The organism is Phocoenobacter atlanticus subsp. cyclopteri (genome assembly GCF_018343795.1).
GTDB lineage: Bacteria > Pseudomonadota > Gammaproteobacteria > Enterobacterales > Pasteurellaceae > Phocoenobacter > Phocoenobacter atlanticus.
This window is the reverse complement of record NZ_CP074346.1, coordinates 1326444-1441786: the sequence shown is the minus strand read 5'-3', so window position 1 is coordinate 1441786 and position 115343 is coordinate 1326444. Positions and strand designations below refer to the sequence as shown.

General features: G+C 33.7%; 107 protein-coding genes, 6 tRNA genes and 1 pseudogene (2 of these 114 cut by a window edge). 81 read left to right on the top strand and 33 right to left on the bottom strand.

Going from position 1 to position 115343, the window contains the following annotated elements; translation table 11 throughout:
- Window positions 1-229 carry the 3' end of a pitrilysin gene (gene ptrA, locus KGI96_RS06800; protein ID WP_211597889.1) on the top strand. Its footprint begins 2711 nt before the window's first position, so the window shows 229 of its 2940 coding nt (coding positions 2712-2940); its start codon lies beyond the left edge, outside the window; its stop codon occupies window positions 227-229.
- Window positions 230-323: 94 nt separating this feature from the next.
- Complete coding sequence (mpl, locus tag KGI96_RS06795) at window positions 324-1682, top strand: UDP-N-acetylmuramate:L-alanyl-gamma-D-glutamyl-meso-diaminopimelate ligase (protein WP_211597888.1); 1359 nt, start codon at window positions 324-326, stop codon at window positions 1680-1682.
- A 524-nt stretch (window positions 1683-2206) separates the two neighbouring features.
- Here mpl and gloB read toward each other — a convergent pair.
- Window positions 2207-2911, bottom strand: a complete 705-nt coding sequence (gloB, locus tag KGI96_RS06790) for a hydroxyacylglutathione hydrolase (RefSeq protein ID WP_211597887.1) — start codon at window positions 2909-2911, stop codon at window positions 2207-2209.
- Window positions 2912-2920: 9 nt separating this feature from the next.
- Window positions 2921-3847 carry an N-acetylglucosamine kinase gene (gene nagK / locus KGI96_RS06785; protein WP_211597886.1) on the bottom strand — a complete coding sequence of 309 codons (927 nt, stop codon included), beginning with the start codon at window positions 3845-3847 and terminating at the stop codon, window positions 2921-2923.
- Between the two features lie 141 nt (window positions 3848-3988).
- Between nagK and KGI96_RS06780 the strand changes: the two genes are divergently transcribed.
- Window positions 3989-5287, top strand: coding sequence for a nucleobase:cation symporter-2 family protein (locus KGI96_RS06780; RefSeq protein WP_211597885.1), 1299 nt, complete (start codon window positions 3989-3991; stop codon window positions 5285-5287).
- A 107-nt stretch (window positions 5288-5394) separates the two neighbouring features.
- Window positions 5395-7266, top strand: coding sequence for a SurA N-terminal domain-containing protein (locus KGI96_RS06775; protein WP_211597884.1), 1872 nt, complete (start codon window positions 5395-5397; stop codon window positions 7264-7266).
- Window positions 7267-7353: 87 nt separating this feature from the next.
- Here KGI96_RS06775 and cmoA read toward each other — a convergent pair whose 3' ends face one another.
- The 8 genes from cmoA to clpP form a co-directional block, all read right to left on the bottom strand.
- Window positions 7354-8079, bottom strand: coding sequence for a carboxy-S-adenosyl-L-methionine synthase CmoA (gene cmoA, locus KGI96_RS06770; protein ID WP_211597883.1), 726 nt, complete (start codon window positions 8077-8079; stop codon window positions 7354-7356).
- Window positions 8080-8309: 230 nt separating this feature from the next.
- On the bottom strand, window positions 8310-9701 hold the full coding sequence (locus tag KGI96_RS06765; RefSeq protein ID WP_211597882.1) for a YdgA family protein: 1392 nt from the start codon (window positions 9699-9701) through the stop codon (window positions 8310-8312).
- A gap of 11 nt (window positions 9702-9712) precedes the next feature.
- Window positions 9713-10570 (bottom strand): CYTH domain-containing protein, encoded by an 858-nt coding sequence (locus KGI96_RS06760; protein WP_211597881.1) that lies wholly within the window; start codon window positions 10568-10570, stop codon window positions 9713-9715.
- Between the two features lie 3 nt (window positions 10571-10573).
- Window positions 10574-11335: a 3-deoxy-manno-octulosonate cytidylyltransferase gene (gene kdsB / locus KGI96_RS06755; RefSeq protein WP_211597880.1), complete on the bottom strand. Its 762-nt coding sequence runs from the start codon at window positions 11333-11335 to the stop codon at window positions 10574-10576.
- A gap of 1 nt (window position 11336) precedes the next feature.
- Complete coding sequence (locus KGI96_RS06750; protein WP_211597914.1) at window positions 11337-11507, bottom strand: Trm112 family protein; 171 nt, start codon at window positions 11505-11507, stop codon at window positions 11337-11339.
- Window positions 11500-12489, bottom strand: coding sequence for a tetraacyldisaccharide 4'-kinase (gene lpxK / locus KGI96_RS06745; protein ID WP_211597879.1), 990 nt, complete (start codon window positions 12487-12489; stop codon window positions 11500-11502). The genes KGI96_RS06750 and lpxK overlap by 8 nt, the downstream gene beginning before the upstream one ends.
- Before the next feature lie 194 nt (window positions 12490-12683).
- The gene (gene clpX, locus KGI96_RS06740) at window positions 12684-13937 is read right to left on the bottom strand and encodes an ATP-dependent protease ATP-binding subunit ClpX (protein ID WP_211597878.1); all 1254 of its coding nucleotides are present in this window, start codon (window positions 13935-13937) and stop codon (window positions 12684-12686) included.
- The gene (gene clpP, locus KGI96_RS06735; RefSeq protein ID WP_211597877.1) at window positions 13937-14542 is read right to left on the bottom strand and encodes an ATP-dependent Clp endopeptidase proteolytic subunit ClpP; all 606 of its coding nucleotides are present in this window, start codon (window positions 14540-14542) and stop codon (window positions 13937-13939) included. Before clpP ends, clpX begins: the two co-directional genes overlap by 1 nt.
- 243 nt (window positions 14543-14785) lie before the next feature.
- On the opposite strand from clpP, the gene KGI96_RS06730 reads away from it, so the two are divergent.
- The 23 genes from KGI96_RS06730 to arcA all read left to right on the top strand — a co-directional run bounded on the left by KGI96_RS06730 (window position 14786) and on the right by arcA (window position 40070).
- The gene (locus tag KGI96_RS06730; protein WP_211597876.1) at window positions 14786-15466 is read left to right on the top strand and encodes a TIGR00153 family protein; all 681 of its coding nucleotides are present in this window, start codon (window positions 14786-14788) and stop codon (window positions 15464-15466) included.
- Between the two features lie 14 nt (window positions 15467-15480).
- Window positions 15481-16740 carry an inorganic phosphate transporter gene (locus KGI96_RS06725; protein WP_211597875.1) on the top strand — a complete coding sequence of 420 codons (1260 nt, stop codon included), beginning with the start codon at window positions 15481-15483 and terminating at the stop codon, window positions 16738-16740.
- A gap of 58 nt (window positions 16741-16798) precedes the next feature.
- Complete coding sequence (locus KGI96_RS06720) at window positions 16799-17413, top strand: TIGR04211 family SH3 domain-containing protein (RefSeq protein ID WP_211597874.1); 615 nt, start codon at window positions 16799-16801, stop codon at window positions 17411-17413.
- Window positions 17414-17415: 2 nt separating this feature from the next.
- Entirely contained in the window at window positions 17416-18237 is an 822-nt protein-coding gene (apaH, locus tag KGI96_RS06715; RefSeq protein ID WP_211597873.1) for a bis(5'-nucleosyl)-tetraphosphatase (symmetrical) ApaH, read from the top strand.
- Between the two features lie 217 nt (window positions 18238-18454).
- On the top strand, window positions 18455-20779 hold the full coding sequence (locus KGI96_RS06710) for a Tex family protein (RefSeq protein ID WP_211597872.1): 2325 nt from the start codon (window positions 18455-18457) through the stop codon (window positions 20777-20779).
- Complete coding sequence (locus KGI96_RS06705) at window positions 20780-21256, top strand: DUF3990 domain-containing protein (RefSeq protein WP_211597871.1); 477 nt, start codon at window positions 20780-20782, stop codon at window positions 21254-21256.
- The gene (locus tag KGI96_RS06700) at window positions 21253-21501 is read left to right on the top strand and encodes a hypothetical protein (RefSeq protein WP_211597870.1); all 249 of its coding nucleotides are present in this window, start codon (window positions 21253-21255) and stop codon (window positions 21499-21501) included. Before KGI96_RS06705 ends, KGI96_RS06700 begins: the two co-directional genes overlap by 4 nt.
- 1 nt (window position 21502) lies before the next feature.
- Window positions 21503-21718: a DUF3791 domain-containing protein gene (locus tag KGI96_RS06695; RefSeq protein WP_211597869.1), complete on the top strand. Its 216-nt coding sequence runs from the start codon at window positions 21503-21505 to the stop codon at window positions 21716-21718.
- Window positions 21719-21920: 202 nt separating this feature from the next.
- The gene (ushA, locus tag KGI96_RS06690; protein ID WP_211597868.1) at window positions 21921-23570 is read left to right on the top strand and encodes a bifunctional UDP-sugar hydrolase/5'-nucleotidase UshA; all 1650 of its coding nucleotides are present in this window, start codon (window positions 21921-21923) and stop codon (window positions 23568-23570) included.
- Window positions 23571-23857: 287 nt separating this feature from the next.
- Window positions 23858-24523 (top strand): NAD(P)H-dependent oxidoreductase, encoded by a 666-nt coding sequence (locus KGI96_RS06685; protein ID WP_211597867.1) that lies wholly within the window; start codon window positions 23858-23860, stop codon window positions 24521-24523.
- A 17-nt stretch (window positions 24524-24540) separates the two neighbouring features.
- A complete protein-coding gene (locus tag KGI96_RS06680) occupies window positions 24541-25686 on the top strand; it encodes an AAA family ATPase (RefSeq protein WP_211597866.1) in 1146 nt (381 codons plus the stop codon).
- Entirely contained in the window at window positions 25686-26126 is a 441-nt protein-coding gene (locus KGI96_RS06675; RefSeq protein ID WP_211597865.1) for a type II toxin-antitoxin system VapC family toxin, read from the top strand. Before KGI96_RS06680 ends, KGI96_RS06675 begins: the two co-directional genes overlap by 1 nt.
- A gap of 24 nt (window positions 26127-26150) precedes the next feature.
- Window positions 26151-26900: an SDR family oxidoreductase gene (locus KGI96_RS06670; protein ID WP_211597864.1), complete on the top strand. Its 750-nt coding sequence runs from the start codon at window positions 26151-26153 to the stop codon at window positions 26898-26900.
- A gap of 19 nt (window positions 26901-26919) precedes the next feature.
- Window positions 26920-27930, top strand: a complete 1011-nt coding sequence (locus KGI96_RS06665) for a glycosyltransferase family 9 protein (protein WP_211597863.1) — start codon at window positions 26920-26922, stop codon at window positions 27928-27930.
- A 303-nt stretch (window positions 27931-28233) separates the two neighbouring features.
- Window positions 28234-29235, top strand: a complete 1002-nt coding sequence (locus tag KGI96_RS06660) for a porin (protein ID WP_213156401.1) — start codon at window positions 28234-28236, stop codon at window positions 29233-29235.
- Between the two features lie 171 nt (window positions 29236-29406).
- Window positions 29407-33354: an ATP-dependent RNA helicase HrpA gene (gene hrpA, locus KGI96_RS06655; RefSeq protein ID WP_211597861.1), complete on the top strand. Its 3948-nt coding sequence runs from the start codon at window positions 29407-29409 to the stop codon at window positions 33352-33354.
- 356 nt (window positions 33355-33710) lie between these two features.
- Window positions 33711-35768 carry a methionine--tRNA ligase gene (gene metG, locus KGI96_RS06650; protein WP_211597860.1) on the top strand — a complete coding sequence of 686 codons (2058 nt, stop codon included), beginning with the start codon at window positions 33711-33713 and terminating at the stop codon, window positions 35766-35768.
- A gap of 8 nt (window positions 35769-35776) precedes the next feature.
- Window positions 35777-36055 carry a cell division protein FtsB gene (ftsB, locus tag KGI96_RS06645; RefSeq protein WP_211597859.1) on the top strand — a complete coding sequence of 93 codons (279 nt, stop codon included), beginning with the start codon at window positions 35777-35779 and terminating at the stop codon, window positions 36053-36055.
- A gap of 11 nt (window positions 36056-36066) precedes the next feature.
- Window positions 36067-36753 (top strand): 2-C-methyl-D-erythritol 4-phosphate cytidylyltransferase, encoded by a 687-nt coding sequence (gene ispD, locus KGI96_RS06640; protein ID WP_211597858.1) that lies wholly within the window; start codon window positions 36067-36069, stop codon window positions 36751-36753.
- Window positions 36750-37226: a 2-C-methyl-D-erythritol 2,4-cyclodiphosphate synthase gene (gene ispF, locus KGI96_RS06635; RefSeq protein WP_211597857.1), complete on the top strand. Its 477-nt coding sequence runs from the start codon at window positions 36750-36752 to the stop codon at window positions 37224-37226. Before ispD ends, ispF begins: the two co-directional genes overlap by 4 nt.
- A 55-nt stretch (window positions 37227-37281) precedes the next feature.
- Window positions 37282-38541, top strand: coding sequence for a multifunctional transcriptional regulator/nicotinamide-nucleotide adenylyltransferase/ribosylnicotinamide kinase NadR (nadR, locus tag KGI96_RS06630; protein ID WP_211597856.1), 1260 nt, complete (start codon window positions 37282-37284; stop codon window positions 38539-38541).
- A complete protein-coding gene (locus tag KGI96_RS06625) occupies window positions 38542-39219 on the top strand; it encodes a metallophosphoesterase family protein (protein ID WP_211597855.1) in 678 nt (225 codons plus the stop codon).
- Window positions 39220-39359: 140 nt separating this feature from the next.
- Entirely contained in the window at window positions 39360-40070 is a 711-nt protein-coding gene (gene arcA, locus KGI96_RS06620; protein ID WP_211597854.1) for a two-component system response regulator ArcA, read from the top strand.
- Between the two features lie 73 nt (window positions 40071-40143).
- On the opposite strand, the gene udk is transcribed toward arcA, so the two are convergent.
- On the bottom strand, window positions 40144-40797 hold the full coding sequence (gene udk, locus KGI96_RS06615; protein ID WP_211597853.1) for a uridine kinase: 654 nt from the start codon (window positions 40795-40797) through the stop codon (window positions 40144-40146).
- Between the two features lie 119 nt (window positions 40798-40916).
- Between udk and mfd the strand changes: the two genes are divergently transcribed.
- From mfd to KGI96_RS06520, 19 genes are all read left to right on the top strand, one after another.
- On the top strand, window positions 40917-44387 hold the full coding sequence (gene mfd, locus KGI96_RS06610; protein ID WP_211597852.1) for a transcription-repair coupling factor: 3471 nt from the start codon (window positions 40917-40919) through the stop codon (window positions 44385-44387).
- A 145-nt stretch (window positions 44388-44532) separates the two neighbouring features.
- Window positions 44533-44608 (top strand) — tRNA-Gly (locus KGI96_RS06605).
- Between the two features lie 14 nt (window positions 44609-44622).
- A tRNA-Leu gene (locus KGI96_RS06600) sits at window positions 44623-44709 on the top strand.
- 30 nt (window positions 44710-44739) lie between these two features.
- Window positions 44740-44815: transfer RNA gene (locus KGI96_RS06595), tRNA-Gly, on the top strand.
- 58 nt (window positions 44816-44873) lie between these two features.
- A complete protein-coding gene (locus tag KGI96_RS06590) occupies window positions 44874-45695 on the top strand; it encodes a ParA family protein (RefSeq protein WP_211597851.1) in 822 nt (273 codons plus the stop codon).
- A 9-nt stretch (window positions 45696-45704) separates the two neighbouring features.
- Window positions 45705-47048 carry a replicative DNA helicase gene (gene dnaB, locus KGI96_RS06585; protein ID WP_211597850.1) on the top strand — a complete coding sequence of 448 codons (1344 nt, stop codon included), beginning with the start codon at window positions 45705-45707 and terminating at the stop codon, window positions 47046-47048.
- A 12-nt stretch (window positions 47049-47060) separates the two neighbouring features.
- Window positions 47061-48770, top strand: a complete 1710-nt coding sequence (locus KGI96_RS06580; protein ID WP_213156399.1) for a ParB family protein — start codon at window positions 47061-47063, stop codon at window positions 48768-48770.
- A complete protein-coding gene (locus KGI96_RS06575; protein WP_211597848.1) occupies window positions 48757-49314 on the top strand; it encodes a DUF2857 domain-containing protein in 558 nt (185 codons plus the stop codon). The genes KGI96_RS06580 and KGI96_RS06575 overlap by 14 nt, the downstream gene beginning before the upstream one ends.
- A 148-nt stretch (window positions 49315-49462) precedes the next feature.
- A complete protein-coding gene (locus KGI96_RS06570) occupies window positions 49463-50752 on the top strand; it encodes an STY4528 family pathogenicity island replication protein (protein WP_211597847.1) in 1290 nt (429 codons plus the stop codon).
- A 486-nt stretch (window positions 50753-51238) separates the two neighbouring features.
- Window positions 51239-51967 carry a PFL_4669 family integrating conjugative element protein gene (locus KGI96_RS06565; protein WP_211599269.1) on the top strand — a complete coding sequence of 243 codons (729 nt, stop codon included), beginning with the start codon at window positions 51239-51241 and terminating at the stop codon, window positions 51965-51967.
- A gap of 60 nt (window positions 51968-52027) precedes the next feature.
- Window positions 52028-52534 (top strand): DUF3158 family protein, encoded by a 507-nt coding sequence (locus KGI96_RS06560; protein ID WP_211599268.1) that lies wholly within the window; start codon window positions 52028-52030, stop codon window positions 52532-52534.
- Window positions 52535-52765: 231 nt separating this feature from the next.
- Window positions 52766-53200, top strand: coding sequence for a single-stranded DNA-binding protein (gene ssb / locus KGI96_RS06555; protein ID WP_211599267.1), 435 nt, complete (start codon window positions 52766-52768; stop codon window positions 53198-53200).
- A 183-nt stretch (window positions 53201-53383) separates the two neighbouring features.
- Window positions 53384-54637, top strand: coding sequence for a hypothetical protein (locus tag KGI96_RS06550; RefSeq protein ID WP_211599266.1), 1254 nt, complete (start codon window positions 53384-53386; stop codon window positions 54635-54637).
- A gap of 104 nt (window positions 54638-54741) precedes the next feature.
- The gene (locus KGI96_RS11210; protein WP_211599265.1) at window positions 54742-55827 is read left to right on the top strand and encodes a YadA-like family protein; all 1086 of its coding nucleotides are present in this window, start codon (window positions 54742-54744) and stop codon (window positions 55825-55827) included.
- A 60-nt stretch (window positions 55828-55887) separates the two neighbouring features.
- Window positions 55888-56658: an OmpA family protein gene (locus KGI96_RS06540; RefSeq protein ID WP_211599264.1), complete on the top strand. Its 771-nt coding sequence runs from the start codon at window positions 55888-55890 to the stop codon at window positions 56656-56658.
- Between the two features lie 135 nt (window positions 56659-56793).
- Entirely contained in the window at window positions 56794-57495 is a 702-nt protein-coding gene (dsbC, locus tag KGI96_RS06535; protein WP_211599263.1) for a bifunctional protein-disulfide isomerase/oxidoreductase DsbC, read from the top strand.
- Between the two features lie 160 nt (window positions 57496-57655).
- On the top strand, window positions 57656-57961 hold the full coding sequence (locus tag KGI96_RS06530; RefSeq protein ID WP_211599262.1) for a hypothetical protein: 306 nt from the start codon (window positions 57656-57658) through the stop codon (window positions 57959-57961).
- 237 nt (window positions 57962-58198) lie between these two features.
- Entirely contained in the window at window positions 58199-58792 is a 594-nt protein-coding gene (locus tag KGI96_RS06525; protein ID WP_211599261.1) for a hypothetical protein, read from the top strand.
- A gap of 55 nt (window positions 58793-58847) precedes the next feature.
- Entirely contained in the window at window positions 58848-59264 is a 417-nt protein-coding gene (locus tag KGI96_RS06520) for a hypothetical protein (protein WP_211599260.1), read from the top strand.
- On the opposite strand, the gene KGI96_RS06515 is transcribed toward KGI96_RS06520, so the two are convergent.
- Complete coding sequence (locus tag KGI96_RS06515) at window positions 59261-59911, bottom strand: DUF6037 family protein (protein ID WP_211599271.1); 651 nt, start codon at window positions 59909-59911, stop codon at window positions 59261-59263. The genes KGI96_RS06520 and KGI96_RS06515 overlap by 4 nt on opposite strands.
- Before the next feature lie 132 nt (window positions 59912-60043).
- On the opposite strand from KGI96_RS06515, the gene KGI96_RS06510 reads away from it, so the two are divergent.
- The 14 genes and pseudogenes from KGI96_RS06510 (at window position 60044) to KGI96_RS06450 (ending at window position 70680) form a co-directional block, all read left to right on the top strand.
- Window positions 60044-60241, top strand: coding sequence for a hypothetical protein (locus KGI96_RS06510; RefSeq protein WP_211599259.1), 198 nt, complete (start codon window positions 60044-60046; stop codon window positions 60239-60241).
- A complete protein-coding gene (locus KGI96_RS06505; protein ID WP_211599258.1) occupies window positions 60238-62292 on the top strand; it encodes a DNA topoisomerase III in 2055 nt (684 codons plus the stop codon). The genes KGI96_RS06510 and KGI96_RS06505 overlap by 4 nt, the downstream gene beginning before the upstream one ends.
- Window positions 62293-62331: 39 nt before the next feature.
- On the top strand, window positions 62332-62454 hold the full coding sequence (locus KGI96_RS11205) for a hypothetical protein (RefSeq protein ID WP_267873260.1): 123 nt from the start codon (window positions 62332-62334) through the stop codon (window positions 62452-62454).
- Window positions 62455-63062: 608 nt separating this feature from the next.
- Window positions 63063-63368: a hypothetical protein gene (locus tag KGI96_RS06500; RefSeq protein WP_211599257.1), complete on the top strand. Its 306-nt coding sequence runs from the start codon at window positions 63063-63065 to the stop codon at window positions 63366-63368.
- A gap of 14 nt (window positions 63369-63382) precedes the next feature.
- Window positions 63383-63559 (top strand): hypothetical protein, encoded by a 177-nt coding sequence (locus KGI96_RS06495; protein ID WP_211599256.1) that lies wholly within the window; start codon window positions 63383-63385, stop codon window positions 63557-63559.
- Between the two features lie 785 nt (window positions 63560-64344).
- Entirely contained in the window at window positions 64345-64779 is a 435-nt protein-coding gene (locus KGI96_RS06490) for an STY4534 family ICE replication protein (RefSeq protein ID WP_213156398.1), read from the top strand.
- A gap of 117 nt (window positions 64780-64896) precedes the next feature.
- Complete coding sequence (locus KGI96_RS06485) at window positions 64897-65241, top strand: hypothetical protein (RefSeq protein ID WP_211599254.1); 345 nt, start codon at window positions 64897-64899, stop codon at window positions 65239-65241.
- 16 nt (window positions 65242-65257) lie between these two features.
- A complete protein-coding gene (locus KGI96_RS06480; RefSeq protein ID WP_211599253.1) occupies window positions 65258-65446 on the top strand; it encodes a hypothetical protein in 189 nt (62 codons plus the stop codon).
- Window positions 65447-65706: 260 nt separating this feature from the next.
- The gene (locus tag KGI96_RS06475; RefSeq protein ID WP_211599252.1) at window positions 65707-65976 is read left to right on the top strand and encodes a hypothetical protein; all 270 of its coding nucleotides are present in this window, start codon (window positions 65707-65709) and stop codon (window positions 65974-65976) included.
- 117 nt (window positions 65977-66093) lie between these two features.
- Window positions 66094-66330, top strand: a complete 237-nt coding sequence (locus tag KGI96_RS06470) for a hypothetical protein (RefSeq protein ID WP_211599251.1) — start codon at window positions 66094-66096, stop codon at window positions 66328-66330.
- Window positions 66331-66903: 573 nt separating this feature from the next.
- Window positions 66904-67203 carry a helix-turn-helix domain-containing protein gene (locus KGI96_RS06465; protein WP_229577136.1) on the top strand — a complete coding sequence of 100 codons (300 nt, stop codon included), beginning with the start codon at window positions 66904-66906 and terminating at the stop codon, window positions 67201-67203.
- A 381-nt stretch (window positions 67204-67584) separates the two neighbouring features.
- Entirely contained in the window at window positions 67585-69528 is a 1944-nt protein-coding gene (mobH, locus tag KGI96_RS06460; protein ID WP_211599250.1) for a MobH family relaxase, read from the top strand.
- Window positions 69529-69621: 93 nt separating this feature from the next.
- Window positions 69622-70440 (top strand): annotated as a pseudogene (locus KGI96_RS06455) (tyrosine-type recombinase/integrase).
- A 153-nt stretch (window positions 70441-70593) separates the two neighbouring features.
- Window positions 70594-70680 (top strand) — tRNA-Leu (locus tag KGI96_RS06450).
- A gap of 236 nt (window positions 70681-70916) precedes the next feature.
- Here the strand turns inward: KGI96_RS06450 and KGI96_RS06445 are convergent.
- From KGI96_RS06445 to KGI96_RS06430, 4 genes are all read right to left on the bottom strand, one after another.
- Window positions 70917-71081 carry a hypothetical protein gene (locus KGI96_RS06445; protein WP_211599249.1) on the bottom strand — a complete coding sequence of 55 codons (165 nt, stop codon included), beginning with the start codon at window positions 71079-71081 and terminating at the stop codon, window positions 70917-70919.
- Between the two features lie 37 nt (window positions 71082-71118).
- The gene (locus tag KGI96_RS06440; RefSeq protein ID WP_211599248.1) at window positions 71119-71397 is read right to left on the bottom strand and encodes a hypothetical protein; all 279 of its coding nucleotides are present in this window, start codon (window positions 71395-71397) and stop codon (window positions 71119-71121) included.
- A 124-nt stretch (window positions 71398-71521) separates the two neighbouring features.
- Window positions 71522-72022, bottom strand: a complete 501-nt coding sequence (locus KGI96_RS06435) for a GNAT family N-acetyltransferase (RefSeq protein WP_211599247.1) — start codon at window positions 72020-72022, stop codon at window positions 71522-71524.
- On the bottom strand, window positions 72015-72299 hold the full coding sequence (locus KGI96_RS06430) for a type II toxin-antitoxin system TacA family antitoxin (protein ID WP_211599246.1): 285 nt from the start codon (window positions 72297-72299) through the stop codon (window positions 72015-72017). The genes KGI96_RS06435 and KGI96_RS06430 overlap by 8 nt, the downstream gene beginning before the upstream one ends.
- A gap of 352 nt (window positions 72300-72651) precedes the next feature.
- Between KGI96_RS06430 and rplY the strand changes: the two genes are divergently transcribed.
- Entirely contained in the window at window positions 72652-72939 is a 288-nt protein-coding gene (gene rplY / locus KGI96_RS06425; protein WP_211599245.1) for a 50S ribosomal protein L25, read from the top strand.
- A gap of 185 nt (window positions 72940-73124) precedes the next feature.
- Here the strand turns inward: rplY and KGI96_RS06420 are convergent, their stop codons facing one another.
- Complete coding sequence (locus KGI96_RS06420) at window positions 73125-74948, bottom strand: ATP-binding protein (RefSeq protein WP_211599244.1); 1824 nt, start codon at window positions 74946-74948, stop codon at window positions 73125-73127.
- Window positions 74949-75123: 175 nt separating this feature from the next.
- Between KGI96_RS06420 and metN the strand changes: the two genes are divergently transcribed.
- The 8 genes from metN (at window position 75124) to KGI96_RS06380 (ending at window position 83736) form a co-directional block, all read left to right on the top strand.
- Window positions 75124-76158 (top strand): methionine ABC transporter ATP-binding protein MetN, encoded by a 1035-nt coding sequence (metN, locus tag KGI96_RS06415; protein ID WP_211599243.1) that lies wholly within the window; start codon window positions 75124-75126, stop codon window positions 76156-76158.
- Window positions 76148-76825 (top strand): methionine ABC transporter permease, encoded by a 678-nt coding sequence (locus KGI96_RS06410; protein WP_211599242.1) that lies wholly within the window; start codon window positions 76148-76150, stop codon window positions 76823-76825. The genes metN and KGI96_RS06410 overlap by 11 nt, the downstream gene beginning before the upstream one ends.
- A gap of 46 nt (window positions 76826-76871) precedes the next feature.
- Window positions 76872-77699: a MetQ/NlpA family lipoprotein gene (locus KGI96_RS06405; RefSeq protein ID WP_211599241.1), complete on the top strand. Its 828-nt coding sequence runs from the start codon at window positions 76872-76874 to the stop codon at window positions 77697-77699.
- Between the two features lie 225 nt (window positions 77700-77924).
- Complete coding sequence (locus KGI96_RS06400; RefSeq protein WP_211599240.1) at window positions 77925-78827, top strand: metal ABC transporter substrate-binding protein; 903 nt, start codon at window positions 77925-77927, stop codon at window positions 78825-78827.
- 1 nt (window position 78828) lies between these two features.
- Window positions 78829-79611 carry a metal ABC transporter ATP-binding protein gene (locus tag KGI96_RS06395; protein ID WP_211599239.1) on the top strand — a complete coding sequence of 261 codons (783 nt, stop codon included), beginning with the start codon at window positions 78829-78831 and terminating at the stop codon, window positions 79609-79611.
- 15 nt (window positions 79612-79626) lie between these two features.
- Window positions 79627-80484, top strand: coding sequence for a metal ABC transporter permease (locus tag KGI96_RS06390; RefSeq protein ID WP_211599238.1), 858 nt, complete (start codon window positions 79627-79629; stop codon window positions 80482-80484).
- On the top strand, window positions 80477-81325 hold the full coding sequence (locus KGI96_RS06385) for a metal ABC transporter permease (protein WP_211599237.1): 849 nt from the start codon (window positions 80477-80479) through the stop codon (window positions 81323-81325). The genes KGI96_RS06390 and KGI96_RS06385 overlap by 8 nt, the downstream gene beginning before the upstream one ends.
- A 401-nt stretch (window positions 81326-81726) precedes the next feature.
- Window positions 81727-83736 carry an autotransporter domain-containing protein gene (locus KGI96_RS06380; protein ID WP_213156397.1) on the top strand — a complete coding sequence of 670 codons (2010 nt, stop codon included), beginning with the start codon at window positions 81727-81729 and terminating at the stop codon, window positions 83734-83736.
- A 205-nt stretch (window positions 83737-83941) separates the two neighbouring features.
- On the opposite strand, the gene KGI96_RS06375 is transcribed toward KGI96_RS06380, so the two are convergent.
- Together KGI96_RS06375 and yhbY are read right to left on the bottom strand one after the other, a co-directional pair.
- Window positions 83942-85414 carry an aminoacyl-histidine dipeptidase gene (locus tag KGI96_RS06375; protein WP_213156395.1) on the bottom strand — a complete coding sequence of 491 codons (1473 nt, stop codon included), beginning with the start codon at window positions 85412-85414 and terminating at the stop codon, window positions 83942-83944.
- 78 nt (window positions 85415-85492) lie between these two features.
- Window positions 85493-85807 carry a ribosome assembly RNA-binding protein YhbY gene (gene yhbY, locus KGI96_RS06370; RefSeq protein WP_211599428.1) on the bottom strand — a complete coding sequence of 105 codons (315 nt, stop codon included), beginning with the start codon at window positions 85805-85807 and terminating at the stop codon, window positions 85493-85495.
- 332 nt (window positions 85808-86139) lie between these two features.
- Here yhbY and KGI96_RS06365 point away from each other — a divergent pair, with 332 nt between their 5' ends.
- Entirely contained in the window at window positions 86140-89382 is a 3243-nt protein-coding gene (locus tag KGI96_RS06365; protein WP_211599429.1) for a TonB-dependent receptor domain-containing protein, read from the top strand.
- Window positions 89383-89515: 133 nt separating this feature from the next.
- Here the strand turns inward: KGI96_RS06365 and KGI96_RS06360 are convergent, their stop codons facing one another.
- Complete coding sequence (locus KGI96_RS06360; protein WP_211599430.1) at window positions 89516-89950, bottom strand: LexA family protein; 435 nt, start codon at window positions 89948-89950, stop codon at window positions 89516-89518.
- Between the two features lie 179 nt (window positions 89951-90129).
- On the opposite strand from KGI96_RS06360, the gene KGI96_RS06355 reads away from it, so the two are divergent.
- A complete protein-coding gene (locus KGI96_RS06355; RefSeq protein WP_211599431.1) occupies window positions 90130-91335 on the top strand; it encodes a DEAD/DEAH box helicase in 1206 nt (401 codons plus the stop codon).
- A 100-nt stretch (window positions 91336-91435) separates the two neighbouring features.
- Here the strand turns inward: KGI96_RS06355 and KGI96_RS06350 are convergent, their stop codons facing one another.
- Together KGI96_RS06350 and rluF are read right to left on the bottom strand one after the other, a co-directional pair.
- Window positions 91436-92644: an IS256 family transposase gene (locus tag KGI96_RS06350; protein WP_211597004.1), complete on the bottom strand. Its 1209-nt coding sequence runs from the start codon at window positions 92642-92644 to the stop codon at window positions 91436-91438.
- Window positions 92645-92784: 140 nt separating this feature from the next.
- Complete coding sequence (rluF, locus tag KGI96_RS06345) at window positions 92785-93654, bottom strand: 23S rRNA pseudouridine(2604) synthase RluF (RefSeq protein ID WP_211598366.1); 870 nt, start codon at window positions 93652-93654, stop codon at window positions 92785-92787.
- A gap of 267 nt (window positions 93655-93921) precedes the next feature.
- Here rluF and KGI96_RS06340 point away from each other — a divergent pair, with 267 nt between their 5' ends.
- A complete protein-coding gene (locus tag KGI96_RS06340; protein ID WP_211598364.1) occupies window positions 93922-94803 on the top strand; it encodes an ORF6N domain-containing protein in 882 nt (293 codons plus the stop codon).
- 59 nt (window positions 94804-94862) lie between these two features.
- A complete protein-coding gene (locus KGI96_RS06335) occupies window positions 94863-95690 on the top strand; it encodes an ORF6N domain-containing protein (protein WP_211598362.1) in 828 nt (275 codons plus the stop codon).
- A gap of 4 nt (window positions 95691-95694) precedes the next feature.
- Here KGI96_RS06335 and KGI96_RS06330 read toward each other — a convergent pair whose 3' ends face one another.
- Window positions 95695-95973 (bottom strand): helix-turn-helix domain-containing protein, encoded by a 279-nt coding sequence (locus KGI96_RS06330; protein ID WP_211598360.1) that lies wholly within the window; start codon window positions 95971-95973, stop codon window positions 95695-95697.
- 100 nt (window positions 95974-96073) lie between these two features.
- A complete protein-coding gene (gene brnQ / locus KGI96_RS06325; protein ID WP_211598358.1) occupies window positions 96074-97360 on the bottom strand; it encodes a branched-chain amino acid transport system II carrier protein in 1287 nt (428 codons plus the stop codon).
- Window positions 97361-97941: 581 nt separating this feature from the next.
- On the opposite strand from brnQ, the gene glnS reads away from it, so the two are divergent.
- From glnS to KGI96_RS06310, 3 genes are all read left to right on the top strand, one after another.
- Entirely contained in the window at window positions 97942-99609 is a 1668-nt protein-coding gene (gene glnS, locus KGI96_RS06320) for a glutamine--tRNA ligase (RefSeq protein ID WP_211598356.1), read from the top strand.
- A 59-nt stretch (window positions 99610-99668) separates the two neighbouring features.
- The gene (locus tag KGI96_RS06315) at window positions 99669-100670 is read left to right on the top strand and encodes a YeiH family putative sulfate export transporter (protein ID WP_211598354.1); all 1002 of its coding nucleotides are present in this window, start codon (window positions 99669-99671) and stop codon (window positions 100668-100670) included.
- A 128-nt stretch (window positions 100671-100798) separates the two neighbouring features.
- Entirely contained in the window at window positions 100799-101371 is a 573-nt protein-coding gene (locus KGI96_RS06310) for a VOC family protein (protein ID WP_211598345.1), read from the top strand.
- A 211-nt stretch (window positions 101372-101582) separates the two neighbouring features.
- On the opposite strand, the gene folD is transcribed toward KGI96_RS06310, so the two are convergent.
- Entirely contained in the window at window positions 101583-102449 is an 867-nt protein-coding gene (gene folD, locus KGI96_RS06305) for a bifunctional methylenetetrahydrofolate dehydrogenase/methenyltetrahydrofolate cyclohydrolase FolD (RefSeq protein WP_211598343.1), read from the bottom strand.
- A gap of 164 nt (window positions 102450-102613) precedes the next feature.
- Between folD and KGI96_RS06300 the strand changes: the two genes are divergently transcribed.
- Window positions 102614-102690: transfer RNA gene (locus KGI96_RS06300), tRNA-Pro, on the top strand.
- 15 nt (window positions 102691-102705) lie between these two features.
- Window positions 102706-102782, top strand: a tRNA-Arg gene (locus KGI96_RS06295).
- A gap of 137 nt (window positions 102783-102919) precedes the next feature.
- On the opposite strand, the gene dcuC is transcribed toward KGI96_RS06295, so the two are convergent.
- Complete coding sequence (gene dcuC, locus KGI96_RS06290; RefSeq protein ID WP_211598336.1) at window positions 102920-104266, bottom strand: anaerobic C4-dicarboxylate transporter DcuC; 1347 nt, start codon at window positions 104264-104266, stop codon at window positions 102920-102922.
- 320 nt (window positions 104267-104586) lie between these two features.
- On the opposite strand from dcuC, the gene galE reads away from it, so the two are divergent.
- On the top strand, window positions 104587-105603 hold the full coding sequence (gene galE, locus KGI96_RS06285) for a UDP-glucose 4-epimerase GalE (RefSeq protein ID WP_211598334.1): 1017 nt from the start codon (window positions 104587-104589) through the stop codon (window positions 105601-105603).
- Window positions 105604-105963: 360 nt separating this feature from the next.
- Here the strand turns inward: galE and KGI96_RS06280 are convergent, their stop codons facing one another.
- Together KGI96_RS06280 and argR are read right to left on the bottom strand one after the other, a co-directional pair.
- A complete protein-coding gene (locus KGI96_RS06280) occupies window positions 105964-106860 on the bottom strand; it encodes a TIGR01777 family oxidoreductase (protein ID WP_211598332.1) in 897 nt (298 codons plus the stop codon).
- A 5-nt stretch (window positions 106861-106865) separates the two neighbouring features.
- Window positions 106866-107324 (bottom strand): transcriptional regulator ArgR, encoded by a 459-nt coding sequence (argR, locus tag KGI96_RS06275; RefSeq protein WP_211598330.1) that lies wholly within the window; start codon window positions 107322-107324, stop codon window positions 106866-106868.
- Window positions 107325-107526: 202 nt separating this feature from the next.
- Between argR and mdh the strand changes: the two genes are divergently transcribed.
- Window positions 107527-108471, top strand: coding sequence for a malate dehydrogenase (gene mdh / locus KGI96_RS06270; protein ID WP_211598328.1), 945 nt, complete (start codon window positions 107527-107529; stop codon window positions 108469-108471).
- Window positions 108472-108568: 97 nt separating this feature from the next.
- Here mdh and KGI96_RS06265 read toward each other — a convergent pair whose 3' ends face one another.
- From KGI96_RS06265 to KGI96_RS06245, 5 genes are all read right to left on the bottom strand, one after another.
- Entirely contained in the window at window positions 108569-109894 is a 1326-nt protein-coding gene (locus KGI96_RS06265; protein WP_211598326.1) for an anti-phage deoxyguanosine triphosphatase, read from the bottom strand.
- Between the two features lie 173 nt (window positions 109895-110067).
- A complete protein-coding gene (fis, locus tag KGI96_RS06260) occupies window positions 110068-110364 on the bottom strand; it encodes a DNA-binding transcriptional regulator Fis (RefSeq protein WP_211598324.1) in 297 nt (98 codons plus the stop codon).
- Entirely contained in the window at window positions 110358-111338 is a 981-nt protein-coding gene (gene dusB, locus KGI96_RS06255) for a tRNA dihydrouridine synthase DusB (RefSeq protein WP_211598322.1), read from the bottom strand. Before dusB ends, fis begins: the two co-directional genes overlap by 7 nt.
- 206 nt (window positions 111339-111544) lie before the next feature.
- Window positions 111545-112426: a 4-hydroxybenzoate octaprenyltransferase gene (ubiA, locus tag KGI96_RS06250; protein WP_211598320.1), complete on the bottom strand. Its 882-nt coding sequence runs from the start codon at window positions 112424-112426 to the stop codon at window positions 111545-111547.
- Window positions 112419-113180: a DeoR/GlpR family transcriptional regulator gene (locus KGI96_RS06245; RefSeq protein WP_211598318.1), complete on the bottom strand. Its 762-nt coding sequence runs from the start codon at window positions 113178-113180 to the stop codon at window positions 112419-112421. The genes ubiA and KGI96_RS06245 overlap by 8 nt, the downstream gene beginning before the upstream one ends.
- A gap of 235 nt (window positions 113181-113415) precedes the next feature.
- Between KGI96_RS06245 and gyrA the strand changes: the two genes are divergently transcribed.
- Window positions 113416-115343: the 5' portion of a DNA topoisomerase (ATP-hydrolyzing) subunit A gene (gene gyrA, locus KGI96_RS06240; RefSeq protein ID WP_211598316.1), read on the top strand. Its footprint extends 754 nt past the window's final position; 1928 of the gene's 2682 nt are visible here — the first part of the coding sequence; it begins with the start codon at window positions 113416-113418; the stop codon falls past the right edge of the window.

Sequence of the window (115343 nt, the reverse complement as noted above, 5' to 3'; positions counted from 1 at the left end):
TTTACGTTTTGATAGTCGTGAAGAGTTAATTAAAGTTACAAAGAAAATAACAAAACAGCAAATTATCGATTTTTATAAACGAGCAGTGATAGAGCAATCGGGTTTTGTCTTGATAAGCCAAGCATTAGGTACAAAAGCAAAAGCTGAGGATAAGGTAAGTTTGGATAACTTCAAAACAGTAACAAGTATTGAAGAGTTACAAAAAACATTGCCTGTTTCACATTGGTAATATTATATAGTCAGTGATGAAAATTACTGACTATTTTAATAATTACAATGTAAAATAACCACCAAGAAAAAATAATCATATTTAGGAATTTTTAATGAAAAAGCATATTCATATTTTAGGTATTTGTGGCGCTTTTATGGGCGGTATTGCGATTATTGCCCGTGAATTAGGTTATAAAGTCACAGGTTCAGATACTAATGTTTATCCACCAATGAGTACTTTTTTAGAGAAGAGTGGTATTGAGATTATTCCTAATTATGATGTGGCACAACTTGATCCAAAGCCAGATATGGTCATTATCGGCAATGCAATGAGCCGTGGAAATCCTTGTGTAGAGTATGTGTTAAATAATCAGTTGAATTTTACCTCTGCACCGCAGTGGCTACACGATCATTTATTAAAAGATCGTTGGGTTTTAGCGGTGTCTGGAACACACGGTAAAACGACCACAACAGGTATGTTAGCGTGGATTTTAGACAAAAATGGCATTGATACAGGCTTTTTAGTCGGTGGAATTGCAGGAAATTTTGGGATTTCAGCTCGATTGGGATCAAGCAAGTTTTTTGTGATTGAAGCCGATGAATATGACAGTGCTTTTTTTGATAAACGATCTAAATTTGTGCATTACAATCCTAAAACCTTAATTGTGAATAATTTGGAGTTTGACCACGCGGATATTTTTGATGATCTAAAAGCCATTCAACGCCAATTTCATCATCTTGTTAGAGCAATGCCACAAAATGGCGTGATTTTATCTCACAAAGAGGAACAAAATGTCCAGCAAATGTTGGGTATGGGCAATTACAGTGAATTGCAATTTGTGGGCAAAGAGCAAGAATGGTATGCCGAGCCATTAAATCAAGATTATTCCCATTTTGCGGTTTACCACAAACAACAGAAACAAGGTGAAGTGCAGTGGAATGTGGTGGGTAAACATAATATGCACAATGGGTTGATGGCGATTGCGAGTAGTCATCATACAGGTGTTAGTGTGGCTGACGCCTGTAATGCGTTGAGTTCATTTGTGAATGCCAATCGTCGTTTAGAAGTAAAAGGACAAGTAAATGGCGTTACTCTTTACGATGATTTTGCTCACCATCCAACAGCAATTAAAGCAACGATTGAGGCATTGCGAGGGAAAGTCGGCAAAGAGCAACGTATTTTAGCCGTATTAGAACCACGTTCAAATACAATGAAAATGGGGGTACATAAAAATGAAATTGCCCCAGCACTTACCGATGCCGATCAGGTATTTATTTTGCAACCTGATAACATAGATTGGAGCGTTGAACAAATCACAAAAAATCTCACTCAGCCTGCACAATGGAGTGCAAATTTAGATGAACTGGTACAAATGATTATTACACAAACAAAACCAACGGATCATATTTTAGTAATGAGTAATGGTGCTTTTGGTGGAATTCATAACAAGTTGTTAGAGAAATTGAAATAATTGTTTTAGTGATAATTAGATTAAAAATAGAATTTGATGATTTGCAAATTTAATTCCTTACGTAGCGACAGGGCATGCCCTGTCGATACAATATATTTATACATCAATGAGTTATGTGATAAGTTGATAAAATATAGTGGTTACATCTAGTTCAAAATTTGCGATTTTTATACTTGCTATTTCTTAATAGTATCTACATAATAATTGTTAATTCCTGAAATTAATAAGTAAAAGTTTACGATTGTTTTCCCCTGTTTTAAAGAGATTGAGACCTCAATTTGGTAGATGTTTTTGAAATCTTGAATTTGTAGAAATACATGCCCTGTTCATGCATTGATGAATGGATATTTTGATGGGTTGATAGTCGGAAATGATGAATAAATGTAAAAATAGTATAATTGTGCAAAATATATAGAAAACAGGGCATGCCCTGTTTCTACAATATATTATTCTTCAATGGTATATTTTTTGCGAATAGGTTTAATCTAACGATTGTCAATGCTACTTAACCCTATTAACTACCATCAAAAACAATCCTTCCCTTTCCTTAATTCAATAAATTCCTCTAACGAATTAGCTATCAAAAAAGGATTAATTTCTTTTTCTAAGGCAATAGAAGAGGGAAGTGTAGGGATATGTTGAGAGCGTAGTTTTTCAACCTGTTGTTTATATTGTTGTACGGCTTGATTATTGGGTTGAACACTTTCCACAAATTGAAGATTGCTATAGGTATATTCGTGGGCAGGGTAGATTTTTACATTATCGGCTAATAATCGAAAACGTTGTAGTGTGTTATATTGTGCAACATAATCCCCTGTAAATACTCGTCCACAACCTGCTGAAAACAGTGAGTCGCCACAGAAAAGGTATTTTTCATCAATCAGATAGCTAATATGTTGTGCTGTATGTCCTGCACTGTCAATCACTTGAATATTATAACCTAAGCATTCAAAGTGTTGATTATGTTCAACAATTTGAGTGGTAAATTGAGAAACTTCTGCAGAACCATAAACAGTTAAATGAGGATAATGCTCCACTAATTCTGCAACCCCTCCAGTATGATCAGCGTGATTGTGCGTTAATAATATAGCGGTAGGTTGTAACTGATTTTTTGCAAAAAAATCTAATAAAGTGACCGCTTGTGAGGGATCGATAATGATTACTTTATCCGCTTTTTGAATTAACCAAATATAATTATCGGATAATACAGGAATAGGGGTCACTTTCATTTTATTTTCCTAGTCGTCTTTTTTTAAGAAAAGAGCAGCTGCACCACGTGAACCACCCGAGTCACCGTGAATCGCTTTTTTAATCACAGGCACTTTTGCAGAACGCATTAAATAAGGCGGTAATGCTTTTGGTAGGGCTTCATAAATATAATCAAAATTAGATAAACCACCACCAAAAACAATCATATCAGGATCTAACACCGTAATCAGATTGCTAATACAAATTGCCATTAATTTTACATATTTTTCAACAAATCGTACCGCTTGTGGTTGTTGATTATAAAAGTTTTCGATAATGGTTTTGGCGGATAAGCCCTCACCCTCTAACTCGTTATACAACATTTCAAAACCACGTCCTGAAATATAAGTATCTAAACACGCCTTATTGCCACAGCCACAGTCAAAAATAGGGGCGTTATCCCAACCTAATAATTGTAGAGCGTGATAATTTAATTGTTGATGACCTACTTCTCCAGCCATACCAATTCTGCCTGAATGCACCTTACCATCAAAAATCAAACCGCCACCAAAACCAGTGCCGATAATTAAGCCTAATACTGTGGAATATTGTCGATTTTCTTTATCCCACGCTTCTGAAAGGGCAAAGCAGTTGGCATCATTTTCGGCTTTCACTTCACGATCTAAACATTTACTAAGATCTTTTAAAATAGGTTTATTATCTGCTACTCGAATATTGGTAATTTCAGCAATACCTGTTTCGTGATTGACAAATCCTGGTAAACCCAACCCAACCATTCCCTTAGTGTTGAATTTTTTATCTGCATTAAGAACAAGGGTTTTAATGGTATCTAACCAATCTTCATAGCTAGTTTGAGGAGTGGGGGTGCGTTCAGAATAGAGTTTATCAAGTTGCTCATTGTATACAGCAAGCTCAATTTTTGTGCCACCAATATCTAACCCGTAGTAATAAGTCATTATTTTCTCCTTAAATTAATTTTTTATAAATTATATAAGAAATTCGCCATTAATTGTTAAATTTTTATTTACGCAAACGTTTGCCTTGGTTATAATTTGGATTATTTTTTAATTCATTTATAATTTATTTAAGGAAAATTTATGAGTCATAAATTGTTGTATTCTCTCGAAGATAAACCTACTATTGGATTAAGTTTATTACTGGCTTTGCAGCATTTACTTGCCGCTATTGGTGGAATTGTTGCAGTTCCTTTGGTTATCGGTAATGTACTGAAATTATCGACGGAAGATACTATTGTATTAGTGAATGCCGCCTTATTGGTTTCTGGTATTGTTACTATCATACAATGTCGAGGAATAGGACACATTGGTATACGTTTACCCGCTGTAATGGGAACAAGTTTTACCTTTGTCGCAGCTGCCTTAGCGATTGGCTTTAGTGATGCGGGTGTGGGTGGGATTTTAGGTTCATCGCTTGTGGCATCTTTAGTAATGATCATTGGTAGTTTCTTTATGCCACATATTCGTAAATTATTTCCACCTGTGGTAACGGGGACAGTCGTAATGATGATTGGACTTAGCTTAATTCCAGTTGCCGTAGATTGGTTTGCTGGTGCTCAAGTCGGTGATCCTAATTACGCTGAACCCAAAAACTTGATGATGGCAACCTTTGTATTAGTTATTGTTGTGACATTGGTGCAATGGGGACGAGGTATTTTTTCTGCAGCAGCCATTGTGATTGGTATGATGATTGGCTATATTACTGCTCTCTGTTTAGGTTGGGTGGATTTCTCAGGGGTAAAATCTGCTCAATTTTTTGCTATACCCCAGCCTCTCCATTTTGGGTTATCTTTCCCTATTTCTGGTATTATCGGAATGAGTATTGCTTATTTGGTGACCATTGTAGAATCCAGTGGTAATTTTCTTGCATTAGGTGATGCAACCAAAACAGAAGTGACACCACAACAATTTAAACAAGGCATTTTAGCAGAAGGATTAGGATCTGCACTGGCTGCTATTATGTCTACCACACCTTTTTCAACCTTTTCACAAAATATCGGTTTAATCACCTTAACAGGGGTTGCCAGTCGTTATGTTGTGGCATTAACAGGCGTATTATTAGTATTAGCAGGACTTTTCCCTATATTTGGAGCGTTAATTGTTTCTATTCCTCTTCCTGTATTAGGTGGGGCGGGAATTATTATGTTTGCAATGATTATTGCTGCAGGTATTCAAATGCTTAACAATGTAGAACGCACTAGCCGTAATGGTTTAATTATTGCGATTGCTATTGGTGGCGGATTAGCGGTTACCACTCGACCAGAGTTATTGGGTAAATTACCTGCATTCTTTAAAGAAATTTTTGGTTCTGGTATTACCGTGGGCGCAGTATTAGCACTTTCACTCAATTTAATTCTTCCTAAAGAAAAAGAAGAATAAAAGATGATTTTATTAAGAATTCACTCATTTATTAAATTACAGTTTTGAGAATAAGGGTTTTTTCAGTATAATCCGTAAGATATTTTTTATTTTTAGGATAACTTACAATGATTGAAAAAATGCACGAGAAAACAAATAGTTTTGCATTTAAAGCTATTTTTGCGTTTGTCGCACTCTCTTTTGTATTAGGGGGTGTGGGTGGCTCTTTAATGTACAGTAAAGATGATTATGTGGCGAAAGTAAATGGTGAATCTATTTCACAACGTACTTTTACTTATACTAAAAATCGTCAGCAAAGTATTCAAAGTGATAGATTAGGCGCAAAATTCTGGGATTTATTAGATACACCTGAATATGCGGCTCAGTTTAATCAACAAGTGCTTAATGGTTTGGTTGATGATGAATTATTAAAACAATATATCAAAACCTTAAATTTAGGGGTAAGTGCTGAGCAGATTAAACAGCAAATTGTGAATACGCCTGATTTTCAACAAGACGGTAAATTTAATAACGAATTTTATCAAAATGTATTAAGAAACAATAATATATCGCCAGATTATTATGCCTCTATGGTAGCAGGGGATATATTAAATGGACAGGTGCAGCAAGGTGTTTTAGACTCTCAATTTAGTGTTCCTGCTCAGAATACATTATTGGCAAAATTATTATTGCAGCAACGTACTATTAGAACCGCTGTGTTACCACTTGCAAAAGAAGTGGAAAAACAGACAGTATCTGAAACTGAATTACAAAACTACTATAATGAACATAAGGCACAGTTTGTAGAACCTGAAAGAATGCAAGTTGAAATTGTTACTGTTACACCAGAGGATCTTGCTGATGCTAGTTCAATTACCGATCAAGATGTAGAAGATTATTATCAACAAAATCGAGATAAATTTATCACTAAAGGTGAAACGCATTTAGCTCACATTCAAATGGCAACTAAAGAGAAAGCGGCAGAAGTTGAAACAAAACTAAATGCAGGTGAAGATTTTTCAACGTTAGCAAAAGAGTATTCACAAGATATGATTTCTGCTCAAAATGGAGGCGATTTAGGTTGGGCTAAAGCAGGGACATTCCCTGAAATTTTTGAACAGGTAGCCAATATTCTTGACGCTGGAAAAGTAAGTAAGCCAGTAGAAATTAACGGTAATTATCATATTATCAAAGTATTGGAACGTAAACCTGATGTAGCAATGACACTTGAGCAAGCCACACCAACAATTAAGCAAGCGTTGATTAAAACAACCAGTTTAGCAAATTATGGAAAAGTGACCAATGAAATGGCGAATAAAGCCTTTGAATCACCAGATTCATTAACTGATGTGGCACAAGTGGCTAATGCAAAAGTACAAACGACACAAGAATTTTCACAAAATGCCATCCCTGAATTATTAAGCAATCCTAAAATTCAATCTGCTTTAATGAAAGGCGATTTCCGTCGTAGTCGTCAGGTGTCGGAAGCGATTGATTTAACTGATGGGGATAATGCAAAAACAGCCTTTATTCGAGTTATTAACTATAAAGAAGCTCGTCCACAAACATTTGAAGAAGCAAAAGAAACAGTGCAAAACTTAATTAAAGTGAAAAAAGCACAGCAAGTGTTAGCTAAAAATTCAAAAGCGATTGTGAAAGGGTTAAATGAAGGACAAACCGTTGATGTCAGTTTTAGTGAGCCTCAAACACTGGTTTATATCCAAAATTTAATGCAACAACCAACACTAACAAAAGATGTATTTGCAATGCCAAAACCAGTAGATAAAACGACTTATCAAGTTACAATGGATCAAATGGGCAATGCGGTTATTATTGCATTAGATAAAGTGACAGAGGGTAAAGAAGAGGGCTTTAAGGCATTTGAAATGGTACTTTCTCAATCTGATCAACTTCAATTACGTGATGAAATGTTAAGTGATTTACGTAACCGAGCAACGATCGAATATAATGACGCATTTTTAAGACAACAAGAACCTTAACGTTCTCGATAATAACATTCAAGCGGTATGATCTTTTAATAAATTTGCAAAAAATTAAATAGATCCTACCGCTTTGTTTTTTGTTATTTATTTTACCGCAATGATTGAACCAAAATTAAAACACTGAAACCATAACTCAATATTATTAAATCCAGCTTGCTGAAGACGAGCTTTATGGGTTTTTATGGTATCTGTTCGCATAACGTTTTCTAACGCAGTACGTTTTTGACTAATTTCTAGTTCGCTGTAGCCGTTGGCTCGTTTAAAGCTATGGTGTAAATCAATCAGCAATTCATTCATCGATGAATTTTCAAATCTAAATTTTTCTGAAAGTACTAATACGCCATTTGAATTTAATCCTTGATAAATCTTTGTAAGTAATAGTAAACGATCTTCTGGTGGTAAAAATTGTAAAGTGAAATTTAATACTACCATTGAGGCATTTTTAATTTCAATATTACGAATGTCATCACATAAAATTTCAACTGGGATAGTAGAGTGAAAAGTATTGAGATGGCTACGACAACGTTCTACCATTGCTGGTGAGTTATCAACCCCAATAATATTGACATTGTTATATTTTAAATTACGACGAATAGCTAAAATAGCCGCTCCACGAGAGCAACCTAAATCGTAAATAGTTGAATTTTCTGTGACAAGGCGTTCTGCAAGCATTCCGATAGCAGTAATAATATTAGAATAACCTGGGACAGAACGTTGAATCATATCTGGAAATACTTCTGCAACAGATTCATCAAAAGTAAAATCCCCTAGTTTATTGATAGGGGCTGAAAATAAAGTATCTTTAGGCATAAAATTTGTTAGTTAAATATTGAAAAATGGTGGTGTGAATAACTACTTACTAAAAAAGTTATACTTTTTTTGAACTTTTTAAGATTGACAAAGTCTGAATAAGTGCTAAATGCTTTTACTGAAGTGAGTAGTTTTTTCATAATTTCCTTAGTAGATTAAGTTACCCCGATATCACATTGATATCGGGGTTTTTTCTTTAGTTTAATGTTTATAGCTTTAACATTTAGAAATTAAAAACCTGCACCCATAAACATAAACGTCGCGATCATTAGCATTTGACCTATTTCTCGATCTGACATTTCTCGATCATTGAGCTTAACTTTGCCATTATCAATGGCTAGTTTCATTTTGATATTTTTATCATCTACGACAAAAAAGTTACTTTCTTTAGCTTGAGAGGTTATATTCCCAATTTTTGCATCAGCTGAATGTTTAGCATCTTCCTTTGTTTCGCCATTCAGCAATGCTGATTGTTCAATCATTAAATGAGTTGCAGGGATACTGAATTTCATATCCAATAATGACTGACCCAGTGCATTTATAATATCATTTTCTGATTGTATTAAATCAGGATCAAATGGTTTTACATTTAAATCCAATTTAATATCACTTTTTCCTTGTTTATTTTTCAATGAAAGATCATTAATTTTTAATGATGAACCTTTTGAGATCGCTTCAAGAAATAACTTTGTGGCATAATCCGAATTTTCAGGATCATCATACATTTTTTCTATGGCATTATTCCACGTTTTAGCGTCTCCAACAAAATCTGCATTTAGCTTCATTTCACCAAAATTTTGTGTTATTTCATTTTTGGTCATTGAAATATCTGTTTTCATTTTAGTGTTGCTTGAGTAAGATACTTTATCAAGATAACCTTTTCCTTCCATTTCAAGGTTATTCATAGCAAATTTATTTTTATTATCTCCAACATAAAACTTTTCAACATTAAAAACATAATCTCCCAATCCTAAATATGGGTATTCACTTTTCTCTGAAGTGAATTTATATTCCATATTTTTAGCCGCAAATTTTACGTTTACTCCATTGAAAAATGCAACAGAATCAAGTGCTAAATTCACATCTCCAATGCCATTTTTATCTGTATCAAACTCGGCTTCCACTTCTGATATTTCAAAATTGCCGTCAGTTGATTTAGCCGCATTCGTTTTTGCACTGCCACTTAAATTAGTGTTGTAATCAATATCAATATTAGTCGTAAGGACTACACCATCTTTAAATACCGATTTGAGGGAATCTGGGCTATATAAAATGCCTTCATCACTTGCCATAACAGGCAATAATTTACCTTTGATTAAACGGTTTAGTGGGAAAGGACCGTGATGAAGTGTGTCGGCACCTTTAAAGATATAGTTTTCACCATCATAATTTTTAACGACTAAGTTATAATTGATATCAGAGCTAAAGAAACCACGTTCGATTTTGACGTCTTTATACTCGGCATTAACGCCGTATGCTTTAAGTACTTTAAGTTCTTTATTGGCAAGATTAACGAGTTCACCATAACGAGCTTCAACTTGTTTTCCTGTGTACCAAGCACCGCCTATTTGTGCGATACCAACTACCGCAACTAATGAGAGGGCAATTTTTGATAATTTCATTGTTTTATCCTTTATAAATAGAGTTGTTGAATTAAGCGAATATTTTGTTTTAGATAACCTTGACTTTTTAAGTAGTCTTTCAGTTGTTGCCAATTCAAAATACCTATATTACTTAACGTAATAAATTGTTTTAATAATATCGCATTTTCAGTAGGAAGAATACGAATAATGTCTGCTAAATTTTGTTCAAATTGATATTTTTCTGCTTTTGTCATTGTTGAGCTATCACAAGCGGTAAGATCATTTACTTTTTTTGCAATTTTTTCAGGACGTCCTACAAAATATCCCCTTTCTGCTTTACTTAATGCGCTAAAATACATTCCATCAAGAATGGGTAGATAATTTAGGAATTGCATTAAATCACCTAATTCACCGTTTTTAAGCTCTAATTCAATTTCACAAATAGGATCTTCTCCCCATTTATTTTTTACCCAACCTTGATCTAAAGCGATTTCAATTTCAGCGTTTTGATATTGAATCAGCCAACAGGTACGAGTGACATCAGTACTAAATACTTTTTCAAGGGAGTGATGAATATATTCAACATCAGAAAATTGCAAATTAAAGTGATCATCTAACCGCTTAAAATCAGGTTTATCATTGGGTAAATCCATATTGTATTCAGGACGAATATGTAACCCTCCGACAATTTCTCCTTTGGTTTTTAACGTCATTTCACAGTGCTGATTGACTTTACGTACTCGTAATCCCATTTTTTGATTAGCAAAAAACAGCGAAGGGGTATCGTAGTAAGTGTTGATTAATTCATCTGTTTGCTGTTTAAGAATGGGTTGGGTTACTAACCATTTTTTTATTGCCTCAATATTATGAGGCTCAAGCATCATTTTTAATTCAATTTCGTTTTGCATTTTTTACTCTTTATTAGCAAGGACGTGCCTTACTTTTTCTAAATCCTCTTGTGTGTCAACACCAACTTCAGGGGCTTGTTTAGCAATATCTAAATGGATTTTTTCACCATACCATAAGGCACGTAATTGCTCCAAAGATTCCAATTGTTCCAGTTGAGTAGGTTGCCAATTTACATATTGTTTAATAAACCCAGCTCTATAGGCGTAAATACCAATATGGCGTAAGTAATTTTGCTGTGCCACAAAATCATCATCACAATTGGAAAAATGATCACGAGCGTAAGGAATAGATGCACGTGAAAAATAGAGTGCAAAGCCATTTTTGTCAGCTAAGGTTTTCACAACATTGGGATTAAATAACTCTTTTTTTGTGGTTAATTTAACGGCTAACGTTGCCATATTCACCTTTGATTTTACTAAGTTTTCAGCAATCTGATTGATAATCACAGGGGGAATTAAAGGCTCATCGCCTTGTACATTAACGATAACCTCATCATCAGCAATTGCCATTTTCTCAATAACTTCTGCTAAACGCTCTGTCCCTGAATTATGTTTTTCCGAGGTTAAGCAAACTTCTGCACCAAAGCTCTCAGCAACCTGTAAAATCTCGTTATGATCGGTGGCAATAATGACACGACTTGCTCCAGCTTGAATTGCTTGTTGCCACGTGTGTTGGATCATCGGTTTACCGCAAATATCAAGCAATGGTTTACGAGGTAAACGGGTAGAGGAATAACGTGCAGGAATAATAACAGTAAATTTCATTTTAACATTCCTCTAATGATTGACCACTTTCTGGCAGTAACACGATAATGCCATTTTCGATTGGATAAGCCAAGTTTTGCTCTTTGCAAATTAAACGGTTATTGGTTTTATCCCACTCTAATTTTGCATTACAGTTTGGGCAGGCAAGGTTATTGAGTAATTTTTCATTCATCATTTTTTCCTAACTTTTTTAAAATTGGATTAAGTAATTGTTTTGTTGATGTTGGTGTAAAAGTTGCATCAATTGGCACGAAAAACCAGTTATCTTGTGCGAAATGACGACATTTTACGGCATCTTTTTCTGTCATTAATAAAATTTGATCTTGATTTGCAAGGGGAAGTAGTTGTTCTTTTGAGTAAGGCTGATGATCGGCAAAACTGTGACAAGCGGTCACATTAAAACCTAAATTTGCAAGCATATTAAAAAAACGAGGCGGATAGCCAATACCTGCCATTGCGACAATCTGTTGTGATTTAAGATCACTTAGTGCTATTTTCTGATTAGTTTTTACATTAATCGTATAGTCTGCTTGCAAGGTCATTTGATGTTCATTTGGTAAAGCCTTTCCACCATTACAAATTAATGCATTAACACGTTTTAAGCGACTGGGAAGTTCACGTAAACCACCAGCAGGCAATACAAAACCGTTACCAAAACGACGCTCACCATCAATCACCACCCATTCAAAATCTCGTTGCAATTTATAATGTTGTAAGCCGTCATCAGCAATAATTAAATCTAATGAATAATTTTTCAATAATAATTCAATACTTTGTCGGCGGTTGGGTGAAATAGCAAGAGGAACCTGAGTACGTTGCACAATTAATACTGGTTCATCACCCATTTGCTCAGCTGAACTTTCAGGGGTAACGAGTTGTGGAAAGTCTTTGGTTTTCGCCCCATAACCACGAGAAATAACTCCGACTTTTATGCCTCTTTGCTGTAATTGTTCAACTAGCCAAATAACCAATGGTGTTTTGCCATTTCCTCCAACACTGATATTCCCTACGATTAAAACAGGGACGGGAGAGCGGTAAGATGTTAAGAGATTTTTGCAAAAAAGCCAACGGCGTAGATGACTAATTAGGTAAAAGAGCAGTGATAAAGGGGATAAAATCCACGTAATAGTAGAACGATTTTGCCAGATTTTCATTTTAATAAAATTACCTGTAGAAACAGGGCATGCCCTGTTTTCTATATATTTTGCACAATTATACTATTTTTACATTTAGTTATAATTTCTGAATATTAATCCATCAAAATATTCATTCGTCAAGGCATGCCTTGTCTGTCTATATGAATATTGTATATCATTGGTACAGGGCATGCCCTGTACCTACAATTTGATTAATCAATTTTCGGCTTATCGCCTTTTTCAACACAATTTTTACCAACAGTCACCTTAGATTTATTCTCTAAAGATGGTAATTCATACATTGTTTCAAGCAATAATTCTTCTACAATCGAGCGTAATCCCCTTGCACCTGTTTTACGATCCATCGCTTTTTTAGCGATAGCAAGCAGAGCATCACGAGTAAATTTAAGCGCCACATTTTCCATTTTAAATAGAGCTTGATATTGTTTAATGACTGCATTTTTAGGTTCTGTTAAGATCTGTACTAGTGCCTTTTCATCTAACTCTTCCAAAGGTGTAACCACAGGTAAACGACCAATTAACTCTGGAATTAAACCAAATTTAACTAAATCTTCAGGCTCAACTTGTTTAAATAATTCAGTGAGAGCTTGGCGATCTTTATCTTTTTTCAATTCAGCTTTAAAACCAATGCCCCCTTTTTTATTTGCTCGTTGTTCGATAATTTTATCTAAACCAGTAAATGCCCCACCACAGATAAACAGGATTTTCGAAGTATCCACAGGAATGGTTTCTTGTTTAGGGTGCTTACGTCCTCCTTGAGGATTAATGTTTGCAACCGTTCCTTCAACCAGTTTTAATAGAGCCTGCTGAACACCTTCTCCTGATACATCACGTGTAAGAGATGGATTTTCAGATTTTCGGGTGATTTTATCGATCTCATCAATAAAAATAATACCTCGTTCTGCTTGTTCAACGTCATAGTCACAGCTCATTAAGAGTTTTTGAATGACATTTTCAACATCTTCGCCCACATAACCCGCTTGAGTAAGCGTCGTTGCATCAGCCACAGCAAAAGGCACATTTAAACGGCGAGCCATTGTTTCTGCCAATAACGTTTTACCACTTCCTGTTGGACCAATAAATAATACATTACTTTTACTTAGTTCAACACCATCTGTTTCTTTGTTATCACTTAGGGCATTACGTAAACGTTTATAATGGTTATAAACCGCCACGGAGAGTACTTTTTTCGCATGTTCTTGACCGATAACATATTCATCTAAATGACGATGTATCTCGTGAGGTGTTGGGATCTGTTCAAAAAAAGATTGTTGCTGTTCGTCTTTTTCATCAATTAATGGCTCTTCACTACTATTAATTAAATGGAAAGAATATTCGATACATTCATTACAAATATGATCATCATTTTCGCCAACTAATGCATCAACTTCATTTTTACGTTTACCACAAAAATTACAATGGGGCATTTTTTCAAAATCAGACATTATTTACTCCCTCGAGAGTGGACGACTTCATCAACTAAACCATATTTTTGAGCTGCTTCTGCTGACATAAAATTATCACGATCAGTATCTTGTTCAATAACAGACAGAGGTTGTCCTGTATGTTCACTTAAACGCTCATTTAAGGTTTGTTTAATTTTTAAAATTTCTTGAGCGTGGATTTGAATATCAGAAGCCTGTCCTCTAAAGCCCCCTAAAGGCTGATGGATCATCACACGAGCGTGAGGTAACGCAAAACGTTTGCCTTTTTTTCCTGCTGAAAGTAAAAAAGCACCCATTGAACAAGCTTGACCAATACACACAGTGCTAACATCAGGTTTGATAAAGTTCATTGTATCAAAAATTGCCATACCAGCAGTAACAGAACCACCTGGTGAATTAATATAAATACTGATATCTTTTTCAGGATCTTCTGACTCTAAAAATAATAATTGAGCGACAATCAAATTTGCCATATTGTCTTCAACTTCACCGCTTAAGAAAATAATGCGTTCTTTTAGTAAGCGAGAATAAATATCAAAGGCTCTTTCGCCTTTTGACGTTTGCTCTACCACCGTTGGAATAAGAGCATTGTTAGGAATTATCATATTTTTTCCTTTTTATAAATTGATAAAAACAGCTCATTTTACCAGACTTTAATAAGGAATAAAAACGAGTTATGTAATTTTTAAAGAGAGTGAGTTATAGATCGTCATTCTTTCCAAATAAAGAAATAATAAGTGATTTCTTAATCATTTATATTTTAATAGATGATCTTTAGTATTACTTCAAGTAAAATGTGTCTGTATTTTAAATAAAAATGATTTTTTAACCTCTATGGAGATGTTCTTATGGCTATGAATAATATTCTTGGATTATTCGCTGAATCCCCCCTTAAACCCCTTCAGAAACACTCAACGAAAGTAACAGAGTGTTGTGAATTATTAGTTCCTTTTTTTGAACAAACCTTTAAAGAAGATTGGGATAATGCGGAAGATTATCGTGCTCAGATAGGATTACTTGAACATCAAGCAGATGATTTAAAAAAAGAAATTCGCTTAAAACTTCCTCGAGGATTGTTTATGCCAATTGAACGTACTGATTTATTAGAGCTTGTTACACAACAAGATAAATTGGCTAATTTTACTAAGGATATTGCAGGGCGTGTAATTGGTCGTCAATTACTAATACCTAAACAGATTCAAGAAGATTTTAACTACTTTGTTAAACGTAGTATTGATGCCGTTCATCAAGCTCATAAGGTTATTCACGAAATGGATGAATTACTTGAAACAGGCTTTCGAGGGAGAGAATTGAATTTTGTTAATAAAATGATTTTAGAGTTAGATACCATTGAAGACGACACAGATCAATTACAACGAGTTCTACGTAAAGAATTATTACAGATTGAATCACAATTAAATCCGATTGATGTGATGTTCCTATATAAAATTATTGAGTGGGTTGGTGTGTTAGCTGATCAGGCTCAACGTGTTGGTTCTCGAATTGAACTAATGCTGGCTAAATCATAGCTTAGGAGGAAGTAATGGAATTAATTCAACAATATGGTCATATATTAATTATTATTACCGCTATTTTTGGTTTTTTTATGGCATTTGGAATAGGGGCTAATGATGTTTCTAATGCAATGGGGACTTCTGTTGGTTCAGGTGTTTTAACCATTAAACAAACAATTATTATTGCAATAGTGTTTGAATTTGCAGGAGCTTATCTTGCGGGTGGTGAAGTGACACAAACCATTAAAGGGGGCATTATTGATGTTAGTTTATATGCTGATATGCCTGATGTATTAGTGCTTGGGATGATGGCATCACTATTTGCTTCAGGAACTTGGCTTTTAATTGCATCTCGTATGGGATGGCCAGTTTCAACTACTCATTCTATTATTGGTGCAATTATTGGTTTTGGTTGTGTTACAGCTGGAACAGAATCGGTTGAATGGAGTAAAATCTTAGGAATTGTCGGTAGTTGGTTTGTTACTCCTTTTGTTGCTGGTGTTTTCGCTTATCTTGTTTTTTCTAGTACACAACGCTTAATTTTTGATACGTCAAAACCTGTTGAGAATGCTAAAAAATATGGTCCTTATTATATGGGATTAACTGCATTTGTATTGTGTGTGGTCACAATGAAAAAAGGATTAAAGCATATTGGATTACATTTAGAATGGTCAGATGTTTTTATTGTTTCATTAATTATTGCAATTATTTCAACGGTTGCGTGTCATTTTTATTTTAAAAAATCCGCTTTTGATAAAATTGAAGGTGATAGTTTTGAAAGTGTGGAGAAAGTATTTGGCATTTTGATGGTCATTACCGCTTGTGCAATGGCATTTGCTCACGGTTCAAATGATGTTGCCAATGCAATAGGACCTTTGTCTGCGGTAGCATCTATTGTTGAAACTGGTGGTCAAGTTGCGGGTAAAACAGCCCTTGCTCCTTGGATTTTACCTCTTGGAGGTGCTGGAATTGTAGTGGGGTTAGTTGTATTAGGTTATAAAGTAATGGGAACCATTGGAACAGGTATTACCGAATTAACGCCAAGTCGTGGTTTTGCAGCACAATTTTCCTGTGCGACTACTGTGGTTATTGCCTCAGGAACAGGATTACCAATTTCAACAACTCAAACCCTAGTAGGGGCAATTTTAGGTGTTGGTTTTGCTCGAGGAATTGCAGCATTAAACTTAAATGTAATTAGAAATATTGTTGCTTCTTGGGTTATTACCTTACCTGCAGGTGCATTTATTTCGATTATTATTTATCATATTTTAAATACTATTTTTCGTTAGGATATAACAACAAAAGAAAGTGCTTAGCACTTTCTTTTTTACATAAAGGAATAAAACAATGCGTTTACGAATTATACCATTTACTTTAATATTATTAGGTACTCTACTACCTTTGTCTGGGCAGGCAGAAGATTTTTATTACGTTACTGATGATCTAAGTGAATATGTAAGAAAAGGTGCTGGAAATGATTATAAAATAGCAGGAACGGTACAAGCGGGTGAAAAAGTAATTGTTCTGGAAAGAAAAAATAATTACTCACTTATTCAAGATACAAAAAATCGTCAGGTTTGGATCTTAAATAATAAGTTAACCACAGAACCACCGTCAAAACAAAAAATTCCTGTTTTAGAAAGACAAATTGAGGAATTAACATTAAAACTGAATAAGATAGAAAGTGATTGGCAACATCGAACAGGAGAAATCCGTCGTCGATTAACTCAAGCAGAACAACAAAGTAGAACGCTGTTAGACATAAATGCACAATTAAAACGAGAAGTCAGCATCTTAAAGAATAAAAATAAAGAGCTTGAGATTATGCAAGATGTTGAACAGCGTGAAATAATGATCAAATGGTTTATGTACGGAGGCACAGTATTAGGAATCGGTTTACTGTTAGGGCTATTAATTCCATTTATTTTGCCAAGGAAAAAACAAAAAAGTGGATGGAGTTAACGGTGGCGACCTATATCGTAGGAGATTTACACGGCTGTTTCGATGAATTAACACAATTACTACAACAAGTAAGTTTTGATGTTAATAAAGATGAATTATGGCTAACTGGCGATCTTATTGCTCGGGGAGACAAATCGTTAGAGTGTTTGCGTTTCGTTAAATCTCTCGGGGACAAAGCAACTACGGTATTAGGTAACCACGACTTGCATTTACTTGCCACTAATCTTGGTATAAAAAAAGTCAATGCAAGGGATAAATTAGATGCATTATTGATGGCAGAAGATAAAGAAGAATTACTCGAATGGCTTCGCCATCAGCCTCTATTTGTCCAACATCCTAAATATAGTTTTTTATTAAGTCACGCAGGGATTAGCCCTGAATGGGATCTAAAAACAACCCAACAATGTGCGAAAGAAGTAGAAACTCTATTGCAAAGTGAGGATTATCAATATTTATTGCAAAATATGTATGATAACTCACCGCTTGCTTGGAATGAAAATTTATCAGGAATGGAACGCTATCGTTATATTATTAACGCATTCACTCGAATGCGTTTTTGTAATGACAAAAAACAATTAGATTTTCAATGTAAACTTTCACCTCAAGATGCACCACCCACATTGAAACCTTGGTTCTTATTGGATAATCCTCTTTATAAACAACATAATATCTTATTTGGACATTGGGCGGCATTACTTGGTTATAGTACTCCTCCTCATATTTACTCACTAGATACAGGTTGTGTTTGGGGGCATCATTTAACGATGATCTGTTGGGAAACTCAAAAAATATTTACTCAACCGCGTTTAAATAAAATTACTTAATTATTCATTTAAAATGTGCAAAAAGATCAAATTATCCTACCGCTATGCTTTGTTAAAGACACATCTTCATAAGCGGTCGTAGATATCTACATAATTGCAAAAAGTTGTCAGAATGTGATCGCTATCTCTTAATCAATATAATTCAGTATGTTGCTCTTTATAATTATGATAATATTTAGTTACCGAGTTTTGTTTTAGAAAATTATTAAAAATAAAAATGTCAAACGAATTAAATACCCAAATTAGCCAAATTATCGCATCAGAATTAACGGTGCAACCAAAGCAGATTTTATCTGCAATGAACCTATTAGATGAAGGAAATACGATTCCTTTTATTGCTCGTTATCGTAAAGAAGTGACGGGCGGACTTGATGATACGCAATTACGCCACTTTGAAACACGTTTGATGTATTTACGAGAATTGAACGATCGCCGTCAAACTATTTTAAAATCTATTGAAGAACAGGGTAAACTTGATGACGATTTACGCCATAAAATTGAAAATACCCAAAGCAAAACAGAATTAGAAGATCTTTACTTACCTTATAAACCTAAACGCCGAACTCGTGGGCAAATCGCGATTGAAAATGGATTAGAGCCGTTAGCTACAACACTTTGGGAAGAACCAAATCAAACACCTGAAACCCTCGCAGAAAGCTATTTGAATGAAGAAGTCAAAGATGTTAAATCAGCATTAGATGGTGCGAGATATATCTTAATGGAACGCTTTGCTGAAGATGCTCAACTACTGGCTAAATTACGTCATCATCTTACCCAAAATGCGACCCTTGAAGCAAAAGTGATTGATGGAAAAGAGGTTGAAGGGGCAAAATTCCGTGATTATTTTAACTATTCTGAACAGTTTAAAAAAATTCCTTCTCATCGTGCCTTAGCCATTTTACGTGGGCGAAATGAAGGCATTTTAAATGTCTCTTTAAATGCCGATCCTGAACAAGATGAAGCAATTCGTACTAGTTATTGTGAAGAGATTATTCGTGATCATTTAGGGGTACAATTTAATGGTTTAGCCTCGGATACGTGGCGTAAACAAGTGATTGCGTGGACGTGGAAAATTAAAACATCATTGCATCTAGAAACAGAATTGATGACGACCTTGCGAGAAAAAGCCGAAGAAGAGGCGATTGATGTTTTTGCTCGAAATCTTACCGCTTTATTGATGGCGGCACCTGCTGGGGCAATAAATACAATGGGGCTTGATCCGGGTTTACGAACAGGGGTGAAAGTTGCCGTAGTGGATAATACGGGTAAATTATTGGCAACGGATACTATTTATCCGCATACGGGGCAGGCAGATAAAGCGGCTCACAGCATTTATACCTTAGGCAAAAAATACAATGTGGATTTGATTGCGATTGGTAATGGTACGGCATCTCGTGAAACAGAACGTTTTGTGGCAGAAACCCATAAAAAATATAGCGATTGGAAAGCTCAAACCGTTGTGGTTAGCGAGGCTGGGGCATCGGTTTACTCTGCCTCTGAATTTGCCGCTCAAGAATTTCCTGAGTTAGATGTATCGTTACGTGGTGCGGTGTCTATTGCTCGCCGTTTGCAAGATCCATTGGCGGAATTAGTGAAAATTGAACCAAAAGCGATCGGCGTGGGGCAGTATCAACACGATGTCAACCAAACGCAATTAGCTCGCAAATTAAATGCGGTGGTGGAAGATTGTGTGAATGCGGTAGGTGTGGATATTAACACGGCGTCTGCACCACTTTTAACCTGTGTGGCGGGTATGAATAAAACCCTTGCACAAAATATTGTGGCATACCGTGATGAAAATGGACGTTTTACGGCTCGTAGTCAGCTTAAAAAAGTGGCTCGTTTAGGACCAAAAGCCTTTGAGCAATGTGCAGGATTTATGCGAATTTTAGATGGAAAGAACCCGCTTGATCGTTCAAGTGTCCACCCTGAGGCGTATCCTGTGGTAGAAAAAATCTTGCAAGCGACAGAGTTAAGTTTAAGCGACTTAATGGGCAATAGCACACGCATTCATCAGCTGAATGCGTCACAATTTGTGGACGATAAATTTGGTTTACCAACCGTGAATGATATTTTCAAAGAGCTTGAAAAACCAGGGCGTGATCCTCGAGGCGAGTTTAAAACAGCGACCTTTATGGATGGGGTGGAAGAAATTAAAGATCTTGTTGAAGGAATGATCTTAGAAGGTACGGTAACCAACGTAACGAACTTCGGTGCGTTTGTGGATGTGGGCGTACACCAAGACGGTTTAGTGCATATTTCAATGTTAGCAAATACTTTTGTGGACGATCCTCACAAAGTGGTTAAGACGGGCGATATTGTTAAAGTTAAAGTCTTAGACGTGGATATTGCACGTAAACGTATTGCGTTAACAATGCGATTAGATGAAAAATCTGCCCCTAAAAAAGATCAAAATAGAGATGAACAAGCGCCAAGAAGCAGAACAACAGCAAATAATCCAAAATTTGCAAAAAATTCACAAAAAGTAATCGCTACAAATTCAGCAATGGCAGATGCTTTTGCGAAGTTAAAGAGAAGATAGATGAAATTGTACCACGGTAGTAATATTGAAGTGACAAAACCAAAATTACTTACTAATCAAAGATTACTTGATTTTGGTGCAGGTTTTTATTTGACTTCAAGTTTGCAACAAGCAACTCGTTGGGCAGAGTTAAAAACGAAAAGAGAGCAAAAAGGTGCTCCTATTGTGTCTGTCTTTGAATTTGATACTGAATTAATATCAGAATTAAAGGTAATAAGATTTGAATGTGCAGATGAAAAATGGTTAAAATTTGTTACTGAGCATCGTAAACAGATAAGTCAATTATCCGATTGGGATTTGATTATTGGACCTGTTGCAGATGATAATACAATGCCTGTGTTAAATCTTTATTTTGATGGCATTTTAAATGAAGATGAAGCAATTAAACGTTTATTACCACAAAATTTAAAAGATCAATATACATTCAAAACAACAAAAGCATTATCCTTACTAACCTTATTTGAGATAATAAAATGACAGAAAAAGATTTTGTAAGATTTCTTGATTATTATGATAGAGAAGTGATTTCACTTATTATTGAAAAATATGGCTTTGGTGAGATGGAAGCACTACGTGATTTTATTCAATCTGAAACCTATCAAATGCTTGCGGATACTGAATTAAAAATGTGGGATTTCTCTCCAAAAATTATTTTTGATTTATGGGAATGTGAAAAAATAACAGGTGATCCTAGAAATTCTATTTATATTAAAGGGGCATAAAATGAAAAAAGAACTGCAATTTTTTATTTATTTGCTTGAACATTATGCACATTATAAAAAGACAACCGCAACGGAAATATTACATACTTGGGATAGATTAGCACTGACGGATTTTATTTATGATATGTATGAAATGTATCACAGTGAGCGATTAGAAAATGCCTTTGAAGATATTGATAATTTAGTTGCCAAAAAGGATCAAAATGTTAGCAAATAAACTTGGTATCACAGATGATTTAGCATTGGCAAAAGCCGAAGAAAAGCAAACCAAAATAAAAGCCTTATTACTTTTTGTGAAGTTTATATGACAGGAATTGATGCAAGTTACCACTATGAAGGTTACAGTGTCTTTAACACTAAAGATCTTAAAAATTATTAAGATTTTTATTACTATGATTTTTTAATCAGGAGAACCAAAAATGAAAAACAAGTTAGCAATTTCATTCTTATTTAGTGCATTAACCGCAGGGTTTGTCGGTGTGGCGAATGCGACTGAAAAAGATGCAGGTGTGGAATTAACCGTATTACATACTAATGATCATCACGGTCATTTTTGGCGTAATAAACACGGTGAATACGGTATGGCAGCTCGCAAGACTTTGATTGACAATATTAGAAAAGAAGTGGCAGATCAAGGTGGATATAGCTTACTGTTTTCTGGTGGAGATATTAATACTGGTGTGCCAGAATCAGATATGCAAAATGCAGAACCTGATTTTAAAGGAATGACAAAACTTGGTTATGATGCAATGGCATTAGGTAATCATGAGTTTGATAATCCGTTAAGTGTTTTGAAAAAACAACAAAACTGGGCAAACTTTCCTTTCTTAGCTGCCAATATTTATGATAAGAAAACGGGTGAACGTGTATTTAAACCTTATCAAATCTTTATTAAAGGTGGGGTAAAAATTGCGGTAATTGGTTTAACGACTGAAGATACAATGAAAATAGGAAATCCTGAGTATATTTCAGGTTTAGAGTTTCGTAGTCCAGTTGAAGTTATTAAACAGTTAATACCTGAAATTAAGCAAGCCGAAAAGCCTGATTTGATTTTTGCTATTACTCATATGGGGCATTATCAAAATGCAAATTACGGTATTAATGCACCAGGCGATGTAACTTTAGCTCGTTCATTACCTGAAGGTTATTTAGATATGATTATTGGTGGACACTCACAAAATCCTGTGTGTATGGAACCAAATCTAGAAACTTACGATCCAAACTTTAAACCAGGCAAAGATTGTCGTCCTGATAGACAAAATGGGACTTGGATTGTGCAAGCGCACGAATGGGGTAAATATGTAGGGCGAGCAGATTTCAATTTTAAAGAGGGTAAATTAGTACTCAATGAGTACAAACTGATTCCTGTGAACTTGAAGAAAAAAGTAAAAATTGATGGTAAAAAAGTACGTCAATTAGTGGCGGATGAAATCAAAGAAGATCAAGAAATGTTAAGTTTCCTCACTCCATATCAAGAAAAAGGGGAAAAAGCACTGAATGTAAAAATTGGTCAAAGTGATGCAAAATTAATTGGAGATAGAGACATTGTTAGAACACAGCAAACTAATTTAGGGCGTTTAATTGCAACCGCTCAAAAAGAAAAAGTACAGGCTGATGTAGGAATTATGAACTCTGGTGGTGTGCGTGATTCTATTGAAGCAGGTGATATTACTTATAAAGATGTGTTAAAAGTGCAACCTTTTGCAAATACGGTAGTAAAAGCAAATATGAAAGGGGCAGATCTTAAAAAATATCTTGAAGTTATTGCCGTACCTAAAGCCGTTGGTGCAGGTGCATATCCTCAATTTTCTGGTATTTCAATGACGGTTAAAAACGATGGAATACATAATGTAAAAATTAACGGGGAAGCATTAGATAATGATAAAGTTTATACCTTTACCGTTCCAAGTTTTAATGCTGCTGGTGGAGATGGTTATCCAAAATTAACGGATTTCATTAATACAGGCTTTGTAGATGCAGAAGTATTAAAAAGCTATATTCAATCACACTCTCCATTAAAAATGGCAGATTATGAACCTAAAAATGAAGTAGTATTTGAAAATCAATAAGTTATTACATAGCCTCTCATTTGAGAGGCTTTTTTGTATTTTATGGAGTTAAAATATACAATAAAAATATTATTATCCGACAGAATGAGTTGAAAAAGTGACAACCTAATTAATCAAAATAGTAGTGAACAGTTTGTCACAATACTGTTTGAGAGATATAATCAACTTGCAGAAAATTGCGTAACTAAATAAAAAGATCAATCAAACAAGCGGTAAGATGTTGATGAAAATTTGCAAATTTTTTACTTTATCTTACCGCTTGATTTCTATACGGATAAGGAAAAGATATGTCAAAAATAACGAAACAACAAATTTTAGATGCAGCTTTGTATCGCTGTGCAATTCGTGATTATGATCCCACTAAAAAAATTAGTGAAGAGGATTTTAATGTCATTTTAGAATTAGCACGTTTATCACCAAGCTCAGTAGGATCAGAACCGTGGAAGTTTTTAGTAATACAAAACCCTGAATTACGTCAAAAACTCAAACCTGTTAGTTGGGGAATGAAAACACAGCTGGATAATGCGAGTCATTTGGTGTTTTTATTAGCTCATAAAAATATGCGTTATGATACCGATTTCTTTCGTCAAAAATTGCAAAGTCGTGGTTTGAGTGGTGAGAAATTAGACCAAAAACTGAATGATTACAAAAACTTCCAACAACACGATATTGCTATTTTAGACAGTGAACGCACTTTATTTGATTGGACGAGCAAACAAACGTATATCGCACTTGGCAATATGATGAACGGAGCGGCAATGATGGGCATTGACTCTTGTCCCGTTGAAGGAATGAATTATAAAGCGGTGACTGATATTTTAGTGGAAGCAGGGTTATTTGACCCAAATGAATACGGAGTTTCAGTGGCGGTAACTTTTGGTTATCGCAGTGATAAACCATTACCTGAAAAAAGCCGTAAAAAAATGGACGATATTGTGGTTTGGGCTGAGTAAATTGAGAGGTAACAAGAATGGATAATTTAATTGCAGGAAACCTACGTTTTGAAAAAATGCAAGGCGTAGGCACAATGGATATTAATTTTGCCAAAGATAAGAATACTTATGTATTAATTGGTGAAAATGGAATAGGCAAAACGAAGTTTTTAGAAAGTTTATTTACGACTTTGCTACTTAGCAATCAGCAAGTATTAATAAAACAACCTTATATCTTAAATCAACGCCTACCTTTTAGCGGGGTGAAAATTAGTGGGAAAGAATTTAAAAAAAATAATGATGAAGGGTTTTGCCCAACTAAAGAAGATTTTATGAATTTCATAATTAATCCATTTCCTATTGTTTACCTTTCAGCGTCTAATCGAAGTAATATTGATAGAGTTGACTCACCTGTTAAAAATATGGGGAGCAACCAAACTAGACGAGAAGAGTATTTAGAATATTTAATAGGATGCTTTGATCATTACGAAAATGAATTAAAAAATTTAAATATGAAAGTTAATTTGGAAGAATGGATTATCCAACGAGCCCAATCGTCCAATAAATATCAAACTAAAGAAGATAATCGAGAAATTGAAATACATACATTATTGACCTTATTAAATAAAATGGATAACCGTATTGACGGTTCGTTTTTAGAAATTTCAGGAGATAATCGAGTATTTATTAAAGTTGAAAATCAAAAACGAGAATTATCAGAATTATCCAGCGGTTTTACTGCTATTTTAAAGTTATTACAGGGAATTATTGCAGGTTATAGTTATTTCACTAATGAAACCCAAATTCAAAATGTTCGTGGATTTGTATTAATTGATGAAATTGAAAGCCACTTACATAATGAGTGGCAAGTAAAAATAGTGCCATTATTAAAAACGTTATTCCCAAATACCACTTTTGTTATTACTACTCATTCATCGTTAGTGATTAGTCAGTTAGAGCAAGGTGAAGCTTACCGTTTAGAACGTGCTGATGATGGCGTTGTTTATGGCAAAGAGATTAAAAATCCAAATAAAATTACTTTTGTTGATTTAATGCAAAATGCGTTTAATGTAGATTTAAATCAGTTAAAAATTGATCGAGCAAATCAATCTAATCAGGAGCAAGGAAAAGCAGCCTTATTAAATTTGATTAAAAGTGAATTGGATAAAATGGAGAGTAAATAATGAAAGGATATTTATTAGATACTAATTTTTTAATTTATTTATCAAAAAATAATGATGATCCTGATAAACAAGAAATCTTAAAAGAAATGCAAAATATTTTAGAAGATCCTTATTCAAAATTATTTACAACACCACTGATTTCTTATGAAGTTTTACGTGGCGTAGAGTGGCAAGACGAACAAAAGTTATCAGAACTAAAAGCAATCTTGAATAGTTTTGAAATGCTTGATGTAGAAAATGAAGTTTCAGAGCTTGCAGCAAATCTATACCGTTTTGATATGTATGAAAGTCAACAAAAAAGTGTAGATAGAAATTTTGATAAAAGACGCTTTGATACTTTTCATTTTGCAACAGCTAAAGTAAATCATTTAGAGATTTTATCAAAAGATAAAGATATGAAATCGCTTGATGATTTATATAGTAGAATGCAAAGAAATTAGTTTAAATTATTAAAGGAGGTGGTGATGTTATTTCTAGTCACAGGAGCAAGTGCAGGTTTTGGTGCCGAGATTAGTCGAGTATTGGTTTCAAAAGGGCATAGTGTTATTGGCACGGCAAGAAGAAAGGAAAAGTTGGCTCAATTACAAGAAGAGTTAGGAGATAAATTTTATCCACTTTGTTTTGATATTAGCTCAAAAGAAGAAACGAAAAATGCGATAAATTCACTACCAGAACATTTGCAACAAATTGATGTGTTAGTCAATAATGCTGGCTTAGGGCTTGGGTTAGAGCCTGCACATTCCGCCTCTTTTGAAGATTGGGAGAAAATGATCAATACCAATGTGTTAGGACTTTGCTATGTTACTCATTTAATTTTACCTAAAATGGTGGCGAGAAAATCTGGATTAATTATTAATATGGGGTCGATTGCGGGTACTTATCCGTATCCAGGTGGTAATGTGTATGGTGCAACCAAAGCCTTTACTAAACAGTTTAGTTTAAATTTACGGGCTGATTTGGCGGGTACAGGTGTACGAGTATGTAATATCGAGCCGGGTTTATGTGGAGAGACTGAGTTTTCACACGTGCGTTTTAAAGGTGATACAGAAAAAGTCAATGCCCTTTATAACGATGTAGACTTTATTCAACCAATAGATATTGCCAATATTGTTTCTTGGGTTAGTGAACAGCCTCAACACGTGAATATTAATGCTATTGAAGTAATGCCAACGGCACAGTCGTTTTCTGCGTTGAATGTGGTTAAAAATAATTAATAAAAAAGATATAAAGATAATGAAAAAACTACTGGTGATTAGAAATGATAAATTAGGTGATTTTATGTTAGCGTGGCCATCTTTTGCGATGCTAAAACAATCAATGCCTAATACTAAATTGGTGGCGTTAGTACCACCTTATACGGCTAAAATGGCTCAAATCTGCCCTTATTTAGATGATATTATTATTGATACAAAAGAGTTAACAGAAACGGTTAAAAAAGTGAAAGCAGAGCAGTTTGATGGGGTGATCAGTTTTGTTTCGGATATTTATAATGCAAAATTGGTATGGATAGCCAACATTCCTTATCGTTTAGCCCCTGCAACAAAATTAATTCAATTTCTTTATAATCATCGTGTAACACAGCGTCGTTCACGTTCTGAAAAAGCAGAGTTTGAATATAATTTAGATCTGGTGCGTGCTTTTTTAACCAAGCATCACATTCAGATTATTGAGCCACAACTCCCTTTTTTACGTTTTGATAATACTTTACTCAAACAGCAAAAAGAGAAGCTATGTTTACAGCTTAATCTTGACCCAAATAAAAAATGGTTATTTGTACATTCGAGTACTGGCGGTTCTGCAAATAGTTTATCTCTCGAACAATACACCGAGTTAATAACAGCCATATTAAAACATTATGATTGCCAAGTGATTTTGACCGCAGGTCCAAATGAAAGTGACAGAGTGAATGCGTTAGCGGAATTAATTAATGATCAACGCGTTGTCGTATACGATAAAAATGAGGGAATGGTTGATTTTGCACAATCGTTAGCTTGTGCCGATCTGTTTATTTCAGGTTCAACAGGTCCTTTGCATATTAGCGGTGCATTAAATATTCCAACCATTGGCTTTTATCCAAGTCGTCGTAGTGCTTTACCCATTCGTTGGCAACCTACTAACGATCCTGCTTGCCATATTGCGTTTTGTCCACCTGCGACAAAAGAAACCGAGAGAGATTTGACGGTAATTTCAATCGCAAAAGCATTGATGGAAATTCTGCCATTTGTTGGAAAAATGTGGCAATAATGGATAAATATAGCGGTAATATTTTGATTGAAATTTGTCTATAAATTATCAATTGTTGAGAAAACCACAGATTTATTATAATAAAATAGCCAAAAAAAGGATAAAAACGACCGATCAATTGTTTTTTAGATGATTTTTGTCAAAATAATTAACTTTGCTATTTGACACAAATGAATATTTTTGTAATCATTCGCATATTCAATGTTCTGTCGTTTTTAGAACTATTGATGTTAACTGGTTGTTTTAGACCTTAACAAAAACAACTTTATCAGTGAATTATTTAAATAATTTAAGGTGATTATTATGAAAAAAACTCTTGTAGCATTAACAGTTGCAGCTTTAACAGCAACTTCAGCTTCAGCATTAACAGTATTTGAACAAGACGGCTCAACAGTTAAAGTTGGCGGTGCGATCAAATTACATATGGACAAAGTAAAAGAAGGTAAAACAAGTAAAAGTACTGCTATGCATAAAGATGATGCAAAAATCAACATTGAAGCAAAATATGCTTTCGGTGATGCTTATGCATTAGGTTTCTATGAGTATGACTTCTTAGCGCCTAAAGTTAAAAAAGCATACGTTGGTTTAGGAAATGATGCAGGACACCAAGTAACTTTCGGTCTTCAAAATACGTTTGCTGACAATGTAGGTCACTCTTCTTTTGATAATATCTGGGGTGTTCGTAGTAAATTTACTCCAGGTGATTCTGATAGTATGATTGCTTACCGTTATACTGGTTTAGAAGGTTGGGAATTTGGTGCAGATTACGTACTAAAACAAACTAAAACTTACGAAGATGCTATGGGCAATGACCAAGAAGTTAAAGAAAAAGCATGGTTTGATCTTGGTGCGAAATACAGTGCTGGTGATTTCACTGCAGACTTTGCTGTTTCTCAACGCAAAAATTTCTTAATGGATGCCCGTAAGTTTGGTGGACCAAAAAATGCTACCCTTTACAAAGGAACTGCTCTTGATACTGGATTTAGTTATATGATGGATAACTTGACCTTTGCTTTAGATTTAGGTTATGCAAAATATAAACCTGAAAGTAATAGTGATAGTTTGAAAGCATATTATGTATCTCCAGGAATGAAAGCAGCATTTGGTGATGCAGCAGTATATGGTAACTATACTTATTCAAAATATGAAGATACTAAAGTTCACGGTATCAACTTAGGTACTGAGTATCAATTAGTTAAAAATGCAAAAGTATTTGCTGAATTTAACTATGACAAAACTAAACGACCAAATCAAGATTCTGTTAAAAACAAAGCATTCGGCGTTGGTATGAAAGTTGAATGGTAATCTAATTACCTAGCAACTTAATTGCTAAAATAACCCCATAGGCTTAGGCTTATGGGGTTTTGTTTTTATCGCCATACACCATCAATTAAATAGCTAAAAATTTATAAAAAAGATATGATATGTCATAAAGAAATTGTAGAAACGATAATGGAAAAACTACTTTAATTTATTATGAAAAAAAATTTACAACAAAGCCATTTGCAAAAAAACAAAAAAATCCGACCGCTTAGTGATGAACAAAAAGCGTTAATGAAAGAATTACAACAAATGACGATTAGCGATAGTCGTCGTTTGGCGGGACGTATTCGTGGCTTAGCTAATATTCACAAAGAGGAAACCAAACAAGCGGTCACTTCTGAAATAAAAAATGCAATTTCTACGGCACAGGCTTTTTTTAGTCATAAAAAATCATTATTACAAAATCTAAAAATAACCTACCCTGATTTACCTGTCAGCAGTCGTCGTGATGAAATCCTAAAAACCATTCAAGAAAACCAAGTGGTGGTTATCGCAGGGGAAACTGGCTCTGGGAAAACCACTCAGTTACCAAAAATGTGTTTGGAATTAGGACGTGGTGTCAAAGGCTTCATCGGTCATACCCAACCTCGCCGAATTGCCGCTCGCTCGGTGGCAAATCGTGTGGCGGAAGAGTTAGAAACGGAGCTGGGCGATATTGTTGGCTATAAAGTCCGTTTTAATGATCAAGTGAGCGATAATTCCCTGATTAAATTGATGACGGACGGTATTCTGCTTGCGGAAATTCAAACGGATCGTTACCTTAATCAATACGATACTTTAATCATCGATGAAGCCCACGAACGTAGTCTGAATAATGATTTTATTTTAGGTTATTTAAAACAAATTTTAAAAAAACGCCCTGATTTAAAAGTAATTATTACCTCAGCGACCATTGATGTAGAGCGTTTTTCAAAGCACTTTAACAATGCACCGATTATTGAAGTCTCAGGCAGAACCTACCCTGTGGAAGTGCGTTATCGCCCTGTGTTGGAAGAAGAGGATCAAGACCAGCTACAAGGTATTCTGAATGCGGTTGATGAATTGCAAGCCGAAGGGCGTGGCGATATTTTGATCTTTATGAACGGCGAACGTGAAATTCGTGATACCGCCGACGCACTTGAAAAACAGAATTTACACTTAACCGAAATTTTGCCCCTTTACGCACGGTTATCGTCTAGCGAACAGCAACGTATTTTCCACCCAAGTAATTTAAACCGCATTATTTTAGCGACCAACGTGGCGGAAACTTCTTTAACCATTCCGAATATTAAATATGTGATTGATACGGGAACGGCTCGTATCTCTCGTTATAGCTATCGCACCAAAGTGCAACGCTTACCCATTGAGCCGATTTCACAAGCCTCCGCCAATCAGCGTAAAGGACGTTGTGGGCGTATAAGTGATGGGATTTGTATCCGTTTATACTCCGAAGACGATTTCAATTCTCGTCCTGAATTTACCGATCCTGAAATTTTACGCACTAACTTAGCGGCGGTTATTTTACAAATGACTTCGCTCGGTTTAGACGATATTGGGGCATTTCCTTTTGTTGACCCGCCCGATTCTCGTAATATCCAAGACGGAATTAAGCTATTAGAAGAATTACAAGCATTCCAGTTCCGCCAAACAAAATATGGGCAAAAGCGTGAACTCACACCAATCGGTCGTCAGCTCGCTCAGTTACCTATCGATCCTCGTTTAGCAAGAATGGTTATTGCGGCGAGTCAAAATGGATCGTTGCACGAAGTAATGATGATCGTTTCTGCACTTTCAATCCAAGATCCAAGAGAACGTCCACAAGAAAAACAGCAATCCGCAGACGATAAACATCGCCGTTTTGCGGATAACGAATCGGATTTTCTCTCTTTTGTTAACCTATGGCATTTTATTCGTAAAAATCAAAAAGAGTTAACCCAAAATAAATTTAGACGCTTATGCCGTCAGGATTATTTGAACTATTTGCGTATTCGTGAATGGCAAGATATTTATCATCAACTGCGTTTAACGGTGCGTGAATTGAAAATGCCAATCAACAGCGAACCTGCAAATTATGTGCAAATTCACACCGCTTTATTGACAGGTTTACTGTCTCATATCGGTATGAAAGAACCAGAAAAAACGACTTATTTGGGAGCGAGAAATTCCCATTTTTCAATCTTCCCAAGCTCCCCAAGCTCCTCGCTATTCAAAAAGCAACCCAAATGGATTATGGCTTCTGAATTGATCGAAACCTCAAAATTGTGGGGGCGAATGGTCGCCAAAATCGAGCCAGAATGGATTGAGCCGTTAGCCTTGCACCTTATCAAATCCAATTACAGCGAACCCCATTGGGAAAAATCCAAAGGGGCAGTAATTGCCGCTGAAAAAGTCACCCTTTATGGATTGCCGATTGTGGCAAAACGTAATGTCAATTTTGGCGGTATTGATCCTGTTGTTAGCCGTGAGATTTTTATTCGTTCTGCGTTGGTGGAAGGCGAATGGCTGAATAATTACAAATTCTTCAAACAAAATAACCGCTTAGTACAAGAAGTGGAAGACTTGGAACACAAAACCCGTCGTCGTGATATTTTGGTAGATGAAGAAACTTTGTTTGAATTTTACGATCAACGTATTGGTACAGAAGTGGTATCGAGCAAGCATTTTGATACCTGGTGGAAGAATGCCAGCACAGAAGATCCTGAATTGCTGAATTTTGAAAAGTCCTTTTTGATCAACGAAAATGCCAATAATGTTAGTGAATTAGATTTTCCTAACTTTTGGCATCAAGGCAATCTCAAATTAAAATTAAGCTATCAATTTGAGATAGGTAAAGAGGCAGATGGTGTGACAGTTCATATTCCTCTACCACTATTAAACCAAATTGAACCACAAGGATTTGATTGGCAAATTCCAGGATTACGCCGTGAGCTTGTGATTGCCCTAATTAAATCACTCCCCAAAGCCACTCGCCGTAACTTTGTGCCAGCACCGAATTATACAGAAGCATTTTTAGCAAAAGCGGTGCCTTTTGAAAAGCCTTTGCTTGAAAGTCTAACCTACGAACTGCGTCGAATGACAGGCGTGAGTGTTGATCCTGAATTATGGAATTTAGAGCAACTTCCTGCTCACTTAAAAATAACCTTTAGAGTAATTAATGATAAAGGGAAAAAAATTGCCGAAAGTATGAATTTAGATGAATTAAAATTTATGCTGAAAGATAAAGTACAACGTAGCCTTTCTGCAGTGGCGGATGATCGTATTGAACAAAGTGGCATTCATATTTGGAATTTTGATCAACTTCCACAATTTTATGAGCAAAAGAAACGAGATTTTACCGTCAAAGCCTATCCAGCTATTGTTGATGAAAAAGATGCGGTAGGGATTAAACTCTTTGAAACGGAATATGAACAACAAATTGCAATGCAACAAGGTTTACGCCGTTTGTTACTGTTAAATGTACCTTCACCGATTAAATATTTACACGAAAAACTACCAAATAAAGCTAAACTTGGTTTGTATTTCACGCCTTTTGGTAATGTATTAAGTTTAATTGATGATTGTATTGCCTGTGCGGTGGATAAATTAATCGAAGACTTTGGCGGATTTGTGTGGAATGAAGATGATTTTGATAAACTCAAAGCGTATATTCGTGAAAATCTCAATGAAATGACGGTAGATATTGCCCAACAAGTCGAAAAAATCTTAACCTTAACCTTTGATTTAAACAAACGCTTAAAAGGGAAATTAGATTTCACAATGGCGTTTGCAATGTCGGACATTAAAAACCAAATCAACCACTTAATTTACCCAAATTTTGTCACGGAAATGGGGTATACCAAACTTGCAAATTTACAACGTTATCTTACCGCTATAGAGAAGCGTTTAGACAAACTTGGCATCGATCCAAACCAAGATCGTGCCAAAATGTTACGCGTCGAACAGGTACAAAATGCTTATCAACAATTACTTGCTAAGTTACCAAAATCAAAAGCCATTCCTAATGAAATTTTAGACATTCGTTATATGATTGAGGAGTTAAGAGTAAGCCTGTTTGCCCAACAATTAGGCACACCTTATCCAATTTCAGATAAAAGGATATTGAATTTGATTAGGGAGTTTTAGGGAATAGCGGTTAGATTTTAATGAACATTTACAAATTTTGAAATTAATCTCACCGCTTATTTGGGTTTTGTTATATTTTAATAACACACTGATTTTTAAGTAAATTTATAGAGTTGTCGCGTGTGAACTAACGCCCCCTCCTTGTAAACTATGTGCGTGTTGTACAGTGGGGGGATAATTTATGTTTTTGGCGCCTTTTAGAATACTATTGCTATTAATTTCTAAAAATCAATAGATAAAAGTTTTGTGGTTGCCTTGATGTATAAGGTATATTTACTTTACCTAAACTAGGAAAATAGACGATTTTACGCTATAATTATCGCAATTTTTCGTCCAAATTTTAACAGAGAAGAATAATGTCAAATCAAAATCGTAAAATGTTAGTCACTTGTGCCTTGCCTTATGCAAATGGGGCGATCCATTTAGGGCATATGCTTGAACATATTCAAGCGGATATTTGGGTACGTTTTCAACGTATGTGTGGTAATGAAGTCTATTTTGTGTGTGCTGATGACGCACACGGTACGCCAATTATGTTGAATGCCAATAAACTTGGGATTACGCCTGAGCAGTTGATCGAGCAAGCAAAAACCAGCCATACCGCTGACTTTAAAGGTTTTAATATCAGCTTTGATAATTATCATTCTACTCACAGTGATGAAAACCGTGAGATCGTGGCAGATATTTATGGCAAATTAAAAGCGAATGGCTTTATCAAAACCCGAGTAATTTCACAGCTTTTTGACCCTGAAAAACAGATGTTCTTGCCTGATCGTTTCGTAAAAGGCACTTGCCCAAAATGTAAAGCAGAAGATCAATATGGTGATAACTGTGAAGTTTGTTCTGAAACTTATAGCCCAATGGACTTAATCAATCCACGCTCTGCGGTTTCAGGTGCAACACCAATCACTAAAGAGTCAGAACACTTTTTCTTTGATTTGCCAAGTTTTGCAGAAATGCTAAAAGAATGGACTCGTTCAGGTTCATTACAGACTGAAATTGCTAACAAAATGCAAGAGTGGTTTGAAAGTGGCTTGCAACAATGGGATATCAGCCGTGATGCCCCTTATTTTGGTTTTAAAATTCCTGACACCGAAGATAAATATTTCTACGTTTGGTTAGACGCTCCAATCGGTTATATTGCGTCATTCAAAAACTATTGTAATAGCACAGGCGTAAATTTTGACGAGTTTTGGAATAAAGACAGCGAAGCCGAGCTTTATCACTTTATCGGTAAAGATATTGTTTACTTCCACAGCTTATTCTGGCCAGCAATGTTAGACGGTGCAGGCTTGCGTAAACCAACTAATATTTTCACGCACGGCTATGTGACCGTAAATGGCGAGAAAATGTCAAAATCGCGTGGTACATTCATTCAAGCAAGCACCTATTTAAAACATATCGATCCGGAATGTTTACGTTATTACTACGCCGCAAAATTACATAATCGTATCGAAGATTTAGACTTAAACCTAGAAGACTTCGTTCAGCGTGTAAACAGTGATATCGTCAATAAATTAGTGAATTTAGCTTCTCGTAATGCAGGCTTTATCAAGAAACGTTTTGATAACAAATTAAGTAGTAAACTTGATGATGAAGCACTTTTTGCTGAATTTACTGAAAAATCACAGCAAATCGCAACATTTTATGAAGATCGTGAATATAGCAAAGCGATCCGTGAAATTATGGCATTAGCGGATAAAGCAAATAAATATGTTGATGAAAAAGCCCCTTGGGTGTTAGCTAAAGAAGAAGGTAAAAAGCAAGAATTACACGACGTTTGCTCGATGGGAATTCAATTATTCCGTGTGTTAATGACCTACTTGAAACCAGTAATGCCAGTGCTTGCGGAAAAATCAGAAGCATTCTTACAAACAGAATTAACGTGGAATAATATTGCAACACCATTACTAAACCACGAAGTGACACCGTTTAAGGCGTTATTCTCTCGTTTAGATCAAAAACAAACGGAAGCAGTAAAAGAAGAAACCAAAGCACTATTTGAAGCAACGCAAAAACAAGAAATTGCAAAAAATGATCAAAAACAGACCGCTTCGACAAACACAAAAGTAGAACCAATCGCCCCAGAAATTACCATTGACGATTTTGCAAAAATTGATATGCGTGTGGCGAAAGTCTTGAAATGTGAAGAAGTGAAAGAGTCTAAGAAATTATTACGTTTCCAATTAGACTTAGGAGATCATCAGCGTGAAGTGATTTCAGGCATTAAAGCGGCTTATTCTAATCCACAAGAATTAGAAGGACGTTTTGTGATTATGGTCGCTAACCTTGCACCTCGTAAAATGAAATTTGGTACTTCGGAAGGTATGATTTTATCAGCGGGAACAGGCGGTTCGGATTTATTCTTACTCTCAGCAGACAGTGGCGTAACTGCTGGTATGCAGGTTAAATAGGATAAAAAATGCGTTTATTAACTCTGTTTCTTATTATGCTTTTATGTATTTTTCAAAGCTACTTTTGGTTTGGTAAAAATGGTTGGGAAGAGTATAAAAATGCTCAACGTACAGTAAAACAATTAAAAAAAGAAACGCTTCGTTTAACTGCTCGTAATGAAAAAATTATGGCTGAAATTGAAAATTTAACTAATGGTGTTGAAGCTTTAGAAGAGCGTGCCAGAATGGAATACGAGCAAATAAAACGAGATGAAATATTTTATCGTGTTGTTCCAAAAGAAAAATAGGACAGAAATTGATGTTACGTAAAATTATTGCCGTTATTCCTGCGTCTGGTATTGGCACAAGAATGAATACTTCATTACCAAAACAATATTTAGAATTACAAGGGAAAACTATTTTAGAACATTCTCTGCGTCCATTTTTAACGCATCCTGATATTCATAAAATAGTTGTAGCAATATCACAAGCGGATACATTTTATTCAAATCTTGCAATATTGAAATCAGACAAAATTCAACTTGTTTATGGTGGTGAAACTCGGGCAAATTCTGTGCTTAATGCGTTAAAAATACTTGAAAATGATGCTTGGGTATTGGTTCACGATGCTGCTCGCCCTTGTTTGAAGCGGTCAGATTTAGATAAAATTTTGCAAATTGATGATCCTAATGGTGCTATTTTAGCAACACCTGTTGTAGATACAATGAAACGTGCTAATGCTCAAGCTCAAATTGTAAAAACTGAAGATCGTAGTACCCTTTGGCGAGCTTTAACACCGCAATTCTTTAATGTCGGATTATTAAAAAAAGCCTTAGTTTTGGCATTTCAAAACAATGAGACTGTAACAGATGAAGCCTCTGCGATGGAACTATTGGGTTATAAACCTCAGCTGGTTGAAGGACGTTCCGATAACTTGAAAATCACCCATCCTGAAGATTTAGCTTTGGCTGAATTTTATTTGGCACAAGAAGGAATAAATAAATGATCAGAATTGGACACGGCTTTGATGTACATAGTTTTGGTAGTGATAAACCGTTAATAATTGGCGGAGTAACAATCCCTTATGAAAAAGGATTTATTGCTCATTCAGACGGCGATGTCGCTCTGCACGCATTAACGGATGCGTTATTAGGTGCAGTCGCTTTAGGTGATATTGGAAAATTATTTCCTGATACGGATCCGCAATTTAAAGACGCAGATAGTCGAGGATTGTTGATTAACGCCTATCAAAAGGTGCGTGAGCAAGGTTATAAAGTGGGTAATGTTGATGTAACGATTATTGCCCAAGCACCAAAAATGCGACCTTATATTGATCAAATGCGACAAACCATTGCTGATGATTTACAATGTGATGTAATGCAAGTAAATGTGAAAGCAACGACGACAGAAAAGCTTGGTTTTACAGGACGTGGCGAAGGTATTGCTTGTGAGTCTGTCGCTTTATTAGTAAAAATTTAAAAGTTAAGGTTTAAAAACTAAATTTTAAAAGAAAAATTTTAAAGGAAAAATAGTTATGAGTAATTTTGCTTATCTGCAACAAAGACGTAAAAAGTTAAAACTTAAAGTGAATGACGTATGCGAACAAGCAGGAGTTACTCGTGCTTATTTTAATCAATTAGTGACGGGTAAAATTAAAAATCCGAGTGCGATTAAGCTAAAAGCATTACATACCGTATTGGATATTAAAGAAGACACTAATCAGCGTGTGGGTGTAATTTTTGGTAAGTTCTACCCTGTTCATACTGGGCATATCAATATGATTTATGAAGCGTTTAGTAAAGTAGATATCCTGCATATTATTGTGTGTACTGAAAGTGAGCGTGATCTTGAGCTTTTTAACAATAGTAAGATGAAACGTATGCCAACCAATGAAGACCGCCTACGTTGGATGCAACAAATTTTTAAATATGAGCAAAAGCAAATCTTAATTCATCATTTAGAAGAAGATGGGCTACCGAGTTATCCAAATGGTTGGGAAGGCTGGGCGGAACGTGTTAAAAAACTGTTTGAAAATAAAGGGATAAAACCAACCACTGTATTTAGCAGTGAGCCACAAGATAAAGATCCTTATGAAACTTATTTAGGTTTAGATGTCCATTTAGTCGATCCTGACCGTGTCTCTTTCAATATTTCTGCGACAAAAATTCGTAATCATCCTTTCAAATATTGGCGATTTATCCCGAAAGAAGTGCGTCCTTTCTTTGTCAAAACAGTGGCAATTTTAGGTGGTGAAAGTAGTGGTAAAAGCGTTTTAGTCAGTAAATTAGCCAATGTGTTTAATACTACTTCTGCGTGGGAATATGGACGTGAATATGTATTCGATGAATTAGGGGGTAACGAACAAGCGTTGCAATATTCAGATTATCCACAAATTGCACTAGGGCATAAAAATTACATTGATTATGCAATGCGACACGCCCACAAGGTCGCCTTTATTGATACCGATTTTATTACCACTCAAGCCTTTTGCATTCAATATGAAGGCAAAGCTCACCCATTTTTAGATTCAATGATCAAAGAATACCCGCTTGATGTGGTCATTTTACTTTCTAATAATACCAAATGGGTTAATGATGGATTACGTAGTTTGGGTTCAGAAAAACAACGTCAGAAATTTCAACATCTTCTAAAAAAATTGCTTAAAAAATATAATATTTCTTATATTGAAATTGAATCACCGAGTTATTTAGAACGTTATAATCAAACAAAAGAAATCGTCGATGCTATTTTAAGTGATGCCCCTCTTCCATTAACAAATAATGAGAGTAAATAAATGATTCTTTTTGCTGGGGATCCTCATGGTTGTTATGAACATCTCTACCCCTTTGTTAAAGAAAGAGATGATATTGCATTAGTTATTTTAGGTGATCTACAACTAACCAGTTGTGAAGAACTAGATAGACTTGCTCAGCATTGTGATATTTGGTTTATTCACGGCAATCACGACAGTAAAACGGTTGCCTCTTATGATGCCATTTGGGGAACGCATTGGAAAGCACGTAACCTCCACAATCGTGTTGTTGATATACAAGGTACAAAAATTGCAGGATTAGGTGGTGTGTTTAGAGGACATATCTGGATGCCTCCTAACCGTCCAATGTTTTTTGATCATATTCATTATTGCCAATACTCGCCTGAGAAAATTTGGAGAGGAGGCATTCCATTACGACATAGAGTGTCCATTTTTCCTTCAGACTTTGAAATATTAGAAGATCAAAATGCTGATATTCTTATTTGTCACGAAGCCCCTTACCCACACCCCAAAGGGTTTAAAGTCATTAACCAATTGGCACAAAAAATGGGGGTTAAGAAAATTTTCCACGGACATCATCACGAAAATTTTGATTATAAAAAAATAAACCATACTGCCTGTGAAATATATAATATTGGTTTTCGTAGTTTATCAGATATTAATGGTAATTATTTATATATTGGTATTGATGATAGATAAATAGAGCGGTAAGATTTTATCAGTTTTTTACAAAAATGTAATAAATAGTAATAATATATAAAAAATAAACTTATTTCTTAATAGAAAAATATTGTTAATAATGTTAATATTTTTATGTATGTAATTAAAAAGGGGAAAAGATGCAAGAGCCAAAAATTCTAATTGTTGAAGATGAAGCAGTTACTCGTAATACCTTAAAAACTATTTTCGAAGCAGAAGGCTATAATGTTTTTGAAGCGACTAATGGTAACGAGATGTCAGCTATATTAAAACAGCAAACGATACATTTAATTATTATGGATATAAATTTACCAGGAAAAAATGGATTAATTCTTGCTCGCGAATTACGTGAAAACACTAATATCGCATTAATGTTTCTTACTGGGAGAGATAACGAAATTGATCGCATTTTGGGTCTTGAAATCGGTGCTGATGATTATATTACTAAACCGTTTAATCCTCGTGAATTAACTATTCGAGCAAGAAATCTTCTACATCGCACGATGACGGAAAATAATAACAATAAAGATCTGAATGTCGAAAATTATCAGTTTAATGGTTGGACTCTTGATATTAACAGCCGTTCACTGATTACACCTGATGGTAATGCAACCAAATTACCTCGTAGTGAATTTCGGTTATTGCAACATTTTTGTGAAAATCCAGGAAAAATTCAAACCAGAGAAGCCTTGCTTTATACAATGACAGGGCGTGAATTAAAGCCTAACGATAGAACCGTTGATGTCACCATTCGTCGTATTAGAAAACATTTTGAAGCCTATCCTAGTACACCAGAAATCATTATTACCATTCACGGTGAAGGTTATCGTTTTTGTGGGTCATTAGATTAATATTTTTCATAAATTAACGTAGATACAAGAGACAAGGAATGCCTTGTCTCTATACAATATATTTATATTTCAATTATTTTTTCCCTAATAACTGTCTAATTTGAGCTTTTAAAATATTAATTGCCACTCGGTTTTTTCCCCCTTTTGGCACAATAATATCCGCAAACTGTTTTGAAGGCTGAATAAATTGTAAGAACATCGGGCGAACCGTTTTATTATATTGTGTAATCACCGAATCCATTGTACGCCCACGCTCTTCCATATCTCGTTTTAAACGACGAATAAAACAAATATCCAAAGGGGCATCTACAAAAATTGACATATCCACTTCATTACGAATTTGATTATCTGTTAATAATAAAATACCTTCAAGGATAATCACTCGTTTTGGTTCAAAAGGACGAACTGTTGGTAAGCGAGTATGTTCAACATAGCTATATTCAGGAATTTCAATATTTTCCCCTGATTTTAACGCTTGAAGATGTGAAACAAGTAAGGCGTGATCCATTGAGTTTGGATGGTCATAGTTTGTTTTAACACGCTCTTCCATTTCTAAGTGGCTTTGATCACGATAATAGGCATCTTCCGAAATAATACCGATATCATCAATGCCAAGTTCGGCTTTTAATTCATTATAAATAGTAGTGGCGATTAAACTTTTACCTGATGCCGATGCACCAGCAATAGCAATCACAATGCAAGAAGGGTTTTTAGTTGAATTTGACATAGAATTATCCATTTTTGAGCTAACGTTCTTAAGATTATAACGCAAAATAAGTTGCTTTTGTGGATAGAAATAGCGTAGTTTAGTAAAATATTTGCAAATTCTATAAAAATCGTACCGCTATGACATTTAATTTACACTTTAAGTTACCCCAGATCACAGAAAAACATCAAGATCATCAAATATTAGGCAATCTCGTTGGACATTCCGATACTCTTGCAATCGCAGAAGCCGCACAGCAATTTAATGGTGTAAGCATCGTTGTGACACCAGATATTCAAACTGCATTGCGTTTAGAAAGCAGTTTGCCACAATTTAGTTCGCTACCTGTTCAGCTTTTTCCTGACTGGGAAACCTTACCTTATGATAATTTTTCGCCTCATCAAGAGATTATTTCCAACCGCTTATCTGCACTATTTCAACTTCAACAGGGCAACAAGCAGATTTTTTTACTGCCTATCCACACCTTGCTACAAAAAATTTGTCCGCCAAGTTATTTAGGTAATAACGTCTTTTTAATTAACAAAGGCGACCGTTTTTCAATTAGTCAATTACGCTTACAGCTTGAAAATGCAGGCTATCGGGGTGTTGAACAAGTTTTAGAATATGGCGAATATGCAGTGCGTGGTTCAATTCTCGACCTGTATCCAATGGGAAGTGATGAGCCATTTAGATTAGATTTTTTTGATGATGAAATTGATTCAATTCGCACCTTTGATGTGGATACGCAACGTACGATTCAAGAAATTGAAAAAATTGATTTATTACCTGCTCACGAATTTCCAACCGATGAGCAAGGCATTGAATTTTTCAGAAAAAAATTCCGAGAAACTTTTGCAGAAATTCGTCGAGAGCCTGAACATATTTATCAGCAAGTAAGCAAAGGTGTGTTAAATGCGGGGATTGAATATTGGCAGCCACTCTTTTTTGAAGAAATGGCATCACTGTTTGATTATCTTCCCCAAAATAGCCTGTTTATTACTTTTGATAAAATTGCTGAAAAAGCCGAGTTATTTCAAAAGGATACTCAAAAACGCTTTGAAAATCATCGTGTTGACCCAATGCGACCATTACTTGAACCTAGCGAATTGTGGTTTAAAATGGACGAGATCAACCGTCATTTAAAAAATTATCCACGTTTAACGCTAACCACAGAAAAAATCCGTCAATCTGTTGCAAAAACCAATGCAAATTTGACCGCTTTACCTAATGTTGCGATAACATCTAGCCAAAAAAATATCTTTAAAAATTTTGAAGATTTTTACACAAATTTTAACGGCAAAATTCTCTTTTCAGTGGAAACACAAGGGCGACGTGAAACCTTACTCGATTTGATCGCACCGTTAAATATCAAACCAAAACAAATCTATTCCCTCGATGAAATCAATGAACCATTTAGCTTAATGATTGGCTCATTAGATCAAGGTTTTATCTTAGAACAAAAAAATAGTGAAAATGTAAGCGGTCAATTTTTAGCAATAATTTGCGAAACGGATCTACTCGGCGAAAAAGTCCATCAGAAATCACGCCGAGAAAAAAATCGTAGCACGGTTAATCCTGATACGGTGGTACGTAACCTCGCCGAACTAAAAATCGGACAACCTGTGGTACATTTAGAAAATGGGGTAGGGCGTTATAATGGATTAGTAACCTTAGACACAGGGGGGATTACGGCAGAATACCTGATTTTACACTATGCGGGTGATTCCAAATTATATGTACCCGTTTCTTCATTACATTTAATCAGTCGTTATATTGGCGGGACGGATGACAACGCGCCTTTACATAAACTAGGTAGTGAAGCGTGGGCAAAATCACGTCAAAAAGCGGCGGAAAAGATCCGAGATGTAGCAGCAGAATTACTTGATGTTTATGCAAAACGAGAAACCAAAAAAGGATTTGCATATCAATATGATAAAGAGCTTTATAAACAGTTTAGTGCCACTTTCCCTTTTGAAGAAACCGAAGATCAACAGCTGGCAATCAATGCGGTTATCAGTGATATGTGCCAACCAAAAGCAATGGATCGTTTGGTGTGTGGCGATGTGGGCTTTGGTAAAACAGAAGTGGCAATGCGAGCCACATTCTTAGCCGTAATGAACAGCAAGCAGGTGGCAGTATTAGTGCCAACAACCTTGCTTGCTCAACAACATTTTGAAAATTTCAAAGATCGTTTTGCCGATTTTCCAGTTAATGTTGAAATGATTTCTCGTTTTAAAACCGCAAAAGAACAAAAAGTGATTTTAGAAAAAGTCGCTGATGGGCAAGTGGATATTCTGGTTGGCACCCATAAATTATTACAAGATGATGTTAAATTTAAGGATCTTGGCTTACTTATCATTGATGAAGAGCATCGTTTTGGGGTACGACAAAAAGAGAAAATTAAACAATTACGAGCCAATGTGGATATTCTAACCTTGACAGCCACGCCAATTCCTCGAACTTTAAATATGGCATTTAATGGCATTCGTGATCTATCTATTATCGCTAGTCCACCCGCTCGCCGTTTAAGTACAAAAACCTTTGTGCGACAAAATGATGAAAGCGTGATTAAAGAGGCAGTGTTACGTGAAATTTTGCGTGGCGGGCAGGTTTATTACCTTCATAATGATGTCGCCACCATTGAAAATTGTGCCGATAAATTAGCAGAATTGGTACCAGAAGCACGTATTGTTATTGGACACGGACAAATGCGAGAACGTGATTTAGAACGTGTGATGAGTGATTTTTATCATCAGCGTTTTAATGTACTGGTTTGCTCAACCATTATCGAAACAGGAATTGATGTCCCAACCGCAAATACCATTATTATTGAACGAGCGGATAAATTTGGTTTAGCCCAACTTCATCAATTACGAGGACGAGTAGGGCGTTCGCACCATCAAGCCTATGCCTATTTATTAACACCACCGATTAAAACCTTAACCAAAGATGCCAAAAAACGCCTAGAAGCCTTAGAAACGTTAGATAGCTTAGGGGCAGGCTTTATGTTAGCCACCCAAGATTTAGAAATTCGAGGAGCAGGCGAATTACTGGGGAGCGAGCAAAGTGGACAAATCAGCTCGATTGGTTTCTCCCTTTATATGGATTTACTCGAAAATGCCGTGCAAGCTCTAAAAGATGGGCGAGAACCAACCCTAGATGAAATTACCCAACAACAGGTTGAAATTGAATTACGAGTTTCTGCCTTGTTACCTGATGATTATGTGCCTGATGTGAATATGCGATTATCTTTTTATAAACGCATTGCCAGTGCAGAAAATAGTCGAGAATTAAAAGATCTCAAAATAGAGTTAATCGATCGTTTTGGATTATTACCAAAAGCGACAAAAAATTTATTCCAAATTACCCAACTTCGCCATATAGCTAAACAACTCGAATTGAAAAAAGTAGAAGCTGGAATAAATGGTGGGTATTTAGAATTTAAAGAAACTGCAACGCCAGATCCAATGATGTTTTTAGCATTAATACAATCAGATAAACAGGTTTATCGATTTGACGGACCATTTAAGTTTAAATTTAATACCACATTGAAAGAAACAGATGAAAGATTAACCTTTGTTACTCAATTATTAAATAATATTACTGATTAATAGCGGTATGATTTTGTTCGTTTTTTGCAAAAATGGGCTAAAGTTTAAACTAATAAAACATTTTTTTAAATAACATTTGACATCAAGTAATAAATCTCTAAAATACGCAATCAATGAAACGCTACTGAATAAGTGGCGTTTTTTAGCGGGAATAGCTCAGTTGGTAGAGCACGACCTTGCCAAGGTCGGGGTCGCGAGTTCGAGTCTCGTTTCCCGCTCCATTTTAAAATACGTTGCCCGAGTGGTGAAATCGGTAGACACAAGGGATTTAAAATCCCTCGGCTTTCGGGCTGTGGCGGTTCAAGTCCGCCCTCGGGCACCATTTTTAAAATGAACAACATACCAAAATATTGCGGGAATAGCTCAGTTGGTAGAGCACGACCTTGCCAAGGTCGGGGTCGCGAGTTCGAGTCTCGTTTCCCGCTCCATCTAAAGAAGCTCATCATATAAAAGATTGTTCACTAACATCCGTTAAGTGAGGCAAAGATGAGTAACATTCATTTAAATAAAAAACCATTTATAGTAACAATAGCAAGCACAAAAGGCGGTTCTGCTAAAAGCACAAATGCAGCGAACATTGGTAGTTTTTGTGCTGAACACGGACTTAAAGTATTATTGATTGATACAGACACTCAACCTACTTTAAGCTCTTATTTTTCTCTTAGTTACATTGCTCCTGGTGGGATCCACGAGTTTTTAACTTATCAAGATGTTGATCCTTCTCATATTATTTCTAAAACAGAAATTCCTAATTTAGATCTAATACAATCAAACGATCCAACCAATAATGTAAGTCAAATGCTACGAAATGCTCCCGATGGTGCAATTCGTTTTCGTTGCTTGCTCAATAAAATTCAAGGCTATGACTTAATCATAATTGATACTCGAGGAACTCGAGATATTACCGTCGATATGTCAGTATTAGCGGCAGATTTATTATTCTGCCCAATTCTACCCCATATATTATCTGCTAAAGAGTTTATTCGAGGCACGCTTGGAATGTATCAAGAGTTAGAAACATTCACTTCTCTGGGTTTAAAACTCCCTCCTTTGAAAGCAGTAGCGAATTGTGTTGATAGGACAAACGATGTTCATTTTGTATTAGATCACCTGAAAAGCCTATTTACTCAGCAACTTGATAATGAAAAAGTCTTACTTGATTTTACTATTCCAGATCGAGTTGCATACCGTGAGGCTGCAACATATTCTTTACCCGTTTACAAACACAGTCATAAAGAATATGTGGTAATTAAAGAATTATGTGAACTACTCTTCCCTCAATTTATTTCTTATTTCAATAACAAATAGGGGGCAGTGATGAAACAGAACACGATAACTGAACTTTGGTCTGTTGAAGCAGAATTAGGTGTTTTAGGTGGTATCATTATTAATAATGATTACTTTGATGAAGTCATTACTGTCTTAAAGAGTAACGATTTTTATTCTTTCACTCATAAAATTATTTTTGATGCAATTACAACACTCCTTTTAACAAATCGTAAAGTTGATTTAATTACTCTCGATCAGTTTTTAAAAGAAAAGGGAGCATTAAAAGATGTGGGGGGATTTGCTTATTTAAGTGAAATAGTCAATAACACCCCTTCTTCTTCCAATACTGTTGCTTATGCACATATTGTTGTTAAATATGCAAAACAGCGAAATTTCTTAAAACTGGGGCAGTTTATTGTTAGTGAAATGCAATCATCTAAAACAGATGAACAGCTTGATACTTTTTCAGAAAATATTGAGAAACAATACACCGAAATAACACTTCAAAATGAAGAACAAGATGTAGCAGATATTGGTCAAGTTTTTAACAATATTCTACAAAAAATGGAAAACTCATCATTAGAAGGGAATGCGGTTAGCGGATCTCCAACTGGCATTATTGATCTTGATGAGAATACAACAGGTGGGCAACCAGGAGAGCTGATTATTTTAGCAGGTCGTCCATCAATGGGTAAAACAGCCTTTTCTCAAGGGATTGCAAAACATACGCTCAATAAATTTACAGATAAGCCTGTTATTTATTTTAGTCAAGAAATGCCTAAAGAACAATTGCTACAGCGTTTTATTGCCATGGAAGCAAGAGTAGATTTACAACGCCTTCGTAAAGCGACTGAACTTGATGATGAAGATTGGTCAAAAATTGCAGTTGCAATGGGAGAGATCCAAAACAACTGGAAAAATCGTTTATTGATTGATGATGAAAGTAATCTTACTCCACAGCGTTTAAGAACGAAAGCTCGTAAATATTCAAGAAAATACGGTAAACCTGCTGCTATTTTTGTAGATTATTTACAACTAATGCGAAGTACCTCTAAAAGAGAAAACCGAAATTTAGAAATCTCAGATATTTCAAACTCCCTAAAAGCACTGGCAAAAGAATTACACTGCCCTGTTTATGCTTTATCACAATTAAATAGAAGCCTAGAGCAACGTCATAATAAACGTCCTTTAAATTCAGATCTGCGTGATTCAGGTTCACTTGAACAAGATGCTGATGTCATTTTCTTTGTCTATCGAGATGAAGTGTATGAGCCTGACAAACAAGACAAGGGTATTGCTGAAATCATTATTGGTAAACAACGTAATGGCCCATTAGGACGAGTTAAATGTCGTTTTTTAGGCAATTATTCCCTTTTTGAAAATATTGATTAAGTGAGTATAAATATGAGTAATCCATTAGTTAAAAATAAAAAAGATCAAAAACGAGCTGAAGCAGTTGCCCGTAATTTAAATGTAAAACCTATTGTTAATCATTCAAATGATTATACAGCAGTCGCGGCAACCGTCTATCCGACACAGGGACAATATGTGACGGTGACACTCGATAAATTAAGACCTTATGAGCACAACCCTCGCAAGGTTAGAAATCCTAATTTTGAGATGATTAAGGAATCAATTCGTAGACGAGGTTTAGATCATAAACCCAATATTACACGTCGCCCAGGGGAAGATTTTTATATTATTGCTGATGGTGGTAATACTCGTATTCAAGCCCTAAAAGAGCTTTTTAGTGAAACACAAGATCCTAGCTTTTTTTCCATTGAATGTTTATTTAAACCGTGGAAAAGCGATCAAGCGGATAGTGTGGAGGCTGAACTTGATATTCTTATTGGGCATTTAATTGAAAATGACACTCGAGCAGATTTATCTTTTATTGAGAAAGCCCTAGGTATTCAGCAGGCTTGTCAATATTATGAGAAAAAGCTGGGGAAAGAATTATCATCTCGTGAATTATCAGAAACATTAAGAGAAGATGGATATATTATCCAATTCTCGATGATAACAAAGATGCAACGTTGTATTAATTTTCTTTATCCCTATATTCCTGATGTTCTTTTTAATGGTTTAGGCAATAGTCCTATTGATAAATTACTTTCTATTCGTAATAACGCATTAACTGTATGGGAGCAATATCAATTTAAAACCGATATTCAATTTGAAGAAGTCTGGAAACAAAGTCTTTCCCGTTGTAATGATGATAATCCTTTTAATATTAAAGATTTTCAAGACCGTTTAATTAATGAAATGGCAGATGCATTTGAAGATGAAATTAGCTATGAAATGCTTTATCTTGAAATTGACTTAGATGAGCAGAAGTTTAAAAGACTAGCACAGAAACAATCAGATATTGAAGAAAAAGTTTCAGCAAGTTTACGAGATGTTTCCGATTATCAACAGCAACTTTCTTTGAAGAAGGGAAAACCATCACAACAATTAACTACTCAAACTCCATCAGACAATCATATTTTTGATGAAGAACAAGAAGAAACTGGAGGAGATTATTTAATTCAGGAAACTGAACCAGTTAATGATACTTATGAGGAATTTCAGCATTGCCTACCCGATCTTATTACTGAAGATGAAATGGTTGAAGATACAGGTAATAAAAAACAATCCTCTTTTGTAGATGAAATTACAAAAGGTTACGGCATTGTGCCAGGTATGAGTATTCAAGAACATAGGAAACAACAAGCAAAAGCGAATGGTTTAGATTTTGCTTTAAATGGTCGTCAACCAGTTTCAGATATTTGGCAAGTATTTCCGAATAGACAAAATAAAGCAGAAATCTATTCTTTGGCTCTAGATATAGCAGAATCTGTTAAGTTAGATGAATTTGTAGAACATATTGTGAAAGAGCCTGTTGATTTTAGCTTTAAAATGAAACCTATTAATAAAGAATTAAATGATCATCAACAATTTATTTATGATTTGTTAGATGCGTTACAAACTGATGAGAAAAACCTACAAGGTAGTGCATTACTAAGCAGTGAAGTGCTATTTCAAGATATTGATGATATTACATTGGTTAAGATATTTCGTCTTATTCGCTTAGTTCGTTATATCTATCAAATAGGAGGAAATGACAATGTTTGAAGGAATTAATGAAGTGATTTTAAATACGATCATTTCCAATATTCGTGAAGGTAATGTTAATACTTGCAGAACACTGGGATTTTCACAAGCTGAATTACAAAAAATTCAAGATTTAAGTATTGATGAAATTTTTGATATTGCAAAATCCAAAGTTCCAATTGCTAAAATTGATATTGATCATAGTGCATTTTGGACATTAATGAATGTTGCTCAATCCAACTCTCAAGAGCGAATGATAATAGATAGAGCATTAATGCTCGGAGCATCAATTCAAATGCTGAATACTTATTTCGGTTTAAGTACGACTAAAGTATCTTCTCGGCGGAATTTATTGGGTATAAAAGAAGAAATCGGACGAAAAACATCGGCAACAGATGATGAAAAAACAATACTATGGGAGTTATGGCAAGAGAATAAAGACAAAGTTATTCAATTAGAATCTGTAGCAGGATTAGAACTACTTATTTTATTTGCGGAAGAAACAGAGATAAATTTAACGGCTGTTTGGAAAGTGATTGAACAGTGGTATCGAAATAAAAAATAAAAAAGGAAAGGGTTCCCCATTGGTGATCTTAACAATGGGGAAATACTCAAGTCAGTGAGGCAAATCAACAAACTGAGTAAGTACATAACTAAATGTACGAGTAGATTATAAAACATAATTTAAAAATTTCAATATAGGAAATTGTATTATGAGTTCAGATAAAAAAAATAATCTCTTTGATTCTATTTTTGAAAATGAGACACAGCATAAAGATGGTTTGTTATTTTTTGGTAATGAACAAGAAACCGTTCCCAAACGGTTGTTGTATGATCCTTGTTTAACTCCAAGAGCAAAGTTTACGTGGCAATTAATTAAAAGTAAGGCTCGAGAATTTCAAGAAGGTGTATTTCCTAGTTATGAAGTATTGGGAAAATTATTATCAGATAAACCTTTTGACAAAAACGCTTCATTATCTCGAAAAAAAATTAGTCAAACGCTATTATTACTACGCTTAACAAGATGGCTAACACTTTGTGAAAAAATAAGAAATGAAAAAGGACACATAAAAGGAAATCTTTATCTTCTTCATGATGAACCCGTTCCTATTCTAGATGCCGTTCAGCTAGACAGTGATTATTTAGATTTACTTAAAACAAATCTAAAACATAAAGATCCTATTGTAAGTGGGGTAGCTAATTATATCGTTGAAAAAGTGATGACAGATAAAAGCCAATGGCATTATGTGTCACATGTAGACTGGCTAAAAACTCGTTATCAATCATTTAAACAAGAAAGACTTTGTTCATCTGTGAGTACAGGGGAACTAAGTCAAAAAATAGATAATTTACTTAGTTCCAATAGGGAACTAAGTCAAAAAACAGACAATTCACTTAGTTTCAATAGGGAACTAAGTCAAAAAACAGACAATTCACTTAGTTTCAATAGGGAACTAAGTCAAAAAATAGACAATTCACTTAGTTCCAATAGGGAACTAAGTCAAAAAACAGACAATTCACTTAGTTCCAATAGGGAACTAAGTCAAAAAACAGACAATTCACTTAGTTCCCAACAGTACAAGTACAGTACTGTATATATAAATAAGTACTGTACTGGTAGAGTAGAAGAAATAGATTTTGATAATATACAACTTAAATTAACAGATTATGATAAAAAAATTATTGCTCAAGCAATGAATGGTTTAGATCTAGGGTTATGCCAAGCCATTCTCTTTGAAGTCGATATTAGAGTGCAAAAAGGGGATATAAAAAAAATATGGGGATATTTAATGAGTGTTATTAAAAAAGCACATATTGGAGGGTTTAAACCTCATCTATTAGAGCAATATTTGTCAAAGCAAGAGAGTCAGAAATCACTTGATATACCAAGTAATTTTAATAAAAATAATACACTGAATACTAAACTTGTTTTAACCACACAAGAAGAAAGAACTGCAAGAGCTGAGGCAATACGCCAGTTTAGAGAAAGTTTAGTTGTGTAAGATTAAAATAGGTGGTGAACAAAAAATAGACACTGTGTAGGGGCTACACAGTGAACAAAAAATAAGCACTGTGCTAGGGTTGCACAGTGAACAAAAAATAGACACTTGCTAGGGGCTAGCAACTGAACAAAAAATAAGCACTGTGCTAGGGTTGCACAGTGAACAAAAAATAAGCACTGTGCTAGGGTTGCACAGTGAACAAAAAATAGACACTTGCTAGGGGCTAGCAACTGAACAAAAAATAAGCACTGTGCTAGGGTTGCACAGTGAACAAAAAATAAGCACTGTGCTAGGGTTGCACAGTGAACAAAAAATAGACACTTGCTAGGGGCTAGCAACTGAACAAAAAATAAGCACTGTGCTAGGGTTGCACAGTGAACAAAAAATAAGCACTGTGCTAGGGTTGCACAGTGAACAAAAAATAGACACTGTAAAGGGGCTTTACAGCGAACAAAAAATAGACATTTATATTAAGGAGTAAATATTATGACTGAAATTCAATCCAATACGAATACGCCTGGACCACTTCGCAGCGAGTCCGTGATTACTGTAAATACTTATCACGCCTCAAGACTGTGGAAAGGGAGAAGACAGATTAAAGAAAATGGAAAGATCACCCAAGCAATGATCATAAGCATGCCCCATTGTCTAGGGATTCTCTCTCGTATTCATCGTGATGCTCAAAATGATGATCCATACGCAGACGATTATTTAATTAAGTTTGAGCAAAAGTTACAAGCTAATCGTAAAGAAATGCAAGAACTTATTGATAAAATTATAAAACTCTACGAAAAAAATATACCAAGTACATTTAATATGGAAGGAAGTGTAAGTACTGAGCCAGTCACTTATCCTTTGGGATTTAACTCTCAAATCGGCTATCAATTAATTTTCTTATTTTTAGGTTTTGATGAGTTAGCTTGTTCTGTAATGACAGCAAGTCATATTGCCTTAATTACTCGACGTGAATCACACGACTGGATCAATGCTGGAGCAAAATTATTGCGACAGTGTTTTGCTATCGTGGAACGATATAAAACATCAGGTATTACAAGAGCTGATGCAGTTCAAAATAATGCGAGATATCAGGCTGCAATTAAGAGAATGGGATATACTCTTTCTGATGAAGTTTTATCAGGAAGTGTTAGAGCTGAGTTTGCTCCAGTAATTAGAAAACAACAGTCAGCTGTAGATGAAACTGTAGATGATGAATAGAATGGTTCAGGTTTATTGTAAACGTAAAGCTGGGGCAGTTTAATTTTAGGAGAAACATATATGTCATTAATTATCCCTGATAACTTATATAAAGAGTTAGCAAGAGACACACACTTAAATGATATTCAAAAGCAATTATTTAGTTTTGTTACATCTATTGATGAGTATAAATATTTGCAAAGTGAATTAATTGATATTAGAAACGTCTTTTTTCAAAAAATGAAAGAAATGATTTCTAATTATGAAAAATCAGAATTAAATGGGTTGGGATTATGTTTGAAAATATCTCATCCAACCTCTGGAGAGGGGCGTTTTTTAAGATGGGTGCGAACTGATTCGTATGAAAAACAAAAAAAAGGAACAAAAGAATCAGTAATTATTCGATTTTTGCGAGAGTCAGATATACCAGCTAATCATCCCATTAAACTCAAAATCGTTAAATTAGATAAAGAGCGTATCTTAATTAATACACAAATGAGAATTTTATGTGCAATGATTAAAAATCTTAATATAGCTATAAAAAGTATGGATGAAGCTGAGCAATTTCTGGAAAAAAAGAGTAAATGACTTTTTTAGGCATATTTCTAGGTAGTGTTTATTGTTATTTGTAAGTAGTGTTTTGAGTGGATTTGCAAGTAGTGTGACAAAGGCCTTTAAAGGTAAGGGGGACAAGCCCCCTTACCTAACGAAAAATGCCCTTATAAAAAATACCCTTAAAGAAAAATATAATTAACTAACGATTTTTGTTTTTAAAAAAATAATAATGATTAAGCCAATTTTTACTATGAGGATTTTATTATGGCTGGTATAAATAAAGTGATTATTGTTGGAAATTTAGGAAATGTTCCAGAAATGAGAGCAATGCCAAATGGTGAAGCAGTTGCAACTATCAGTGTGGCAACCTCAACAACTTGGAAAGATAAAACTACAGGAGAAAGACGAGAGGAGACTGAATGGCATAGAATTGTTTTCTTCCGTCGTTTGGCCGAAATTGCAGGCGAGTATTTACATAAAGGTTCAAAAATTTATGTAGAAGGACGATTAAAAACACGTAAGTGGCAAGATAAGAATGGAATTGACCGTTATACAACTGAAATTATTGGTGATAATTTACAAATGCTAGATAGTCGTGGGGAGCAAACTCATCAAACTACTCAAGCAATATCATCAAACACGTCACAACAACCAGTGCCTCCACCTATAGATAATTTTGATGACGAAATTCCATTTTAAATATAATAAATCTGTTCTCCATACCTCCTTCCCAGTCTCAGTTCGAGCTGGGTTTTTTTATTCTTTTTTAATATTTAAATAATATTGTATAAGAACAAGTGATTTCTTTACGATACATCTTTCCCGAGAAGATTGTTTCTTCATTTATTTAATTAACAGTACAAAAAAAAAAAAGGATGTATTATGAAAAAATCTATTCTATTTTTAGCGTTTGTTCCATTGTTAAGTTATTCAACTTCAGTATTAGCTACTGGAGACACCAATATTACTATTCATAATAATATGGATAAAACAGGTCTTGAGCTAGGAGAAAACTCAAGAGCAAGAGGTACTGGGAGTATTGCGACTGGAAGAAACTCTATTGCAATTGGTAAAAATGCAGTAGCAACAGGAGGTAATGAAACACGAGAAACTATTTTAAGAAAGCTTGCTGAAAATAAAGCAAAGCTAGACGAAATTACATCACAAGAAAATACAATTGTTCGTCTCTCTGATGAAATTAAAACATTAAAAATCAGAGAGCACGAAACAATCGAAGCGGGTATTCGAGTTCAAGAAATCAGAAAAGCAAAAGAAAAAGCGAAACTTGAATATCAACGATTACAAAAAATATACGATGATGAAGTCTCGAATTCTGCTCAGTTTTTTGCTGATGCTCAAGCAAAAATTGATGATTTAAACTCAAGATTAGACGGAATATCAAGATTAACGGGTTATGATATTCATAATGATGCGAGCCTGAATCAAATGGCAACTAAATTTAAACAACAAGTCGAAAGTGGAACAACTTTAAACCTGACACAGGATTTCTATAAAAAGTATATCAAATCATATTATACAGCTTTAGGGACATTAACTGAAAATAAAAATAGAGTTTTAAAATTTTTTTTAGGTCATTTTGACTATAATTCTTTAACTTTAAGAGATAAAAATAAAGCATTTAAGAGACTAAATTTTACTATAAATTCAGACAGCTTTAAATGCGGATTTGCTCAAGGGTCTTTTATAGAGGGAAAATACCGCAAATCTTTTACTTCAGATTTGCCTAAACCTGAAGAAAATATAGAAGTATTTGAATTAGATGCAATTACTGTATCTAAAGAAAGATATGAACAAGTTAAAAGAGATATTCCTAAATACAAAGCTTTAATCCAAGAATATTTTAAAACAAGTAATGATATTTTTTCAACAGATAAAGTAACTCTTGAAAAAATGGAAAAGACATTTAATACAAAATTAAATTACTTAGAAAAAGTATATGAAGTTGGATATTATCAAAATGAGTATAATAAAACTAAAGACATTAATTGGTTAAATAAAAAGAAAAAAGCTATGGATGAAGCTAAAATAATAAAAGATACAGGGGAGGTTTATAACTTAGGAACATTAAGAGAAAAAATTGGGAGAAATTTAAACAAGAAAAAGTCATTGCAGTAGAAGAAGCTAATAAAATAACAACTGAGCATTTAACTCACGAGCTTGAACAAGCATTAGATATCAATAAAAATGCGATTTTTACTAAAAAAGCTGAAATTGCAAAAATGTTAGCTAATGCAGAGCAAATAAAAAATAATTGGGAAGGAATCAATCCATCAAAAAAAGATTTACTGTTAACAAAAGAGTATGAAAGAGTTGCTAAAATCCTACTTGAAAAAGGTAATTTATTAAAAACAGCAAGTGAAAGATTAAAATATCTTAAAGATAATTTAACTCTCAACTATTTGACTAATGTCGGAGCCGATTCGATTGCGTATGGTACTGACAACTTAGCAACAGGTAATGCCTCTATTGCACTTGGAAAATCAAACGTATCAACAAAAGAAAATGCGACAGCAATTGGACAAACCAACTTGGTTGATAGTAAAAATTCACAAGCGATAGGTGTTGGCAATAATCTCTTATCTGCAAATACAACTTCTGAAAATCAAGCGACACTCGGTAATGCTAATACATTAGTGGGTACAAATAATTATGTAGTCGGCTCAAATAATAGCGTTGGGACTCAAAACTCACCTAAAAATAATGTTTTTATTTTGGGTAGCAATATTAATGCAAGTAATGCTTCAGATGCAGTTATTTTAGGTAATCAGTCTACTGCAGTATCAGGAGCTGTTTCTGTCGGACGCGTAGGTGCTGAAAGAAAAATTGTTAATGTGAAAGACGGTGATGTCTCACAAAATTCTAAAGAAGCAGTTAATGGTTCTCAATTACACTCTCTAAGAGCAGAATTATTAAACGCTAGAGATGCAATTAATGGTAAACAGGCTGAAGAATTAAGAAGCCAAATTATACAGAATGCAAAAAATATTAAATTATTAGATGGGTATGTTTCGGATGTTCGTCGATTTGATTCTCGTATTACTAATGTTGAGAAAAGTGTTAAAAAATTAGATGAAAAACGAAAAGCAGGAACAGCAGCGGCTCTTGCAACAGCAGGGTTAATGCAACCTATGCATGCAGGACAATCTGGAGTTACCGCTGCAGTGGGGCAATATCAAAGTCAGACTGCCATCGCTGTAGGTTACTCAAAAATTTCAAACAATGGTAAATATGGCGTGAAAATGTCACTTAATGCTAATACTCAAAGTGAAATGGGTGGAACTATTGGGGTTGGTTATTTCTGGTAATAAACGAAGTGAGTGAAGATATTCTTTACTCACTTTTTATCTATAATTAAGGATTTATTTATGAAAACAAAAATATTCAATGTATTGACTTTAATGTCAGTTGTAACTATTACTGGTTGTGGTAATTTAAGTAAAATTAATGATGATGGGACAACCAATAATCCGATTTTTCCAAGCCTTTCATCTGAGACATTTAATAGTAGTGATTCACATAAAGGAGTTTATGTTGATATTGATAATCTAAAACAAATCAGGCAAGGGATGAGTAAAGAGCAGGTGATTTATCTCATTGGACATCCACATTTTAATGAAGGGCTTTATAATGTTAGAGAGTTTGACTATGTTTTTAATATCAACTCAAAAACCTGTCAATATAAGGTTTTATTTGATAAGAATAGTAATTTAAGTCAAGAATGGTGGTATCCAAGAGATTGTTCTTTCAATCAAGTTCAACCTCAACTCATTTACAGCACAACACATTTTGATATTAATACAGATATCTTGTTTGATTCTAATAAATCAACATTATCAGACATTGGGTTAATGAATATTGAAAAACTTGCCAAAAAATTAAAATATCTAGGTGCAAAGGAAGTTGAGGTTCAAGGTCATACTGATTATTTAGGCTCTGTTGCTTATAATAAGAAATTATCTCAACAACGTGCTAATACCATCAAATCTCAACTCCTAAAAGATGGGCTTGGTATTCATATTACGGCAATAGGGTACGGTGAAACAAAACCAGTTAAAGACTGTAAATTTAAAAATATATCTTCTCAAAGAAAGTGTTTAAAACCGAATCGCCGAGTTGCTATTATCATCAAAAAATAACTACTCTTACATCTAAAAATCCTAACTTAAAAAAGTTGGGATTTTTTTATTCATATTATTTGAAAAATAATTTTAACTATCTATAAAAAAGCATTTTTCAGTATAGTTAGGTAACATTATTTTTAGGTATCAAAAATGAATAAACTTAATCTTACTTTTGCTCTTGGACTTGTCGCTTTACCTTTTTATACTGTTGCAGAAAATGAACCTATTAAAAATAGCCTAAATCAGATTGGGATTGGTATATCAGATATTGATATTCAAAAATCTGAATTATCAGGCTTTAAATCTATTATTACTCAACAAGGGGTTATTCAAGTAAGTGATGATGGCCAATATTTAATCCCTGGTCGTGTATTAAAACTTAAAAATGGTACAGTAAGTGATATAACTAATACCCCTTTGCTTTATAAGTTAAATACTCTAGAAAATGAGATGATCGTTTTTTCTGCTAAAAATGAAAAGTTTGTCATTACTGTATTTATGGATATTTCTTGTCATTATTGCCACAAACTCTTTTCCCAAACACAAGAATATAATGATTTAGGTATTACTGTCCGTTATTTTGCATTTCCTCGAGCGGGTTTAGACAGTCAAATAGCTGCTCAGATGGAGGCTATTTGGCAATCCAAAGACAAAAAACAAGCTCTAATACAAGCCGAAAATGGGATATTACCAACAGAATTCAAAAAACCTAATCTTATCGTTAAACAATATGAGTTAGGTATTCAATATGGTATTAGTGGTACGCCTAGTATTGTGACGGACAAAGGAGAATTGATTAATGGTTATGTGGAACCTCAACGTTTATTAGATAGAATAAGTCATAAGGAGTAAAGAATGTTTATATTTGAGACAGGTATATACAAAGATATTATTGATTTTGAAACAGGGCGATTAGCAGGACGGGGTTATGTTTTATATGAAATATAAGTGAAATAAAAATGAGCAACAAAAAATAGTTTTTGAGTGTAATAAAGTTATTGAAGGGTTATAAATGAAATTAGTTAATATTAATAAAGATGAGTTTATTTTTAAAGATGATTTCGAATTATTAGATTTTATCATTACAGCAACAGTTGAGAAGTTAAAAATTTATTTTTTATTTATTCATACAAATGGCATTGTGTTTGAAGACGATCTTATTGATGATAAATTTTTACATATTGTTACTTGTCATCATCGCCAATTTTTTAGAAAAGGTTGTCCTCATCAAAAATGTAATGATTTTTTAATAAATGTACAAATTGCTCAAGAATCAGGATTAAGAGATTTACGATCTCTTTTTCCAATCATTAAATAAGTAAACAAGGATTATAAAAATATGGCTGAGCAGAAAAATAGTAACCCATTTTTAACTATTTCTGAACCACATACTGTCTTATTTCATTGTCATTACTTAAAAACATTGAGTCACTACAATAAGATTTTAGCTGACAAGATTGAAAATCACATACTTTGCGATAAATGGAAAGAAAATTACTGTAATACAGTAATTTTTAGCTTCCCTATGAATTATTAGATTAAAAAAGGAATAAATATGCAATTTGCACTAAAACCAGCATTTGATTCACAATTTATCTTTTCTGCATACGAATTTCAAATTGAGTACCATTTAGGTGTAGATGAAAAACTAATATGTAATGATTTAAATAGTTTAGATTTCTCTGATGATTGTGAATTAACAATCGTATATGGTAAATTCTTATGCCAGCCTGAACATAAAGAAAATAATTTAATTCTTGAAGATATTTTAAGAAATAAAAATAAAGGTTTGTTTTGTATTGTTGATGATAGCCGCCTGGATAAGAAAGAAATTGAAATTGGTTATTTTGCTTATAAAGATATAAAGCTATATGAGAGAGAGCCATTAGGATATGTTCCTTTCTCAATGCTAATTTATGGTGAAGAAAAAGCGATAAATAAGATAAAAAAAGGGCGAAAGACTCAATCAATCGAAGCATCGTTTAGATATAATGAAGAAGATCCAATAGTATTAAATTTTTATAATCGTTTAGGTGTGTTTGCAATGAAATCTGTTGAGAAAAGAATAAAACAACCTCTAACTATTGATAATTGGTTGCAGTTTGTTGATGATGAAAGAGCATTAAGGGTTGCTAAATCTATATATTAGTGTGATGAAAAAATGTTGAAAAATGCAATAGCCATTTTATTATAGGGTATAAAATATGAAAGAGTTAAATATTAAAAATATTGATTTTAAATTACCTATTGAAGTAGTAGCTTTTCAATATTCAGAGAGCTGTCCTACAATGCAAGAACGGTTAAATAATATTGAGCCAATTTTTATCTCAGGTCATTCTATAAGTGTATTTATGGATTGGTTATTAAACGGTAAGACTAAAAATTATTGGAAGCAATATCTAGAAGATATGCAATGTACTTATATTGATTCAGAAACAAAAAAATCACCTTTTTGTATTATTATGCCTCTTGTCGTTTTTAGATTTGAATTTTGTCAGTGGGGGATAGATTGTAGTAATGAAGAAACGCAATTACTTCTACACACTCTCTTTGAAAAAACAAAAGATTGGAAAAACAAAGAGGTTGATTTAATTTCTATCAACCTCTATTTTAATACTTAATTTATATATTGATTAAGATTATTCATCATTGTAACAAAATCAGTATTTTTAGCTTTATCAGGATCATTGGTCCATCGTAATGTAATATTATATGGCTCTATTGCTGTTAAAATTCTATCAATTTCTTCAGGAGTAGAGTCAGTATATAAATACAATTTTCTTAATGTTTGTGGGCGAGGGGTTCCGTGCGTTCTCATAAATCCCAGCCAGTATATTTTATCTGCTTCATCAATAATTTCAGTTGGTATCCTATTCTGTATATTATTATAATGTCGTCTCAATATTGTTACATTTTGATTACGTTCCAGTCTTTGTGGGATTGCTGCATTAATTTCTTGAAAAAAATGTTCTAAATTAAATGGATTAACCCCATTTCCATTTAGTTGTAATTCATCTCTTATTACACGTTGAAGTTTTTCATTAAAGTAAATAAAAAAATCTCCATTTCGATGACTACCATATAATTTTAAGTTGTGTATCTGATTAGTGTTTTGTAAGTATAAATATAAGTAATCTTTGGAATCTTTATCATTTTCATCAAAAAACATAAAGAAAATAAACCGCCCTCTTCCATTTCTTAATTCAAATGCCAAAGTAAAATCGCCTCTTTGAATTGCTTCGTTATAGATAGCTGATAAACCAGTCAAATTAAATCTTTCGCACATAATACACCTCTTAAAATTATTTAAAATAAGAAAACAATTTTCCATTGTCGGTTTATTCTAGTCCTTATAATCTAAATTATATTTTTTGTCAAAACGAAATATAAGGGAATGATAATGCCTACAAAAAATATTGAAAAATCATTATGGTTAGCTATTGAGAAGAAAACCTTAGATTCAATTATTAAAAATAAGTTGTTAATAAAAGATACTGATTTATTACAGCTTATCATTAGAAAAGGGCTAGAAGTTGTTTCTGATGAAGAGATCCTTACCCTTTCCCAAAAAATGGTCAAACGGAGAAGTAAAGAATGAAACTCTTTTTATGCGAGAAGCCGTCCCAGGGAAGAGATATTGCCAAAGTGCTTGGGGCAACAAAACGAGCTGATGGTTATTTGTCTTCAGCAGATGGCTCAATTTGTGTAACCTGGGGAGTTGGACATCTTGTGGAGCAATTTAGCCCTGAAAAGTACAACCCTGCATTTAAAAAATGGCAATTAGAAACCTTGCCGATCATTCCTTCAAAGTGGCAAGTAGAACCAAAAAAATCCACTAAGAAACAATATAATGTGGTTATTCGTCTAATCAAAAAAGCTAAGCACGTTATAATTGCTACTGATATCGACAGAGAGGGAGAAACCATCGCGAGAGAATTACTAGAATTAGCAAACTACAAGGGTCCAATTCAACGTTTATGGTTATCTGCTCTTGATGATGTGAGTATTCGTAAAGCATTAGGACAATTAAAACCAAATCAAGAAACTTTGCCGCTTTATTATGCAGGGCTTGCTCGAAGTCTTGCCGATTGGTTAGTGGGAATGAATTTCTCCCGTTTATTTACTTTGCTCGCTCAACAAAAAGGTTATCAAGGTGTAATGAGTGTAGGGCGAGTACAAAGTCCTACGCTTGCACTTGTTGTCAATCGTGACCGTGAAATTGCTAATTTTTCTCCAAAATCCCATTATATGCTATTGGCTCAATTACATGATCAAATGGGGGAACCATTTAGTGCCACTTATATCATTCCTGAAGAATATATTGATGAAAATGGACTATGCTTAAATCCCGCTATTTTAAAACAAGTTGAACAAGCTATTTTACAAATTAAAAAAGCAAAAGCGATCAGTGTTGAAACAAAACGTAAGAAAGAAAGCCCACCATTAGTTTTTAATTTAAGTACGCTTCAAACAGACTGTAATAGAATGTTTGGACTAGGAGCAAAAGAAGTCTTAGATATTGCTCAATCACTTTACGAAACTCATAAAGCTACTACGTATCCACGTTCTGATTGTGGATATTTACCTGAAGAACAATTAGCTGAAGTTCCAAAAGTTATCAATGCAGTTTTGCAAAGTGATCCTAAATTACAACCGCTTAAACCTAAATTGAATTTATCTCAAAAATCTCGAGTATGGAATGATAAAAAAATTACAGCTCACCACGGTATTATTCCAACGACTAAAACTATTGATATAGCAAAAATGAGTGAAGATGAATTTAAAGTTTATGATTTGATTCGTCGTCATTATTTGGCTCAGTTTTTACCATTTTGTGAGATTGATAAAACAGAGGCTATTTTTGAGAGTGCAGGGCATCAATTTATAGCAAAAGGTAATGTAACTATTATTGCTGGTTGGAAGGCCTTGTTTGGTAAGACTGTTGATGATGAGGAAGAGCAAGGATTACCCAAACTTATTCAAGGAGAACGATATACTATTACTCAAACAGAAATTAAGTCGTTAAAAACAACGCCGCCGCCTCACTTTACTGAGGGAACATTATTATCAGCAATGGTAAACGCAGCTAGATTTGTAAGTGATGAGAGACTTAAAGCGAAATTGAGGGAAACTGAAGGACTTGGAACTGAAGCAACTCGTGCGGCTCTTATTCAAAATTTATTTGATAAGAAATTTATTCAAAAGAAAGGAAAATCAAAATCTATTATTGCAACCGCTGAAGGTGTAGCGTTAATTGATAGTTTGCCACAGGTTTTAAAAGATCCTGGTATGACTGCTTTATGGGAGCAGGCTTTAAATCAAATAGCTGAAGGTAAATTATCTCTTGAATCATTTATGCAAAAACAAGAAGCCTTTATCAATTTTATGATGAAGCAATGTATGAGTAACGGAGTTAATTTAGGGAGTGTTGAATTAAGAAAATGTTCAGAATGTGGAAAACCAATGCGAAAAATTAAAGGTGAAAAAGGTGTATTTTGGGGATGTACTGGTTATCCAAATTGTAAGCATACCGAGTTAGTTGAAATATCAAAAAGAAAAAATGGGGCATCTACAAATAAACGTAGTCGTAGTTCTCTTAGTGTTACAGATCAAATTAAGAATTTAAAATCAAAAATTAATGGAGAATAGAAATTTATGTATGAAGTAATTACTCTGATAATGATAAGTATGGCATGTCTTTTAGTTTTATTTATATGTTTATATAAACGTTTTGAAAAACTAGAGAAGCGTAATGCAGAAACTGCTGAATTGATTGCTCAGTATTTAAAAGCAATTAATAAAAAAGTTTAACTTCTGTAATTCTTTATAAAATTCATAGTGTAAGTGTATTTTTTTAATTTAACTTAGAATCTATATTTAATGTGTAAATGAGGGATGTAATGCAAGGAACAATAATGATAGTTGAATTTATTAAAATAGCATTTTTGATGACTGTTGTGTATGCAATATACAAAATAATTTTTATTAATTATTACAATAGTTTGTATGATTAAAAGAGTGAAACAATATAAACTTATTGGCATTTATTTTTTAATTATCACTGTAGCAATCTTCATTTACAGAGTGAACAACAACAGAACAAAATCATTAGATGAATGCTCTGAAGAGATTTCTTCAGTTAATGATATCTAAATCGTGCTATGTGCATATTCCTGAATATGCAGAAAGACAGGGGATAAATCTAATATACGATTTAACTCATAGACTATTTGTTGTACGATGATAACATATCAGAAAATAACATTATTAAATGTCAAAGATTGTATCATACAACGTCCTGTAGTTGTTTTTGTAGGGTTTGTTTTATTCTTAACTTTTATAATCATTTATAGAGTTCATAGTGTATTTTTTTAACTACTGCTTTTATACAGTAATTTATTTTAGGGAGGAAATATTAAATGGATAGCTATATTATGCTTGGGATTGCAACTTTTATGTTTATTATGTCATTTATGATTAATGGTTTTACAGTACCCTTTATTAGATTGTTTTCATTTCTATCTATAGTGGTTTATTTAATGCTTATTATAGAAATTAATAATAATCAATATGAGAAAATTGATAATGCTATTAAAAAATATCCTAGTAGCTCTCTAAGTATCGATAAAAGAAAGGCAATGAAAGATGGGAAAATTTCTTATGCAGAATATGTATATTTTTACATAAACATCAGTCGTTTAGAGAATAATAATATTAACTTATAAACAAGGAAAGAAATATGGCTAAATTATTAATGCATAAAAGAAACTACACGTCGATAGAGAGAAAGTTCAATTGTAAACTTTCTCCTTCTCAGCAAACTACAGATAAGCAAAAATTAAAAGAAAAATGTACTCCTAGTTTTCCTTTAGATGATTTAATCATAGAATGGCAAAATCAATTGAGAGGTAGATAAATGTTATTTTATAGAACTATGAACGTTATAATCACTAATGAAGTAGAAGCTCATACTTTTTCTTACAGTTATTGATGTATGGTTTACATCAGCTTATCCGTGAAACCAGTAATTATTTTTTCTTTTATTATACTTTGTGATACAATTTTTATGAGTTTAGATTTGTAGTTTGAACTCACTTAAAATAAGTTTTATCTTAACCAGGACTCGCTGGTGAAAAAACGAGTGGCGTTTGTATTCAGTAAGAATGCTTTTTTATATCAGCTAACGACCACATTGTAGTTGAGTAAACTGAAATTGTAATAATATGGAACAGTTGTAACGAAGACTAATCCACTTTTACAGAAGTAAGATTATGTTGGTCACATTATTTTTATAGATGTTTTATGTCTCGATTTTTTATCATACTTTCATCTAGCTTTTTATTAAAAGACTCAAGTAATTGTCATTAATTGCTTGAGTCTTTTTTATTTCTATTTCATTTTTAATTTTCTCTATCATTTTTGTTGTTTTTATATTTTACTTATCATCATAAAGATGCTGCTTTTTTTGCAGTCCTTTAAAAGCAACAGGAACGAATGAAAATGTTGCGGTCTAGCTCGATGTAGTAGATGCGTTCATTACTGTTTTTACAGTAGGCCTTTAGTAATAGCAGTTCCTTAAGCTATTAACTTTAATTTTAAAGTAGGAATCTCGTAATCATTTACCCTGTGGGGAATCATTTTTCCCATGTTGGGTAAAGATGTTTCTCCACTTTTTTTATATTTATTTTGGAGAAACATATTATGAACACTCAACAAACAGAAACTCAAAAAAACTTTTTTAATTTACACGTTACTGGTATCGGTTATCTTAATGATATTCGAGAAGTAGCACCTAAAAAAGGAAATCCTTTTTTAGCTTGTCGTATCGCAGCACTTGTTGGAGACAGCAATAACAATGAATACCGTTACTTCGATTGTAACGTGAAAGGTGAAAAAGCTGAAAAACTAATAAAGCGTTGTCAAAATGCGGTTCAAGATAATAAAAAAGTACTTATCTCTTTTACTCTTGGTGATTTATGGACAGATACTTTTGTTTACTCAAAAGATTCTGATTTTCATAAAAAAGGTGATGTCGGTGTATCACTTAAATCTCGATTAATTAATATCAGAATGATAAAAGTTGATGGAGAATTAAAATACGAAGATGAAAAAGAGAGTAGTAATGAGGAGTCTTAATACTCAATCCAACCAGTTACTTAGGTAATTGGTTGGATATTATTTTAAACCCACTAGGGATAACTTCCTGGTGAGGTTGCTCCTAGTGATTTTTTTATTTTAAATTAGGAGTAAAATATGGTAAATTTAACTCAAATTAATGATCAATTGGAAAAAATACCTAATGATCAGAGAGGAGCAATAGTGACTCTTATTAACATAAAGACGGAGGATGATATGGACAAAGTTTTAAATAGACTTGATACCATTGAGGCTAAATTTGAGTCCAAATTCGATGCTATTGAAACTAAATTCGATGCTAAGTTTGATGCAATTGATGCTAAGTTTGATGCAATTGATGCTAAGTTTGATGCTGTCGATAAGGCAATCTCTGCTCAAAAATGGTACATAATGGCAACAATTACAATTGTTGGTATTTTATCAACTTTGATAGCAACTTATCTCAGCTCACATTCACTATAAAGTGAGTAATCAAACTATGATAGACAATAAAAAATTTGAAGCTGAAATTGAGCAAATGAGAGCAACGACTATCAAATTACAAGCTGAAACGATGAAACTTCAAAATGAAAGTGCCAAACTCAATAAAGAGTTAAAATGGTACGAAGTAAGTATTATTGTTGCAGTTACTTTGGTTGTCGTTGCAATCGCTAAATTATTTTTATAGTCATTTAACACCTAACCACCCTGTGGGAGATTATCCCACAAGGAAATCTCCTATCTATCTATCTATCTATCTATCTATCTATCTATCTATTTAATTTTTAGGAGAAACTCATGAAAAACTTTACTAAAAGTCGCTTTCTTTATTAACTATTTTGATTTTCAATCAAAAAGATGGTTGGATATTATTTTAAACCCACTAGGGATAACCTTCCTAGTGAAATTACTCCTAGTGATTTTTTTAATTTTATCTAGGAGTAAAATATGGTAAATTTAACTCAAATCAATGATCAATTTGAAAAAATACCTAATGATCAGAGAGGAGCAATAGTGACTCTTATTAACATAAAGACGGAGGATGATATGGAAAAAGTTTTAAATAGACTTGATACCATTGAGGCTAAATTTGAGTCCAAATTTGATGCTTTGGAAACAAAATTTGATGCTAAGTTTGAAAGTCTTCGTTGGCTAATTATGGCTTTAATGGCAGCGATACCTGTTGCATTAACAGTATATAGCTATTTTAAACATTAAATATATTTAACTTTAAACTACTAGGAGATATTCTTCTAGTGGTTTGACTTAACCCTAGGGGTAATTCCCTAGGGGATTACCCCTAGTGATTTTTTTAATTTTATCTAGGAGTAAAATATGGTAAATTTAACTCAAATTAACAATCAACTGGAAAAATTACCTAATGATCAGAGAGGGGCAATAGCAACTCTTATTAACATAAAAACGGAGAATGATATGAAGCAAGTATTGGCGAGATTAGATGCTATGGAAGCTAAATTTGATGCTAAGTTTGAAAGTCTTCGTTGGCTAATTATGGCTTTAATGGCAGCGATACCTGTTGCATTAACAGTATATAGCTATTTTAAACCTTAATTATATTTAACTGTAAACAACTAGAAGAATATCTACTAGTTGTTTAATTCAACCCTAGGAGTAATTCCCTAGGGGATTGCTCCTTGAATTTTTAGGAGCAATCAATGAAAAACAATGATTATGAGAAACAGTTTATACAACAGTTTCAGAAAGCAGTTTAATTTCTGAAGCAGATAATAATATGGATAACCCGAAAAATGACAGTTTCTTGGAACAGATAGACTGGGAAAATGATGTTATTTTTTACTAATAAAGAATCCCCTGTATTGATATAAATACAGGGGATTTTTATTGTTTATAAATTAATATTTTTAATGACACTTAACTTGTGTAATTGTGAAATAAAAATGGAAAATAGGATAAGACATTTAATTGTATTAATAATATTTACTTGTACATCCATAGTAACTGAAGAAAAAAACAATATACAACAAAAGAATCTAAAAAGAGTGAATATAGTGATGAAGAGTTGGAGCAGTTATTTATAAATATGATAGAAAAGTGAAAATTGTTTATTGATTATATTAAAAATGAACATTATAATTGCCAAAAACAAAAATAATGGTAATTGTAATGTTCAATAAAAAAAAGTCTCCAATTTTATTTCCTAAATATAAAGAGCCATTACTCCAACTTGGTGAAAATATTAAGCTTGCATCAAAAAGGCGTAAATTTACTCAGCTTATGCTATCAGAAAGAACAGGGCTCAGCAGAATGACTATTAGAAAAATAGTAAATGGTGATCCCACTGTAGCAATAGGATACTACATAATGGTGCTTGGTGTATTAGGTTTAGAACAAGATATTAGAAATGTAGGGTTAGATGATGAATTAGGGCGTAAATTACAAGATATTGAATTATTAAGGAAATAATGATGAGTAAACAAATTTATGTATTTGCAGATTGGGAAATATTTTCAGAACCTGAACTTGTTGGAATATTATCTTCTGATATTGTTAGAGGTGATGAAATTTGCGTTTAATATTTAAAATCCTTAATCATTTAATTAATATTGCAAAAATAGAAATCAACATTTATCTACAAATAATATTTAATTTTCCATATCTCTTAATTTTACCTATTTTAAAATCAATTAATCGCTAAAGGCTAAAAGGCTAAAAGGCTAAGGGAACCACCTGCGGTGGTAAGGGTAATGTTTTTAAGGGTACCTTTCCTAAGGGGAAAGGTCTTACCCAAAAGGCCCAAAGGCCTTTTATCCCAACACTGATAAAGTTAGGAAATTTAATTCAAATATGTTTAAAAAACTGAGACAGATTATTAAAAAGCCTCAAAATACTGAGCAAACTAAGACAATACAGCCAATAAAAGATTTAGACGGTTGGATAACTCCTTACAATGCAGAAATATTACTTGATACAGATTTAAGAAGAAAATACCTAGCAATGATATGGCAACAAGTCTCAATGACGAGAGAAATGTTTGATACATTATATCAATCTCCAATTGAGCGTTACGCTGAAATGGTACAGTTGTTACCAGCATCAGAATCGCACCACCACGCACACTTGGGGGGGATGATTGATCACTGCTTAGAGGTTATTTCATTCGCGATTAAATTGCGACAAAGCTATATTTTACCCCCTAATGCAGGTTCAGAAGAGCAAGCAAAACAACAAGATGCTTGGACGGACTGTGTTATTTACCTTGCTCTGGTTCACGATATTGGAAAAGTTGTTGTAGATATTGAAATCCAGCTTAAAAGTGGTGCAAAGTGGTTGGCTTATAATGGCATTCCTAATGAGCCTTATAAATTTAAATATATTAAAAATAGAGATTATGAATTACATCCTGTCTTAGGTGGTTTTCTTGCTAACCACTTAATACCTAAAAAAACATTTAATTGGTTGGCTCAATACCCTGAAGCATTTTCATCATTAATGTATGCAATGGCAGGGCATTATGATAAAGCTGGTGTATTAAGTGAGATTATCCAAAAAGCAGATCAAAACAGTGTAGCAATTGCCTTAGGAGGTGATATAACTAAACTGGTTCAAAAACCTGTTGTATCTTTTGCTAAACAAGTTGTTACAGCAATACGTTATTTAGTAGCTGAGAAATGGAAATTTAATAATCCCAAAGGTCCTTCTGATGGCTGGTTTACTGAAGATGGTCTATGGATTATGAGTAAAACAACGGCTGATTCAGTTAGAGCATATTTAATGGAGCAGGGGATTTCAGTACCAAGCGACAATCGTCGCTTATTTGATGAGATGCAATCACATAATATTGTAGAAAGCACACCTGATGATACCGCTATTTGGCACTGTAAAATTACAGCAGAAAGTGGCTGGAAACCGAAAAATAGCTTTAGTTTACTAAAATTAAAACCTGAAATAGCCTGGGAAAATATTGATGACCGACCAGCTTTTTTTGCTGGCAACATTATTGTTGAAGAGACTACAACAAAAGATGATAGTGAAACTAACGTTATTTCAAATGAAAGCACTGAAGATGATAAACCTGAAGCAGTTTTACAAGAAGCTAAAATAACTGAAACAATAACAGAGAATCGCAAAATAGCAGAACCTGAAATAGCTTTAACAACAGAGGAGGTATCGATACAAGAACCTGATAATAATGCAATGAATTTTGTACTAAATATGTTTAATACAAGTGATAGTACGACAGAAAATGATATGCAAGAAAGCGAAATTATTCCTGAATTTGAAAATATAACCAAACATTCAGAAAAAGTCACTGAGCCAACAACAATACAAAAAGATAAATCGTCTGCTGAAGAGCTGAAAAAAGTAGAAATAAGCGATTTCCAAAATACACAATTTCCAAATGCTGATCCATTAGGTATTGAATTTTTTAATTGGGTATACTCAGGATTAAAGAGCAAGAAAATCACATATAATCACGCAGGTGCAAAAGTACATATTGTTAATGACTCTGTATTTCTTGTTACACCGAATATTTTTAAAGAATTTTTAGTGTTAAAAGGTATACAGACTGATGAAGAAAACTTAAATAAAATACAATATGCTTTTCAAAGTCTTGGGATAAATAAAAAGAGATTTACAAAAAATGATAGTTCAAACTTTTGGACATGCATTGTTAAGGGGCGTAAACGAACATCTAAAATGACAGGTTTTCTTATTCCTGATAAAAATCTTTTCTTTGATAACAAAGTAGTGTTAAATAATCATTTTTTAACATTAAACGAGGAATAATAAAATGAATAACATATCATTTGAAGAACTTTTAAACAAATTTTTTTCTATCGCTATTTGAGAGATGAAACAATAGAGAGTTATGAAAAAGCAATCAGACAATTAAGAAAACAATGTGATATTCAGTATCCCAATGATGTAACTGATAATGACATTATATATTGGAGAAGAAACGTTGTTGATATAACAATTAAGCCTGTAACTTGGAACAGTTATATTAGACATTTACGAGCAGTGTTTAAATTCGGCATTGAGAATAATTTACTCACTCAAGAAAAAAATCCATTTGATGATAAATCAATTAAAACAGGGAAAGGAAAAAGAAAAACAATTTCAGTAAATAGCTTAACATTAATTTAAAAATATCTTCAGCAAGAAAATACTCCTCAAATTTTACAACCATCTTGGTTTATCATTGTACTAATTGCTACACTCAGATATTCTGCTATACGAAGAGGTCAGCTAATTAAACTACAGATTAGATATATAGATTTAGATAACCGAATCATACGAATTGCTCCACATATTAATAAAAATCACGAATATCACGAAATTCCTATTTCTCAAAAGTTGTATCCACATTTAGAGTTGTTGCTTAGTGAATTGAAACGTATGAAGCAACCAAATACTATGCAGTTATTTAATTTAAATCTTTTTTGTAATGCTGTAAGAAACAAGGGTAAGTTGATGACAAAAAATCAGCTAGATCATCTTTTTAAAGTACTTTCAAAAGAACTCGGTTTTTTAGTATCTCCGCACCGTTTTCGACATACTGCTGCAACAAATTTAATGAAAGACCCCGATAATTTATATGTTGTCAAAGAATTATTGGGTCATAAGGATATCAAAGTAACATTAAGTTATATTGAATATGATGTAGAGATGATCCGAGATAGAATTAATGTCTTATAAAGAATCAAGCCAGGTACTAGAGCAGGTTTTTTTAAATTTTTTTTGAAACACTATGTACAAATTTAAAAATTCGTGTATCATACGATCCGATCTTTAAAAGAATGATCTTTTATATATATCTCGCATTATTTAAACGTATTGTTTAAACATATTGCCCGAGTGGTGAAATCGGTAGACACAAGGGATTTAAAATCCCTCGGCTTTCGGGCTGTGGCGGTTCAAGTCCGCCCTCGGGCACCATTTTGATTTTTTCAGTTCAAAAAAGAAGATAGCACCTTAAGGTGCTTTTTTATTGCCTAAAATTTGTCTCTGTCAAAACAGACTTAATTTTCCTTACTGTTACTCTATCTCTTATTAGCTAAATATAGATAAAGTGCATTATACTCATATTCTTCTGTAATCTTGTTCGTCTTACTTTATAGGTTTTATGATATTTGCACTTTAAAATTATATTTTGCTACAACAACGAAGTCTTATTATTTTGGTTTATTAATAATTATGCTAATAGATTTTGGAGAGATAATTTCTTTCATTCCATCAGATGTTTTATAAGCAACATAAGCCCGTCTCCAATTCAAATTTGGAAGTTCTTTAAATCCTAACTGGCTTGCTTTGTCAATTAGATCATTATGTTTCTTCACTGCATCATGAGCAACTACCGCCCAAAATGATCCTTGTTTATTTAGAAATTCTATTCGTCTTAGGTGTGTTTGGTTTATATGGTAATAAAAAACTCGCTACAGTATCATGATTATTAAGAAGAGATTCAATATCATTTTGTAAATATTGAATTCTGTCTCCTTTTTTCACTATATTAGTAGCATAAGCGTCTCCTAAATAAGAAGTAAACTTCTTGTCTTTATACTTAATAAATAAATGGTATTGAAGGCTTCCTTTATTTTTATTTAATTGCTGTTTTAGTGGTTTGATCTTAGATGATGATGTTAAAAACTTCATATTTTTATAGTCTCTATCTAGTTTGAAGAAAATGTTTCTTGCAGACAAAGAATAATACGCTGTAAAGTATATATAACAAAATATACTTTACAGCGTATTTTTGTATGAAATTTAATTAGTTGTTTTATTTGATGTTTTTTATAGTGCTAAAAGGTAAAATTAAAGACAATGGTTTATCAGGCAATGAAATTGCCCCAAATTTACTATACCATTTGGCAACATCATCATCCTTAGCCTCAATTAAAAGTCCTATTCCTCCGACTTCTTCAGAAACCTTAATGCAACGTTCTATTGCCTTATAAAGTAATACTCCGCCTATACCTTTATTTTGCTCCGAAACATCTACGCCTAAGCGAGCAAGAATGAATAACGGTACTTGATGACGACTTAATCCTTTTTGAAAGGATTTAGGTATTTGATTATATTCTATAGATGTTAATGTAATAGAATAAAAGCCTATAATCTTTTTTGTTTCTTTGTCTAAGGTTAAATAAGTTTTAGCTGTCCCTTTTTTATGAGATTGACCAGCATAGCAACGTAGAAACGTATTTAGCTCTTCATTTCCACAATCAAAGTTCTTACGATTGTGAGCTTTATCTAAAGGCTCCTCAATATATTTAGGCATCGTATAAATCCTGAGCTGTTTTAGCAGCTTTCATTAAACGTTCATTTGGAGCTGGAGGATTATCAAGCAAGTCCATTATAAATGCTAAGTCATTCTTTGATAGTGATGACTCCTCGTGTTCTTTGACAATCTCTTTAGCATTATATAGTACGTGTTTAAGGACAAAATCAGTAATCGTTGTTTTAGATAATAATGTTGCTTTTTGTAGTATTTCTTTATCATCACGACTAATACGAATAGATATTCTATCACTTGTTGTATTTATTGCTCTAGCCATTCTGATCTCCTTGTGTGCTTTCAATTAGTACAAGTTAATATATACTTTATTTATTGTATTGGCAAGTCGTTATAATATTATTAATTAAACAATTTATCAGCTCTACAGGGCAAGATCATACTTTAATTAAAGTATGATCTTGCCCTGAATCAATCGTTAAAAGTATGTGGTTACCTTGGATTTTATGGCGTTGATATAAAATAAAAACTTTCTTTTTGCTTAAAATCATTATAATGCTGGTCTGCTGTTTTTCTAATGTTAAACAGTGATGAATTTAGGGAAGTAGTTGGGTCGCCTGCTACTTTTGTCTTTAATGGAACAATAATGTTCCTTATTATATGAGAATAAAAAAATGTCATTTACATTTGAAGCTGAAGTTCGTTCAACGCAAGGTACGGGTGCGAGCCGCCGTCTGCGTCATAATCATCAAGTTCCTGCTATTATTTATGGTGGTAATGCAGAAGCTGTTGCGATCACACTAGATCACGATAAAGTAAACAATGCACAATTTGATGATTCATTTTATAGTGAAGTTTTAACACTTAAATTGGCTGGTAAAGAAGAGAAGGTAAAAATTCAAGCAATTCAACGCCATCCTACCAAACCAAAATTATTACACTTAGATTTCAAAAGAGTTTAATTACAACACATAATTTGAGTTTTAATTTATAAAAGACTAAGTTCAAAAGAACTTGGTCTTTTTTATTGAATCTATACTCTGATTTAAAAAATTATTTTTGCAAAAAATGATAAACAAGTGACCGCTAGCTCTTCTTACCTTTTTAAATAAATCAGAATAGTATTCAAGGTTTTGTCTAAGTTTATTTACTGAGCGTTAATCCATTTTTTTACATCCGCTAGATCTTGCAGCCACTCATTTTTAAGTTGAGTAATCCATATTTGAATATTTTCTTCCCATTCTGACCCATTATCAACTTGAGCTAACTGGGCGATATTTTGTAATGAAGAAAGTCCTACAGAAGATAATGCACCTTTAATTTTGTGTGCTTCTTCCGCTGTAGCTTTACGCATTTCAGGAGAGTGTGTTTGCTGCCACTGTTGATAATAAGTGGTTAAGTTTTGAATATAATTTGGCATTAATTCTGCAAAGAGTTCAATATTTTTCATTAATGCGTCTTTACCCATAATATCTAAAAACTCTTGTAATACTTGAGGATCAAAGTGTAAATTTTGTTCTAAAGGTTTATTCTTTAGCGGTAGGATTTTTTGATCTTTTTGCAAAAATTCATCATCAAAATATTTATTTAAACAATGGGATAAATCTTCAATAGATAGGGGTTTACGCAACACATCGTCCATTCCTTTCTGTTTATATTCTTCTTTAGTCGGCATTACATTGGCAGTAAGGGCGACTAAAATAGGTAAATAATCCATTTTATCATTTTCGTAATCTTCAATAAGCTTTTGAGCAATCTCAAACCCTGTGGTATCAGGTAGTTGAATATCTAATAAAATAAGATCGTAATAATTATTTTTTATCAATGGATACGTTTCTTCTCCAGACATTGCGACATCGACTTGGCAACCAAATTTTGCTAATACGGCACGAGCAACGACGACATTAACTTCAATATCTTCTACCAGTAATACTTTTAAATGATGATGTTGAATATTTTGAGTTTGTTGCATTGTTGTTTCTTCTGCTTGAATGGTCAGTATAAAAGTCGCGCCTTTCCCAATTTCACTTTCGATAGTAATATTACCGCCCATTAAGGCGGCAATTGTTTTAGAAATCGCTAATCCAATACCACTACCTTGTGCTTTTTTATCGCAACCTTGTGCTTGGTAGAACATTGTAAAAATTTTACCTTGCTCTGCTTTTGGAATGCCAACCCCATTATCTTTTAAACTAAAACTAAATTGATTTTTATTAGATCGTGAAATGGTTAAGTGAATATTGCCATTTTGTGGGGTAAATTTAACCGCATTATTGACCAAGTTCCATAAAATTTGACTTAAACGTGTGTTATCAACGGTAATAAATTCAGGTAAATCATCATCATAACTAATTTGGAATTTTATTTTTTTTTGTTCTGCCATAATTTTAGCAAAGTGAGTTATATTATTAATAATATCTGAGAATGCTACTTGAGTTGGATATAATTCAATACGTTGGCTGTCAATTTTTTCTAAGTCAATAATATCGCTAAAAATATGACCTAATGAAATAGCACTAATATTAATAGTTTGTAAATAATCGTGTTGCTGTTTTGTGAGGTTAGTCTCTAACAAAATACGACTTAATCCAATAATGCCATTTAAAGGGGTACGCAATTCGTGGCTAATGGTTGCCATTAGTTCAGTTTTATGTTGATTATTTTTCTCAATAATTTCTTTATAAATAGAAAGATCGTGAAAAGAGCGTTCGAGTTTAATTCGAGATTTTTCAAGGCGTTCCACTATTAAATTGAAAAAATAAAGGACAAAAGGGGCTGAAATTAATCCAAAAATAATGGAACGTAAAATATCTTTGGGGTTGATATATCCTGTAAAGATCATACTCAGTAAACATTGTACAAAAATAGCCGAAGTAGCTAATACAAAAAAACCAAGCAGTGCAGATTTTACACGCCCTAAACGTAACACCCAGTTAATGTATCGTTGGTTGTAGTGTCTTATATTTGTCATTATTTTTCCTATGGTAAAATTACTTTTCTATGCTTATATCTGAATACTTAATAGTGAAAGTCTAGCATAATTAAAGTATAAATTTTTTATAGAAAATAAAAATTTTTTCTTGACATAGCATTCTAGACGTCTAGAATGCTATTCATTGATTTGTTTTTAGGGATACATAAAAATTATGATAAAGCTGAAAAATATAAGCAAAGAATTTAACGTAAAGGGAAAAATTCTTAAAGCTTTAGATAATGTTACTCTAGAGGTGCCACAAGGTACAATTTATGGTGTGATTGGTTCATCTGGAGCAGGGAAGAGTACGTTAATTCGTTGTGTGAATTTACTTGAGCGTCCAACAAGTGGGCAAATATTTGTTGGAAATAGAGAATTGACAGAATTAAAAGAAAAAGATCTTATTCTTGCTCGTCGTAAAATAGCAATGATTTTTCAACATTTTAATTTACTTTCATCTCGCACAGTATTTGATAATGTGGCATTGCCTTTGGAATTAAGTCATTTTTCTAAAAATCAAATTAAAGATAAAGTCAATGATCTGTTAGAATTGGTGGGATTAGCAGATAAAAAAAATGCTTACCCAAGCAATTTATCTGGTGGGCAAAAACAGCGTGTAGCAATCGCTCGTGCATTAGCGAATAACCCAGAAGTATTATTATGTGATGAAGCAACCAGTGCTTTAGATCCTGCAACAACACAATCTATTTTAGCGCTATTAAAAGAGATCAATAGCCGTTTAGGTTTAACTATTTTATTGATTACCCACGAAATGGAAGTCGTAAAACGTATTTGTGATCAAGTTGCAGTGATTGATAAAGGGCAATTAATTGAAACGGGTACTGTTAGTGAAATGTTTTCAAATCCTAAAACAGCATTGGCAAAACGTTTTATTGCATCAACTTTTCATAATGAGTTGCCACAAGAATATATTGATAGATTACACCTAAATCCAGATGATAAATCAGAGCCGATTATTCGTTTTGAATTTACAGGAAAATCTGTTGATGCTCCGTTATTATCACAAGTATCAAAACAATTTGGCATTGATTTTAGTATTTTAATGTCACAAATTGATTATGCAGGTGGAGTAAAATTTGGTTTTGTAATTGCTGAAGTCGTAGGAAAACACGAGAAAATTTTACAAGCCAAGGAATTTTTAAGAGAACATAATGTAAAAGTTGAGGTGCTAGGCTATGTGGAATGATTTTTTAAATGAACTTACACCCAAAATGTGGGCGTTGGTAGGTAGCTCAACCTTAGAAACGATTTATATGGGCTTTGCTTCAACATTTATTGCAATTATTGTTGGGTTACCTCTTGGTTTTTTCGCTTTTTTAACCAGTAAAAACCAAATTTTGGAAAATTTGACGTTTAACAGAATACTTGATGTCATTATTAATGTAGGGCGTTCAATTCCATTTATTATTTTGCTTGTTGTATTATTGCCTTTCACGCGTTGGATTGTACATACAACGCTTGGAACAACAGCAGCAATAGTGCCACTTAGCGTGGCTGCAATTCCATTTTTTGCTCGTTTAACTGCTAATTCATTGTTAGAAGTTCCAGCAGGATTAACTGAAGCAGCAAAATCAATGGGAGCAACAAATTGGCAGGTAGTAACAAAATTCTATCTGTCAGAGTCATTACCTAGCCTTATCAATGGTGTTACTTTAACTTTAGTTTCACTTATTGGTTATTCTGCAATGGCTGGGGTTGTTGGTGGTGGAGGTTTAGGTAACCTTGCTATCAGCTACGGAGAGCATAGAAATATGATCTACGTAAAATGGTTGGCAACAATCATTATCGTGTTAATCGTAATGATTAGTCAAAAATTAGGGGATCGCTTAGCAGAAAAAGTTGATCATCGATAATATAAATACAAACACAACATAAAATATCACGAGGAGAAATGAAATTATGAAAATTTCAAAAATTTTAGGTTTAACAGCATTAGTATCAGTTTTTGCATTAACGGCGTGTAATGATGAGAAAGCATCACAGCCAGCCCAAGAACAAGCAAATAAGATTAAAGTAGGAGTAATGTCAGGTCCTGAGCACGAAGTGGCAGAAGTCGCTGCTAAAGTTGCTAAAGAAAAATACAATTTAGAGGTAGAATTTGTATTATTTAATGATTACGCACTACCAAATACGGCAACTTCTAAGGGTGACTTGGATGCAAATGCCTTTCAACATAAGCCTTATTTAGATAAAGATTCTAAAGAAAAAGGATTAGATAATTTAGTGGCAGTAGGGAACACTTTTGTTTATCCATTAGCGGGTTATTCTAAAAAAATTAAAACTCTTGATGAATTAAAAGAAAGAGCCGTAATTACTGTACCAAACGATCCAAGTAATTTAGCTCGTGCGTTGATTTTATTAGAAAAGCAAGGCTTGATTAAATTAAAAGATAATACCAATTTATTTTCAACATCAAACGATATTGTTGAAAACCCTAAACATTTACAAATTAAAGAAGTGGATGCGTCTTTGGCGGCTCGTGCATTAGATGATGTAGATGTTGGTATTATCAATAGTGGTTATGCAACACAAATCGGCTTAAACGCACAAGATCACGGCGTGTTTGTTGAAGGTAAAGATTCACCTTACGTCAACCTTGTGGTTGCCCGTACTGATAACCAAAATAGTCAAGCAGTGCAAGATTTCGTAAAAGCATACCAAACTGAAGAAGTGTATAAAAAAGCACGTGAATTCTTTAAAGATGGTGTTGTTAAAGGCTGGAAATAATCTTTTATTCTTGTTATCAAATGATATGAACCCGAAAATTAGGGTTCATATTTTACAATAACCATATAGCTACATCGTTTGTCATTTTTAACCTTTCTTTTTATAACAGTATTATTATTTCTAATATCGATCAATTTTTATCTAAATATTGGAGTTTTCTATTGACAATCATTTGCATTAAGGATAAATTTACACAACATTTATTTTATTATCGTAGGAAAAAAGATGAAAACTAATAAATTGCTTTTAACTAGCTTACTAATTGGAGGATTATTTAGTCCATTAGCTCAAGCTCATAACCATACTAAATTTAAAGTCGCAACGACTTTTACGGTTATTCAAGATATTGCTCAAAATGTAGCAGGTGATGCGGCAGATGTTGTCTCTATCACTGTGCCAGGTGCTGAAATTCATGAATATGAAACAACACCAGATGATTTGAAAAGAGTTCATGGTTCTGATTTGATCTTATTCAATGGGATGAACCTTGAATTATGGTTTAAGAAATTTTATAGAGATTATAAAGATATCCCTTCAGTAGAAGTAACAAAAGGCATTGTACCAATGCCAATTCTTGAGGGGAGTTATGAAGGGAAACCAAATCCACATGCTTGGATGTCTCCAACAAATGCTGAAATCTATGTGAATAATATTAGAGATGCATTTATTAAATACGATCCTGAAAATGCGGAAACGTATAAAGTAAATGCAAAAAAATATATTCAACAAATTAGAGACTTAGATGCACCATTACGTGCAAAATTATCAAAAGTACCAACAGAACAACGTTGGTTAGTCACTGCTGAAGGTGCATTTAGTTATTTAACAAGAGATTATGGCTTTAAAGAAGCTTACATTTGGCCAATTAATGCGGATGAAATGGGATCTCCAAAACAAGTGTCGTCGCTTATTAACCAAGTAAGAGCAAATAAAATCCCTGTGGTATTTAGTGAAAGTACCAATAATGATCAGGGTGCAAGTGCAAAACAAGTAGCTAAAGAAGCTGGTGCTAAATATGGCGGGGTACTTTATGTAGATTCATTATCAGCAAAAGATGGTCCTACACCTACTTATCTTGATCTATTAAAAGTAACTGTATCAACTATCGCTAAAGGATTTGAAAAATAATATGAAAAAAGCTCTTCCCTCTATCTGTGCTAAAGATGTAACCGTTCGTTATAATAATGGGCATACTGCTATTTACGATGTTTCTTTTCAATTAGAGGGAGGAACAACTTGTGCATTAGTCGGTACAAATGGTAGTGGTAAATCAACTTTATTTAAAAGTATTATGGGATTAGTCAATCCTCAAAAAGGGCAAATAAAATTATGCGGCTTACCCATTAACCAAGCATTAAAACAAAATTTAATTGCTTATGTACCACAGACAGAAGAAATTGATTGGCAATTCCCTATTTCTGTTTATGATGTTGTTCTGCAGGGCCGTTACGGTTATATGAATTTCTTACGTATTCCTTCTAAGGAAGATAAACGGATTGTGCAGCAAGCAATGGAGCGTTTAGGTATTGAACATCTTGCACAACGTCAAATCGGAGAACTTTCTGGAGGACAAAAGAAACGTGTTTTTTTATCTCGAGCGTTAGCACAACAAAGCAGAATTATTTTATTAGATGAGCCTTTTACTGGCGTTGATATTAATACTGAAAATACTATTATGCAGTTATTAAGTGAACTTCGTGAAGAAGGCGCGTTAATTCTTGTGTCTACGCATAATTTAGAAAGTGTTCCTTATTATTGTGATCATACTATAATGATAGATCGTACCGTAATTGCTGTGGGTGATATAAAAACGACTTTTGTTGAAGAAAACATTAAAAAAGCTTTTGGTGGTTCGTTGCGTTCTTTTCAAGAACAGGGACAAACTATTAGTCAATCATCTATAAATGAATAAATAAGAGGTAATAATATGTTGGAGTTCTTATTAGAGCCTTTTAGTTATGAATTTATGGTCAAAGCAATTTCTCTTAGTGCCGCAGCAGGAGGAATATGTGCCTTTCTCTCTTCTTATTTAATTCTGAAAGGGTGGTCATTAATTGGAGATGCTCTTTCACATGCAGTGGTACCTGGTGTTGCAATTGCTTATGCACTAGGATTTCCCTATGCAGTAGGTGCTTTTATTGCGGGTTTCTTAGCGACTGTTACTATTTTATGGATAAAATCAATCAGTAAATTGAAAGAAGAAGCAGTTATTGGTTTTATTTTTACTACTTTTCTAGCTCTTGGGTTATTGATTGTTTCAATGAATCCAACAGCGGTCAATGTACAGGAAATTATATTAGGTAATATTCTAGCAATTACAGAAGAGAATGCGATTCAAATGGCAATTGTAATTGTGATTAGCCTAATTTTCTTATTACTTTTCTGGAAAGATTTATTATTAGTGTTTTTTGATGAAACTCAAGCCATTTCATCTGGTTTAAAACCCATTTATTATAAAGTATTATTTTTTACTCTATTGAGTGCTTGTGTTGTTGTTGCTCTGCAAACAGTAGGAGCTATTCTTGTTATTTCAATGGTTATTACACCAGGAGCAACGGCTTATTTATTGACAGATAGCTTTAAAAAAATGTTAATTATCTCAACGATATTAGGTGTTATAACGAGTGCCACAGGGGCTTATTTAAGTTATCACTTAAATGTTACAACAGGTGGACTTATTGTCGTATTCCAAGCATTCTTATTTTTACTTGCTTTCTATTTTGCACCAAAGCACGGTTATTTTGCAAAACATAAAAAACTTAAATTGGAGTTAACGAATGAATAGTATTATCAGTTGGTTTTCTGACCCATTCGAGTATTATTTTATGCAAAAAGCATTATTTACGGCAATTGGTGTTTCTGTAGTTTGTGCTATTTTATCTTGCTATCTTGTTTTGAAAGGTTGGTCTCTAATGGGAGATGCGATCTCTCATGCGGTATTACCAGGTATTGTACTCGCCGCATTTTTAGGACTTCCTATTTTTTTGGGTGCTTTTCTCTCTGGTATTGCCTGTACAACAGCTATTGGTTATATCAAAGACCATAGTCGAATAAAGGAAGATACGGCGATGGGGATTGTTTTTGCAGGAATGTTTGGATTGGGTTTAGTAATGTTTAGTAAAATAAAAACATCACAACATCTTACTCATATTCTTTTTGGGCATTTACTTGGTATTAGTTATGAAGAAATGATTGAAACTTTAATCATTAGCGGTGTTGTTTTTATCATTATGTATATCAAAAGAAAAGATTTTTTACTTTATTGTTTTGATCCAAACTACGTACGTGTAGTAGGATTGTCACCCAAAATATTACATTATGGATTACTTAGTTTATTAGCGTTCAGTATTATATCTGCAATGCACGTAGTTGGCGTTATCCTTGTTGTTGCAATGCTTATTTCTCCAGGTATTATTGGTTATACTATTTCAAAACGTTTTGATGTAATGATGGTAATTGCGATTTTTGTTTCAGTAATTACCAGTATTTTTGGTACTATTATTAGTTTTCATATTGATGGTGCAACAGGTCCTTGTATTGTCTTATTGCAAGCAGTCGTATTTATTATTGTTTTAGTAGTAACTAAGATTAAAGCGTCAACAGTTGAAAAACAAGTAACACAATAAATAGTACAGGTACACTTATGAAGTTTATATAAGAATTTAATTAGAACAAGATAGCACTTAAAACCTAATAAAAATTTTTACAAAATATTATGGGTATAAATCTAGCGGGTAGATTAAATCGAAAATTTACAAAATTCAATTCCTTATTTTGTAAATTTCTGTTTCTTTTTTGAGTCATAAGGCGATATAATGTAAACAGTTAGATTGAATTTTAACTAGTTTTTTTTATTTTTTTCTTCTTGCTATAAGGAAACTTGCAATGAATACTCTAAACAAACAAACAAACAAACAAACAAACAAACAAACAAACAAACAAACAAACAAACAAATAAACAAACAAACAAATAAACAAACAAACAAACAAACAAACAAAGCTAAAATTTGCCTATCTTAGTTCCTTTGTGCTTTTCTCTTTAAATCCTTTTTTCTTTTCACCAGCTTTTGCAGATGCTCAACCTATTATTGCTCAAAAAATAAATTTAGGAGTGAATCTAGCTGGAAGGTCTAAGGTTGATTGTTTTAGTGGTGATAACACTGTTGTGGGGGTTACGGTTTATAACTCTAGTACTAGGCTTTTAAAATCCTTTATTTTATCAGGTCCAAATTGGACAAAACAAACTAAATTAGGGACATTTAACCCAGATAATAGTGGATTATCTAAAGTCCACTATTTAAATGATGATGGCACTGTTGCGACGGGTGTTGCGAAGAATGATAATGAACGAGATCCTAGAGGGCGAGGCATCATTTGGTCAGGTCCAAATTGGGCAACTAAAACAGAGTTAGGTTCATTAAGAGCAGATAATACGGGAATTTCTGATGTTGCGGGCTTAAGCAGTGATGGTACTATTGCGGTGGGGGATACTAAAAAAGATGGTGAGAATAAATTTAGGGCGATCGTTTGGTCAGGACCAAACTGGGCAACAAAAACAGATTTAGGAACATTAAAAAGAGATAATAGAGGATACTCAGGTGCCACTGGTTTAAGTCGTGATGGTACTATTATAGCGGGTTCTGCTTTCAATGATAATAATAAAGAAAGAGGCATTGTTTGGTCGGGACCAAGTTGGGGTACAAAAACGGACTTAGGCACATTAAAAACCGATAATAGTGGAGAATCTTGGGTAAGTACTTTGATTGGTGATGGTATGGTTGTAGGTGGAGCGGCTCTAAATGATAATAATGAAAAGAGAGCCATCCTTTGGTCAGGACCGAATTGGACTACCAAAACTGACTTAGGTACATTAAAAGCCGATAATATTGGAGGAGCTTGGGTTTGGGCTTTAAATGATGATGGTACTATTGCTGGAGGCAGGGCTCCAAATGATAATAATGAAAAGAGAGCCACCCTTTGGTCAGGACCAAATTGGACAACCAAAACTGACTTAGGCACATTAAAAGCGGATAATAGTGGAAATTCTAGCGTTACTGCTTTAAGTCGTGATGGCCGTTTTGCGGGAGGGACTGCTGAAGATGAGAATGGTGTTTCTAGAGCAACCGTTTGGAAAGTGAAAAACATAAATAATCTAACAAAAATAGATATTGAACACACCAAATTAAGTATGGTGTATTTGGGTAATGATGCACTTGGTGTCACTTCTTTACAAACGCATATCTTACAACGCTTACAACAAAGTCGCTATTTTAAAAAAGGTAAAATAGGTTACAGCATTCGTCAAGATGTAGCAGGTCAAAAAGGTAATAAAACAGCCAGTGTTGGGTTGGGTTTATCTTATGGTTTTGGAAAGGGCATAACAGCAGGAATTAACTTTGATAAAAGTTTATCACGCCAATTACCAGAAAGTTATAAAACAGACGGAAATACAGGATTAGGGCTGTTTGCTAACTGGAAAAATAATCATTGGTTTATTGAAACAGCAGCAGCGTGGCAAAGAGACAGAGTAAAAGTGAAACGCCCATTATTGCCAAATACAGAAGAGGGAAGTAACAAAACCACAATGAAAGGTTCTGCATTTTCTTTCACAACTGGATATGATTTTGGCAAAATATCGGTTTATAGTTCATTGCGTTATAACCACATTACTCGTGATGCTTATGTAGAAAAGAATGCTGAATTTGCGGCGAGTTTTGAAAAAATTAACTATACAGATACTGCTTTGGCATTAGGGGTTGAAGGCAGATTGCCATTAACACATAAACTAAGTTTATTAGCCAGTGCGGAAGTAGAGCAGCAATTAACAGGAGATAACCCAACCTATACAGTTTCAATGCCTTTTGTGGGAGGATTTAGCAAGACAGCCAAAATCACTAAAACACGTGGACGAGTACAAACAGGGTTAAGCTATAATATCAACCCTGCTCTTTCAGTGAGTTTTATGCCTTATTATGAACGAACTGCTTTTGGTTACAATGGCTGGGGAACATCGTTACAGTTAAAAGGAACGTTTTAATTTAATTGTTAATTAAAATTAATCTGCACTCAATTGGGTGCAGATTTTTTTATGAATTTTTTACAGAAATAAATCTAATTTTTCTTGACTAAGTTTTAGGTAAAACATCATTGGATGGTTCAGTTTTTCTACGCTGAGAAATTAAGTGGATTGAATATCTTTAAATTCATTGTATTAGTAAGGTATATCAAGCCACTATACCAATTTATTTGATAGGAATATTTTTTAATAACCGTACTAATAATTCCCAATAAGTTGCAACTGCTAGAATATGTACTTTTTCATCAGGAGAATGAGGATGACGAATTGTTGGACCAATAGAAACCATATCAAGATTTGGATAAACCTGTTTCAAAAAACCACACTCAAAACCTGCGTGAACCACCTTGATTTTAGTTTCATAACCTAATAGCTCATCATATACCTGTTGAGTAATTTGAGTAATTTTTGAATCCAGATCAGGTGTCCAACCTGCATAATCACCAAAATAATTAAGACTTGCCCCTGTTAATTCGGCTAATGCATTTAGCTTTCCTTTAACTTCATTTTTTCCTTCTTCAAATAAAGAACGAATTAAAATAATTGCAGAAAGATGATTTTGTTCTGTTTTCAAAACACCAGTACTGAGAGAAGTTTCTGTCACACTCTCAAATTGGTCACTTTTACGAATTAACCCATCTGGTAATATATTTAAGGTATTAATCACTTTATGTGTCGTATTTTCAGTAAATATATCATCAGCAGGCTCAATTTTCTCAATTAAAAAAGTTAAATGAGGTTCTGTAATAGAGAGTGTTTTTTGTAAATTTTTTTCAATTTGCTGAATACAAGCGGTCACATTTAGGGAGTTTTTTGCAAAAAATGCAATAGAAGTAACCGCCTCTCTTGGAATGGCATTGTGAACATTTCCCCCTTTAATATCAATGAGTTGAAACTCAACCTCTTGTTTTAACTCCATTAAAACCCGTGCCATTAATTTAATCGCACTGACTCTGCCCTTGTGGATATCAAATCCAGAATGTCCGCCTAGTAGTCCTTTAATGGTAATTTGGATTGCATCATCAAACTGATTTTTTTCTCGTTCGATTGGCATATCAAAGCTAACATTTGTCCCTTGTGCACAACCAATATAAATCTCTCCATTATCTTCAGTATCGGTATTAATTAAGATATCCCCTTGCAACCAATTTGGACGCAACATCATTGCCCCTTTCATTGAGGTTTCTTCCTCAACTGTCAATAAAACCTCTAAAACAGGATGTTCAATATCATTACTTTCCAATAAAGCCAAACAAGATGCCATACCAATACCATTATCAGCACCGAGTGTTGTCTCTTTTGCAGTTACCCATTCGCCATTAATATAAGGTTGAATAGGATCTGTCACAAAGTTATGTTTAATACCATCGTTAGCCTGTGGCACCATATCAAGATGGGCTTGTATAGTGACAGTTTGTCGATTTTTCATTCCCTTGGTAGCAGGCTTACGAATAAGAATATTGCCCACTTCATCACGCTCAACAAAAAGGGATTGAGATTTTGCCCAATCTACAATGAAACAAGCTAATTGTTCTTCATAGTAAGAAGGATGAGGAATAGCACAGATTTTATCAAACCATTGCCATAATAGTGTGGGAGAAAGTGTTGAAATTTCAGTAGGTTGAAATGAATAGGACATAGTTAATTCTTTAATAACAAACTTATATTAACCTTTCCTCCTCTATGTTTATTTACCGATTACAGAGGAGGAGAGGTATTAAACTGATTTTTTTGCTTTTGGTAACGTGATTTTTTTATCATCACTTTCACGATATAACACTAAAATGTGTCCAATAGTTTGCACATTTGTTGCTTTAGTTTCACGAACAATTGCATCAATAATCAATTTTTTGGTATCACGATCAGCTCCTGCGACTTTCACTTTAATCAATTCGTGGTGGCTAAGTGCATTTTCAATTTCGGCTAAAACGCCTTCTGTTAATCCATTTCCACCTAGCATCACAACAGGGCTAAGGTGATGAGCGAGGCTTTTCAAATATTGTTTTTGTTTAGTTGTTAATGTAACTGACATTATAGGTATTCCTTTCAATTAAAAATTGGAATGAAAATAGCATAAATCATTGAAAATGTCAGGTGTATTTTTAATGATTTTTTTAAAGTAAATTTAGTATGAGCTGATTTATAGATAAAATTTGCAAAAAGTTTAAAGAATGTGACCGCTTGTTTTTATTCTTTAGTATAAAGCATTAAATATTCAGCAATTTTTGCCTATTTTTCTTGCAGTCAAATACTCTTCTATAAATACAATATAGATATAAATTGGTATTCAGTATAAATTCAGTTATATTAATGTTAATGTAATCAGTTCTTGTTTGCATTTTTTAATTTATACGAGGTAAATTTATGCTGCAAGGAAGCGGTTCTGTTCAAAAGAGTAAACGACTAGCTAAGTTATTTTGTTGTTCTTTCTTCCCTTTCTCTATTGCCAATGTAATGGCTCAAGATATCCATTTAAATACTATTGAGGTAGTAGATTCTCTTAGTAATATCCAAACTAAGAATATTGCTGAAACTATCAAAACAGCTAAAATTCTTGAAAAACAGCAAATTTCAGATATTCGTGATTTAGTGAAATATGAAACGGGTATTACTGTTGTGGAAAAAGGGCGTATGGGGGAAAGTGGTTATGCAATACGTGGGGTAGATGAAAATCGAGTCAATATTACCATTGATGGTTTACAGCAGGCAGAAAATTTTTCTTCACAGGGTTTTAAGGAGTTATTTGAGGGTTATGGGAATTTTAATAATACTCGTAATGGGGTAGAAATTGAAAATATTAAAGAAGTTAGCCTTGTTAAAGGTGCCGATTCTACTAAAGTAGGAAGTGGTGCATTAGGTGGTTCTGTTATTTTTCAAACTAAAGATGCAAGAGACTTTTTAGTGAATAAAGATTTTTACTACAAATTTAAAACAGGGTATGCCTCTGCAAATAATCAAGATATGTTTTCACATACATTGGCAGGACGTTATAACAATTTTGATGCGTTAATTATTCGTACTGATAGGAAAGGAACAAATTTAGAAAACTTCGACTATAATAAGTTTTCAGATAAGGTTCAAGGTAAGTCAAGACAAAAAGCAGATCCTTATCATATCAAAAAATATAATACACTAATTAAACTTGGCTATAATCTCAATGACTTCAATCGCTTTACGCTGATGTTAGACGATGGTAACAAGACATCAAAAGGGCACGATTGGTCTTATACAATGAATTATAGCAGTGATACTCGTCATACCAATGATAGTAGTCATCGCCGAAATCTTGCTTTTGCCTATGAAAATTATGACGCTAATCTATTTTGGGATAGTGCAAAAGTCACAGTATCAAATCAGAAAATTATTCAAAGGGCGCAAACAGATATTTATTGTGTGGGTAAAGACGATTGTAGTCGGACAGCTAATCCACTGAACATTCAATTAAAAGAGGGAAAAGTCGTTGATAAAGAAGGAAATTCTTTCAATATTAAGCGGGTACCACAGTGGAAAAATGCAGGTAGTTATATAGAACCAAACTATGTAAAAGACGAAACTGAAACAACTTTGGCATTAGTTAACGCGAAGGGGGAAGAGTATGATTATCCGTTAGAAGGTAGATTTAATACCCGAAATAATCAAAGTGATCATTGGTATCTATATAATAAAGAACACAAAGGTGAGGATATTTTACTAGATTGTTCGAAATTTGACTGTAATAGTAAGCTGAGATACTACCATATCAATGAAGAAGATGCCTTTGTTAACGAACGACACTATTTTGATCTTGATTTAAATAAACCTCACAGTAAAGTTGATGATGATAATACAGTACAACAGGGTTGGAATAAGGGTGATAAAATAAGAGTTAAAACTCAATTTGCGGTTGAGGATATCAAACAAGCTCAGGCTCACTATAAACGTATAAAAATGATGCAACAGCAATATTATTCTAAAAATAATAGTTGGGAGAATAAACCCTCACCTGATTATAACTTGATATTACCATCACGAGGTTATATTGGGGCAGACTGGAAAGATAGAAGGTTAAATACTTATACAAAACAAGTGAATGTTGATTTTGAAAAAGCGGTAAATATTAAAGCAACAGAGCATTTGTTTGCTTATGGTGGACACTTATCTAAGACGGATAAATCAATGGTAAATTATTCAGGTCAGCGATTAGTTGATGTGAAATGGTGGGCGTTAAACAGTTATTTTGATAAGATTGATGAAGATGGTACTCCTCTTTGTTCTTTAAATGGTTGGGGAGAAAAAGGTTCACCAAATTGTTATCGTCAAAATGAGGTGACTTCATTTTTAATTCCAGTGCAAGTAACAAATGGGGCATTATATTTTAAAGATAATATTCGAGTAAATGATTGGTTAAGTTTTGATGGCAGTTATCGTTATGATAAAGTTTCTTATAAACCCACTTATAAACAAGGTAAATCACCAGATATTCCATTAGGAATGTTTTTTAATGCTCATTATCAACTTGATTTGAAAAAGAAACCTGTTTGGGATAGAAGTAAATCTTGGGCTGAAAATATGGTTTTTCAGAATAAGTATAAGGATTATTATGAAAGTATGATGCCTAAAATTGAGGAAAATAAGAAAGCGACTAAAGAGTATATGACAGCTCAAAAACAATCTTTTAAGAATCATAGCTATGCCTTAGGTACGACAATAGATCCCACAGATTATTTACGTGTACAAGCAAAATTTTCGAAAGGATTTAGAGCACCTACTCCAGAGGAAATGTATTTTACTTTTGCACACCCAAGTTTTAATATTCGCCCCAATTTACGCTTAAAACCAGAAACTGCTGAAACGAAAGAATTAGCATTCACTTTGTATAAAGATCGTAGTTATATTACATTAAATGGCTTTAGAACAGATTATAAAGATTTTCTAACTTTACAAAATCAAGGTGTATATGAAGCTCAAATTACCGGTATTGATAAAAATATTTATCAAAATATTAATCAACAAAGTGCTAAAGTAACTGGTATTGATATAACCACTAAATTGGCTTTAGGTGATTTCAGTCCCACATTAACAGGTGTGAGTTTTGGGTATAAATATACTTATCAAAAAGGAAAAATTAGTGGTACTAAACATACTTTTGAAGCTGGTGAGTATGGTAAAAATATTGTAAAAACAGAAACAGGTTATTACCCAATGAATGCTATTCAACCAAGTAAACACGTGGTTAGTTTAGGTTATATTTCATCTCAAGAAAGCTATGGTGTTGATTTGTATTTTACGCACAGTGCAGCTAAAAAATCCAAAGATACTTATCATTCCTACCATAAAGAAGGTAATAGTCCTTTTGTTGAACCGAGAAGCCGTTCATATAATATTTTTGATTTAATCGGTTTTTATAAACCACTTAAAGGAATGACTATTCAAGCAGGTATTTATAATTTATTTAATAAAGACTATATGACTTGGGATAGTGCTCGTTCTATCAGAAGTTTTGGTACAACAAATATGATTTGTAGAAAAGAAAATCGTTCAGATGGTTGTAATAATGACAATCAAGGTATTGAGCGTTTTCATTCACCAAAACGTAATTTTAAACTTAATTTACAATATGAATTTTAGATAACTCATTGATTTAAAGTAAATAAATCCTTATTTGGCATTTGGTTAAATAAGGATTTTTATCTGTTGTAGTAGCAAAAATTTGACATAATCTGACCGCTTGTTTGTGTATATGCTCAATAGTAACTAAAAACTAAACAACATACTTCGGTGTACGTGGCATTTTAGTACGTACTTGATGTACCACGTTAGTAATGACACCTGCGATATTAATGTCATTCCACTGTTGAATTCTTAAATTGGGTTCTGATGTATCTAATGAAAAGAGTATTTTTTCTTGTTCATTTTCATTAAAAAATTGATAGAATTTGTATTCATTATTTTTTTCGATCACAATCATATCATTTATCTGAAAATCACAGTTTTCTTCCACAATAAGCACATCATCTAACTCAATTCCCCATACTAATAAATTAGGATTTTTAACTTGTATAAAAAAAGTATCAGTAGGGCGTTTAATGCAAAGTGAATTAAGATCTAATTTTATTGAACGCTCTGTGTGGGTGTCACGATATAATGGCATTGGTTGATAAGGCAATGCGTGGGTGAGTTTTCTTAATTGTGCCATATTCATCTCCAAAACAAATAAACTGTGTTTTTATACAGGCATTTTACTGGTTAAAAACACAGTGTCAAGAAAAAAGATCATTTTTTGATCCGTAAAAAGGTATTTTTTATATTTATTTGGTTATCTCTGTACGTAAATACTGTATTATAGAGAGTGAATTTTAACTTATGGAAATATAATTGATACAATTTAATCAACTTGGGTTATCTGCCCCAATCTTAAAAGCAGTGACTGAGCAAGGCTATGAAACCCCAACCCCAATTCAACAACAATCAATCCCAGCCGTGCTTTTGGGGAAAGATCTTATGGCCGCTGCTCAAACGGGTACAGGAAAAACGGCAGGGTTTACTCTTCCTATTTTAGAGATTTTATCTAAAGGACAATCAGCAAAGTCAAATCAAGCAAGAGCGTTAATTTTAACTCCAACTCGAGAGTTAGCGGCTCAAATAGCGGAAAATGTTAGTCTTTATGGGCAGTATTTATCACTTAAATCAGCCGTTGTCTTTGGTGGAGTAAAAATTAATCCTCAAATGCAAAAATTATGTAAAGGTGCAGATATTTTGGTTGCGACACCAGGACGATTACTCGATTTACATCAACAAAATGCTATTCATTTTGATCAATTAGAAATATTAGTATTAGATGAAGCTGATCGAATGTTAGATATGGGATTTATTCACGATATTAAGAGAATTATCAAACTATTACCACCTAAGCGTCAAAATTTATTATTTTCAGCAACATTTTCTGATGAAATCCGCACTCTTGCAAAAGGGATTATTCGAAATCCTGTTGAAATTTCAGTTTCACCAGAAAATACAACGGCAGAGAAAGTGAGCCAAGTGATTTACCCAGTGGATAAGAAAAGTAAACCAACATTACTGATCAAATTGATTAAAGATAATAATTGGGATCAAGTACTGGTTTTTACTCGTACCAAACACGGGGCAAATAAATTAACCAAGCAACTTGATAAAGAAAATATACCCGCGTCAGCTATTCACGGAAGCAAAAGTCAAGGTGCAAGAACGCGTGCATTAGCAGAATTTAAAGCAGGCGATATTCAAGTTTTGGTTGCAACAGATATTGCTGCCAGAGGAATTGATATTGATTTATTACCTCACGTTGTCAATTTTGATTTACCTAATGTCGCAGAAGATTACGTGCATCGTATTGGGAGAACAGGACGAGCAGGTTCATCAGGTAAGGCGGTATCATTAGTTTGTGCTGATGAGTTGGATGATTTAAAAGGGATAGAACGATTAATTCAACAAGTACTACCAAGAGAAATAATTAAAGGCTTTGAACCTCAAAATGCCTTAGCAACAACAGTATTAGATACACGTCCAATTAAAAAAAGACCAAAGAAAAAGAAATTTAAATAATATAGCGGTGACATTTTGTTTAAAATTTGCAAATTTTGGTATACAGGACAAATGTAACGCAAAAGGAGACTGTCTCCTAAACTGTGTAACTGCAATTTAGTTAAAGATAATCAGCTAAGCGATCATCAAACTCAATCATAAACTTATTGAGAGCTAATTTCCAGTCTCTAATTGGCATTGTCCATTTTTTAGAGGCATTTTGAATAGCCAGATAAACAACTTTTTTTGCTGAGTCATCTGTTGGGAATAATTTTCTTTTATTGATGACTTTGCGAATAACACTATTGACAGACTCAATAGCATTCGTCGTATAAATGGCTTTTCTGATGTCCTGTGGGTAGTTAAACAAGGTATTCAGGTTATCCCAGTGTTTATACCAAGACCGTGATATTTGCGGATATTTATCATCATAAGTATTCGCAAAATTCTCTAATTCCTGCAAGGCTTCATCTTCTGTCGCAGATTGATAAATTTTCTTTAAATCTCGAGCAACTGCTTTATAATCCTTATGAGGCACATATTTCATAGAATTACGCACCATATGGACAATACAAAGCTGGATTTTAGTTTTTGGATAAACGGTATTAATCGCATCAGGAAAGCCCGTTAAACCATCAACACAAGCAATAAGGATATCTTTTACACCACGATTTTGTAATTCTGTCAGCATCCCTAACCAAAATTTAGCTCCTTCATTTTCAGATATCCACAACCCTAGAAGCTCCTTTTGTCCTTGCATATTAATGCCTAAGGCAAGGTAAATTGCCTTGTTAATCACACGTTTATCTTGACGGACTTTAACAACGATACAGTCTAAATAAACAATAGGATAGACATCATCAAGGGGGCGAGATTGCCACTCGATAACATCATCTAATAGTGCATCTGTCACACGTGATACCAGTGTAGGTGAGATTTCAGTCCCATACAGGTCTGACACGGTTTCAGTGATTTCTCGGGTACTCATTCCTTGTGAATATAAATAGATAATTTTTGAGTCGAGTGTCGGTACTCTTGTTTGTCGTTTTTTGATGATTTCAGGTTCAAAAGTCCCTTCTCTATCACGCGGAGTATCGATAGAAAATTTACCTTCTTCGGTATAGACTGTTTTGGATGTCACCCCATTTCTGCTATTGCTACCTTTACGTATACCATTCTTTTGATAGCCAAGATGTTCATCTAATTCAGCATTGAGTGATTTCTCAAAGAAACGTTTGTGCAATAGCTGAGTTGCATTTGCGATATCTTCTTGTGAATCTAGTTGTTCAAGTAGGGCTTCGATTTGGTCGGTTATATTTGTTTTTTTCATGTTAGTATCCACCTTAATGTTTTTTGTATATTAAAACAGATACATAGTTATTTTTATAGTCTCCGCAAAAGGGCTAAATAATAACCACTTATTTAGCCTTTGTTTTATTTTTTAATATTCTAAAATATCATTGATTAACGTTATCTTTTAGTATGACCAAATTTGGGCTTAAAACGTTTTTCTGAGGGTTGATCTTTCCTAAATGTTTTATTTTTACTTGGTGCATTTTTATGCGGAGATTTTTTTTGTGATACTTTTTGATGAGAGACTTTATCAATCACATCACTTGTCTTTTTAGACGTGGCAACCAACTTGTTAATTTCTGCCATTTCTTTTGACGTCAATTCACGCCACTCGCCTGTTTTTAATCGATCTAAACTGACATTCATAATACGCACACGTTTTAGTCTTTGTACTTCATAGCCTAAATATTCACACATTCGACGAATTTGTCGGTTCAAACCTTGAATCAAAATAATTTTAAACACACGATCACTGATTTTTTCCACTTTACATTTTTTGGTTACCGTTCCCAAAATAGGAATACCATTCGCCATTCTTTGAATAAATCTATCGTTAATCGGTTTATCTACTGTAACAATATACTCTTTTTCGTGATTATTTCCTGCACGCAAAATTTTATTCACAATATCGCCATCATTGGTTAAAAAAATTAATCCTTCCGAAGGTTTATCTAAGCGACCAATAGGAAATAAACGTTGAGGGTGACCGACAAAATTGACAATATTTTTTTGTTCTTTACTGTCCGTTGTACAAACAATACCAACAGGTTTATTTACCGCAATATAAATTGTTTTTGGTTTTGCTCTTAAAGGCTTTCCGTCTATTTTTACAACATCACCTTCAAAGACACGATTACCTAATTGTGTTTTTTTTCCATTAATGGTCACACGCCCTTGCTCGATAAACTTTTCCGCTTCTCTACGAGAGCATATTCCCGTGCTACTGATATATTTGTTTAAATTTATTGATTCTCTGTTCTGTTCCATAATAAAAAATAAGCTAGAAATAATTTAATGCTGAGAATAATAGCATATTACCTCTTTTTATGTACGGTCTATTTCTGAATATTCTTTAACTATTTTGGTAAATTTTCATTAAAAAATGCCCGCTTTATTGAAGATAAAAAATGCGATAGGGATCGCAAAAATGTAAAAATTATCTTTTTAGCTTTTAGATATACTGTAATAAGAAAAATATAGCATAACTTGAGGTCACAATTTGTGACCTAAAAATTTAAAACTAAGGATAATTTGATGAATGAAATCACAGAATATTTTGATATTAAATCAAAAATTTACACAATTAGAGAGAAGCAGGTGATGTTAGATAGGGATTTAGCGTTGCTTTATGGTGTTGAAACTAAAGTTTTTAATCAAGCGGTGAAACGAAATATTAAACGATTTCCTACTGATTTTATGTTTCAATTAAATAAACAAGAATTTGAAAATTGGAGGTCACAATTTGTGACCTCCAATTCTGATAAAATGGGGCTGCGATATATACCCTATGCTTTTACAGAGCAAGGTGTATCAATGCTTAGTGCCATTTTAAAAAGTGAAACGGCTATCAATATAAGCGTTAAAATTATTAGAGAATTTGTACAAATGCGTCAAACTATTTCTAATAATCAGTTATTGTTACAACAATTAGAAACGCTAGAAAAAAGACAAGTTACGTTTGAAATCACAACCGATAGTAAATTTAATCAACTTTTCAAAGCCCTAGAAAGCAAAGATCACATTCAACAACAAGGCATTTTCTTTAATGGTCAAATTTTTGATGCCCATAAATTTGTCTCAGATTTAATCAGAAAAGCACAGAAAAATATCGTTTTAATTGATAACTATATTGATGATTCAACCTTAACCCTTTTTCAGAAAAACCAAAATGTAAGCGTAACTATTTACACTCATTCAATCAGCAAAACCTTAAAACTCGATTTAGAAAAATATAACCAGCAATATAAAAAAATAGAGATTAAACTCAATAAAAATTTTCACGATAGATTTTTAATTATTGATGATAAAGAAATCTACCTTATCGGTGCCAGTTTAAAAGATTTAGGTAAAAAAGTGTTTGGGTTTTCGTTGTTAAAAGATATTGATGTAAAATTTTATAAAAATATGACTGCTTAAACTATAAAAACTTAAAGTTGAAAATTGCGACCTTGAGATTTAAAAATAAGGATAATTTAATGAATAAAATAACTGAACACTTTGATATTAAATCAAAAAGTTACACAATTAGAAATAAACAAGTGATGTTAGATAGAGATTTAGCGTTGCTGTATAACGTAGAAAATAGAGCTTTAAAACAAGCGGTAAAAAGAAATATAGAGAAATTTCCTGATGATTTTATGTTTATTTTAACTGAAAATGAAGTTGATTTAATGGTATCACAAAATGTGATACCTTCAAGACAGCATTTAGGAGGAAGTTTACCTTATGCCTTTACTGAGCAAGGTGTATCAATGCTCAGTTCAGTGTTAAAAAGTAAAATAGCCACTCAAATAAGTATTAGTATTTTTCGTGCTTTTATTCAAATGAGAAAATTTATTTCTCAAAATGAAACTATTTTCAAACGCATCGAAACACTAGAACAGAGTCAGCTTATAACCAATACCAATATAGATAAAATATTCAAAGCATTAGAAAGTAAAGACCATATCCAGCAACAAGGTATTTTCTTTAATGGTCAAATTTTTGATGCCCATAAATTTGTCTCAGATTTAATCAGAAAAGCACAGAAAAATATCGTTTTAATTGATAACTATATTGATGATTCAACCTTAACCCTTTTTCAGAAAAACCAAAATGTAAGCGTAACTATTTACACTCATTCAATCAGCAAAACCATAAAACTTGATTTAGAAAAATATAATCAGCAATATAAAAAGATAGAGATTAAACTCAATAAAAACTTCCACGATAGATTTTTAATTATTGATGATAAAGAAGTCTACCTTATCGGTGCAAGTTTAAAAGATATTGATGTCAATTTTTATAAAAAAATGACCGCTTAAATAGTTAAGATTTTCGTAATTCTTTTAATAAATCCACGACAAGAGCCTTTTGCTTTGAGGTAAGTTCTTGCCAGTGGCGATCGAGTTCATCGCTGTTCCATTCTGATTTTTCCATACAACCTGAAAAGAAATAGCTGATAGGTGTTTTTAAAAAAGTTGCTATTGCGACTAAATGAGAAAGATTGATTTTATTTGTCCCCCTTTCATAGCGGGAAAGTTGTGGCTGTGAAATATCAACATATTCTGATAAGCGATCAGCTGAATATCCTAATTCTTCAATCATATAACAAATTTCTAAATTTTCTCTTATTTTATCTCTTTTGTAATAAAAGAAAACCCACTTAAGATTAGTGGGTTTTTCATTAAGTTAATGAATACAATAATTATGCTTTTTGCATTTTTGATCCTACAAAACCAATAATTGCACCTACAATTGCAAACGGAAGCCATTCCATTGAATAAGCCTTAAGTGGTAAATGTTCTACAATTCCAGCCCCCATTACTGATAAAATTGAAACAACAGTAACTAATACAATAGGTAATCCTTTTGCTAATTTTGGCAATGGTACGACTAAATTAACAAGAAGAAGTAACATCGCTGTCATTGAGATTGGATAAAGTACCAATAATACAGGGATTGACTTACTAATCACCGCATTTAATCCTTGATTTGCTAAACCGAAACCGATAAGAGTAAATAAAATTGCATAGTTACGATAAGAGATTTTTTCAAACACGCTATGGAAGTATGATGACGTTGCCACCACTAAACCAATTGATGTTGTTAAACAAGCTAAAGTAACAATTAAACCAAGCAAGCTTCTACCTAAAAGACCAAAAGATTCTGTTGCCGCAGTATTTAAAATAAATACACCCAAATTTTGCCCTTTAGCAGCAACTTCGGTAATAGTTTCTGGACTTAATGGCATACTATTGCCAATCCAACCAATTGAGATATAAATAGCTCCCAGTGCTACTGCTGCAATAATACTTGCCATTGTTGCTTGTGTGGTTAAATTTGCCCCTTTTTTACTTTTTGTCTTAATCGCATTCATTACTACTACAGAAAATGCAAAAGCAGCTAACGCATCCATTGTTTGATAGCCTTCAAGGAAACCATCAACTAAAGGTGTGTTCATTGCCGTTGTCGTATGAACCGCTTCATTTCCAATTAAAATACTTGTCATTCTAAGTACTAATGCAATAATTGAAACTAAAAGAACAGGAGTTAAAATTGCACCAATACGATCAACCATTTTAGTTGGATTTAAGCTCACCCATAATGTAATGCCAAAATAAGCAAGAGTGAATACAAAAAGAGAGATAGGATCAGTTTCACCAATAAATGGAATTACCGCCATATCAAATGCTGTCGCTGCCGTACGAGGAATCGCAAAAAATGGACCAATCGTTAAATAAATTGCCCCTAAAAGTAATAATGAAATCCAAGGATGAATATCTTCTAATGCTTTTTTATACCCCCCTTTGTAATGTGTAGCGACTAAAATACCTAATAAAGGTAAGCCTACCCCAGTTACCACAAAACCAATAATTGCAGGCCAAAACGCTATACCACTATCAAACCCCAATTTAGGTGGAAAAATTAGGTTTCCTGCTCCAAAAAAGATGGCGAAGAGCATAAAACCAATAACAAATGTATTCTTATTCATATAAAAAACCTCTCACAAAATAAATTAAGGGGGTACTTTAACATAAAAGAATTGTTTTCTCTAAACCAAAATAATTTATGATTGAACAAGGAAAAATGCTATATTTTGAATATTCGTGTCATTCAAAGTTATTTGTCATAAAAAAAACTTATGATAAATAGCATTGAAATGGGGGGGTGAAAAAGTAGGGAGAATGATAAAACTAAACGGTGTTCCTAATATGAGGAATAAACAATGTAAAACACAAAAAATCAAGTTACCTTTCTTTTTTTGCATTATTTTAGCCGTTAGCGTAATGGCATCTGTATTTATTTTAGGTAATCAAATTAAAATCTGCACCATAGGAACATTTAACATCAAATTCACATATTCTACCACCATTGGATAAGAAAGTGCGTTTAGTGGTAACCATTAAATATGCCATTGATGGCTAAATGAAGCGGTGAGATGTAAGTTAAAATTTGCAAATTTTTAATGAAATCTTACCGCTTGTTTTGTTGATGGATTGAGTTAATTATTAAATTGTGTAGAATAACAAGATTATTATTTTTAAATGATTATTTTTATTTTAAGGTTATCCAATGAGCAACGAAAATTTAACGTCAGAAACAGAAAAAAGAGCCAATTTTATTACCCATATTATTGATGAAGATTTAGCGTCAGGCAAACATACTCAAGTTCATACTCGTTTTCCACCAGAACCAAACGGTTATTTACATATCGGTCACGCAAAATCAATCTGCTTAAACTTTGGGCTTGCTCAGGATTATAAAGGGTTATGTAACCTACGTTTTGATGATACCAACCCAACCAAAGAAGATGTGGAATACGTGGATTCAATCAAACAAGACGTTGAATGGCTAGGCTTTAAATGGGAAGGCGAACCACATTATGCGTCAGATTATTTTGATGCCCTTTATGGTTATGCGATTGAATTGATCGAAAAAGGGTTAGCTTATGTTGATGAGCTATCGCCTGATGAAATGCGTGAATATCGTGGTACATTAACCGAAGCAGGTAAAAATAGCCCATACCGTGATCGTAGCGTAGAAGAAAATTTAGCCTTATTTGAAAAAATGAAAAATGGCGAATTTGCCGAAGGTAAAGCGTGCTTACGTGCCAAAGTGGATATGGCATCGCCATTTATGGTTATGCGTGATCCTGTACTTTATCGTGTGAAATTTGCAAGCCACCATCAAACAGGCGATAAATGGTGCATTTATCCAATGTATGATTTTACGCATTGTATTTCTGATGCGATTGAGCGTATCACACACTCAATTTGTACCCTTGAATTCCAAGACAACCGCCGTATTTATGACTGGGTGCTAGAAAATATTTCAATTGAAAGACCGTTACCTCATCAGTACGAATTTTCTCGTTTGAATTTAGAAGGTACGCTAACCTCAAAACGTAAGTTATTAAAATTAGTTGAAGATAAAATCGTGGACGGTTGGGACGACCCTCGTATGCCAACCATTTCAGGCTTACGTCGTCGTGGTTATACCCCTGCTTCATTGCGTGAATTCTGCCACCGTATCGGTGTCACAAAACAAGATAACGTGGTGGAATACAGTGCGTTAGAAGCCTGTATCCGTGATGATTTAAACACTAACGCACCACGTGCAATGGCGGTTATCAACCCAGTTAAAGTGATCATTGAAAACTTTGACGGCGATGAAGAAATCTTAAACGCACCAAACCACCCACAAAATGAAGAAATGGGTAGCCGTGAAGTGCCATTCGGACGTGAAATTTATATTGATGAAGCGGATTTCCGTGAAGAAGCGAACAAAAAATATAAACGCTTAGTGTTAGGCAAAGAAGTGCGTTTACGTAATGCCTATGTGATTAAAGCAGAACGTGTCGAAAAAGATGAAAACGGCAAAATTACTACTATTTTCTGTACTTACGATCCTGAAACATTAGGCAAAAATCCAGCAGACGGTCGCAAAGTGAAAGGCGTCATCCACTGGGTAAGTGCAACCAATAACAAACCTGCGGAATTTAGAGTTTACAATCGTTTATTCACAGTGCCAAACCCAGCAGCTGAAGATGATGTATATACAGTATTAAATCCAGCGTCTTTAGTCGTTAAAAATGGTTTTGTTGAAAAATCATTAGCGAACGCAAAAGTGGGCGTAGGTTATCAGTTTGAGCGTGAAGGTTATTACTGCTTAGACAGTAAAGACAGTTCACAAGATCACTTAGTCTTTAACTTGACGGTGAGTTTGAAAGAAGGATTTTAGTCATCAGTTTGATAATAAGGTAATTTATCTTTGAATAGGTATTAAATCAGAGGGGAAAAATGCAATATAAAAATACATTGTTAGGGTTATTGTTGGTGGGAGTAATAACCTTGCTCTCTTCTTTGTTAGCAGACACGACATTCTTTATACAAGCTCATTTTTCTGCTTTAACTTTGGCAATTATTATGGGTATTTTAATTGGCAATACCTTATTTTCAAAGATAGAACCTTACACCAATCAAGGAGTGATATTGGCAAAAGGCACATTGTTGCGAGCGGGAATTGTATTATATGGTTTTAAAATTACGCTAACAGATATTAATTCTGTAGGCATAAATGCCATTACAAGCGATGCAATTATGCTTATCAGCACCTTTTTTATTACTTTATGGATTGGTTTGTATCTACTTAAAATGGATAAACAAATTGTGCAACTCACCGCAACTGGCTGTAGTATTTGTGGGGCGGCGGCGATAATGGCGGCTGAGCCAGTGGTAAAAGCAGAATCCCATAAAGTTGCGGTAGCCATTGCAGTGATTGTCATTTTTGGCACAATCAGTATGTTCTTATACCCAATAATGTATCCCTATTTGGCAGAATATTTATCCCAACACCAATTTGGTATTTATATTGGCTCATCGGTTCACGAAGTGGCACAAGTGTATGCAGCAGGGGAGAATATCAATTCAGTGGTCGCTGATAATGCCGTGATTACTAAAATGATCCGCGTAATGATGCTTGCCCCTTTCTTATTTGGGTTATCTTATTTTTTAAGTAAAGAAAATAGTCAAAATAAATTAATTATTCCTTGGTTTGCGGTGTATTTTATTGGTGTCGGTATTTTCAACTCTTTCGAATTATTACCTCAATATCTCGTGGATAAATTGATTTTATTAGATAATATTTTACTGATGATGGCAATGTCAGCACTTGGCTTAACCACTCGTATAGAAGCAGTAAAACAAGCAGGGGTAAAACCTTTTATTTTGGGAACACTTGTTTTGATTTGGCTTGTGGTGGGTGGATTTATGGTAAATGTGATGATGCAGAATATCTGGTAAGTAAGCGGTGACTTTCTTTCAAAAATTTGCAAAAAGTTTGTTGTAAGAAAGTCACCGCTTGAATATCTGTTAAATTCTATTTTATGAATACCATTATTCAATAATCCTTTAATCACTTAGAAATAAAAATGCAAAAACACCCACTATTTCAACAAAATATAGCGTTACTCAATGAATTTCATACCTTTGAGAAAAAAATTATCGAGCTTTCTCATATAATGCAAATTGCATTAAAAGATTATCAAATTGATCATATTGCAGTTCGAGTAAATCAGCTTGAAAAAGCGGAATTATGGCTTGAACAACTGCTTAAATGTGGTGAGGTAATGAGTGATAATGTGGTAAATGGACGACCGATTTATATTATAAAATTAAATGAGCCATTAATAATAGCAAATCAAAAGGTTAATATAATTGAGCTTCCTTTTCCAAAAGGTAAAACCTATCCCGTAGAAAACTGGGAACATATTGAAATAGTAGTGCCTTTTGCTGAAAATGAAACTACGCAACAATGGTGTGAACGTATTCAAACAATTTTGTTATGGCATCAAAATAATAAATTGAAAGTCAAAATAAGTGAACCTAAAGTCGAAGGGGAACAATTACCCAATCCCTCTATTGCGGTCAGTTTAGTAAATTCAAAAGAAAATCACACTTGTATTAAAGTTCATCCTTATACCCTTGAAAAGATAATTGAATAAAATACAAGCGCTCACTTGTGGTTAAAAATTTGCAAAAAAAGATATACAAGAAAGATAACATCTAAAAAAGTTGGTCTTTTTATTTAATCTTTACGAGGTCTTTCTAAATTTCCGAAAGTAGATAAGTATGTATACTTTTATACCTATTTATTATGTAAAAAATAAATAGGTACTATCAGATCATATTTTTAAGGAAAGTGCAATTATTCCCTTATGTTTGTTGATCACCAATATGTCCTTTATAAGCAAGCAATGTATTTTGCATTAACATTGTGACTGTCATTAAACCTACACCACCGGGAACAGGGGTAATAAAACTGGCTTTTTGTGAGGCAGTTTCAAATTCAACATCACCGACTAGTTTATTATTTTCTAAACGATTAATACCAACATCAAATACCATCGCCCCCTCTTTTATACATTCACCAGAGATAAATTCAGGTTTACCTACAGCAACGACTAAAATATCTGCTTGTTTTATATACTGCTCTAAATTCTTTGTAAAACGATGAGTAACCGTAGTTGTACAACCAGCAAGTAGCAATTCCATTGCCATTGGACGACCAACAATATTTGAAGAGCCTACGATTACTGCGTGCTTGCCTTTAATATCTTGTCCTATATATTCGATAATTTTCATTATTCCATAAGGTGTACAAGGGCGTAAAGTGGGTATTCTTTGGCATAATCGACCTATATTATAAGGGTGGAAACCATCGACATCTTTTGTGGGTAAGATTGCTTCAATAATTTTGGTGGAATTAATATGTTTTGGCAGAGGTAATTGAACAAGAATACCATCAACACTATCATCATTATTTAGTTGTGAAAGTAAAGTCAATAATTCCAATTCTGAGAAGGTGCCAGGTAAATCATAAGATCGAGATAAAATCCCCAACTCTTCACAACTTTTACGTTTACTTTTTACATAAATTTGTGAGGCAGGATCACATCCAACCAAAATAACAGCGAGACAAGGCGGACGATTGCCTTGTTTAATATAACCATCAATTTGTTTTGTAATTTTTTGTTTGATTTTTGAAGCAACTATTTTTCCTGAAATAATTTGAACTGTCATAGATAGAAAGAACCTTGTATTGATATCATTTAATGTATTCTCTCAAAAAATAGATACTTTGATAAGTAATAAATACAAAAATGGATAAATATCAAGCGACTAATAAGGAATTAATAAAAAAGGATTGACTGATTTTAATCAGAAACTATAATATTGTTCATTGTCGGCGAGTAGCGCAGCTTGGTAGCGCAACTGGTTTGGGACCAGTGGGTCGTAGGTTCGAATCCTATCTCGCCGACCATTTCTCCTATTTAATGCGCCCTTAGCTCAGTTGGATAGAGCAACGGCCTTCTAAGCCGTAGGTCATTGGTTCGAATCCAATAGGGCGTGCCATTTCTATATTATCTTCATTATTTTTGCAAATTTTCACTAAAATGTAACCGCTATGGTGTCTTATAATTTGGAGAGTGGAGTAATAATAAAGACGTTGTCAATAACAACGCCTTTATATTAAAATTGCTATTTATAAATTAGGCAGCTACTAGTAGTTCTGTGCCTGCAATTACAACAATTAAACCTACAATCATTGGCACTGAAATACGTTTTACTACTTCAAATGGCGACAGTTTTGCCATTCCTGACACCGCAACAACTACGCCAGATACTGGTGATAAGCTACGCCCAATATTCGAAGCTTGAAGCATTGGAATGGTTAAATAAGCAGGATTAATACCCATTTGCACAGCTAAACGAGGAATAAGCTCCACGAATGCATAGAAAGGAGCATTACCAGAACCTGTTGCAATCGCTGCAAGAGCTGTAATAAGGGCAAGGGTAATCATCATTAAGAAACCACCGCTACCCATTGATTGAACGGATGTAATTAGGGTTTTAATGAAGCCAACCGTACTTAACCCTTGAGCAAAAACTCCTGCTGCCACTAAGAGCATTACCACACCAGAAAAAGCATCTGCCATTCCTTTATACATTACTTCAAGGTTTTCATAGACTACTTTGGCATTGAATGTTCTGATAAAATCTAAAATCGCTACAATCACTAAGCAAAGAATAATGATAGTTACAATATGTAATTTGGGTGCAATATTACCGTTAAAAATTAGCACACCAATAATTGGAGTAAAAGGCAAAATAGCATAAAAAGTAGGGACTTTAGTTTCAATTTCTGACACTTCTAATTGCTCTGGAACAAATCCTTCTTTACGATCTAGATAACGTTGCCAAAAGAAGTGTGTCGCAGCAATACAAAGAATAGCAATGATAGAAATTGGTAAAGTAAAGCTGAAAGCAAATTCAATTAAAGGCATTTTAGACACTTCTGCGGCTAGCACCACATCACCGGATGTTGGTGAGAGTATAATAGCTGCGGGTGAAGCACAAATGGAAGCTGCTGCACCACGTGAAATACCGACATTCACCATTATTGGGAATAAAGTTGCCATTAACAGCACACCTAACCCCGTTGCAGAAGTGACTGCAAAAGACATCAAGCAAGCTAAGAAATAGGCAACGACCATTAAAAGATAAGGGGAATTAATATATTTCAGTGGACGAGACGCAATTTTTACTACTATATCATTTGCCCCTAAGTGGGTCATATAAGCAGCAAAACCACAAAGCACCATAATCAACATTCCTAAGCCACCACCGCGATGCATCAGTAAATATTTAACATATTCAATCACATCTAAATAGAGCGTACCTGTTGATTTACCTGCTGGCATAATTTCTTTGCCCATTATGACACTCGCTAATAACAGTAAAATCCCTACTGTCATTAACACCCCTGTTGCAGAATAACCTTTAACGATATAATAGCTTACTGCAACAATCGCAATTAAACCTATAATAAGATCCATATTAAACCTCTACTTTGTATTAATTGGGGAATTAAAATTTTATTTTTTTAATATGCCGATTAGCACAAGATAAATACTATCATAACCACACTACTTATCTTTTTGAATAATCAATAAAAATCACTATTTTTTCAATTTATTATGACGTAGTTCACAGTATTTATTAACAACTCGAAAACATCTAAAACCAATATTTAACAAAATTAAATTTTATACACTATTTTTATATCTGATTATATTTTTAAAAAATAAAAAGGAGTATAATTTGCAAAAAATGATATATATCTAACCGCTAACAAACACAATATAAGGAAACTATTATGGCAATTTTAGTTACAGGTGGAGCAGGCTACATTGGGTCACATACCGTTGTTGAACTATTAAACCAAAATAAAGAGATTATCGTTTTAGATAATTTATCTAACTCTTCTGAAATCTCCTTAGACCGAACTAAACAAATTACGGGTAAATCGGTTACTTTTTATAAAGGTGATGTTTTAGATCGTTCAATATTGCGTCAAATTTTTGCTGAAAATAACATTGAGTCCGTTATTCATTTTGCGGGCTTAAAAGCAGTCGGAGAAAGTGTTCAAAAGCCGTTACACTATTACCAAAATAATATTACTGGTTCAATCACCCTTGTTGAAGAGATGATTAAAGCCAATGTGAACACCCTTGTGTTTAGTTCTTCTGCAACGGTTTATGGCGATCCAAAAGTTGTGCCAATTACAGAAGAGAGTGAGGTTGGTGGTACAACTAATCCTTATGGCACTTCAAAATATATGGTAGAGCGTATTTTACAAGACACTGTTAAGGCATACCCACAGTTTAGTGCAATTATTTTACGCTATTTTAACCCAGTGGGTGCACACGAGAGTGGTTTAATTGGCGAAGACCCAAATGGTATTCCAAATAATCTCTTACCTTTTATCAGCCAAGTAGCAGTAGGGAAATTACAGCAATTAGCCGTATTTGGCGATGATTATAATACGCCTGATGGTACTGGTGTACGTGATTATATTCACGTAGTCGATTTAGCGATAGGACATTTAAAAGCATTACAAAAGCATCATAATGATGCAGGTTGTCATATTTATAATTTAGGTACAGGGACAGGTTATTCCGTATTAGATATGGTAAAAGCCTTTGAACAAACCAATAATATCCAAGTACCTTATAAAATTGCCCCTCGCCGAGCAGGAGATATTGCAACTTGTTATTCTGATCCTAAAAAAGCATTAGAGCAATTAGGGTGGAAAACAGCACGAGATCTAAATCAAATGATGAAAGATACGTGGAATTGGCAAAAAAATAATCCAAATGGGTATAGTGCTTAATTTAAGAAATAATAACTGAGATAAAAGTAAAAACAAGTTGTATGTATAAATTTAGTATTTTTTATATGGTTGTTGCGATATTACGAGTAAATGTTACAAAAACGTATATAAATCCTCTTGTTATATGAATAGATATCCAGTAAATTTTTCTATCCACATAAGCTGTGGATAACTTTGTGGAATACTTTCTTAAAAAGATTTTTGAGCTTGGTATAATCAGGGTTTATCACGATCTTACTTAGATTGATTGCAAAATGACTTGTTTTTATAAATCAATAAGTTATAAAATTTCTAGTCTTTTTAATAAAAAAATTAAAAAATTTTTATATTAAAAACTTGACTTTTTTAACCTGTGTAAAACTATTTTTTAAAACAAGCATTTAGATAGCTTTTTAAACAACTGTAAGTAAATTTAAATTCTTGATTTAATAGTCGTGTTGGATAAATGGGTTGATTATCTAATAGTAATTGTGAGCGTTCACCCAGTATTAATTTAAGTAATAATTGAGGAACATTAAAAAATGCAGGGCGACGTAGTTGTTGAGCCAGTTGCTGATTAAATTCAGCTTGAGTAATGATTTGTGGAGCAACTAAATTAAAGGCACCTGAGCATTGTGGATTTTCAAGTAAAAATAATATAGCTTGAATATGATCTTCAAGACTTATCCAGCCCCAGTGTTGTTTTCCGTTACCTATTTTTCCACCTAATCCTAAACGATAAATAGGTAAGATACGTTTGAGAATTCCCCCTTGTGGTGAAAGAACTAAACCTGTACGAATTAAGCATAGACGAGTTTTTGTATTTTTGACTGATGATGTCACCGCTTCCCATTGTTGACAAAGTTGTGCTGTGAAAGAATGTCCACAAGCGGTATCTTCATCTGCTTTTTTTACCAATTTATTGACAATATCACCATAAAAACCAGTAGCCGATCCTGAAATAAAAATAGCTGGAGGATGGTCACTTTTATTAATTAATGCTACAAGCTGCGCAGTCATTTTGATACGGCTATTGAGTAAAACTTCTTTTTGTTTTTTTGTCCAATATTTATCAAAAATAGGTTCGCCAGCTAAATTAATGATTGCATCAAAATGATTGAAATTTTTAATGTCAGAAAGATTTTTGCAAAAAGTAACAGGAATGTGCCCGCTTAAATTTTTTCTGGTAAGAATTGTGATGGAATGTCCTTTTGATAACAGAAGCTTAGTAAGGGCTGTTCCAATAAATCCAGTGCCACCTGTAATAAAAATATTCATTATAGTTATTCCTTTTCAAAAAGAGCCGTAATATTTTTTGATAATGCTTCAATAGACGTTTTATTTGTTGGTGTGACAAAAATGGTGTCATCACCTGCAATGGAACCCAAAATTCCCTCTGCTTTTCCAATAGAATCTAACAGTAATGCAATGAGTTGTGCGGCTCCTGGCGTTGTTTTGATAACGACTAGAGCTGCATTATGATCAATATCAATAATGAGATGTTTGAGTTGACTGGAGGTTGTTGGCATACCTTGTTCTGGTGGTAAATAATAAACCATTTCCATTTTACTATTACGTCTTCTTACTGCCCCAAATTTAGAAAGCATTCGAGATACTTTAGATTGGTTAATATGCTCAAACCCAAGCTTTTGTAATGCGACAACAATTTCACTTTGTGAACTAAATTTTTCTTCACGTAATAATGATTTAAATGCTTCAGAAAGAGAATCCATTTTTTTCACTGTAGTTGATCCTTATTATGTCAATATATCGAATTTATTGGGTAATTATGTGGTTTTTATCTATTTAAATCAATTTTAAACCTCTTTTTTATAAAAAATTTGCGAAAAATCACAAAATTTAACTTTGGTATTTGAATTTATGCTTACTTTTTTTTAGACTGTCACCAGTTATTATTTAAATTGACAAAAAGAGGACATTATTATGAAAGTAACAGTATTAGGTGCCGCAGGCGGTATTGGTCAAGCGTTAGCCTTATTATTGAAATTACAGTTACCTGAGGGCGCAGAGTTAGCATTATATGATATTGCACCTGTTACTCCAGGGGTTGCAGTAGATATTAGTCATATTCCTACTGCAGTAAAAGTGAAAGGTTATGCGGGAGAAGACCCTACTGAAGCATTAAAAGATGCAAAAGTAGTCTTAATTTCAGCGGGTGTAGCACGTAAACCTGGTATGGATCGTTCAGATTTATTTAATATCAATGCAGGCATTATTCGTAATCTTGCAGAGCACGTTGCGAAAACTTGTCCAACCGCTTGTGTAGGAATTATTACCAATCCTGTAAATACAACCGTTGCTATCGCAGCAGAAGTATTGAAAAAAGCAGGTGTTTATGACAAAAGAAAATTATTTGGAGTAACAGAATTAGATGTTATCCGCTCTGAAACGTTTATTGCAGAATTAAAGAAAAAAGATGTGGATACCGTGACTGTTCCAGTAATTGGTGGGCATTCAGGTGTAACTATTTTACCATTACTTTCTCAAGCAACAGCTGCGGAAGAAAAAATTAGCTTTACAGCAGAAGAAGTTGAGCAATTAACTAAACGTATTCAAAATGCAGGTACAGAAGTTGTTGAAGCAAAAGCAGGTGGTGGATCAGCAACCCTTTCAATGGCTCAAGCAGCAGCACGTTTCGCTCTTTCTGTCATTAAAGGTTTATCTGGACATCAAGCTTTAGATTATGCTTATGTAGAAGGTGATGGCGAATATGCTCGTTTCTTTGCACAACCTATTATTCTAGGTCTTAATGGTGTTGAGGAAATATTGCCTATTGGTCAATTAAGTGATTTTGAAAAATCAGCATTAGAGGCAATGTTAGAAACTTTAAATAAAGATATCGCTACTGGTGAAGAATTTATGGCATAAGTTTTTGAAATAAATGAATAGCGGTAAGATTTTGATCAAGATTTGCAAAAAGAGATCAACATTTTACCGCTTTGTTTTTATTTATAGTCAATAAAACTTATAATGCCTCATAAAGTTTAAATGCCTGTCTATCAGACATACTGGCCAAGTAATCACAAATAACACGGGGTTGCTTTGATTTTTCTGCTTGATGCCATTGTTGGCGGATTGCTTGAGGGAGTAAACGTAAAGGTTCACTACTGAGCATATCAAAAACATCCATTAAAATACGTTGTCCTTTATATTCTACTCGCTGAGTTTTGATATCCATAATCACAAAATCATAAACAAATTTTTTAAGTACTTTTAACACTTCAAAAACATCGTCTGGTAACGTCGCATTAAAGCGAAGTAGTGGTTCTTGAAATTGATTATGTGCCTTCCATTGTACATTGGTAATAAAATAATTGACTAATGATCCAATAATATCTTTACGTTCATAACGATGGATAGAGAATAATTTTTCGGTCATTTGAGGAAGAAAATCTTTAATCCATTGTGACTGACATTGTTGAAATTGCTGTTCAGCATATTTCCAAAATTGAGGAGTGACCATTCCTATTACAATAGCATCTTCTAAATCGTGTACCGCATAGGCGATATCATCTGCCAATTCCATAATGCTACAATCTAAGGATTTATAAAGTGTTTTGCTTGGTTCTAGAGGCTCATCACTTTGTTTTATGGTACAGAATAATTGTTTATCTTGTTCTGAAAGAGGATCAAGAACCCAATTAAACATCATTTCATCATCACGGTAAATGCCTTTACTTGTTTTAAAATGATGGGCATTAATAAAATTATTATTATTTATTGCTGCATATTGTTGAGGTTTGGTTTGATCTAAAAAGACGGGGTATTTCAATACGCCTAATAATGCTCGACGAGTAAGGTTCATTCCTTCGTGTGCAGTGTAAGATTCTAAATGGGTAACAATTCTAAATGTTTGTGCGTTCCCTTCAAAGCCACCGTGATCTCGCATTTTATAATTTAAGGCAGTTTCACCTCCGTGTCCAAATGGAGGATGTCCGATATCGTGCATATAACAAATAGATTCAATTAAACTACGAGAAGGGAGCAAAGCGGTAAGATTATGTTGAAAATTTGCAAATTCTTGTGAAGAAGTGACCGCTTGAAACGAGCTTAAATCATCAATAAGTTTTGCTCTTATACTATTTCCTATTTGAGCCACTTCTAAAGAATGGGTTAAACGAGTGCGATAAAAATCATCTTCTCCTATTGCGTGAATTTGTGTTTTGGCTTGTAAGCAACGAAAGGCCTCTGAATGTAAAACACGGCCTCGATCTCGTTGATAAGGAGAACGATGATCTTTATCTCGTTTTTGACTCTCTCTTAAACGTTGCATCCATATTTCTGAAACCATAGTATTATCCTTTATATTATATTTTTTTAAGAATATTGACGTTAATAGCGATTTAGAAATAATACATTATTTAAACAATTATAGAAGTAGAAAAATAAAAAATCCCTATAATATTGCTATTATAGGGATTCCCAAAGTTTATTCGATAATAGGATTTAGCTTAAAATTAGCGTTTAGCCCATACCGTATTTTTTTAACTTTTTACGTAATGTTCCACGGTTTATTCCAAGCATTGTAGCCGCACGTGTTTGATTTCCACGAGTGTATTGCATTACCATATCTAGCATTGGATGTTCAATTTCAGATAGTACCAATTCATATAATTCTGTTGGATCTTGACCATCTAATTGAGATAGATAATTTCTTAACGCTTGTTTTACACTATCACGTAACGGTTTATTGACTTGTTGAGCTTGTGAGTTCAGCATTGCAACCGTTAAAGGATTTTGCTGTGGTTTTTGTTCTAACATTGTTTCTTATCCAAAATTAATTTTTTAATAAAAACTTCTAATGCATTAATTTGCTCTGTTGTTGAGGTTAATGTATTAAAAGTACGCTTAAAGTTAGAGTGAGGTTGAAGTTGTTCAACATACCAACCTATATGCTTTCTTGCTATTCGATAACCTTTTTGCTCACCATAAAATTGGTGAAGTTCTCTTATATGCGTTAGCATTGCTTGGCTTTTCTCATTTAATGAGAGTGTTGAAACTTGACCAGACTCCAAAAAATCGGCTATTTCTTTAAATAGCCAAGGGCGACCAAGACAGCCTCGCCCAATCATTACTGCATCAGCACCTGTATAATCCAAAACAAATTTTGCTTGCTGTGCAGAGGTAATATCCCCATTGGCAATAATTGGTATTGATACTGCTTGCTTTACTTCTTTTATATTGTCGTATTCCGCTTTTCCTTTAAATAGACAGCTACGAGTTCTTCCGTGAATCGTTAATGCAGAGATATTGGCCTGCTCGGCAATTTTTGCAATTTCCAAACAATTTTGATTAGCTAAATCCCAGCCTGTTCTGATTTTTAATGTAACAGGAACATTAACCGCATTTACAATAGCCTCTAAAATACGAGCAACCTGATCAGGATCACGTAAAAGAGCAGAACCTGCCATTTTTCTGTTTACCTTTTTTGCAGGGCAACCCATATTAATATCTATAATTTCAGCACCATAATCTACATTTATCTTTGCAGCCTCTGCCATTTCAAAAGGATCTGAACCTGCAATCTGTACGGCATTTACGCCAATTTCACGATGGTGAGCGAGGCGTAATTTTGATTTCTCAGTATGCCATACATCAGGATTAGTAGACATCATTTCTGAAAATGTTAATCCTGCACCAAATGAGCGACATAATCGGCGAAATGGTAAATCTGTAATTCCAGCCATTGGTGCGAGGAAAATACGCCTTTTAAATTCATATTGTCCTATTTGCACTGCCGATCATCCTCTCAGTTGTATGAGATTTAAACAAATTTGGTTTTAATTATATCAAAAACAAAAAATACGGTATAAACCGTACTTTTATATAAACGCTGATGCTCAAGATATTCCTGATCTAGGGGGCGAATAATACACATTTTTTTTCGCTTTGGGAAGTATATTTTTTGCTCAAATAGAAAAAAAAGCATAAAAAAGTGATTTTAAAAGTAAATTCCCACTAAAATGCTACAAAAAAATCCCAGTCCAACGTAGTTATTATTCAAAAAAGCACTAAAACATTTCTCTCGCTCTCTTTTTTTGGTTAATTTGTACTGGTAAATAAAAAAACAACAAGGAATAATAAGAGTGAAGTAGTACATAAATGAAAAAGATTTGACTAATCCAAGGAGTATAAAGAGTAATAATGTTGTAATTTGTAATAAATTGATGATTTTATTATCATATTGAGCAAAAAGAATTGCCGTTGATTTCACTCCAATACGTAAATCATCATCACGATCAACCATTGCATACTGTGTATCATAAGCAATGGTCCAAACTAAATTAGCTAAAAATAGGATCCAACACGCTAAAGGTAGTGTTTCAGTCGTCGCACTAAATACCATTGGAACAGACCAGCCAAAAGCTATACCTAGAATTAATTGTGGTAAATGGGTATAACGTTTCATAAATGGATAAATAATAGCCAGCCCTACAGCAACAAGGGAAAGTAAAATTGTTAAATAATTAAGTTGCAACACAAGTAAAAAAGCCATTATCAGTAAGGTAATAAATAATATTTTAGCTTCTTTAACTGTGACGGACCCCTTTATTAATGGACGTTGTTTTGTTCTTTTCACTTTTCCATCAATATGGCGATCTGCATAGTCATTAATCACACAACCTGCTGCACGCATTACAATCACTCCGACAATAAAAATAGCAAACAGAGAAGAATTAATATTTCCTTCTGTAGCTAAAAATAATGCCCATAGTGTTGGATAGAGAAGCAACAAAGTGCCAATAGGTCTATCTAATCGCATTAATTGATAATAACCGAGCAATTTTGAGTGTGAAAAATGTTGTTTTACAAAATTATTCATAGCAAAGATGGACTTGTACACTTCTATTATTTAAATGTTGTTCTATTTCTGTTGGTAATTGCGCATCCGTAAAAAGGTGATTGATTTCACGGAGATCACCTAATCGAACAATGGCTTTGCGATAAAATTTAGAATGATCTGCTGCTAGAATAACTTGACGAGAACTATTCATTAACGCTCTTTTTACTTTTACTTCGTGATAATCATAATCTAGCATTGAACCTTCATCATCAATGGCACTAATACCTAAAATACCAAAATCTAAACGAAATTGACTAATAATATCTATGGTTGCTGAACCAATAATACCCCCATCTTGACGTAAATTCCCTCCTGCAATGGTAACTTGAAAATCTTCTTTGGGTAATAAAATATGAGCAGCATTGAGGTTATTAGTGACAATACGTAAATCTTTATGAGAAAGTAACGCTTGAGCAACCGCTTCGGCGGTTGTACCAATATCTAAGAAAAGAGATGCGCCATTAGGAATAATTTTTGCAATATGTTGAGCAATAATATTTTTTTGACGAGAAAATAGCTGTTTACGATCGCTATAATCACTATTTTCACTATTTGTTGGAATACCCGCTCCACCGTGATGACGACGAATTAAATTATTTTCAGCCAATTCATTTAGATCTCGACGAATAGTTTGAGGACTTACATTTAACTTTGCCACTAATTCTTCTGTGCTGATATAACCTTGCTGATTAATAAAATCAATAATTTTATTATGGCGGATAGATTGTTTCATTTTATTCTCCTAATAAGGGGTATGATTATTACTAATTTTTGCAAAAAATTGCATAAATCATACCGCTTATATATGTTTGTCTTTTGTTTGTCGCTTATTTTCAACTTTTATCAATGATATTTCAACCAATTTTCTTTGATTTTGTGATATAATGGTGCTAATTTTTTACATCTATTTTCTAAAGAATTAAGGGAAATAGTGTAATTTTTTTACAAATTATAATTAGGACATTTCAATGAGCGAATTAGCCAAAGATACCATTCCAATCAGTATTGAAGAAGAATTAAAAACCTCTTACCTTGATTATGCAATGTCGGTAATTGTTGGACGTGCATTACCCGATGTGCGAGATGGTTTAAAGCCCGTACACCGTCGAGTATTATTTTCGATGGATCAAAGTGGAAATACATCAAATAAATCTTATGTAAAATCAGCCCGTGTGGTTGGGGACGTCATCGGTAAATACCATCCACACGGCGATACCGCTGTTTATGATACCATTGTACGTATGGCTCAGCCATTCTCATTGCGTTATATGTTAGTGGACGGACAAGGTAACTTTGGTTCGATTGATGGCGACTCGCCTGCTGCAATGCGTTATACCGAAGTACGTATGCAGAAAATCACGCAACAATTATTAACGGATTTAGATAAAGAAACCGTGGATTTCTCGCCTAACTATGATGGCAAAGAGATGATCCCTGACGTACTGCCAACTAAAATTCCTGCATTATTAGTGAATGGTTCATCGGGTATTGCGGTCGGTATGGCAACCAATATTCCGCCACACAACTTAAATGAAGTGTTAGACGGCTGTTTAGCTTATATGGATAATGATGAAATTACCATTGATGAGCTAATGCAACATATCCCAGGACCTGACTTCCCAACAGCGGCGATTATCAATGGTCGCAAAGGGATCGAAGACGCTTACCGCACAGGACGTGGTAAAGTTTACGTTAGAGCAAAAGCCGAAGTAGAAATCAATGCCAAAGGGCGTGAAATTATTGCGGTCACTGAATTACCTTATCAAGTAAACAAAGCCCGTTTAATTGAAAAAATTGCCGAGTTAGTGCGTGATAAAAGGTTAGAAGGTATTAGTGGAGTCACGGATTTATCCAATAAAGACGGATTACGTGTTGAAATTGACGTAAAACGTGATTCTGTAGGCGAAATCGTATTAAACAACCTTTACGCTTTAACTCAAATGCAAGTCACATTTGGGATCAATATGGTTGCCCTTGATCACGGTCAGCCAAAATTATTTAATTTAAAACAAATTATTGAAGCCTTTGTTAAACACCGTCGTGAAGTGGTCACTCGCCGTACGATTTTTGAATTACGCAAAGCACGTAGCAGAGCCCACGTATTAGAAGGTTTAGCAATTGCTTTAGCCAATATCGAACCTGTGATTGAGTTAATTAGAGCGTCAAAAAGTAAAGCAGAAGCTCAAGCCGCCTTGCTTTCTCGTCCTTGGGAATTAGGCTATGTTGCTGGAATGCTAGAAAGTGCAGGCGTTGATGCTTCTCGCCCTGAAGATTTGCCAGAAGAATTTGGGGTGCGTGATGGACAATATTATTTATCAGAAATTCAAGCTCAGGCGATTTTAGAACTTCAATTACACCGTTTAACAGGTTTAGAGCATAATAAAATCGTTGATGAATATAAAGCCATCTTGGTTGAAATCGGCGAGTTATTGTATATTTTAAATAGCCCTGAACGTTTAATGGAAGTTATTCGTGAAGAATTAGAAGCTGTTAAAGCACAATTTGGTGATGAACGCCGTACAGAAATTACCGCAAGTACCGCGGATATTAATTTAGAAGATTTAATCACACCAGAAGATGTAGTCGTTACTCTTTCTCATACGGGTTATGTGAAATATCAACCAATTTCTGACTACGAAGCACAACGTCGTGGTGGTAAAGGAAAATCCGCAACCAAAACCAAAGATGATGACTTCGTAGAACGTCTGTTAGTTGCAAATACCCACGATACGATCTTATGTTTCTCAAGTCGTGGACGTTTGTATCAATTAAAAGTGTACCAATTACCACAAGCCAGTCGTGGAGCAAGAGGTACACCTATTGTAAATATCTTACCATTAGATAAAGAACAAAATGAGCGTATCACAGCGATCTTACCAATCCAAAACGGCGACTT

What these genes read in the sequence shown, in the direction of transcription:
- mpl (WP_211597888.1), top strand. Translation starts at nt 324, where the DNA reads ATGAAAAAGCATATTCATATTTTAGGTATTTGTGGCGCTTTTATGGGC.
- gloB (WP_211597887.1), bottom strand. Translation starts at nt 2,911, where the DNA reads ATGAAAGTGACCCCTATTCCTGTATTATCCGATAATTATATTTGGTTA.
- nagK (WP_211597886.1), bottom strand. Translation starts at nt 3,847, where the DNA reads ATGACTTATTACTACGGGTTAGATATTGGTGGCACAAAAATTGAGCTT.
- KGI96_RS06780 (WP_211597885.1), top strand. Translation starts at nt 3,989, where the DNA reads ATGAGTCATAAATTGTTGTATTCTCTCGAAGATAAACCTACTATTGGA.
- KGI96_RS06775 (WP_211597884.1), top strand. Translation starts at nt 5,395, where the DNA reads ATGATTGAAAAAATGCACGAGAAAACAAATAGTTTTGCATTTAAAGCT.
- cmoA (WP_211597883.1), bottom strand. Translation starts at nt 8,079, where the DNA reads ATGCCTAAAGATACTTTATTTTCAGCCCCTATCAATAAACTAGGGGAT.
- KGI96_RS06765 (WP_211597882.1), bottom strand. Translation starts at nt 9,701, where the DNA reads ATGAAATTATCAAAAATTGCCCTCTCATTAGTTGCGGTAGTTGGTATC.
- KGI96_RS06760 (WP_211597881.1), bottom strand. Translation starts at nt 10,570, where the DNA reads ATGCAAAACGAAATTGAATTAAAAATGATGCTTGAGCCTCATAATATT.
- kdsB (WP_211597880.1), bottom strand. Translation starts at nt 11,335, where the DNA reads ATGAAATTTACTGTTATTATTCCTGCACGTTATTCCTCTACCCGTTTA.
- KGI96_RS06750 (WP_211597914.1), bottom strand. Translation starts at nt 11,507, where the DNA reads ATGAATGAAAAATTACTCAATAACCTTGCCTGCCCAAACTGTAATGCA.
- lpxK (WP_211597879.1), bottom strand. Translation starts at nt 12,489, where the DNA reads ATGAAAATCTGGCAAAATCGTTCTACTATTACGTGGATTTTATCCCCT.
- clpX (WP_211597878.1), bottom strand. Translation starts at nt 13,937, where the DNA reads ATGTCTGATTTTGAAAAAATGCCCCATTGTAATTTTTGTGGTAAACGT.
- clpP (WP_211597877.1), bottom strand. Translation starts at nt 14,542, where the DNA reads ATGATAATTCCTAACAATGCTCTTATTCCAACGGTGGTAGAGCAAACG.
- KGI96_RS06730 (WP_211597876.1), top strand. Translation starts at nt 14,786, where the DNA reads ATGGCTATGAATAATATTCTTGGATTATTCGCTGAATCCCCCCTTAAA.
- KGI96_RS06725 (WP_211597875.1), top strand. Translation starts at nt 15,481, where the DNA reads ATGGAATTAATTCAACAATATGGTCATATATTAATTATTATTACCGCT.
- KGI96_RS06720 (WP_211597874.1), top strand. Translation starts at nt 16,799, where the DNA reads ATGCGTTTACGAATTATACCATTTACTTTAATATTATTAGGTACTCTA.
- KGI96_RS06710 (WP_211597872.1), top strand. Translation starts at nt 18,455, where the DNA reads ATGTCAAACGAATTAAATACCCAAATTAGCCAAATTATCGCATCAGAA.
- KGI96_RS06705 (WP_211597871.1), top strand. Translation starts at nt 20,780, where the DNA reads ATGAAATTGTACCACGGTAGTAATATTGAAGTGACAAAACCAAAATTA.
- KGI96_RS06700 (WP_211597870.1), top strand. Translation starts at nt 21,253, where the DNA reads ATGACAGAAAAAGATTTTGTAAGATTTCTTGATTATTATGATAGAGAA.
- KGI96_RS06695 (WP_211597869.1), top strand. Translation starts at nt 21,503, where the DNA reads ATGAAAAAAGAACTGCAATTTTTTATTTATTTGCTTGAACATTATGCA.
- ushA (WP_211597868.1), top strand. Translation starts at nt 21,921, where the DNA reads ATGAAAAACAAGTTAGCAATTTCATTCTTATTTAGTGCATTAACCGCA.
- KGI96_RS06685 (WP_211597867.1), top strand. Translation starts at nt 23,858, where the DNA reads ATGTCAAAAATAACGAAACAACAAATTTTAGATGCAGCTTTGTATCGC.
- KGI96_RS06680 (WP_211597866.1), top strand. Translation starts at nt 24,541, where the DNA reads ATGGATAATTTAATTGCAGGAAACCTACGTTTTGAAAAAATGCAAGGC.
- KGI96_RS06675 (WP_211597865.1), top strand. Translation starts at nt 25,686, where the DNA reads ATGAAAGGATATTTATTAGATACTAATTTTTTAATTTATTTATCAAAA.
- KGI96_RS06670 (WP_211597864.1), top strand. Translation starts at nt 26,151, where the DNA reads ATGTTATTTCTAGTCACAGGAGCAAGTGCAGGTTTTGGTGCCGAGATT.
- KGI96_RS06665 (WP_211597863.1), top strand. Translation starts at nt 26,920, where the DNA reads ATGAAAAAACTACTGGTGATTAGAAATGATAAATTAGGTGATTTTATG.
- KGI96_RS06660 (WP_213156401.1), top strand. Translation starts at nt 28,234, where the DNA reads ATGAAAAAAACTCTTGTAGCATTAACAGTTGCAGCTTTAACAGCAACT.
- hrpA (WP_211597861.1), top strand. Translation starts at nt 29,407, where the DNA reads ATGAAAAAAAATTTACAACAAAGCCATTTGCAAAAAAACAAAAAAATC.
- metG (WP_211597860.1), top strand. Translation starts at nt 33,711, where the DNA reads ATGTCAAATCAAAATCGTAAAATGTTAGTCACTTGTGCCTTGCCTTAT.
- ftsB (WP_211597859.1), top strand. Translation starts at nt 35,777, where the DNA reads ATGCGTTTATTAACTCTGTTTCTTATTATGCTTTTATGTATTTTTCAA.
- ispD (WP_211597858.1), top strand. Translation starts at nt 36,067, where the DNA reads ATGTTACGTAAAATTATTGCCGTTATTCCTGCGTCTGGTATTGGCACA.
- ispF (WP_211597857.1), top strand. Translation starts at nt 36,750, where the DNA reads ATGATCAGAATTGGACACGGCTTTGATGTACATAGTTTTGGTAGTGAT.
- nadR (WP_211597856.1), top strand. Translation starts at nt 37,282, where the DNA reads ATGAGTAATTTTGCTTATCTGCAACAAAGACGTAAAAAGTTAAAACTT.
- KGI96_RS06625 (WP_211597855.1), top strand. Translation starts at nt 38,542, where the DNA reads ATGATTCTTTTTGCTGGGGATCCTCATGGTTGTTATGAACATCTCTAC.
- arcA (WP_211597854.1), top strand. Translation starts at nt 39,360, where the DNA reads ATGCAAGAGCCAAAAATTCTAATTGTTGAAGATGAAGCAGTTACTCGT.
- udk (WP_211597853.1), bottom strand. Translation starts at nt 40,797, where the DNA reads ATGTCAAATTCAACTAAAAACCCTTCTTGCATTGTGATTGCTATTGCT.
- mfd (WP_211597852.1), top strand. Translation starts at nt 40,917, where the DNA reads ATGACATTTAATTTACACTTTAAGTTACCCCAGATCACAGAAAAACAT.
- KGI96_RS06590 (WP_211597851.1), top strand. Translation starts at nt 44,874, where the DNA reads ATGAGTAACATTCATTTAAATAAAAAACCATTTATAGTAACAATAGCA.
- dnaB (WP_211597850.1), top strand. Translation starts at nt 45,705, where the DNA reads ATGAAACAGAACACGATAACTGAACTTTGGTCTGTTGAAGCAGAATTA.
- KGI96_RS06580 (WP_213156399.1), top strand. Translation starts at nt 47,061, where the DNA reads ATGAGTAATCCATTAGTTAAAAATAAAAAAGATCAAAAACGAGCTGAA.
- KGI96_RS06575 (WP_211597848.1), top strand. Translation starts at nt 48,757, where the DNA reads ATGACAATGTTTGAAGGAATTAATGAAGTGATTTTAAATACGATCATT.
- KGI96_RS06570 (WP_211597847.1), top strand. Translation starts at nt 49,463, where the DNA reads ATGAGTTCAGATAAAAAAAATAATCTCTTTGATTCTATTTTTGAAAAT.
- KGI96_RS06565 (WP_211599269.1), top strand. Translation starts at nt 51,239, where the DNA reads ATGACTGAAATTCAATCCAATACGAATACGCCTGGACCACTTCGCAGC.
- KGI96_RS06560 (WP_211599268.1), top strand. Translation starts at nt 52,028, where the DNA reads ATGTCATTAATTATCCCTGATAACTTATATAAAGAGTTAGCAAGAGAC.
- ssb (WP_211599267.1), top strand. Translation starts at nt 52,766, where the DNA reads ATGGCTGGTATAAATAAAGTGATTATTGTTGGAAATTTAGGAAATGTT.
- KGI96_RS06550 (WP_211599266.1), top strand. Translation starts at nt 53,384, where the DNA reads ATGAAAAAATCTATTCTATTTTTAGCGTTTGTTCCATTGTTAAGTTAT.
- KGI96_RS11210 (WP_211599265.1), top strand. Translation starts at nt 54,742, where the DNA reads ATGTTAGCTAATGCAGAGCAAATAAAAAATAATTGGGAAGGAATCAAT.
- KGI96_RS06540 (WP_211599264.1), top strand. Translation starts at nt 55,888, where the DNA reads ATGAAAACAAAAATATTCAATGTATTGACTTTAATGTCAGTTGTAACT.
- dsbC (WP_211599263.1), top strand. Translation starts at nt 56,794, where the DNA reads ATGAATAAACTTAATCTTACTTTTGCTCTTGGACTTGTCGCTTTACCT.
- KGI96_RS06530 (WP_211599262.1), top strand. Translation starts at nt 57,656, where the DNA reads ATGAAATTAGTTAATATTAATAAAGATGAGTTTATTTTTAAAGATGAT.
- KGI96_RS06525 (WP_211599261.1), top strand. Translation starts at nt 58,199, where the DNA reads ATGCAATTTGCACTAAAACCAGCATTTGATTCACAATTTATCTTTTCT.
- KGI96_RS06520 (WP_211599260.1), top strand. Translation starts at nt 58,848, where the DNA reads ATGAAAGAGTTAAATATTAAAAATATTGATTTTAAATTACCTATTGAA.
- KGI96_RS06510 (WP_211599259.1), top strand. Translation starts at nt 60,044, where the DNA reads ATGCCTACAAAAAATATTGAAAAATCATTATGGTTAGCTATTGAGAAG.
- KGI96_RS06505 (WP_211599258.1), top strand. Translation starts at nt 60,238, where the DNA reads ATGAAACTCTTTTTATGCGAGAAGCCGTCCCAGGGAAGAGATATTGCC.
- KGI96_RS11205 (WP_267873260.1), top strand. Translation starts at nt 62,332, where the DNA reads ATGGCATGTCTTTTAGTTTTATTTATATGTTTATATAAACGTTTTGAA.
- KGI96_RS06500 (WP_211599257.1), top strand. Translation starts at nt 63,063, where the DNA reads ATGGATAGCTATATTATGCTTGGGATTGCAACTTTTATGTTTATTATG.
- KGI96_RS06495 (WP_211599256.1), top strand. Translation starts at nt 63,383, where the DNA reads ATGGCTAAATTATTAATGCATAAAAGAAACTACACGTCGATAGAGAGA.
- KGI96_RS06490 (WP_213156398.1), top strand. Translation starts at nt 64,345, where the DNA reads ATGAACACTCAACAAACAGAAACTCAAAAAAACTTTTTTAATTTACAC.
- KGI96_RS06485 (WP_211599254.1), top strand. Translation starts at nt 64,897, where the DNA reads ATGGTAAATTTAACTCAAATTAATGATCAATTGGAAAAAATACCTAAT.
- KGI96_RS06480 (WP_211599253.1), top strand. Translation starts at nt 65,258, where the DNA reads ATGATAGACAATAAAAAATTTGAAGCTGAAATTGAGCAAATGAGAGCA.
- KGI96_RS06475 (WP_211599252.1), top strand. Translation starts at nt 65,707, where the DNA reads ATGGTAAATTTAACTCAAATCAATGATCAATTTGAAAAAATACCTAAT.
- KGI96_RS06470 (WP_211599251.1), top strand. Translation starts at nt 66,094, where the DNA reads ATGGTAAATTTAACTCAAATTAACAATCAACTGGAAAAATTACCTAAT.
- KGI96_RS06465 (WP_229577136.1), top strand. Translation starts at nt 66,904, where the DNA reads ATGTTCAATAAAAAAAAGTCTCCAATTTTATTTCCTAAATATAAAGAG.
- mobH (WP_211599250.1), top strand. Translation starts at nt 67,585, where the DNA reads ATGTTTAAAAAACTGAGACAGATTATTAAAAAGCCTCAAAATACTGAG.
- KGI96_RS06440 (WP_211599248.1), bottom strand. Translation starts at nt 71,397, where the DNA reads ATGAAGTTTTTAACATCATCATCTAAGATCAAACCACTAAAACAGCAA.
- KGI96_RS06435 (WP_211599247.1), bottom strand. Translation starts at nt 72,022, where the DNA reads ATGCCTAAATATATTGAGGAGCCTTTAGATAAAGCTCACAATCGTAAG.
- KGI96_RS06430 (WP_211599246.1), bottom strand. Translation starts at nt 72,299, where the DNA reads ATGGCTAGAGCAATAAATACAACAAGTGATAGAATATCTATTCGTATT.
- rplY (WP_211599245.1), top strand. Translation starts at nt 72,652, where the DNA reads ATGTCATTTACATTTGAAGCTGAAGTTCGTTCAACGCAAGGTACGGGT.
- KGI96_RS06420 (WP_211599244.1), bottom strand. Translation starts at nt 74,948, where the DNA reads ATGACAAATATAAGACACTACAACCAACGATACATTAACTGGGTGTTA.
- metN (WP_211599243.1), top strand. Translation starts at nt 75,124, where the DNA reads ATGATAAAGCTGAAAAATATAAGCAAAGAATTTAACGTAAAGGGAAAA.
- KGI96_RS06410 (WP_211599242.1), top strand. Translation starts at nt 76,148, where the DNA reads ATGTGGAATGATTTTTTAAATGAACTTACACCCAAAATGTGGGCGTTG.
- KGI96_RS06405 (WP_211599241.1), top strand. Translation starts at nt 76,872, where the DNA reads ATGAAAATTTCAAAAATTTTAGGTTTAACAGCATTAGTATCAGTTTTT.
- KGI96_RS06400 (WP_211599240.1), top strand. Translation starts at nt 77,925, where the DNA reads ATGAAAACTAATAAATTGCTTTTAACTAGCTTACTAATTGGAGGATTA.
- KGI96_RS06395 (WP_211599239.1), top strand. Translation starts at nt 78,829, where the DNA reads ATGAAAAAAGCTCTTCCCTCTATCTGTGCTAAAGATGTAACCGTTCGT.
- KGI96_RS06390 (WP_211599238.1), top strand. Translation starts at nt 79,627, where the DNA reads ATGTTGGAGTTCTTATTAGAGCCTTTTAGTTATGAATTTATGGTCAAA.
- KGI96_RS06385 (WP_211599237.1), top strand. Translation starts at nt 80,477, where the DNA reads ATGAATAGTATTATCAGTTGGTTTTCTGACCCATTCGAGTATTATTTT.
- KGI96_RS06375 (WP_213156395.1), bottom strand. Translation starts at nt 85,414, where the DNA reads ATGTCCTATTCATTTCAACCTACTGAAATTTCAACACTTTCTCCCACA.
- yhbY (WP_211599428.1), bottom strand. Translation starts at nt 85,807, where the DNA reads ATGTCAGTTACATTAACAACTAAACAAAAACAATATTTGAAAAGCCTC.
- KGI96_RS06365 (WP_211599429.1), top strand. Translation starts at nt 86,140, where the DNA reads ATGCTGCAAGGAAGCGGTTCTGTTCAAAAGAGTAAACGACTAGCTAAG.
- KGI96_RS06360 (WP_211599430.1), bottom strand. Translation starts at nt 89,950, where the DNA reads ATGGCACAATTAAGAAAACTCACCCACGCATTGCCTTATCAACCAATG.
- KGI96_RS06350 (WP_211597004.1), bottom strand. Translation starts at nt 92,644, where the DNA reads ATGAAAAAAACAAATATAACCGACCAAATCGAAGCCCTACTTGAACAA.
- rluF (WP_211598366.1), bottom strand. Translation starts at nt 93,654, where the DNA reads ATGGAACAGAACAGAGAATCAATAAATTTAAACAAATATATCAGTAGC.
- KGI96_RS06340 (WP_211598364.1), top strand. Translation starts at nt 93,922, where the DNA reads ATGAATGAAATCACAGAATATTTTGATATTAAATCAAAAATTTACACA.
- KGI96_RS06335 (WP_211598362.1), top strand. Translation starts at nt 94,863, where the DNA reads ATGAATAAAATAACTGAACACTTTGATATTAAATCAAAAAGTTACACA.
- KGI96_RS06330 (WP_211598360.1), bottom strand. Translation starts at nt 95,973, where the DNA reads ATGATTGAAGAATTAGGATATTCAGCTGATCGCTTATCAGAATATGTT.
- brnQ (WP_211598358.1), bottom strand. Translation starts at nt 97,360, where the DNA reads ATGAATAAGAATACATTTGTTATTGGTTTTATGCTCTTCGCCATCTTT.
- glnS (WP_211598356.1), top strand. Translation starts at nt 97,942, where the DNA reads ATGAGCAACGAAAATTTAACGTCAGAAACAGAAAAAAGAGCCAATTTT.
- KGI96_RS06315 (WP_211598354.1), top strand. Translation starts at nt 99,669, where the DNA reads ATGCAATATAAAAATACATTGTTAGGGTTATTGTTGGTGGGAGTAATA.
- KGI96_RS06310 (WP_211598345.1), top strand. Translation starts at nt 100,799, where the DNA reads ATGCAAAAACACCCACTATTTCAACAAAATATAGCGTTACTCAATGAA.
- folD (WP_211598343.1), bottom strand. Translation starts at nt 102,449, where the DNA reads ATGACAGTTCAAATTATTTCAGGAAAAATAGTTGCTTCAAAAATCAAA.
- dcuC (WP_211598336.1), bottom strand. Translation starts at nt 104,266, where the DNA reads ATGGATCTTATTATAGGTTTAATTGCGATTGTTGCAGTAAGCTATTAT.
- galE (WP_211598334.1), top strand. Translation starts at nt 104,587, where the DNA reads ATGGCAATTTTAGTTACAGGTGGAGCAGGCTACATTGGGTCACATACC.
- KGI96_RS06280 (WP_211598332.1), bottom strand. Translation starts at nt 106,860, where the DNA reads ATGAATATTTTTATTACAGGTGGCACTGGATTTATTGGAACAGCCCTT.
- mdh (WP_211598328.1), top strand. Translation starts at nt 107,527, where the DNA reads ATGAAAGTAACAGTATTAGGTGCCGCAGGCGGTATTGGTCAAGCGTTA.
- KGI96_RS06265 (WP_211598326.1), bottom strand. Translation starts at nt 109,894, where the DNA reads ATGGTTTCAGAAATATGGATGCAACGTTTAAGAGAGAGTCAAAAACGA.
- fis (WP_211598324.1), bottom strand. Translation starts at nt 110,364, where the DNA reads ATGTTAGAACAAAAACCACAGCAAAATCCTTTAACGGTTGCAATGCTG.
- ubiA (WP_211598320.1), bottom strand. Translation starts at nt 112,426, where the DNA reads ATGAATAATTTTGTAAAACAACATTTTTCACACTCAAAATTGCTCGGT.
- KGI96_RS06245 (WP_211598318.1), bottom strand. Translation starts at nt 113,180, where the DNA reads ATGAAACAATCTATCCGCCATAATAAAATTATTGATTTTATTAATCAG.